Raw genomic sequence first — 115,343 nt, forward strand, 5'->3', positions numbered from 1 at the left:
CCACCTCGCACGCACCCTCGCCAATCGTGGCTGGTGCGTCCGCGCACTCGTCCGCGACAGCGATCGCGCCGCGCCTCTCCAACGCGACGGCATCGACACCATCGTCGGCAACCTCACTCATCGTGACGACGTCCGCCGCGCCGCCGCGGGCTGCACTCACATCTTCCACATTGCCGCCCTCTATCGCTCCGCCAAGCACCCCGACCGCGTCTACCACGACGTCAACGTCAACGGCACACGCCACGTCCTCGACGCGGCTCGCGAGCACAACGTCGCCCGCACCGTTCACTGCTCAACCGTCGGCGTCCACGGCGACATCGACCAACTCCCCGCCGACGAAAACGCCCCCTTCAAGCCAGGCGACATCTACCAGCAAACCAAGCTCGAAGCCGAGCTGCTCGCACGCGACGCTTTCAACGGCAATCAGCCCGGCTCGATCTTTCGGCCCGTCGGCATCTACGGCCCCGGCGACCTGCGGTTCCTCAAACTCTTCCGCATGATCCACACCGGCCGATTCCGAATGTTCGGCCAGGGCAACATCCACTACCACCTCACCTACATCAACGACCTCGTCGACGGCATCATCCTCTGCGGCACACACCCCGCCGCCCTCGGCCAAACCTACATCCTCGCCGGCCCACGCCACACCACCATCCGCGAACTCGCCGACCACGTCGCCCACGCCGTCGGCCGACCACCCACCAAAGGCTCACTGCCCCTCACGCCTCTCAAGCTCGCCGCCACCGCCTGCGAAATCCTCTGCCGACCTTTCAACATCGAACCGCCGCTGCACCATCGCCGCCTCGACTTCTTCACCAAGTCGCGCGGCTTCAGTGACGCCAAGGCCCGGCGCGAGCTCGGCTACCAACCCAAAGTCGACCTCCCCGAAGGCCTCACCCGCACCGCCGCCTGGTACTTCCAGCACAACTACCTCAAACCCAGCCGTCCCATCCCAATCAAGCCCACGGACGAGCGCAGCGATGCCGGGGGACCATCCAGCAGAACATCAACCACGCCCCCATCAACGACACCATCCGCGCCTTCAACCTATTCCGGACCCTTCCCATGACCGATCAATCCACCACGGCCACCACCACCCGCTCTTCCGACACGCTCGACCATGCGCCGCCGTCCACCAGCGACACAGACACCCACCTGCGCCAGGTCCTCCGCGATCAGCAGACCTCGGCCATGCAAAAATACATGTCGCTCACCGTCGGCTCGGACAGCCTCGCCCGACTGTTCCAATACGAACTGCTCACCACGACGCTCGGCCCCATGCCCGGTGCGATCGGCCTCTTCCTGCGACAAAAACTCTACCGCACCATGTTCGGCCACATCGGCCAAGGCGTCGTCATCGGCAAAAACGTCACCATCCGACACCCGCACCGGATCCACCTCGGCGACCGCGTCATCATCGACGACCACTGCGTCCTCGACGCGAAAGGCGACCAAGACCCCGCCATCGTCATCGGCGACGACGCCATCATCGGACGAAACACCATCCTCTCCTGCAAAGGCGGCGAAATACGGCTCGGCCATCAAGTCAACATCTCCGTCAACTGCACCCTCGTCGCCGAAACGCAACTTACCATGGGCGATAAAGTCCTCGTCGCAGGCCACGGCTACTTCGTCGCCGGCGGTAACCACGGCTTCGCTCGCATCGACATCCCTGTCGGCGACCAACCTTGCACACAAAAGGGTGGCCTGCACATCGACAAACATTGCTGGATCGGCGCTGCCGTCACCATCCTTGACGGTGTGACCATCGGCCGCGACGCCATCGTCGCCGCCGGCGCCGTCGTCAACCGCAGCGTCCCCGACTACGACATCGTCGGCGGCGTCCCCGCCAAGCACATCCGCAACCGCAAACACGACGATTCAAACAACCCGTGACACAATCTGATTGCTGATTGCTGATTGCTGATTGCTGATTGCTATTTCCCATCCCCCGCGCGAAGCCCACGGCCTCCGGCCGTGGGTCCCCCCCATGTACAAGCCCATCACCCGCATCCTGCGCATTACCCTCGGCCTGACCCTGCTTGCATGGGTACTCTCCCGCGCCGACTGGCGCGAGCTTGCCACACTTCTTCAGCAAATCCACCTCGGTTGGCTGGCCGCCTTCGCCATCACCACCCCCATCACCGTCGCGCTCTCCGTCTGGAAGTGGAAACTCCTGCTCCACCCCCTCGGCCACCACCCTCGCTTCTCAACCCTCTTCGGCCTCTACATCCTTAGCCAGTTCTATAACAACCTCTTCCCCTCTTCCGTCGGCGGCGACGCCGTCCGCGCCGTCATGCTCGGCAAACGCATCAACGCCTACCAGCAAGCTCTCGCCTCCATCATCGTCGAACGCTTCCTCGGCCTCACCGTCCTGGTCGCCCTCGGCCTGATTGCCATCGCCCTCGCCTCACCACTCCGCCAACACCCACCGCTGCTTACCCTCACCCTCGCAGGCCTCGGCCTTTATAGCCTCGTCACCATCATCATCTTCGACCCTCGCCTGCTCCAACTCACCCGCCGACTCACCCATCGCTTCCGCGTCACCCACAAGCCCCTCGACAAACTCCATCGCTTTCAGCAATCTCTCCGCGACTACCGCCGACACCGCACCGCCATCGTCAAAGCGCTGCTGCTCTCGCTTGCCTTTCACCTGGGCACGATCGTCAACGTCTACCTCGCCTGCCGCGCGCTGGGCGAGCCCGTCCCATGGTGGCCCATCGCACTCATCACCCCCATCGCTTTGATCGTCACCATGCTGCCGATCTCATTCAACGGCGTCGGCGTCCGCGAATGGACCTTCATGGTCGGCTTCCAACTGCTGGGCCTCTCACCCACCCTTGGCGTCGCAGCCAGCCTCCTCGTCCGCTTCAAGCAACTGCTCTGGTCTTCCCTCGGCCTCCTCGTACACCTCACTCTCCCCACAACCGCTTACCCATCACCACCACCCCCTCGAAGCCCACGGTGTCCCACCGTGGGCCCCCCCGATCCTGCCCCACCCAAAAATCCATCCACCTTCTCCACAAAGGGCAGCACACACGCCGGGTGATACACCACCCACGCGCCCACGCGCCCCGTGTTCAGGTAATGATCCGTCCCACTCGCTGTCCAGTACTCCGCCCGATCGCCCATCCGCGCCGCCACCGCTTGCAGAAACGCACGGTCCGCTTCGCTCTCGCGCGATGCATCGATCAACAGCGTTGGCGGATGACCTCCGCTCGCAAATTGTTCGGCATGCGCTTCGATGTCACGCTTGTTTACCATCTCACACACGACGTCTTCGTTGAGCTCATAGGGCACGTTCATATCGCGCTGCATCCGCGCGAGAATCTGCCGACGATCGGCCGCCCTCTCATTCAAAAACCGTTCGCGCAGCCGTCGTGGCGGGCCGAATAACACCAGCTTCGCGATCCGCCGATCGTTTGCCGCCGCCGCCACCGCCGCGCCCGCGCCAAACGAGTGGCCCAGCACGTACACTCGCGTTTCGTCCACCTCCGGCCGACCGCTAAGCCAATCCACTGCTGCGCTGACATCCCGCGAAAAGTCGAACCCTGCCGCATCGTTAGCCGTCGCAGGATGATCCGATTCGCCATAGCATCGCGCGTCGTAGCTGAACACGTGATACCCCCGTGCCCGCAGCAGCGTTGCCAGCACCAGCATCAACGCCTGCCGCCGTCCTTGCCGCGACGCCCCATGCGCCAGCACAATGCCCGGCCGAACTGTCTCATCAACCGGGCAATACCCTGCCGACAGCCGCAACCCATCTGCCGTCAACGTCACCGCCCGCTCAACCGTCGGCCGAAGCAGTCGCACCCGCCACGGCCGGGCCACACCAAGCAACGACATCAACGAAACAACATCCCGCGCCCGATGTGCTCGGGCGCGCATCGCCGACGTCAGGCCATTCCCCACCAACTGCGTCATTGCATCATCACTCCACCCACGTCGCCGCAGCCGCGCGATTGTAGCGCGGCACGGCCTCGCCGCGTCCTTCGTACTTCCTCTCATGCTCGTCCTCGAAAGCTTCAACTGGCAACTCGAATACGACAACGATTGTCCGAGCACTTAAAACGCAACAAACTTTGCTCGTCATCCAAACAACACCTTCTTGACCAGTGTCTTTTGACCGGTAGCGGTCTACGATAGGTCGAAACGGGAAGCGGGCACTGCGCGTGGGCGCTGCGGTGAGCAGCGCATCATGCATGAAAAATATGACGACAACCTGCGTTTTTATCTGGCTCGACTGCGACGCGGCGCACTGCGCGCCGCCATGACGCCGATCTGCAACTGGCAGCCGCTTCACTCGCCGGCCCCCGGTTACACCGTCGTCATTGGCTGCCCCGTCGGCCTGACCCGCGTGCTCTTTGCCAATCTCGCGCTGCTTCAGCAGCAGCGTCGCGAGCATCTGCACGAAGTCATCATCGCCTTTGATGTCATTCGCTCCCGCGCTGATCATCGCCTGCTCGACGCGCTTCGCAAGCGGTTCGACAACCTCCCGCTGCGGTTTCTCTTTTACGACCGCCGCCAGGCCCGCGTGCTCGACGCCATCGGCTGGGCGTGGTGCTACTGCTGGCTGAACTGGGCGCTCCCCCTCGCCCACACCCGCACGCGGTACGCCATCATCCACGATCTCGACGCGCTGCTGCTCGATCGCAGCATGCTCGAACAACGCTACCACGCCATCCGCGAGCGCGGCGACCACTACGTCGGCGTCAACTACTACCACGGCAATGGCATCGTCGAAGACGACCGCCTCGCCGTCACCTTTGAAATGGCCTGCGACGTCCGCGAGCTTCGGCTGAACCATCACCCGATCGACCTGTTCAACCGCATCACCCGACATCAGGGCCGACGCATCGAGTTCGACACGTTCCTTTACCCACAGCGAAACGCTCGCCGATCGCTTCTCCCGCTCATGCCCGGCTCGATGGTGCACCCTACGCAGCTCGTCTGCCAGTACGTCGAACTCCACCGCCGCGCCCGCTACGTCCCGCCTGCCCGCAACAACCTGCCCATGCTCGCCTACATGTACTACCTCGCCGGCGACGAGCTCGGCCTCGAACGTCAGCGCCAGGCATGGGCCGACGCCCAAGGCCCCATCGTCGACCTGCTCGGCCGACCCGCCGACTGCCGCCACCTTGCCCCCGCGCACACCGCCTGGCTCACAGCGCAGATCGAACGCGTCGAGCACGCCCTCGCCGACCGTGTCCGCGACCCCGTTCGCCGTTACCTCGACGCATTGAACCGCTTCGCCGACCGTCAGGCCCATGCCCAATCACAACAGGGCAACCAGCCCGACGCGCCCGTCTACGAGTTGGAGCAACGCCATGCGAGCTGACCCCGCCCTCAAAGCTCAAGCGCGTGCGTTGTCTTTCGAGATCGCATCGCCGCTCGACCCGCCGCGCGAAGTGCAGTTGCACGGCTTCCGTCTGCACGCCCTCACCGAGTCGCAGTGCATCCGCCACATCCTCGCCGCGCTCGCGGTCAACCGCGGCGGCTGGGTCATCACGCCCAACCTCGACCACCTTCGCCGCGCTCGACGTGACCCTGTCTATCGCGCCATGCTCGCCGAGGCTGACATCGTTGTCGCCGACGGTATGCCGCTGGTCTGGGCCTCACGCTTGCAGGGCACGCCGCTGCCCGAGCGTGTCGCGGGTTCATCGCTGATTCAGACGCTCAGCGAAGCTGCTGCGCTGCGCGACCATCGGCTGTTCCTCCTCGGCGGCGCGCCCGGCGCTGCAGCGCGGGCCGCCACCGTGCTCGCCGAACGTTTTCCCGGATCGCCGGTCGTCCGGTATGACGAAGCCCCCTACGGTTTCGACCGTGACCCCGCTGCGATTGACCAGCTCGCCGCGCGGTTGCGCGAGTCCCAGCCGGCGATCGTGTTCGTCGCGCTCGGCTCGCCGAAGCAGGAGCAGATCATCCGACAGCTCCGGCCCGTGCTGCCCAATGCGTGGTGGCTGGGTGTGGGTATCAGCTTCAGCTTTGTCGCCGGCCAGGTCCGACGCGCCCCGCGATGGATGCAGCAGGCCGGCCTCGAATGGATGCACCGCCTCGCGCAGGAACCGACACGCCTCGGCCGACGGTACCTGCTCGACGGCCCGCCGTTTGCCATGTCGCTGCTCTGCCGCGCTGGTCTGTCTCGATGCAAGCCCAAGCGTGGTCAGCCCGTGGCGATCCACTCGCAAACCTTGATCGACGGAGGGAACCGGGCCACGTGATTCGACCCCTGACAACCGACACAAACGACGTCACCCACGCCCCCCACGCGTCAACCGACGCGCCCATGGGTCGGCTATCCGCGCAAACGCTGTTCGACCCACAAACACGCGACCTGCTCACGCACCGCCTGCGCGCCGTCATCCTCCTCGCCGGCACGCTTCGCCCCGACGCTATCCAGCAAGCCGTCAGCCGAAGCCTGCTCGAAATGCCCGTCGACGCGCATCGAACCGTCCAGACCTGCTGGCACGAACACCTGGCCCGACTCACCGACCACCTGCACCTTCACCACCTGCCCGTACGTATCCTCATCGACCGCCAGACCCGCCCCCCCCAACACTGGCCGCGGCACAACCCCTCCGTCGCCGTCTCCATCGAACGCGACCCCTTCGAGCTTCGCGGCACAGGCGGCCTGCTTCGCGACGTTACGCTCGACTACGACGATGACGACTTCGTCCTCGTCGCCGACGCCGCTCAACTGCTCTTCGCCCCCTTGTGGTCTGTCCTTCACCGCCTCGGCCGAACGCCCGGCGACGTCCGCCTGCTCGCACGCGGCGACGGCTCGCCCGCCGGGTTCATGCTCCTGCGCTGCGGCCCACTGCGACATTTACCCCCCGTCGGCTTTGTCGACTTCAAAGAGCAGGGCCTCCCGCGACTCGCCGCCTCATTCGCCGTGCACGTCGCGCGATGGCGCGCCAGGCCCGTTGGCTGCAGCCTCGCCACGCCCGGCCTGCCACTGCGACACGCGCCCGGCTACCTTCACGCCCTCCGCTGCTGGGCGATGCAACTCAGACGCGCCGCCGGCCAGCACGCCGACCTCCCCGACTGGCGCCCGGCCTTCTCATTGATCGAACCCGGCGCTGCCGTCCACCCACACGCGCTGCTGCACGACTCCGTCGTGCTCGTCGGCGGACGCGTCGAAGCAGACGCCGTCCTCGTCCGCTGCGTTGTCGGGCCAGGCGGCTACATCCGCGCCGCAGGAATGCGAACAGATACATGGATCGCCGCACCCCGCCGACTGCGGCGCAGCGCATCGACACCACACGCCTGATGCGCCAACCGACTCGGGAGAAGCAGATATGCCAGACCCAGGCTCAACATCCGACAGACTCCAGCTCGACGGCCACCACACCGCCAGCGACGACCACACGCCCCGACCGCGCCCGCTGCTTCGCCTGCTGCGCGGCCGTATGCACTGGGCCATCATCCTCGCCCTCCTGCTCGGCATCGCCGGCGCGGTAGGGGGGTATCAATGGATCGATCCGATCTACCGCAGTACCGGCTCGATCCGCGTCGCCCCCAGCGTTCGCCCCGTCATGGAGCACACCGGCTCGACGCGCGACATTCCGCACTACGACGCGTACCTCGACGCACAGGCCGCACTGCTGCGAAGCCGACAGGTCGTCGAACGCGCCGTCCAGCACGAAGCCTGGCAACGCCTCGGCCGCGGCGGCTCCGACCCGTGGGTCCAGTACTTCCGCAACCAGCTCAACGTCGGTCGATCGCGCGGCAGTCAGGTCATGAGCATCAGCTTCTACGACGGCGAGCCCATCGCCGCCGCCGCCGCCGTCGAAGCCGCGATCCAGGCCTACCACAACTTCTACCAGCAGCAGGAAGCCCGAGCCGACGAACAGATCCTTCACCAACTCTACCTTCGCCGCGATCGCCTGAACAGCGACCTCGCCCGGCTGCGCAACCGACGCACGGAAATCGCCGGCCAATACGGCGTCGAAGGCCTCTCCCGCCGATACCAGCTCCAACTCGAACAGCTCAGCGAAGTCCAGGAAATGCTCCGACGCACACGCGTCCAACTCCAGAGCCTCCGCGAAGCCGGCGATGACCCGCAAGACCGCGAGCCGCCTTCCATCGACGAAATCGCCATGGTCGACGAACGCATGCGCAACATGCTCGAAGAACGCGAACAACTGCAATTGATCATCGACCGACACCAACGCCTCGGCCTCGGCGAACGACATCGCGAAGTCGCCCGCACCACCGCCGAACGCGACGCACTTAACCAGCGCATCGAAGCCTACGCCATGCAGTTCACCTCCGGCGACATCGCGCTGCCTCAGATGCCCACCACCCTTGATCCCACTATGCCCATGCTCGACACCATGCTCAGCGAAGATGAACTCGTCACGCGCGAACGCGACCTCGACCGCCTTCGCGAGCAGATGCGAGAAGAAGCCCTCGTCCTCGGCGAACAACAGCAGGCCATCGACGACATCTACGAAACCCTCGACCAACGCCGCGCCGAGCTCGCCGAAACCGAACGCTACATCGACCGCATTACCCTCCAGGCCCCCCTGGCCGAGCGCATCGAAGTCATCGGGTGGGGCGAAATCCCAGGCATACCTTACAACCAGGGGCAACGACTCCAGCTTGCAGCACTCGCAGGCGGCGGCGGCGCGATGTTCGGCGTCGGCCTCGTCATGCTCCTCGGCCGACTCGATCGCCGCGTGCAACACGTCGACGACGCGCAAGGCAGTCTGCCCACCGCTCGACTGCTCGGCATCCTCCCCACGCTTCCCGCCGACCTCGCCGCCCCCGAGCAGGTCGCCATCGCCGCCCACTGCGTCCATCACATTCGCACACTCCTCCAGGTCGGCCACAAGTCTCGCCACTCGCCTGTCCTCATGCGTGATCAGCGCGGCCAGCTTCAAACCATTCAAATGGACTACAACCAGGACGCCGGCAAGGTCTACGCCGTCTCCTCGCCAGAAGCCGGCGCAGGCAAAACCAGCCTCACCATCGCGCTCGGCCTCAGCTTCGCCACCAGCGAAGCACGCACGCTCATCATCGACTGCGATGTCGTCGGCGCAGGCCTCTCGCGCAGGCTCAACGCCAACGTCTACCGCAGCCTTGCCGACGTGCTCCTTCGCGAAAAACTCGTTGACAACACCGCTATTGAAGGCACGCGACCCCTCGCCCAGATGCTCGGCCGACCACTCGGCGACATGCTTGTCGAACTCGGCCACCTCAGCCCTGAAAACCTCGACTACGCCCGATCGCTTCGACGCGAGATGAAGCTCGGCCTGCCCGATGTCTGCGAAGGCGAACCCCTCACCAACTGCACCGCCGACACCGGCGTTCGCCGCCTCTCCGTCCTGCCCGTCGGCTCGGCAAGACCGCACCAGGCCGGCTTCCTCTCGCCCGCCGCGCTCAAACGCGTCTTCGACCAGGCTCGCAAACGCTTCGACGTCGTCCTCGTCGACACCGGCCCCATCCCCGGCAGCATCGAAGCCGCCATGACCGCCGCCGAAGCCGATCAGGTCGTCCTCGTCGTCTCCCGTGGCGTCGAACGCAATACGCTCGTGCAGTCTCTCGAACACATTCAGTCCATCGGCACACCACTCGCCGGCGTCGTCTTCAACCACGCCCTTCAGCGTGACGTGTTCCGCTCCTACTCGCGCTCGCGCAGCAGCCAAAGCGCCGCCGTCGAATCTCAATTGCCATTCAACCCACACCCCAGCAGCCACGCCGCCGCCTCACGCTTCGGCCCCGTCGGCTCCGCCGTCGCCTCCTACGCACCAGGCCCACGCGCCGAAGAACGCAACCAACCCCGCAACGGGCTTTGACCCATGCCCCCCCAACCCCCCGACGTCTTCCACACCCTTCCCAATGACGAACCCGACGCCCTCGGCCAGCCTGTGATATGGGGCCTCGACGCCGTTGAACTTCACCAACGCTTCTGGGCCGCGCGCAGCGTCCAGGTCGTCCATCGCGGCACGCCCGCGCCCCTTACTCGACGCGCCGAACTCTACCTGCTCGTCGATTCGCCCCACCTCGTTCTCTTCCGACTCCAACGCGCCATTAACACCCTACTCTGGCGACGCGACGACCTCCTGCTCATCCGACTCCACAGCCAACGACGCCAGACCTACTGCGAACGCCTCGACACCAACGAGCAAGGTCAGTTCCTCCACTTCCAACGCATCTACTGCCAGCAACACACCCGCGTCGCTCGACTCGCCATCACTGCCCACCGCACGCTTGCCAAGCGTTGGCAACACGCCGACTCGCCCATGCTCGGCTGGCGCGATCTACGCCTCGCAGTCCCCCATCATCAACGCACCACCATCTCCCTCCCCGGCCAACTCAAAACCGCGCACGACCCACACGAACAACAACAATTCATCTTCTCGCTCGCCCAGCAATGGCGCAGACCCGATCGCACCATTCCACGCGCAAAGCAACACACCGACGGCGTCTGGACCGACATCGACACGCCCCTTCACGATCACGTTCGCTGCGTCGGCCCCGTCTGGATCGGTGCAGGCCAACCCATGCAACCAACCACCAGCATCGTCGGCCCGGCCGCGCTCTGGGACGTCACCAACGTCGACGCCGACACACCCACCCGTTGGCGTTGGCCCACGCAGCCCGGCCCCGTCTTCCGCCCACTCAACAGCACCCCGCGCCCGCCCGCCCTGGGCAAGCGCATCACCAAGCGTGCGTTCGACATCGCGTTCGCGCTTGCGGCGTTGTTGATGGTCTTGCCTTTGTTCCCCTTGATCATGCTGGCGATCTGGCTTGAAGACGGCCGACCGTTTTTCTTTGCCCACATGCGTGAGACGCTCGGCGGCCGGGAGTTTCCCTGCCTCAAGTTCCGCTCCATGCGAAACGATGCCGAGCAGATCAAAGCCCAGCTTGCAGCGGTCAACCAGGTCGACGGCCCGCAGTTTTTCATGGAAAACGATCCGCGCGTCACGAAGGTCGGCCGATTCCTGCGCAAGACCCACCTCGACGAATTGCCACAGCTGCTGAACGTGCTCGTCGGGCAGATGTCGGTCGTGGGCCCGCGCCCCAGCCCGCACGCGGAAAACCAGTATTGCCCGGCCTGGCGTGAAGCGCGATTGAGCATCCGCCCCGGCATCACCGGCTTGTGGCAGGTCATGCGGACCCGCCGCGAGGGTGAAGACTTCCAGGAGTGGATTCGTTACGACCTGGAGTATGTTGATCGCATGAGCTGGTCGCTCGACATCTGGATCATCCACCGCACGATCCGCCACCTCCTGGGTTTCAAATAACCCCTACAAAGCCCAGGGACGGCTGTCCCTGGGCTCTCGCTGCTTCTCCATTCACAAACCCCACACGCGCAAAAAAAGAGAAGGCGACCTCATCTGAGGTCGCCTTCTGCAGTTTGAGCTCCGAGGCGCTATTGGCTTGGGTTCTTGCCCGGTTCCCGCCTGTTTCGGAGCGGCGGTGTCGGGCATTGGGTTGACCGTATGGGTTCACACGGTCGGGAAGGATCAAATCGGAAGCGTCACTTTTTCTTCTTGGCGGCCTTCTTCTTGGTCGCCTTTTTCTTAGTGGCCTTCTTCTTTGTAGCCTTCTTCTTAGTGGCCTTCTTCTTGGTGGCTTTCTTCTTAGTAGCCTTCTTCTTGGTGGCCTTCTTCTTCGTCGCCTTCTTCTTAGTAGCCTTCTTCTTGGTGGCCTTCTTCTTAGCCATGGGCTTATCCTTTCGGTTCAGCCCTCGGAGCTTGAATCAACTGTAACGGTAGTGGGAAAAGGAAGTCAACACAAAAACAGTGAACGCGCATCATTTATCGGCCGAGCAACGCGCGCAGCTTGAGCAATGTTCGCCAACGTTTTTAAAATCGCAACACGCAATCGCGCATCCGTTATCCTGAAACGCATGAACGCCAACGACACCAAACGACTCGCAGCGCTCGATCACGCGCACGTCTGGCATCCGTTCACGCCTATGAAACAGTGGCGCGAACAGACGCCGCTGATCATCGAACGCGCCGAGAACGAGTACCTCATCGACACTGAAGGCAAGCGATACATCGATGGCGTCTCAAGCCTCTGGTGCAACGTGCACGGCCACCGCGTGCCCGAAATCGACGACGCCGTGCGACAACAACTCGACAAGGTCGCGCACACCACACTACTCGGTCTCGCCTCGCCGCCAAGCATCGAACTCGCCGCCATGCTTGCCGATCGTGCGCCGGGCAAGCTCACGAAAACCTTCTACTCCGACGCCGGCGCGACCGCGCTTGAGGTCGCTTTCAAAGTCGCCGTGGGCTACTGGTATCACCGACAAAAGCCTGAAAAACACCGCTTCATCGGGCTTGCAGGGGCTTACCACGGCGACACCACCGGCGCCATGTCCATCGGCTACAGCGAACTGTTCCATCGGCCGTTCCTCTCCATGGTCTTCCCCACCACATGGTTCCCCAACCCCGACCCTTGCCGACCACCGCAAGCCGTCGGCAACCTCCCCCCGCGCCCAGACAACGTCTGGCCAAGCGAACATCAACCGCTCGCCGACGCGCTCACCGACTACTGCCTCGGCCAACTCGATCGCATGCTCCGCGAGCAGGCCCACGAGACCGCTGCCATCGTCATCGAGCCTGTCATGCAAGGCGCTGCCGGCATGGTCTGCCAGCCGCCCGGCTTTGTGAAAGGCGTCGCCGACCTCGCGCGGAAGTATGAAGTGCTGCTCATCGCCGACGAGGTTGCCACCGGCTTCGGGCGTACGGGAAAAATGTTCGCCGTCGAACACGACCTCGATGAAAATTTTTACGGCCCCGACATCCTCTGTCTCGCAAAAGGCATTTCCGCCGGCTACCTCCCGCTCGCCGCCACCATGGTCACCGACGAAATCGACGAAGCCTTCACCGGCGAGCTTGCCGACCGACGCACGCTCTACCACGGCCACACCTACACGGGCAATCCGCTCGCCTGCGCCGCTGCCGTCGCATCGCTCAAACGCTTCGACGACACGAACCTCATCGAACACATCAACCAGAGCGCCGAGATCATCGCGGACAGGCTTGCGCCCCTTCGCGATCCCGAAGCCTGCCCCCACGTGCTCGACATTCGGCAGCGCGGCATCATGGTCGGCATCGAGCTCTGCGAAGATCGCAACAGTGCCAGGCCCTTCGACTTCGCCGCCCGTCGAGGCTACGAGTTCTGCGCCGCGGTCCGCGAGAAGGGCGTCATCATCCGGCCGCTTGGCGACGTGGTCATCCTCATGCCCATCCCCGCCATGTCCCACGCCAGCCTCGAACACATGCTCGACACCGTGGTCGAAACCTTCCTCGCCTGGCGCCCCGCGCCCGCATCTATATAGACAGATCTAGTACCATGCCCGGCATGCCCAGCCTTGACGAAGCCATCCAGCGGATCGAGATCACCACCGGCGACATCACGCAACTGCGCGTCGACGCCATCGCCAACGCCGCGAACGAATCGCTCCTCGGCGGCGGGGGGGTGGACGGCGCGATCCACCGCGCCGCCGGCCCACAGCTGCTCGAACACAACAAGACGCTGGGCGGCTGTCCGACGGGCCTGGCGAAGATCACGCCTGCTTTCGATCTCGAACAGCAGGGCATCAGGCACATCATCCACACCGTCGGCCCGGTTTGGCCCACGACCGAGGCGGGCAGGCAGGCAGAGTCCGAGAAGCTTGGCTACACCCGCGAAGATGTGCTGCTGGCCTCCTGCTACACGCGCAGCCTCGAACTCGCCCGCGAGCAGGGCTGCGAGCACGTCGCCTTCCCCGCCATCTCCACCGGCGTCTATCACTTTCCCAAGGACCGCGCGGCCAAGATTGCCCTCGGTCACGTGCTCGGCGATCTCCAGCAGCACGACCTGCCCGCCAGGGTCATCTTCTGCTGCTTCAGTGACGATGATGCGGCGGTGTATCGCGAGACGCTGAACACCCGTCATCAGTGGATGTTCAACCGTAAGCGGGCGTGAGCCGGGTTATCCATTTCTGATTTCTAATTGCTGATTGCTGATCTCTCCCCTTCGATCTGTTTGTGTCGATTAGGCCCTTGCTGCCGTTCGAGTCGAGTTTGGCGCGAAAATCGAATTTTTTGATCTTGTCGCGCTTAAGGGGCCTGCCGTGTAGGACGATGAATTCGTTCAGACGCACGGTATGAACTGCATCGATGTTGAGGGTAGCCATGTTTTTCGGTTCCGATAAGAGCAAGTTGACGCACGAGTGTGGAGTTGAGCCCTTTCGGGCCGAATTTGAACGTGCGGCCAGCGTGTGGAACAGGCAAGTGAGACCTGTTCACGGAGGCTCGGAGGCTTCGCCGCAACCCGGTGCTTCACGGATGAACGAAAGGAGCCGGAGATGAGTCAGTAGCACGCCTCGCGCCGCGGCGGATGAATAAACGCCCGGCAAGTCGACGACGACCACGACAGTAATCGTTTCTACGCATCGGATCGGATCGGAGATCTGCGATCAAACTTAGGGCAGGAGGCCCGCCGCCCATGTTGGGCAAACTCGCGAACCTTTTTAACAGTGTTCACGGAGGACCTTCGCCATGAGTCGAATCAACACCAACGTCAACTCGCTGCTCTCGCAGCGCGTTCTCAACAACCAGAACAAATCGCTCAACACGTCGCTCGAGCGGCTGAGCACGGGCTTGCGGATCAACCGCGGTGCGGATGACCCGGCGGGCCTGATCGCCAGTGAAAACCTGCGATCGGAGAAAGCGTCGATCGCCGCGGCGATCAGCAACGCCGAGCGTGCCGACCAGGTGGTCAACATCGCGGAAGGCGGCTTGCAGGAAATCAACGCTTTGCTGCTGGAGATGCAGTCGCTCGTCGGCGAGTCGGCCAATGACGCCGGCCTCAGTCGTGAGGAACGTGAAGCCAACCAGCTTCAGGTCGACTCCATCCTGCAGACGATTGACCGTATCGCCCAGGCCACCAGCTTCCAGGGCAGCAAGCTGCTCAACGGCACGTACGACTTCACCGTCGAAGACCAGAACGCGGGCGTCGAAGGGTTCAAGATCAACGCCGCCAAGCTCGGTCACGACGATACCCGTGACGTGCAGGTGCTCGTCACCCAGTCCGCTCAGCATGCGGGCCTCTACATGGACATGGACGGCGCGGCTCTGAACCTCAGCAGCGCCGACGACCGCTTCGTGCTCGAAGTCGGCGGGGCCATGGGCTCGCGACAGTTCACGTTCGCCTCCGGCACGAGCCTCGAAGCCATGGCGACGCAGATGAACACCTTCAAGGAAGTCACCGGCGTCTCCGCAGTCGCCAGCGGCAACGGTCTGATCCTCAAGAGCACCGTCATGGGCTCAGATCAGTTCGTCTCCGTCGACATCGTCGACCACGGCGGCCAGGCCGGCGGCATCCAGAACTTCGAAGCGAACGATGCCAATGCGGTCGCCGCTGGCTCGACCGCCTTCGACACCGTCACCAACGCCATCCGTGACAAGGGCCAGGACGTCGGCGCGATCGTTAACGGCATCGCCGCCACCGCTCGCGGCGAGAACCTCCGCATCAACACCGACTTCCTCGACGTTGAGATTCAACTGTCCACGGAGGCGGCGCAGTCGCTGGATACCATCGACGCGTTCACCATCACCGGCGGCGGTGCGAAGTTCAACCTCGGCCCGAACGTCGATATCACCAACCAGGTCAGCATTGGCATTGGCAATGTCGCTGCCCGCAACCTCGGTACGCTGTCCAGCGGCTTCCTCGACGCCCTGGGCTCCAGCAAGGACGCCAACGTGGTCGACGGCGACCTGGCCAAGGCGCAGCGCATCGTTGACGATGCCATCACCCAGATCTCGGGCCAGCGCGGCCGACTCGGTGCGTTCCAGAAGAACATCGTCGGCGCGACCATCCGGTCGCTCGGTGTGGCTCTGGAAAACACCAGCGCTGCCGAGAGCGCCATCCGCGACACGGACTTCGCCTCGGAAACCGCCGAGATGACCCGGTCGCAGATCCTGCAGCAGGCGGCCACCAACGTGCTGAGCATGGCCAACAGCCAGCCTCAGTCGGTGCTCCAGTTGCTCGGCTAAGACGTGATTTAAACCAGGATCGCAGGAGATTCGCCCCGGCGAGCCTCCGATCACTGATGCGACCGGCGACCGGCTTACCCCGGTCGCCGGTTTTTTTTGTTGGTGCGGGAGGGGGGTAGGGGGGGTGGGATTGTGATTCCGGAGTGCCCACGGATGCCATCCGTGGGCTTTTAAATCCGTGAAGAGGGACGAAAATGGGGCTTGGACGGCGGGCTTCAAGCTTGGCGGGGTGAACCTCCGATAATGAGCCGGGGCGGGCCTGTTTTCGGCGAGTGGGGGCAATTGTCGTTGACGGAGCCCCCCCTCAGCGGCTACAACAACATGGATTTTTCAGGTCTCTCCGGGCGGCGGCCGATCAAGTCTTCAGGCTTGAGTTTGGACGCGGTGAGCCGCGATCCGCATGCCGCAGGAAATCGACCGACCCTCAGCGCGACGAGACGTACCGAATGAGTCTATCAAGGCGGCAGATGTTGCTGGCGAGTATGGGGCTGTTTGTGGCCGGCTGTGCGCCGACGCAGACCAGTGTCTCGCGTCGGCCGGGCACGGAATGGCCCGGTTCGGTTGATCGGCCGCGCCAGCAGCGCAGCACGCGTGTCGACCCTCGGCCGCGCGATACGCCGACCGCCCCGACGCCCCGCCAGGTGCCGGCTCACGCCGACGGCCTCAATGCGGTCGCCCGCAGCCGGTGGGCCTCTGCCGGGCCTGTCACCAGCCGGGTCAACCCGATGAACGGTGTCAGCCGAATCACCGTGCACCACGAGGGCTGGACCAGCTTCTGGGACAACGGCGAAGCGTCGACCGCCGAGCGCATCGAGCGGATTCGCAACGTCCACGTTCGCGATCGTGGGTGGGGCGACATCGGCTACCACTACATCATCGACCGCAGCGGCCGCATCTGGCAGGGCCGAGCCATCGGCTACCAGGGCGCCCACGTCGGCGGGGCGAACGAAAACAACCTCGGCATCATGCTGCTGGGCAACTTCGACCAGCAGAGCCCGACGGATGTGCAACTGGATCGGCTGGTCTCGTCGCTCCGCTCGCTGATGCGGACGCATAACGTAGCCAACCACCGGGTGTACACGCACCAGGAGTTGTCGCCTTCCGCCTGCCCGGGCCGAAACCTCCAGCCCCGGATGGTGAGCCTGAGGCGGGGCGGGTACCTGACGTGAGTTTTTCAGGGGGGCGCTGGATGCAGCCGACGGATTCGCTGTGCTGTATCCGTGGGCTTTATTTGAGCCGACTGGCGGCCCAAACTTTACCGACTTGAAATTCCCGGGCGAAGCTGTCATAATGCTCGGCTCGACCTGACGAAACATCATTGGCCCCGTTGAAAACCGGAATAGTAGACCCATGGCTCACTCCCTGAGCGCCAAGAAGCGAATTCGCCAGAACACCAAGCGCCGCGCCCTTAACCGTTGGCGCAAGGCGGGTTTCCGTGCATCCATCAAGGCATACCGAGAGACGATTCTCCACGGTTCCGTTGAGGACGCGCAGAAGCAGCTGAACGGCATTTACAAGCTGCTCGACCAGGTCGCTGCCAAGGGTGCGATTCATCGCAACACCGCAGCCCGCTACAAGGCCCGCCTCGCGGTTCGTCTGAACCACAAGCGTTCCGCCGCCGCCTGAGCGAGGAATCGATAACTGGAAACTGACCTGCAACCCCGGCTTGCCCGGGGTTGTTTTTTGCGCGCGGCCGCCTCCCGGGGTGATGCCGAGGGCTTGGGGTGGGGTCGTAACGATCAAGCAGACCTGGGCGGATTGTTTATGACGGTGATGCCGGTTGGGCGCTAAAGCGGGCTCAGAGCAAGGCCGATAAAGCCGGTGGACCAAACGTGGGGCGAGCGTGCGAGCGCTCGGCCGATGATTGATTAGTTACACACGGCAAACGGTTTTCAACCGAGAGGGCAGGGCATGATGAGCTGGCATAAACGATTCGGCGTGGCGGTGGCGGCGGTGGGCTTTCTGGCATTGCCCGCCTGCGAAATGTCGATGAGCCGTAAGTGCAACGAGAAGCCGCAGGAACAGCTCGCCGAGCGCGACACGAAAACCGCGCCGGCCCACGGGCAGCGTGGCGAGTCTGTTGTGTTCGAGGGCGATACCCGCCATCACGGAAGCAACGCCGCGGTGGTGCGTGTTGCCGGCGGGCCGCGCGTGGGTTCGCATGGCCTGTTCGGTCAGGTCGGTGACGGCCGAACGGCGATGCCCATCGGTGCGGACGGGCCGGACAACCTTCGCCAGGTGACGTTCACCCGCGAAGGCGGCGACTTCGACCCGGCGGTCGACCCCAACGGCCAGTGGCTGGTCTACGCGTCGACGCGACATCGCGAGACGGCGGACCTGTTTCTCAAGCGGGTCAACGGCACGACGGTGACGCAGCTGACCAACGATCCGGGCAACGATGTGACGCCGGCGTTCAGTCCGGACGGCACGCGGATCGCGTTTTCCAGCGACCGCTCGGGCAGCTTCGACCTTTACATCATGGACGTTCGCGGCGGTCAGCCGGTGCAGGTGACCAGCGATTCGACGCATGATATTGCTCCGACGTTTTCGCCGGACGGCAGCAAGCTGGTGTATTCGCGCTACGGCTCGCCGAGCGGTCAGTGGGAGATGGTCGTGCTGGATCTGGACAACCCCGGCACGCGTCGGATCATCGGCACGGGGCTGTTTCCGCAGTGGTCGCCGGTGGACAATCGGATCGTGTTTCAGCGTCCGCGTCAGCGTGGGACGCGCTGGTTCAGCGTGTGGATGGTGGAGCTGAATGAAGAGGGTGAAGTGAGCACGCCGACGGAGATTGCAGCGAGCTCGAACGCCGCGGTGATTACGCCGCGTTGGAGCCCTGAGGGTGATCACATTGTTTTTTGCACGGTGATCAACCCGCCGGCCGATAACGACATCAGGCCCGCCCAGGCGGATATCTGGGTGGTAAGCGCCGATGGGCGTGGCCGGGCCCGGCTGACGACTGGCAGGTTTGCCAACCTTCAGCCGACCTGGGCCAGCGATGGGGCGATTTACTTCGTCTCCGACCGTGCGGGCAGCGAGACGGAAAACATCTGGGCCGTGCGTCCGGACCGTGCGTTGCACCTGGCTGGTTCGGGTGGCCGGGGTGATCACTCGGCACGCGTCGGGACGGAATGAGTTTCGCGTTTCGAGTTGGCGGTTTCGAAGCTTTCAGTTGAAGCTTCGAGTCGAGTCGGAAACCTCTCGCGGAGGCGAGGGGTGAAAACCAGGCAGGATGCCATGACAAGTAAACAGGTCATGTTGATCGCGGCCGCGATGCTGGTCGCGTCGGCGACGGTGATACTCGTCGGCTGTGCGGAGTTTCGCCGCGCCAGGCCGGCCGAGCCGTTGAACGCGCCTTACGACGAACGTCAGGTGTGGGCGGTCGCGCCGCTGATGAACGAGTCAGGCACGCGACACGCGAACGGCGTTCGGCTGGCGGAGCAGTTGGCGCGTCAGCTGGAGACAGCGGCGCCGCTGAGTGTGGTGGCGGTGAACCGTGTGCTTGACGCGATGGATGCGTTGGGGCTGAGCATGGTGTCCAGCCCCGCCGAGGCAGAGAAGCTTCGGCAGACGCTGGGGGTGGATGCGCTGGTGGCGGGGACGGTGACGGCGTACGACCCGTACGACCCGCCGAAGCTGGGCTTGAGCGTGGAGTTGTACGCAGGCCCGCTGCCGCAGGCTGGCGTGACGCTGGACATGCGTGAGTTGAGCCGGGCGTCGACGGATGAGATGTCACGGCCGGAACTGCCCGGAAGTCAGATAGGCGGCGGGCCGGTAACGGTGATCAGCGGTTACTTCGATGCGGCGGACCCGCGCGTGCGTGAGCAGCTTCGGACGTACGGCACGCAGCGGGGCACGGAAGCACACGGTACGCGGGAATGGCGGCAGTATCGCATCAGCATGGACCTGTACAGCGAATTTGTCAGCTACCAGGTGAGCTGGCAGTTACTTGAGGCTGAAGCTCGTCGACTGAACCTGTCGGCCGACGAGCAGGACGAGTCCGCTTCTTAGTCGATCCCGCGCTTCGCCGGGTCGGCCACTGGACCCGGACGTGGAGCGTGTGGATGTATTCCAACAACGAACAATTTGATCGGCCCGAGCGGGACCGCCCGTCGATGAACGACGACGCGGCCGGGAGCGCTGTCGATGCGCCGTCGCGCGAGCTGGTGCTTGTGAAAAAGGGGCAGCGATTCGTGTTCCGCTGTCAGCCGGGCGAGGAAGCGGCGCTGCTGGGGCAGTTGCGCGAATTGGTCGACGATCCGGAAGTCAACTTGAGCTGGTTTGATGTGGCGGTGCTTTCGCATCAGGTCGGCGAACGGCTTGCGCGTCGGCTACGCGAGGCGAAGTCATCGCCGTGACGAACGAAGCACGATGAGCAAAACCCCTTCCGCGGGAAGGGGGGCGATCGAGGATTAAGGGACTGCGTCGCGTGGCTGCGGCGCCCAGGGAAGGATTGAATTGATGGCCGGGCATATTCCGCTTACCGAACAGTTTGTCGAGTATCTGCGCTCCGAGCGCCACTTCAGCCCGTACACCGCCCGCTGCTACGGCGCGGACCTGCGGCAGTACGCGGAGTATCTGGCCGAGGGCGAAGTGCTGGAGCACGCGGAAACGGCGCTGATCGAACAGGTGCAGCAGCGTATTCGCACTGCGGACGCGATGACCATTCGCGGGTTCCTCGCGCATCTGGATGCGTTTGGATACTCGCCGGCGACGACGGCCCGCAAGATCGCGACGCTGCGCAGCTTTTACAAGTGGGCGCAGAGCCGATCGCTTTGCGAAGTCAATCCGATGCTGCTGATTCGCACGCCCAAGCAGGCGAAGCGGCTGCCCAAGGCTATTGCGGTTGAGCATGTTGAAAAGCTGCTCAGTGCACCGGACCCTCACGAAACACTGGGTGCCCGCGACCGGGCAATTCTCGAAACGCTTTACTCCACCGGCGTGCGCGTGAGCGAGTTGGCGGACCTGAACCGCAGTGACCTCGAACTGGAAACGCAGACGCTGCACGTTCGCGGTAAAGGCAAGAAAGAGCGCATCGTGCCGCTGGGCTCGCATGCGATGGCGGCGATCAAGCATTACCTGACGTTGCTCGAGCCGGACCCGCGGTTCCGCGCCTTGCGTGAGCAGTCGATGATGAACCCGACCGTGCCGTTGTTTGTGAATAAGAACGGCAGCCGACTGAGCAGCCGAAGCGTTCGACGCAAGCTGGACAAGTACCTCAAGCAATCGGGGCTCGACCCGGCGATCAGCCCGCATACGCTGCGTCACAGCTTTGCGACGCATCTGCTGGACAATGGTGCGGACCTGCGCAGCGTGCAGGAACTGCTCGGGCATCAGTCGTTGTCGACGACGCAGATATATACGCACCTGTCATCGATCAGGTTGCGCACGGCGTATGACCAGGCACACCCGCGAGCGGTGTGAGACGGTGATGCTCAAAATGGGCAGATGCCCGCAGCGTAACGCTGTGGGCTTCGCGCGACGGTTGTTTGATTCACGATTTGAACGATGCAAGACGCGTGAGTCGAAGAAAAGACATTGTGGATATACCCGGGGTGAAGGTTACGTCGACGGACGAGCGGCCAGGGGTGTCGCTGCGCGGTCGGCCGTGGCTTGCGGTCATGTTCAAATGCTGCCAGGCGTATAGCCGGGTGTACCGCAATCGCGAAGCGACGGCGTACGAAGGGCGCTGCCCCAAGTGTCATCGGCCGCTGCGGGTCGCGATCGGACCGGGCGGAACGAGTACGCGCTTTTTCGAAGCGTTGTAGGAATGCGATGCGGATGAGAGCGTGTGCCCGATGGCGATGGAGCCCATGGATTCGCTGCGCTACATCCGTGGGCTTTGTGATGGGGTCACCGTCAGACATTTGAGGTTTCGGTGGCGCCTTCCAGTTGTACTGCCATGCGGACGAGTTCGGCGAGTGAGCCGGCTTCCATTTTTTCCATGACATGAGCGCGGTGGACTTCGACGGTCTTGGGGCTGAGGTCCAGCGAAGCGGCGACTTGTTTGTTGAGTCGACCTTGAACGACCATCTCCATGACCTGGCGTTCGCGCGCGGTCAGCCGGGCGATTCGACGTTTGAGCAACTGTTTGCTTGCGGATTCGAGTCGACGTTTTTCATCGTGTTTCAAGGCATGCTGGATGCGGTCGAGCAGTTTTCGATCGCTGAAGGGTTTTTCAATGAAGTCGACGGCACCGGCTTTCATGGCGCGGACAGCGAGGGGCACGTCGCCGTGGCCGGTGATCACGACGAAGGGAAGGCGGACGCCCATTTCGCGAAGGCGGTCTTGAAGATCGAGCCCGCTCATGCCGGGTAGTCGAATGTCTGCGACGATGCAGCCGAAGGGCAGGCGGTCCATTTCGTCGAGCCGTTCGAGCAGGTGGTCCGCCCGGTCGAAGGCCTCAACACGCACGCCCGCGGACTCGACCAGCCATGCGAGTGAATCACGCACAGCTTTGTCATCGTCGACTATGAAAACGGTCGTTTGCTTTGTCATGGCACGATTGCTCCTCGCGTTGCCGAACAGCAGGGCAGAGGGGGCAAACGGTGGATTTTTCGTGTCGCGTTCCCGATGGATACGACATTTTTCGGCGATCGCCGAATTGTGAAAGAGAGGGTGCCCCCACCCTGTTACCTCCAGTGTAAATCAGCGAAGCCCATATACCAATAACGTTTTGGGTCAATTGATCATTTTCCCGCACCGCATCAGCCAAACTACCAGATACGCACCGGTCATTGGCTGAGGTGCACTGGTTCTTCTGGCGTTGCATGGTCCTCCGAATGCAGGGCGCTAGAATCGCGAGATTCTGTTGCTGTGAGCGGGAGGTTTGGACGATGCTGTTACCGCGCGTTGAAGGGACGCCGGCCGGCCAGTGGTTCACGCCACGGTCGGCTCGGCGGGTGCTATGTGTGTTTCCGCGTTACGCCGATTCGTTTGGTACGTTTCAGCATGCATACCCGTTGTTGAACGTTCGGGCGTTCATGCCGCCGCAGGGGCTGCTGCTGATCGCGGCGTATTTGCCGCGGCAGTGGGAAGTACGCTTCGTCGATGAGAACGCACGGTCGGCGGACGATCACGATTATGCTTGGGCCGATGTCATTTTTATTTCCGGCATGCACGTGCAGCGGCAGCGCATCGAGCAGATCAACCGTGAAGCGCACCGCCACGGCAAGCTCACCGTGCTCGGTGGGCCGAGCGTGTCCGCCTGTCCGGACCACTATCGTGATATTGATCTGGTGCACCTCGGGGAACTCGGCGATGCGACCGACGCGATTGTTCAACACATTGATCGCAGCGTCGAGCGGCCGGGTAAGCAGCTGGTCTTTCGGACGACCGACCGGTTGCCTATGGATGAATTTCCGATCCCCGCGTATCACCTGCTCGACTTGCGGCAATACTTCCTCGGCAGCGTGCAGTTTTCTTCCGGTTGTCCGTTCATGTGCGAGTTCTGCGACATCCCCGCGCTGTACGGCCGAAGCCCACGGTTGAAATCGCCCGAGCGCGTCTGCGAAGAGCTTGATGCGATGCGGGCCGCCGGCCTGCGCGGCGCGGTCTATTTTGTGGACGACAACTTCGTGGCCAATCCGCACGCGGTGCGCGATCTGCTGCCGAAGCTGATCGACTGGCAACAACGCCACGGCTATCCGTATCGACTCAACTGCGAAGCGACGCTGAACCTTGCGAAGATGCCCGATACGTTGGCGATGATGCGCGAGGCGAATTTCACCACGGTGTTCTGTGGTATTGAAACGCCTGAGCCTGAGGCGCTCGAAGCGATGCGCAAGACACAGAACACACGGCAGCCGATTCTCGATGCAGTGCGAACGTTGAATGAGCATGGCCTGGAGGTGGTGTCGGGCATCATTTTGGGACTGGACACGGACACGCCCGACACGGCGGACCGGGTGCTTGAGTTTGTCGAGCGGTCGCAAATTCCGCTGCTGACGATCAACCTGCTTTACGCGTTGCCCAAGACGCCGTTGTACGACCGGCTGGTGGCGGAAGGGCGGGTGATCGATGAGCCCGGCCGAGCGACGAACGTGGTGTTCAAGTTGCCTTATGAGCAGGTGCTGGGAAGTTGGCGTCGGTGTATTGACGAGGCGTACGAGCCAACGAAGTTGCTTGCGCGGTTTGCATGGCAGGCGGAGCATACGTTCAGGCATCGGCTGCACCCGAAGCGGAAGGTGACGGCGGGGGAGATGGCGCATGGTCTGGGTGTGGTTCGACGGGTCGTGTGGCAGGTGGGGTGGAAGAGCTCGTATCGGCGTGCGTTCTGGCGGGTGGCGTGGCCGCTGCTGAAGCAGGGGCGGGTGGAGGATGTGATTCACATGGCCGTGGTGAGCCATCACCTGATCCGCTTTGCGCAGGACACGCGTCGCGGCTTGGGGGAGGCAAGCTTTTATTCGGAGCATAGGGATGAGGCGGTGGCGACGGCGGCGCTTCGCGGGTGAGGTGATCGCTGGCTACGATACGCGGCATGGACGAGACTGTGATCTGGGCAATCTGGTTGGCGGTGGCGTACCTGGCGGGCGCGGTACCGTTTGGCATTTTCATCGCGCGATGCCAGGGGGTGGACCTGCGTGCGGTTGGCAGCGGCAATGTCGGGGCGACCAACGTCGGTCGAGCGCTGGGTAAGAAGTGGGGGTTGATCTGCTTTGCGCTGGACGTGACGAAAGGGCTCGCCCCGGTGGTGGGCTATGGCATTGCCAGCGGGCAGATCGCGGGCACGCCGGATGAGGCGGCGGCCGGCGCGGCGCTGGCGGCGGTGATGTGGCTGAGCATCGCGGCGGCGACGGTGGTGGGGCATGTGTTCCCAGTGTGGCTGAGGTTCAAGGGCGGCAAGGGGGTGGCGACCGGGCTGGGGGCGCTGCTGGGGGTGTGGCCGATGTTGACCGTGCCGGCGGCGGCGGCGGTGGTGCTGTGGCTGGTGGTGGTGAAGCAGACGGGTTACGTGAGCCTGGCGAGCATGGTGGCGGCGGGCTTGCTGCCGGTGTTGGCGGCGGGTAGCGGGGTGGTGCTCGCGCGGCCGACGGGGGAGGTGGCGGTGTACGTGGCGGTGACGGCGGCGCTAGCTGGGCTGGTGGTGTTGCGGCATCGCTCGAATATCAGCCGACTGCGCGAGGGCACGGAGGATAAGGTGGGTTGGGCAAAGCGCGGGTGAGCGTTGCGATCCGCCAGGCGATCGGCGGGGCGAGGCGACAGTTCATAGATCTATGATTGCGTGCAAGGTCAAAATGAGCATGTCGACGGCCGTGACGTCAGGTTTCTTCAAAGTAGCTGGCGACGAGGATGAGCAGCCAGGCAACGACGAGCACGGCGAAGATGCTGAAGCCGGTCGGGCCGGCGATGTTGGCGGCGAGCATGAGGACGAGGATGGCGAGGAGCATGAGCCCGCCGACGACGGCGATGGTGGTGGTGCGCAGGTGTTTGTCGAGCCAGAGGCGGGTTCGGTCGGTGGGTGTGATGGGTTCGCCGACGCCTTCGTGAGTGGCGTGGTCAAAGTATTGCCCGCATTCGGGACATTGGCCACGGAGGCCGAGGCCCGTGAGTTCGTAGCCGCAGTTGCTGCATGTGTCGGTTGCTTCCAAGTCCAACATGATAACTTGTATTTAAGTAGATATTCGGCCGTGGCGCTTTCAACCACGCCCGATCGCCCTCGTTGCGACCGCGCGTGGAGCGGACTATGCTGCACGATTGTTCGGTGCGGTTTATGCCTCCACCTCTCGCTACTCTATATAAAGGCCGGAGGCGTGAAATATTCATTCTGCGTGGACGGCGCGGTGTTCCCCACGCTCCGAGGTAAGCCGTCATGCCTGGTGCATCCCAGCACGGTTTCGGTTGACTTCCTGGATACAAGCGTCAACTTGAATCCGCTCGGAACACGTCTCAAGCACGGTTTAATCAGGGTTTCACGTTAATGAGCGGGCCCAATCCAGCACGACTGACCGGACGTCACAATCGGGTGATGGTGCTGGCGCCGATCAATGCGAGTTACGCCCGGGGAATGTTCCGGGGGGTGAGCCGTTTTGCCAACGGGTCGGGACGGTGGACGCTTTCGCTCCAGAATGAGTTCGATCCCCGGTCGGCTCATCCTGGTGAACTGTTCGATTCGGAGCCGGTGGACGGGTTAATCACATTGACGCTTTCTCCCGATTGGCTGAAGCAGGTCACAGAACGCAGAATTCCGGTGGTCGGGGTGAGCGAGAAGCTTGAGGAGCACTCGATTCCGTGTGTCCTTGCTGACAACGAGGCAATTGCGCAGATCGCCCTTGAGCATTTTCAGGAGCGTGGCTACGCACATCTGGGATACAGTGGCGGACGGCATCGGGACAGAGATCAGCGCGGCGTGTGCTTTCAAAGAGCCGCCGAGGCCGTGGGCCTGAGTGTTCATTGTTATGACCGTACGATCTGGGAGTCGCCGGGCGAGGATCGCACGGCGGTTTCGCGCGCGGGGCGTGCTCGTTGGCTTGAGAGTCTGCCGCATCCGATCGGGATTTTGTGCTGGAGTGATCTGGCGGCGCGTACGCTGGCTGAGGCATGCGCCTCCTCCGACCTTCGCATGCCGGAAGATGTGGCGATTCTCGGCGTGGATAACGACGTGTTGATTTGCGAGATGACTCGGCCGTCGCTGTCGAGCATCGAACTATCGACCGAGCGTATCGGCTTCGAGTCGGCCCGGCTGCTGGACTCTTTGATGGGTGGCGAGTGGTCGCCGCACGCTGCGCCTGACAAGCCGATCCCGCGCATCCTCCCCGCGGGGGTGGTCGCGCGTGCATCGACGGACCACTTTGCTGTCAGTGATCCCGACATCGTCCGGGCCGTGCGTTACATCCGCGAATATTCGGTGGATGGAATCGGTGTCGAAGCCGTCGCCGAGCACGCAGGGCTGTCCCGCCGAAGCCTTGAGCGCCACTTCAAACGGCACTTAGGCTGCACGCCGCTTCAGGTGATCAGCCGAGTTCGCCTCGAGCGCATCTGCCGGTTGCTTTCGGATTCCGACGTCCCCTTGGCCCGCATCGCCGAGGCGGGAGGCTTCCAGAGCGTCCGTCATCTGCATCGTTTTTTCCGCCAGCAGACGGGCAGTACGCCCACCAGTTACCGACGTCTTCATCGTTTCGAGTAGGCGAAAGATGCTTGGCGCACGCATTGCCGATGGCTATCATCGGCCGGCCCCCAGTAGACGCAGTCAATTCCATCATCGTCAATATCGATCGATATGAGCCAAACCGCTTCCCCAATTCCGTCGGCTGCAACACCCGAACTTTCGCAACGGCTGCTTGAGGTGGACAACCTGGGCGTGTCGATTCACAGCGATGAGGGCGTCTTTCGCCCGCTTAACGGTGTGAGTTTCACCATCGACCGCGGACAGGCCATCGGCATCGTTGGCGAAAGTGGCTGCGGCAAGACCATGACCGCCAACGCTCTGTTGCGCATCCTGCCCCGTTCGGCCGAGATCACCTCCGGCAAGGCGACGCTTCGGCGTCACCATGCACCAGAGGCAGGCCTTGATCTCCTGCAACTGCCGGCCGACGGCAGGGAAATGCGTGCCATCCGCGGCCGCGACATCGCCCTGATCTTCCAGGAGCCGATGAGCGCCTTCAGCCCCGTGCACACGATCAGCAATCAGATCGGCGAGGCGATCCGCCTGCACGAGAATCTCGGCCGGCGTGCCACGCGCGACCGCGTGGTGGAGTTGCTCGACCTGGTGGGCATCCCCCAGCCGGAACGTCGGGCCGACGATTATCCCTTTCAGTTCTCCGGTGGCATGCTGCAGCGGGCCATGATTGCCTTGGCGCTCTCGGCTAATCCATCGCTGCTGATCGCCGACGAGCCGACCACCGCTCTCGATGTCACGGTGCAGGCCCAGGTGTTGCAGCTGATCAAACGCCTTCAACGCGAGATGAACATCTCGCTGATGCTTATCACACACGACCTCGGCGTTGTTGCGCACATGGTCGATTACGTCTATGTGATGTATCTCGGCCAGGTGGTTGAGGAAGGCCCGGTCGACGCGATCTTCGATCAACCGCATCATCCCTACACCAAGGCGCTGCTCAAGTCGATCCCGTCGCTGACGGAACAGCAGCAGGTGCTCACGCCGATTCGTGGCACCGTGCCGGACAGCCGCCATCCGCCCAAAGGCTGCCCGTTTCATGACCGTTGCGAGGAAGTGGTAGGCGAGGTGTGCAGCCAGCAAATGCCAGCACACTACGACGTGGGGTCGAAGCACCGTGCGCGTTGCTTCAAGTATACGCCGGTCCAAGTATCCGCCGCCGCCGGGCGAGCCAATGGGGATGCCGATGAGTGAGATGGCCAAAGATCTGATCCTGCAGGTGAAGCATCTGCGTAAGGCGTTTCCCATCCGGCGCGGGTTGCTGCGTCGTGAAGTCGATGCGTTCACCGCGGTGGACGATGTGAGCTTCACGATCCGGCGCGGCACGACCCTCGGGCTGGTGGGTGAAAGCGGCTGTGGGAAAACGACCACCAGCCGTATGATCCTGCGGGCGATTGACCCGAGTGATGGCGAGATTCTCTTCCGTCGACCTGCGGGCGACGTTGTTGATATCGCGGCGCTGTCGGCTGACAAACTCAAGCCGTTACGCAGCGAAATCCAGATGATCTTTCAAAGTCCTTACACCTCGCTCAACCCGCGCATGCCGGTGATGGAGTTGATCGGCGAGCCATTGAAGTCGCACGGCTGGAAGCGTCGGGATCGCGAAGATCGCGTGTATGAACTGATGCAACTGGTCGGCCTCGATCCGCGCCACGCCCAGCGATTTCCGCATGCCTTCTCCGGCGGCCAGCGCCAGCGCATCGGCATCGCCCGCGCACTGGCGCTCGAGCCGTCTCTCATCGTCGCTGACGAACCTGTTTCCGCGCTCGACGTGTCGGTTCAGGCACAGGTGCTCAACCTGCTCAAAGAACTGCGCGAACGGCTGGGGCTTACGTTCCTCTTCGTCTCGCATGATTTGAGCGTCGTTCGCTACCTCTGCGACGAGGTGGCGGTGATGTACAAGGGGCGCATCGTCGAATGGGCCAATACGCAGGCTCTGTACGAACAGCCGAGGCACCCTTACACCCACACGCTGCTCAAGGCAGCGCCGGCTCCGAACCCGCGCGTGCCATGGGTGGACCCGGCGGAGGACGCGAAAGCAAACAAGCCGAACGCTCCCTCGGCATCAAGCGATCAGACTGACAACGAAGCGGTCGGCTGTCCCTTCGCGCCGCGCTGCCCTCACGCCACCGCCCTCTGCCGTGAGAAGCAACCGCTTCTGGAAGATCAACAAGACAACCCTCGCTCCCCCCATTACGCGGCATGCCATCACGCTGGCGAACTGACCCTGGCGGGCGTGGCCCACGCGAAGGCATGAGCGACGTCGGCCGACTGAGCGTTTCCGATCGGACGGTCCCGGGGGGGACTTCGATGATCATTGATACGCATACGCATTTTTACGATCCGTTTCGGCCGCAAGGCGTCCCCTGGCCGACGCGCGATGATCGCGTGCTGTATCGGCGTGTCATGCCCGAAAATTTCCGCACCGCCGCAGCACCAAGCGGCATCGGCGCGACGATTGTGATTGAAGCGAGTCCCTGGGCGGAAGACAATCACTGGCTTCTGGAACTGGCGCGGACGGAGCCGTTGATCCTCGGCGTGGTCGGATCGGTCAACCCGGATAATCCAGCGTCTGCTTCGCAGCTTTCGCGTTTGGCTGACGACCGACGGTTCCGTGGCGTGCGATTGAGTTTGCCCAAGGCGGACCCTGTCGCTGCGCTGGCGACGCCGAGTTATCAGCGCGTGCTGAAACAGTTGGCGGATGCGCGGTTGACGCTGGATTTGCTTGTAAAGCAACCCGCAGCAGGGCTGTTTGATGAATTGCGCAAGCATCCCGACCTTCGCATCGTGCTGGACCATGTCGCGGTCGCGCCCGATGCGGATGGGCGTCCCGCCCCGGCCTGGGCGAGGTGGCTTGGTGAGGTCGGCCAACTTCCGAATGTGTACTGCAAGCTTTCCGGGTTTCTCGAAAGCGCTTCGCAGCGATATGCCTCCGTTCCGACGGATGCCGACTTCTACCGCGAGGTGTTCGACACGATGCTCGGTCGGCTAGGGCCTGCTCGATTGCTTTACGCGTCCAATTGGCCGGTGATCGACCGGGTTTCATCGTATGACGTGCATGCCCGTATTCTTCTTGCGTGGGCAGACGGGCTGGGCGAAGACACGCGCGAACGGGTTCTTTGCCGCAACGCCGTGGATGCGTATGGCCCATTGCCGGGGCTTGCAGACGAGGAGCCCGGGGGTCTGATGAGTTCGGCATGATCGGCCGAGGGCGCTCACGCCGAGTCGATGACGGATGACGTCGGAATCTGATCACGGCGGGTGCACCGCTGAATATCGAACGCCTGCTCGAATGCGGTCCATGTGGCTTCGTCGATTGGCGTGGTGGCGGAGTCGATGCCTTGATCCACCTCGCTTGCCGTCGCCGGGCCGAAGAGCACACAGCCATTGATGGGCAAGCTTAAGCAGAACTGAAGTGCAAGGTCGCGGAGATTGACGTTGTGTTGCTGGCACCACTGCCATATGGCATGGGCGCGCGGGTGCTGATGCTGATCGGGTTCAACGCCAGTCAGCGTGCCCATGCCCTGAGGGCTGCCCAACAGCAGGCCTACGCCGCGCCGCATGGCGTCCGGGATGGTATCGCCCAGTGCGGATTGATTGATTAACGTGTAGTTACTGAACGTCAGCACCACGTCCATCTGTCCCGTTTCCATGGCCCGCAAGTGGAAGGCGGACGGTCGGCAGCCGATGCCGATGTGACGCGCCAGCCCCTGTTCCTTCAGCCGAAGCATCGGTTCAAGCGCGTCTGCCAAGGCGGACTCGATCTCGGGCGGGTCGTGGATCAGCAGCAAATCAACGTGGTCTACCCCCAGAGCCGACAGGCTCTGCTCGAAACCGCGGTTGATGGCTTGAGCGGTGAAGTCCGCCTGCTCGCCGGGGCGCACGCCGACCTTGGTGGAAACGTACACACTGTCTCGCGGCAGGTCCGCCAATGCCTGGCCGAGCCACCGTTCCGCCTTGCCGCCTTGATACCTCGGTGCGGTGTCGAAAAAGTTGATGCCCCGCTCAAAAGCGCGATGCACCGCCTCGACCGCCTCGACCTCGGAGCCGTTGCGCGCCCCGATCCACGCGCTGCCCATCCCCAATGCAGTGGGCCGCATGGACGTTCGGCCGAGTTGGCGAATTGGCAGCGAGGATTGAATCACGTTCCGTGTGGGCGTCCTAAGTTAGAGCTGCGCGGGCAGTCGCATGGCATGGCGTAGTTGGGGTCGGTGTCGGCCAAGCCGACGCCGCCTGATTGCTGTCCGCCCCCTGGGGACGTGGCTCACGACACTGGCCTCTTCCACACTTCAACGGCAAGTACGTCAAGCACAGCACGTGAGTTACCGCACTATGCCTTCACATCATATTCGCGTCAGGCAGCCCCTGCACGATACGGCCGCTTGTGAATATAAGACAAGTTAAAAACACGTCTTGCGGTTTTGCTCGGCGTCGCCCGCATGCCCCGAAACATCCGCCCGGCAGGCCAGCCTGTCGCAATATGTCCCTATCTGGTCGCAATATGGAATTGTCGCCCGTTAGTGATGAAGTATCGTTGTCGCTGGAGCGTCAGGCGCAGTGCCCGGGCGCCAGCTTGGAAGTGCCTCTCTAGAGGAAACGGTCATGTCCCTTTCTGTCTCAGATCTGCATCAGCCTGAGCCGGGTGAAGCTCGCCGCGTCGGCGTCGTCCGTCGGCCACGCAAGCGCCTGCCCGGCTTCACGCTCATCGAGCTTCTCGTGGTGATCAGCATCATTGCCCTGCTGATCGCGATTCTCTTGCCGGCGTTGTCTGCCGCACGCGAGGCGGCGCGTCAGACCCAATGTGCAAGTAACCAACGGCAGATCATCCTCAGCACGGTGACGTGGGCGGTCGACAACAACGGAAGCCTGCCGCCGTTTCGTCTCACGTCGACAACCCCATACCGTGTCACCATGGACGCATGGGCACAAATGGCGATGTACCGATGGGAAGGCGGCAACCGCTTTGTGTTAAATCATGGCTTATTGCACGAGCAGGATTATTTCAGCGAACCGGGCGGATTTTATTGCCCCAGCGCGAAGCTCGATATGTTGAAATATGACCGGCAGCCGCAGCCGATTGGCAGCGAGCCGTATGTTGGGCCAAACTCTCCGGCAAACTTCGTTCAAAGCTCATATATGTTCAACCCGCTTCGCAGCCCCCCACCGAATCTGGCGTATGTGAAATTCCAAGAACTGGACGACCTCGGGTCGGGTGATCTGTTCACGATGGATACCCCCCGATTCGGCAGCCACACGATGGGCGTTGACGGGAACTCACACAGCATGGGCTGGAACCGTGGCGATGGGGACGGAAGCGTGCGTTTCATTAACGATGCGTATCTGCACGACTACCTTGAGACCAACACCCACAGCAACGTAACTTACCGGGATTTTTTTAATCAGGTCAATGAGAACTATTGACGTATGGTGTTGTATCCATCGTAAATCACTTCATGTGTTTTTGTCGGGCACGATGCGCTGACTGATGCGAGAAGTAGATGGAAGTTTTAAGCATTCTAAAGCACTTTCAATTAGGAGAGAAAAGTAATGGGCATATCATTTGCGCGATTCCGTCGAGGTGTGCTGGCAACTACGGCCTGCTTTGCGTTTGCATGTGTAGCCAATGCCGACTTTGTATTGGTCGACGACTTTGAAAGCTATGCGGTGGGCACCACACCGGTTGGGCAGGGAAGTGGGTGGAGTACGAATTTGACCACCAACCTGGCACATGGCTTTGGCGTGGCCCTTGATCCTGCCGGCAGTGGGAATCAGGTTGCCAGGTTGAACATTGAAAACCCGCGCTACGTTGCGAATTCGAACCATGTCATTCCGGATGGAAATGTCGGCACGCTGCTTTTCCAGATATACCGTCCTGAAACGTCTTCGGTGCTTGATATGGCGGCTGGTTTCACGGCCGAGTTTACGGGCACCAATGGATGGCTTAGCGCGGGTGACTTTGCTACGCCGCTTCGTATTAATAACAACGCTGATCTATTACAAATATACGACAGCAACGGGTTTGCCGAGGTAACAGAGCCGGAGGGCCTCAGTCCATTACCAGGCGGTGAGTGGTATACCGTCTGGATGGTGGCTGATACCAACACGGACACATGGACGCTCTATGTTGAGGGCGGTGAATACGAAGAGCAAACACAGGTACAGGCCGGCTCGATCTCAGAGTTTGGATTCCGCGGAGGAACCGGCGCGGCAGACCTGCTGCATTTCGGTTTCCTTGCGAACGCCAGTCAGGGCGCGAATATGCCGGTGTACCTCGACAATTTCTATGTGGACACCGACTCCATGCCGGGTGGCAATTTGTCTAATCCGATTCCTGAACCCGCATCATTGATGCTGCTGGGACTTGGCAGCCTGGCGATGCTCGCACGGCGTCGCAAGACGACGGCTGAAGATGAGACGCTTGGATAACCTGTGAGGTGTAACACCCTGCGGCGTTGGGTTTACCTGGTTCCTGCCGTCCGCATTTGGAGCGTCAGCCGCAGTGTATGGACGCGAGCCTGGAAGTATCGCAGGGCCTGTACCCATCGGGTTCAATACCAGCGATGGCAGCAGTTGATGTTTCCTATCGAGCGTCATCTTGCCGGATGAATCGACAAGGGCGGCCGGCATTACAGCGTCGGCCGCCCCGTTTTACTTGTCCGCCAAGGGGGGCGACTGCTTGGCCATGGCTGACGCATAGTGTCCTCGATTGGTTGCAATTTGGACTTGTTGGCCCGCCTCGCACAGAACACAATACGCTTGATTCAAAATCACCTCGTCGCGGCAATCAGAATACGCGCAAAACTGAATTTGATGCAGGATTCATGAAATGAAGCAGTCACCAATGATAATGAAATTAGCACGCGCTTCGCGCATGAACTTTGCAGTCTTGGTTTGCCTGTTGTGGTCTTCGCCGTTGCTGGCGGTTGAGTACCACGTATCGCCGATGGGTGATGATGCGAATGTCGGTAGTGCCGACGCTCCGTTCGCGACGCTTGAGCGTGCTCGTGATGCGGTGCGTGAGCGGCGGGAAGCGGTTGCTGAATTTGAGGGTGCGACCGTTATAGTGCACGAAGGCCGATACGAACGCCGAGCGACGTTGGTGCTGGATGCGAACGATGCGGGCGAGCCGAATGCTCCTGTTGTGTATCGCGCCGCCGATGGCGCGAGGCCCTTGTTTGATGGCGGCTATCTTGTTGACCCGACGCATTTCGCACGGGTCGATGACGATCAGATTCGTGAACGGCTGCTGGAGTCGGTGCGCGATGATGTGCTTCAACTCGACCTGGGGGCGCTGGGCATTACGGACTACGGCAGCTTCGGGCCGCGCGGGTGGGGGCGGTCCGAGATCGCTGCTCCGATGGAGTTGTTCATCGATCGGATGCCGCAGTCGATCGCCCAATGGCCGAACGAAGGCTCAATTCCGCTCGGCGAGGTTCATGACCGGGGCGGTGCGCCTCGCGAGGGCGACCAGAGCAATCGCTCCGCTGTCTTTGAATACAACACCGAGCGTGCGGAGCGATGGGTTGATGCAAACGATCTGCATATCGCCGGTCACTTTGGCGTCACCTGGGCACACGATACCATTGGTATCGCAGAGGTAGATGTTGAGGCGGGCACGTTCACGACTGACGGGGCTCATTATTACGCCTTTGCACAACCCGGTCGGCCTGCGAACTTCCAGACGCATTACGTCGCGGTCAATCTGCTTGAAGAGATCGAGCAGCCGGGCGAATACTTTATTGATCGCGAAGCGGGGAAGCTTTATATCCTGCCGCCACACCCGCTCACCTACTCGACCGTTCAGCTTTCCGCTCTTGACGAGCCGTTCGTACGTATTGAAAACGCTTCACATGTTCGCATTGAGGGGCTGACGTTCGAGAACACGCGTGGCGATGGCATCGTGATAGCCGAGGGCAGTGATAACCGTATTGCGGGATGTACGTTCCGTGCCCTTGGCGGCATTGCGGTTGATATGGAGGGCGGCAGGGGCCATCAGGTGTTTGACTGCGACATCTACTACACCGGCCGAGGCGGCATCCGCGCCAGCGGCGGCGATCGCCAGTCGCTTGAGCCGGCTGAGCATCGCATCGTTAACAATGATATTCATCGCTTCAATCGGTGGATTCGTGGATACAACCCCGGCATTCGCGCTGAGGGCGTAGGTATTGAAATTGAGCACAACCATCTGCATCACAGCGACCATCAAGGTATTACCTTTGCCGGCAACGAGCATCGCATGGCTTTCAATGAGCTGCATCACCTGCTCAAAGACATTTCCGACATGGGCGCGATCTACGCCGGCCGCGATCCAACGTTCGCAGGCAACGTGATCGAGCACAATTTTTTCCATCACCTGAGCATGCAACACGAAGGCGGGCCGGGCGTGCAGGCGATCTTCTTCGATGACGATACGATTTACATCGCACGCGTCTTTGGCAATGTCTTTTATCGCGCCGGCTCGACCGGGGTGATCAAGTTCAACGGCGGAGGTGGGGCATCGGTCGCCAACAATGTTTCGATCGAAGGCCCACGGTTCCTTCAGGAAACACCGGGCGACGTGGCGGGTATCGATCGGGCGATTCGCAAGATCACAACAGACTACCGCGGGAGTCACAACTTTCCCGAACGTATCGCCGCGATGCGCGTGGATGAGGAGCCGTATCGCAGCCGATACCCCTATATTTACGAAACGGCTTTTCATGGCTACAACGAAGGGACACCCAGATGGAACAACGTCATCGTCAGAAATAACGATGAGATGAGGCATTTTGTCAATCCTGGTGATCTCAATTTTGCTATTCGTTCCAATGCTCCCTGGCTGAACATGGTCGCCGAGGATGTCTACGACCGGGTGCATGGTGCGGATGGGCAAGACATCGCGTTTGAGCAGATTCCGTTCGGCCGCATTGGATTGAAGGAAACCACGCATCGGCCCGCGCTGGGGCCGATCGCTTTCAGCAAACTCGGGCCTGCTGACGACACGGCCGAGCTTGATGCGAATGCTGTTGAGCTGTGGTGGCAACCGTCTTACAACGCAGACCGTTATCATCTGGTTGTCGCTCGCGACCGCGAACTGACGGACATCGTGCTCGACAAGCAGGCCGTTACCCATAATGTCAAGCTTGATCAGCTTGAGCCGAATCGGACGTACTACTGGCAGGTTTATGCCGCAACCACCCGGTCGCGTTCCAATCGAGGTCTGCGGATTGCCTCGGAGGAGCCTTGGCAGTTTAAGACCGCCGGTGCGCGTGAGTGATCGGTGAAGGCAATATTGCCTCGGCTTCTTTTGTCCGGCCAAACAACCTTCGGCGGGGGCGCCGTTCGGTGATCGCTTGGGCACACGCACATGCCTTCAAGCTGTGGACGAAGTTTGTCTGTGAATTGCTGAACGTTGACCAGTGGAAGTAACGCTCGATGCATAAACCGCCTCGCTCATGGACATGGCGATCGCGCCTCACTCGCGCCGCGGTCTTTCTTGTCGTGCTTCTTGTGGTCATTGTCGTCCTGCGCCCAGGGGATGCTGAGGATGGGGAGCATGCCAGGCAGCGCGCAGCGGAATTAGTCCGCGCCGTTGAGTCTGATGGGGGGATTATTTCAAAGGATGCATGGCCGGCCTCCTGGTTCGAGGATCCTCAAACCGCGTCCGAGTTGGGCATCACCCAATTCGACGAGGCGGGTTCTTTGAAAGACAAAGTCCGTGCCGGTGAGCTGCCGCCGGTGGAAGAGCGGCTGCCGGCGGACCCCATCGTGGTTGAGCCTTACGCCCGAATCGGCGCGTATGGCGGGTGGGCCCGAATCGCCGGCTGGGAAACATTCTACTTCAGCCACTACGAAGGGCCGATGCGCATATGTCCCCAGGGGGCGACCGTACGGCTGAACCTGCTCGAACGACTCGTAATGTCCGAAGATGGAAAAGTCTTCACGCTTCACCTCAGGCCCGGCGTGAAGTGGTCAGACGGCCATCCGCATACCGCCGACGACTACATCTTCTGGTTTGAACACATCAACCGGAACTGGGAACTCAGCCCGCTGCCGCGCGAGCCGTTCGACGCGCCTGGCACGCGGATTACCAAGGTGGACACCTATACCGTCCAATACGAGTTCGAGTCGCCGCATTTCTACTTCGCCAACGACCTGGCCCATAGCGGACATCGGTTCCGGGTTCCCGCGCATTTCGCGAAGCGCTATCATGTCGACTTCGTTGAATCCGGGGATTTGAAGGCCAGGGCCCAGCGACTTGGCTTCATTAACTGGATGGATTACTTCAGCGCCGTTGTGGAACAGGGCTATCGTGGCAGCACCGTATTCAACCGTCCCACGCTACGCAGCCATCAGTTGGTCCGACGACAGCAACAGAACTTCTACTATGAACGCAATCCGTACTATCCGAAGGTCGACCCGCAGGGGCAGCAGCTGCCTTATGTCGATGGGATTACACGAATCCTTGGGCTTCGGCCGGAGATCGTGACGGCGCAGATGGTCGCCGGCGAGCTGACGATGGCGGCACTTGCCTTCGACGCCAGTTCCCTGCCGTTTCTGCTTCGCAACGAACAGCGGGGTGGGTACACGACCTATCTCTGGACTGAGTACCTGGCGTCGGCGTTGTCCATCAGCATTAATCAAACGTTCGCTGACCCTGCAGTGCGCGACATCCTTGCCGACGCCCGGTTTCGTCGAGCGCTCTCGATGGCGATCAACCGTCAGGAGATCAACGAGGCACGCTACTTCGGGCTCGGACGCCCCGGACCGATGTTCGTGCTGCCGACGAGCAAGTTCTACGATGAGGACACGTTTCGCCAGGCGCATGGTGAGTACGACCCGCAGGCGGCGAAGGCGCTTCTTGACGAGGTGGGCATCGTGGACCGGACCGGCGACGGCCGACGAAATCGGCCCGGCGGGGGCAAACTGAATCTCGTGCTCGAACAACCCGGACACCACGACCCCACGGTCGAAATGGTCCTCGAGCAATGGCGGGAGGTCGGCCTGGACATCCACCTGCGCGTCGTGCCGGGCTCGTTCCTGAGGATTCGCGCGGAGAGCAACCAGGTGCACATGGGCACGGGGCCCGGCGACCGCGTTGGCGACACGCTGTTCCCCAACGAGCCGATGTGGTTTCTTCCGTTTCGGCAAGGGCGCGACATGGTCACCTGGGGCCAGTGGGTGCGATGGTTTCAGACCGATGGGCAGGAAGGGCAAGAGCCCACGTCTGAAGCAAAAGACCTGATGAGATGGTGGAACGAGATGCGTTCCCATCCCGATCGCGCGGAGCGGATCAAGCTCGGCAAGCGCATCATGCAAAGCCAGGCCGAGCACGTATGGGCCATCGGCACCGTTGGCTTGACGCCTCAACCCGTGGCGGTCGCGAACCATCTGCACAACGTGCCCAAGCGTGGCTATTGGGGCTGGGACACCAAGCTCAATTACCCGTATCACCCCGAAACACACTTTATGACCACTCCGTCACCGTAGACGCAAACGCCCATGCTCAACTACGCCATAAGACGCACGTTCGTCATGCTCCCACTGCTGCTACTGATTTCCGTAGTAGTGTTCATCCTGATGGAATTGCCACCGGGCGACGCCGTCTCCGCGATGGTTGAGGGCTTGGAGATGGACGGCCAACCCGTGTCCGAGCAGCGCGTCGCTGCGCTCCGGGCGCGCTACCATCTCGACGATCCCCTGCACGTGCGCTACCTGCGGTGGATCACCGGCTTCCTGCGCGGCGACCTTGGTCACTCGATCACGCTCCAGCAGCCGGTCAACGAACTTGTATGGGAACGCCTGGGCTATACGGTCCTGATCTCGCTGCTGTGTGTGCTGTTTACCTTGATCGTCGCGTTTCCCATCAGTATCTACTCGGCGATATGGCAGTATTCGCTCTCGGACCATGCGTTTACCGTCCTGGCATTTCTGGGCATGGCTATCCCCAACTTCGTGCTGGCGCTGGCACTGATGTATGTCGGGCACCGGTACTTCGGATCGAGCATCGGCGGCCTCTATTCCGTCGAGTTCGAAGAAGCGCCGATGAGCTTCGCAAAGATGCTGGATCTATTGAAGCACATCTGGATTCCCGTGGTGGTCATCGGCACCGCCGGCATGGCGGGACTTGTCCGCACCATGCGCGCCAACCTGCTTGATGAACTGCCAAAGCCCTATGTGGTCGCAGCCCGGGCAAGAGGGTGCGGGCCGATGAAACTCGTTTTGAAATATCCCGTCCGCATCGCGATCAATCCCTTTATCAGCACCGTCGGCTGGCTGCTGCCAACATTGTTTTCCGGTGACGCGATCGTCGGTGTCGTACTCAACCTCCCAACCATCGGCCCGTTGCTGTTGGCCGGTGTGCAGAACCAGGACATGCAGCTCGCCGGCAGCATCATCATGATCCTGAGCATTCTTACGGTCATCGGCACGCTGATCTCCGATTTGCTGCTGGCGGTGGTCGATCCACGAATTCGTTACGAGTAGGAGCTGATGCGATGAGTCCAGAGTTGAAGGACGAAACAGCCGCCGAGCCTTCCAGCGAGAACGTCGATGCGTACGCCTCGCATCGGCAGCTCGTGTGGCGACGCTTTCGTCGGCATCGGCTTGCCATGATCGGCGCGACGATTCTGCTGACGTTCTATCTGGCTGCGCTGCTTTGCGAGTTCGTCGCGCCTTATACGCCTAACGCTCGTCACACGGACCGTGTGTTCGCCCCGCCACAAACGCCTCGCTTTATCGATCAGGGCGGCCGCTTCCATTGGCGTCCGTTCGTTTACGCCATCGGGGTTGAAGATCGAGCAGCCGCGACGTCTCGGGAATATCAAGTCGATCATTCCATCAGGTATCCACTGCAGTTGTTCGTGCGCGGTGACGCGTATCGTATGTGGGGGCTGTTCAATACGGACCTGCACCTGTTCGGCGCCGAGGATGGTTACGTTCATCTTCTGGGAACCGATTCGCTGGGCCGGGATCTTTTCAGCCGTATTCTCTACGGCGCGCGCATTTCGTTAACCATCGGCCTGGTGGGTGTGCTGCTCACGTTCGTGATCGGGATCGTGCTTGGCGGGGTCGCAGGCTACTTCGGGGGTATCGTCGACAATGTGGTCCAGCGAATGGTGGAACTGCTGATCTGCATCCCACAGCTTCCGTTGTGGATGGTATTGAGCGCCGCAATCCCGCTGTACTGGCCGCCGGTGGCTGTGTACTTCGGCATCACCGTGATCCTCTCGTTCATTGGATGGACAGGCCTGGCGCGTGAGGTGCGTGGCAAGTTCCTCTCGTTGCGTGATGAAGACTTTGTCGTGTGCGCCCGCCTTTGTGGTACCAGCGAGATGACGATTATCCGCAGGCATCTGTTGCCTTCATTTATGAGCCACATCATCGCCCGCGCTACGCTGGCGATCCCGGCCATGATCCTGGGCGAGACGGCGCTGAGCTTTCTGGGCATCGGCTTGCGACCGCCGGCCGTGAGTTGGGGTGTCTTGCTTCAAGATGCGCAGAGCTTCGACGCGATGGCGCTTTTCCCGTGGCTGCTGGCGCCTGCCGTGTGCGTGGTGATCGTCGTGCTGGCGTTCAACATGCTCGGCGACGGCTTGCGCGACGCCGCCGATCCGCATGCCTCATGAAAGTTATGAGACAACGGGTTGAGCTGGGTTATGACGCCTTGTCGATCTGCCTTACGATCGCTGCCAGCGCGGAGCAGGGAAGCGCTAGCCATGTTTCAGCCGCTTTCTTCTTTTCCAGCGAGGCTTCAGGATGAAAAACGGGTGCCGCATGCCCCGGGACATCCGCCCGACGAACCGGCCTATCGCAATGTGTCCCTATCCGGTCGCAATTTGGAATTGTCGCCAGGCAGTGGTGAAGTATCGTTGTTGCTGGAACATCATGCGCAGTGACATATGACAACGAGTCAACATGATGGTTGTGGGCACACGGTGTTCACTGGCACGTCCTTGAGAATCATGAAGAAGGACAAGTTCATGGTAAACGTATTTGGAAGAAGATGGTGACAGGCGCGATCGGCGCGGCCGCAGTGTCGATGAGTACGACCGTCGCGAGCGCTGCATTTGTGCTGGCCGACGACTTCGAAGGGTATACACAAAACAGCACGGCCATTGGCTCCAATGGCTGGATCGCAGGAAATTCCAGTTTCCTGACCGCAGTGGCCGATCCATTGGACCCCTCCAATCAGGTCGGCAGAGCGGCGGGGGCTTCAAGCGCGGTAAGGCTCAGGGGCGTAATCATTACACCCACCGTGGAGTTCATCGATCAGGTACCGGCGAGGTTTCGGTTCAGGGGGTAAGTCACTCTAAGAGGGCGTGTTGTTGTATTGGGTATGTGATGCGTATCCACTTAACGGCTGACGGATTCCTCTTGAACAGTGGCGTGCTCAACATCCCACTTGGGTATCGGATCGTTGAACGATTGCCAACCGTTCGGCCCCGTTGCCATCTCGTCGTCATCAAGCAAGGCGCTGTCGAGCAGCACCTCAATCGTCTTCTGCTCCATCTCTTGACCGATAAAGACGATTTCCTGGCGGCAGTCGCCCACCTCCGCGTCCCATTGACCCTCAATCCATTGCCGTGTCTCCGGATCGTCCGGCCAAGTGTCGCGCGACACGGCGGCAAACCAATAGCCCGCGCGGTCAAACACCATCGATAACCCCGCCTGCGACCACACCCCGCAATGCTGCGGACGCGTGGCCAGCCACAAATATCCCTTTGATCGCAACACGCCCGGCAGACCGTTGTCCAGCATTTGCATCAACCGTTCGGGGTGGAACGGCCGCCGCCGACGATAGACGAAGCTGGTAATGCCATACTCTTCGGTCTCCGGCGTATGAATACCATTAAGTTCCTTCAGCCAGCCGGGCATCTGCGACGCCGCCGACTCGTCGTACAAGCCAGTGCCTATCACTTGATCCAATGCGACCTGTCCATGCTCGGCTCGCACGAAACGGGCATCGGGGTTCAGCTTGCAAAGCATCGCCTCCAGTCGATCAAGGTCGGCTGGGTCGAGTTGGTCGGCCTTGTTGATGACAATGACGTTGGCGAACTCGATCTGATCGGTCAGCAGGTCGACAAGGTTGCGATCGTCTTCTTCACTCACGGCCGTGCCGCGATCGAGCAGCGCGTCTTCGCTTCCGAAGTCATTCATGAAGCTGCCCGCGTCGATCACCGTGACCATCGTGTCCAGTTCGGCCATATCGCCGAGGCTGTGGCCGTCTTCATCACGAAACGAGAACGTCGCCGCGACGGGCATGGGCTCGGAAATGCCGCTGGATTCGATCAGCAGATGATCGAATCGCCCGCTCCGCGCGAGCTTGGCGACCTCCACGATCAGGTCTTCGCGCAACGTGCAGCAGATGCAGCCGTTGGTCATCTCCACAAGCTTTTCATCGGTACGACTGAGCTGCGCGCCACTATCGCGCACAAGGTTCGCGTCGATGTTGACTTCGCTCATGTCATTGACAATCACCGCCACGCGCAGGCCGGCGCGGTTGTTCAGTACATGGTTCAGCAGTGTGGTTTTGCCGGCTCCAAGGAAACCGGATAATACGGTCACGGGCAACTTCGTTGTCATAGAACTATCTCCATTTACAAGGTGAATGCAGCATTGTGGTCAGCGGCGTTGCTGGTGCGGCGTCGCCACATCGGCCGGGAAGGTTGTGTTGTCAGGCTTTGGCTGGCCCTGTGGCGAACGGCATGTCGGGCAGTATCCGTAAAGCACGATTTCATGAGAGCAGACTTCAAACTCCGTAGGGACAAGCCGATCTAGGTTGCCGGGGCATCCGTGCGTGTCGAACACCTGTTGGCACGCGACGCATTGGAAGTGGTGGTGATGCTGTTTGGACGCCAGTTCGTACCGCGTGGGTTCGCCGGGTAGTTGCACCGCTCGCAGCCAACCCTCGGCGACCTCGATATTCACCGTGCGGTAGACGGTCGCCAACCCGAGGCTCGGCATCTCCTGCTGCGCCAGAACATGTGCCTCCTGCACCGTCAGAGCACGATTGGTCTGCTTGAATACCTTGCAGACCAAGTCGCGTTGTGGCGTTCGGGTCATCACATTCAGCTTCCAGTCCAGGTTCCCTCGAAACATTCCGACAAAAGGAAGCGCCGCCGCTTTCGAGGCGACGCTTCTCGTGAAAATCACAACCGTTCTTATGCATCTGCAAGCGTTCGTCTGCGCCGAATCAGCATCGACGCCGCTCCCAGGCCCAGCAGCGCGAGGCTGGCGGGTTCGGGCACAACATTGGTCTGGACGTAGTTCGCGCCGGCGAGCAGTTGCTCATTGGACACGTTCAACCCGAAGACCATCCAGACCGGGTTGGCGGCCGTGGCGAGTTCGACAGACGGATCGGTCGAACTGTTGAACCATTCGGTCTGAATGAAATAGATACCGCTATCCCCCGTCTCGCTTACATCAGCGCCGTTCAGTGAAAAGAGGAAATGGTTGTGATGTCGCCCCCAGTTGCCCGTGCTGCTCGGATGGCTGACTTCGTCCCGCACGCCCGAGGCGACGCCTGCGACGAATCCTTCGTCGGAAGTGGCGCTGGTCGGGCCGAACGACGCGGTCAACGTTTCCTGCGTGTCAGGGGAAAGTGCAACGAACGTGCTGCCGTCCCACTTATGCAGCGGGCCAAGCAGGTTGACCCCAACGCTGCTGGGTGTGTTGAACGTGCCCGGCCCGGAGTTGGTGCCCCAGTCGACCAGGCCATCCTGTCCGCCCTGTCCGAAGTGCTGGTGGAAGACCTGGCTGGGCTCGAAGCCGAGCAGACCGCCGTCACGGCCGGTGTACCAGCCGGTGACGAGTTGGCCGTCGTGCACTTCCAGGCCGACGTGGTCGTCGACAAACGTGTTCGCGGCGACGAAGGCCGGGGCCGCAGTGAGCGTCATGGCGGCGAGTGTGCCGCTTATTGTCAGTTTTCGCATCTCGAATCTCTCCTGTGCTTGCTATAGTGATCGTGTTCTCTGTAACGGGGTTCTTGGGGAGTACCCTTCCCCTCGAACCCTTTTTCAATGTTTCAAATCAGGTTGACTGAACTGGGTTTGCTGAAAAGCCGGTGCACCTCCTTTCGCGTTTTTGCGACCGCGACGTATCAACATGAATCCGACGCCCGCTGCCAGCAGCGCGACCGACCCCGGCTCGGGAACGATGTGGGTTTGGACGTAGTTGAATGCGATGGCCATCTCGGCCTGATCGACGACGCCGTGATGGCCGATCAGAATCCAGAACGGGTCGGACGTGCCGTACTCGCCGAACTTGGATCGGTACGTGTCCGCCAGTGCGTTGTCGGTGCTGTAGAGTTCCAGTTCGAGCAGGTAGATGGCTTGACTGCCATGGATGGGATTGTCGAGCCCGTACCAGTAGTGGCGGTGAAACTCGCCGTTGGCCGCGACGTTGACCGTGAAGCCTTCGGCGAAGCCGTCGCCGCTGGTCGCGCTGGCGGGGCCGTAGGACACAGACTGCGTTTCTTCCGTGATGGCGTCGAGAGTTCGAAAGCCGTTGGCCTCGCCTTCCCAGAGTCGTAATGACTCGCGGAAGTTGAATCCGATGGCCGAGCTTGGCGCGAACGCGCCGGGCAGTGAGTTGTAGCCCACGTCCACAACATTCGGAAAACCGTCGGCTCCGAAGTAGCGATCGAATACACGCTGGATCACGACCGTTTCCTCGTCCACCACTTGTCCGGTGACGATGTGTCCGTTGTGTTCGATCAGACCGATGTCGCCTTCGTGCAGGCTTTGGCCATGCGCCACACCTGCCGGTAGGCCGACCATGAGCGCTACGCCAGCCAGCGTTGCGAAACGTCTTCGTATGGATGCTTGTATGCGTTGCATTGGCATGCTCCCTTTCTTTGGGGTTCAAGTTGTTGCTTGTTTACCGTGCCGTTAGTGGATTGAAGTTGTTGTCATCGTTGCTGCGGTACACCTCCTTGAATGCTTGTGCCTTGGCGTGACCATCGAGATAGCCCCAGTTCGCCACCGATTCCCACGACCGCTCGGGACCGCCCCGCGCGTTGATCTGAACATGGTTGGAAGCAGCGATGGGCGGGTTGTCTGGATTGCCGTTGGGTGGGCCGGGCCACTGTTCGACGTGCGGGTGGTCCGCGCCGGCGAATTGACCTTCATAGGCCATGATCAGAAATTGAACTGTCGCGCTCGGCCGTGCCACCTCATCGATCTTGCGATAAGGCAGTGGCGGTGCGTGAGGCTCAAGCAGGAACGGGTCGGGATAGCTGGCGGAACAGAGGATGTTGTTGATGCCATAGCTCGTTCGGCGTCGCAACGTGCCGCTCGGATCGTTGGGGATTGGGTCGCCAGCGGGGTAGGGGCCCCAATGTCGGCTGTCATCCAGCGGCGAGCGTTTGACGATCTGCGAGCCGTACGTCTTGAGCGTTTCGAACCAGGGTTCATGATCGCCGTGCGTGCTCCCGCCGTGCGAAAGGTTGGCTTGAATCATCAGGCCGTCGTTGTCGACCACGTACGCCCAGTGCGCAACCTGCATCTGCCGAATGTTGCTCAGACAGTTCATCGCCCGCGCCGCATGCCGCGCCCGGCTGAGCGCCGGCAGCAGAATGCCGATCAGAACAGCAATGATGCTGATCACGACCAGCAGTTCGATGAGGGAAAATCCGGTTGTGGGCTGATACCGACGTTGGCGCATCGTTGCCACTCATCTTTCACGGAAGGCGTGGGGGAATCCTGACCGCTTACGATTGCCGACGTCGGCGCAAGAGAACAAAACCCGAGGCGACGGCAACAGGATGCCGACAAGCAGCGCCATGATGGCCAGCACGACCAGCAGTTCGATCAGCGTAAAAGCACGCGCACGACGGACAGACATCCCGCACCTCATTCAGGGGTGGTGGACCGACACAAAATCGGCGAACGATCAAATGAACCACGTCAGGCAGAACGTGAAAGCCCAGGTGGGGCGCGAGCGGCAGCGGAGGTGGGGCAATTTGTTGGAAGGTGTAAGGTCGGCTTGAACACAGCAGGCGTCGAGGCGAGATCAAACGCAACGTTGATGATCGGCGCGGGTAGTGCCTGCTGCTTGATCGACCCGATCAATGCACACCAATCGCACTCGTCCGGCGGCGCGTCGACCGGAGTTGCAGGCTGCGAATGATCATGTGTATGCGAGGCGCAACCGCCGGATGTGGAAGTTGAAGCGGGAGGGCCGTGCGCGATGGTGTGATGCAGCAGATCGACCGGGCCTGTGCTGACGCACAGCCAGAGGGCAATCAAGGGAATGTGCAAGCGACACCAAATCATGTTCGGCCAATCCCTCCTCTCTATCGCCACCACTCGACTAACCCGCGCCGCCTGCCTAGCCAAAGCGAGGGGGCGGCGGATTAATGATAATGACTTATCAATACCAGTCAAGCCTGCTGGGATGCTCGCCTTCGGATTGGCTGCACGCCTCGCGTATGACTTCCTTCCACTGTCGCTGTTGCGGCGGTGATCCAGCGTCGTTCAGAATCTTTTAATGTGCAGTGCAGCAAAAAGGGCGATCAGGTCGGCTTGGGCAAGACCGCGCCGTCAAGCACTGGCGGCAGACGTGGCAGTACGAACAACGTACGTTTTATGCATTCCAGGGGAACCTTACATGGGCTCCGCGTGAGTTGACCGAGCGTGAAACGTACGGCACGTGGACGCAGAGCGTTTATCAGGTGGACGACAGCCCGCGCTACGCCGGCTTCGGGCGATGGGTACACACGGGCAACCTCTCGCAGTGGGAGTCGAACGAAACGTGGCGTCCGTTGCCTCGTCGCGAGTGGACGCAGCGCGATGATTACCATGTACTCGTCGGCCGCAATCGCCACACGATTACGCCCGCCGGCTGGGTGCATGAACAGGACAACTACAAGCTCGTGCTGAGCGGCGATACGGACCAGCCCGTGCTCGCACGCGAGGTGGGCTTGAATCGATACGAGCGCGTAGACGACATCGACTTCACTGCCGGCCGAGACTACTGGCAGCGCACAGAAAACTTCTGGCGCGAAGTGCGGCACGCCTGGGCAAACCTGTTTGAAACAGGCGAACCCGTGCAGTTGAAACGTCGCGTGGATGACAAACCGCTCTGGCAGCACATGTTCGCTTATGCCAATGCGATTGACGACGATATTCCTACCGGGTCAGAGGCACGGCTATTCATCGATGAAACGCTGGCACGGTTCCTGGTATGTGAGTAATCGAGGCTCGTCCACGCCCCACGGCAACGGCGTCGAAAGGCGGCGTTGCCGATTCAACATAGCCCGATCTCTCTCGGCCGACTGGTTCGCTCGCGGCCGCGCTTGTTTCAGCAACTCGTGGCGCGGTTGTGAGCAACCAAAAATCACGGCGGAAACGATGCGGATTGTTTAACGAGTCAATCATACAGCGGGCTGATCGGACTGATCGGCTTCGACTCCAATGCAATGCTCGTGTCGATGCGGAAGTTGGCCTCGGTCGTATGGCGCTCGGCAAAGAACATGTCGAGCGTGGCATTTTCGCCGGCGGTGAAACGTCTGCCGTAGCCGGGCCCGTCGCCGCTGAGGTAGCTACCGGACTTGATCCAGCAGCCGACGATGATCTTGCCTTCATGCGGCCCCGTGCCTGCGAGCAGGCGGGAGTTGCCCGTAAGATTGTCGTGCTTTTGATGACTGCCGTCTTCGAATTCGAGTACGACGTTGGATAGATCGTTATCCGAACGGGCGAGCACGGTGGTCACGTGAAACTCGGCGCTCATGGACGGATCGTTCGCGCCGCTGCCCGTGTAGCTGGTGTAGGTTTCGCGCAGGTCGAGGTCGATATAGTGATCGCCGACCTGGATCGGACAGTTGCCAGCCAGCCCCAGTGCATGCCATTGCTGGTGCAGTTCGTGGCGTTCGCTGCTGCTTACTGACTTGACCAGATCGCTGGTGGGGAAGTCGTTCTTTTCGACAAACGCTTTGCCGTCGAACAAAAGAACCGAGCCGGTGATGGCCTGGTGGACACCGCCGAGGTCGATGACTTTGACGTCGTTGATGTAGACCCAGACGTCGTCGTCGCCGATGAAGGTGAAACGCTGGCCGGGCTGATACTGAAATTCGGTGCGCAGTTCGAAAGTGAAGTGATAGTTGTGGCTAAGGCCTTCATTCCCGTAGCCCGTATCATCGAGTGGGAAGAATGCGTTGGTCGCGTAGGAGAACACGCCGGGCTGATCGGGCATTTCAGTGAGCGTGAGTGTGTAAGGATGGCTGGTGTTAACGTGGGGCACGTCGCGATACCACTGGGCGAAGGTTTCGGCCGACTGGATGGTATCCTTGGCCGGTCGGTTGGGGTTGTAGACGGGCTTACCGTCTTCGCCGAGGTGCATGGTGGTCATGCCGGTGACGTGGCCGAAACGGTTCATCGCCCCGGCAGTTTCAAAGTCGGGATGACCGCCCGGCCGATCGCCGCGCTGAAAATCGCGTAGCGTCCCGGTGAGTTCCATTGTGTTGTCTGCAAAAGCTGGACTGACCGCCAGCGCACCCATCGCCAACATTTCCAGAAGCCCGTGCCGCATGGTGATAACTCCGGAATCATGCCTCCCTGGTCAACGGCCTGACATTCGCTTCCCGTACGCACGGGGTGGTCGTTGACTGTTTTCGGAAGGTGAAGCCATACAATTTGCCTGCGATGCCGGAAGAGCAGATGTCGTATGTTTTGCCTTGTTTGCCTCGGCCGTACGACATGACGACTTCGATCGGTGCAATCGGCCGAGCCGGTAAAATGCATATCCGCGCGATTGCAAAGATCGGCTGGGCGTGAGGAACCATGCCGAACCAATTTTCAAAAGCAAGGTGGAACGATGATTCGACATCCTTCGGATGCGATGACGCCAACGTGTCGGGCAGGCAGTCGCTGCTAGCGTTGGGCATAGGCCGCCACATCATCGCTTTCGTCGGAGTGTCGGTGCTCACGGCGTCCCTCCCATAGCGGCGAGTTCCCGGTCAGGGGGGTGTTAAGGCGACGTATGGGGTACCTTCCCTGTCGAAGTTGGAACGGGCGCACTGTTTTGTTCATGAACTTTTGCTGGGTGAAACGGCCCTCACGCGGTTAAGACGGCCTCGCTGGTTGAAAGGTAGAAGCGGTGTGGTTACCATCTGTCGCTTCGAATGATCGTGCCGGGCGAGTGCCAGAGCGGCCAAATGGGGCGGACTGTAAATCCGCTGGCTTATGCCTTCGCAGGTTCGAATCCTGCCTCGCCCATTCATCACAAACCCCAGCCTTTTCAGAGGTTGGGGTTTTTCTTACGCCGGCCGGGCCAGCGCCATCGCCTTTGGGTTTTCCGCATCTGTCGGCATGTGACGGACCGTCGGCATGATGGCCTGCACTGACATCGAAGCCTGCTCGCACACGATGACAGGACAGGGCGGGTTTTACTTGCTCTGGCGCTTGTGTAGCAGATAAAGTTTGATCTTCGAACCACCACCACGGGGAGTTTGCCATGCATCTGAAACGGTCCATTCTGACAGCGATGATGATGCTTCTGATCGCGTCGGGGGCATACGCGGCGGGGACGATGTTCGAGAACCGGACGGCGCAGCAGGCCTGGAGCGATATGAGCGGCAGATCGAGCGGGCCGAGCAGGAGCATGCCGAGGCGGTGGAGCGGGCGACGACGCAGTATCGCGAAAGCCTGGAGCGGGCGCTGGCAGGGGCGTTACGGTCGGGTGAGGCGGCTGACGCGCAACGAATACAGGGTGAGTTAGATCGTTTGAACACCATTCCGGGATACAGTGGTCCGAGCCGCGTCCGCAGCTTTCTTGCGGCAATCGCCGGCCGAAGTTTCACGACCGGCACGCCGGCAGCCGGTGTGGCCACCCTTGAAGCCGACGGGCGATTTCTTCATTCACACCGATCGTGGAATGGGCGCGCCGGCACATGGTCAGCGGTCAGCGAGCACGAAGTCGTGATCGAGACGTTTGACAAACGCGAGTGGCGGATGATCTTCAGTGAGGATCGTAACCATGCGGTGCTGGTGCTTGAACGAGGACGCGGGCCGACGATGGCGCGGTCGCGTGAGCCATGATCATGCAGACGCCCAAATCAGCCTACGCCGCTAACCTTCCACCCCGTACCTCGCAGCGGGGGCGGTCGCTTATCATGCGGCGAGTGACTTCGCGCGGTCGGCCGACGCCACCCGTGCCCGTGGCACATCGTTGTCCTGGACCGCGACACGTTCGATGGCCGTTACGATCATGCCCAGCTTCGTGGCTTTCGCGGTCGCGTTGGCTGGGGTAAGGGCTTCGACCGACAGTGCGGCCGACTCGCCGGTTTCAGGGTCCACGCCTTGTACGGTGTACCAGGTCATGGCGCACCTCCTTGTAGAGGCACCACCCCGCACCTTCATTATATCGCAGCCCATCGGCACTTTTGTGTTGCCAGCCATTATGCGGGAAAGTTTCGGAGGTTTGTCTGGTGGGCGAGGGGCCCGGTGTCGGTGGTGAGCGGTTGGATGTAGGGGTTCGCAATGCGGGGGCCGTTGAAGCGTTCGACATTGGCACCGTGGATGGTAAAAGCGGCGGTGTCGGCGGTGCTTTGTGAGAGGATGAATCGGCCTTGGGTTGCTTCGGTGTGGTTGCCGCCGTGCGTATCGACCGTGGGGGCGGAAAGGCCGGGGGTATGGAGGTGGGTGGCTTCGAGCTTGATCGTGCCGCCCGAGCCTGCGCCGCCCGTTCCGCCCGAGCCGCCAGCTCCACCGAGGCCGCCCTGACCGCCGGCTCCACCCGGGCCACCGGCAAACCCAGGGAGCCCGCTGATACCGGGCCAGCCGTCGCCTTCCCGGCCGCCGGGCGGTGCCGTACTGCCCGGGCTACCGCCTCCGCACACCTCTCTGTGCGCAACCCTACGTGCACAAGACCTCGAACCACCCACTTCTCCCCAACCTCTTCACTCCTCCATGAAAAACATTGTCACACATGGCCGGGGCGGGTCAATCACACTCGTCCGCATCAGCAAGATTTCCACGGTGGCGGTATTGTGTTAGAACCCAACTTCAAGGGCAAGCATGTGAAGATTGCTTGAAGTCCGCCCCGGTTCAGGCGGCGAGGTCGGGTGAGCATGTAAGTGTCATCTGATCACGATTTCCGTGGCCCGCTGGCGCGATCGGGGCCGGCCGAGAGTCGTTTTTTCGAGAATTCCGCGGTGTGCAGGCGGTTATTTAACATGCCCTTAGTTTTTTATCGGCCAGCCTTCAGCCCCGCAGGTTGACGCAGAGTACATTATGCGACAGATTTAACTAACCTAGCGGTCATCCTTGGCGGGAGATTGATCCTGGCAGCGTTTATACTCGGCCACGATTGGCTTGTGAGCAGTCGTGGCTGTGAGACCCCATTTTTGGGATCCGATCTATGAATAGTTTTTATCGTCTCTGTGGTGGAACAACTTTTGGCAATGCTGGCCGAGACGAACGGCGTACAACGCGTCTGATCGGTTTTTTCGCGCTGAGCATTGCGGTGCTGCTGTCGCTGGCAGGGGCGACGCCGACGATCGCGGATGAGCCGGAGGAGCCGGTCTCGTTCCGGGCGGATGCGTTGCCGGCGCCGACGGCGACCGGCGTTGCACCGCAGGCCCAGCGGGCGGTGTTGCGGGCGTTCACGCGCGACCATCCGAACATTCGCATCGAGCGTTTCACGATGCCGACGATCGAAGGCGGCGGGATGGACGCCGGGCCACTGATGGCGATTGCGGCGGGTTTGCCGCCCCACGCGATTTACGTCAACTTTCGCCAGAGCGCGACCTATATCAATCGTGGTTTTTTGACGCCGCTGGAGATTTTGCTCGCCCGGGTGCAGAGCAGCAACCCGGACGTACGAGCGGTAGATGACGATGGCAACTGGGTGGCGGACCCGACAGAGGAAGAGGTGGCCGCGGCGTTGTCGGCGATACGCGAGCGTGTGGCCGACCCGGTTTGGCCGGTGATCTACCGGCAGGCCGACCGTGAAGGCGTGGGCGATGGGGAGCACGTCTGGGCGCTGCCTCAGAACACGCTGGTCAAGGCGTTGCTGTATCGACGAGACTTGTTTCACGAAGCGGGGCTGGACCCGGATCAGCCGCCGAGGGACTGGGACGAGTTGATGGCGTATGCGCAGCGCATGCGCGTGCCCGAGCGGAACCAGTACGGTCTGATGGTGCCAGGGGGCAATATTGTTTCCTACGGCCTGTACGACCTGCTGGTGGCCAACGGCGTGCGGGCCATGGAGCAGGACGAGGAGGGCAACTGGTACGCGGCGTTCAACACGCCCGAAGCCGCCGAGACGATCATGTACGCCTGGGATCTGGCCAATGGTTCGTTCGAGCGGGACGGCCGGACGTATGACAGCGCCATGCTGGTCGAACCCGCCGGGGCCATCCGCGGCTTGATGTGGGAGCGCGGACAGATCGGCATGCAGTTCGCCTACCTCGACCAGGATCTGATGGCGACGATCAATCCGCAGTTGGTGGGCTTGGCGCCCGTCCCACAGGCGCCGCGGGGGAGCGTTGGCTCGGAAATCAATGCCCGCATGCTCGGCGTGTTTGCCGACGCGACGCCGCAGCAACAACTCGCGATCATGAAGTACATCTGGTTCCTCACCAGCGACGAAGCGCATGAGATCCGGACGCGAGTGTTCGTGGAAAGTGGCTACGGACAGTTTGTGAACCCGGACTTGCTGGAAAAGTTCGGCTACGACGACCTGCTCGCTCGCGTGCCCGCCGGTTGGCGAGAGACATTCCAGACGGCGATGGAACATGGCGTGCCCGAGCCCTACGGCCGAAACACGCAGCACATCTATCGCCAGATGTCCGTACCCATCAACTGGGCGTTGAGGGAAGACCTCGGCGGCATCACCCGCGAAGCCGCCCTGTCGCGCATTCAGGATCGGCTGGACGAGGCTGCCGACCGCGTCGACCGGCACGCCCTGGGTGAGATTCCCGAAGACGAAATGGCCTTTCGACGGTTGCTCGGCGGCGCGGTGATGGTGACCATCTTCATCCTGTTCGCCGGCTCGCTGGCGTGGGTCTGGCGATCGTTTACCAAAGCTGAGGTCAACACAGGCGAAAACGTGCCGCTGAGCCGCTTCTTCTGGGGGTATGTGCTGCTGGCACCGGCGCTGACGCTGATCATCATCTGGGACTACCTTCCGCTCTCCGGCGGGGCGCTGTTGTCGCTGTTCGACTATGAGCTGGTGATCGACAGTCAGTTCGTCGGCGTGGACAACTTTGCAAACATACTGTTTGACGCTCAGTTCTGGTCCTCGTTGGGGCGGACGTTTTACTTTGTGGCGTTGACGATCGGCCTGGGCTTCTGGCCGCCGATTCTGCTGGCGATTCTGCTCGATGAAGTGCCTACCGAGACGTTCAAGTACATCTTCCGCACGATCTTCTACCTGCCGCAGATCGTTTCGGGCGTGATCATGATCTTCCTCTGGCGTCAGCTTTACGAGCCGTCGTCTTCAGGCTTCCTGAACCAGATCGTGCTGAGCCTGAACATTCTCGACCCGGTTAGCGCGACGCTGTTCAAATGGGTGCTGCTGGGGTTGTGGTTCTCGCTGATCTGCCTGCTGATCTGGCTGCCGATCCGGATGTCGGAAATCGGCAAGGGCATCAAGGTCGCGTTGTGGTTGGGCGGCTTGTCGCTGCTAGCGGTGACGTTCTACCCGCTGCTCACGGCGTACATCGGGCCCAGCGAGGTCGGCATCGAGGCGATCGTGCAGGCCGGGGGCGATCCGGAAGCGTATCGTGGTTTCTCGGCGGTGCTCGCGGCGTTGGGGACGTTGTTCGGCCGATTCCAGCTTGAGCCGCTCGGCTGGATCGCCTCGCCGGAGATGGCGATGCTCTGTGCGGTGATTCCGATGATCTGGGCGACCTCGGGCCCGGGCTGCATCATTTACCTCGCGGCCATGAAGACCGTGCCCCGCGATCTGTACGAAGCCTCGGCGATCGACGGGGCGGGGGTGTGGCACCGGATCTGCTACATCACGCTGCCGCGGTTGAAGTTTTTGATCGTCATCCAGTTCATCGCGGCGGTGATCGGCTCGTTCAAGGGCGGCACGGACTTCATCCTCGCGCTGACCGGCGGCGGGCCGCAGGACGCGACACGCATCCTGTCGCTGGAGATCTTCGAACGCACGTTCATGGACCTTCAGTTCGGCGTGGGTGCGGCGATGGCGTGGTTCCTTGGCGGCATGCTCATCGTGTTCACCGCCTACCAGTTGAAGATGCTCAGCCGAGCGCAGTGGCGTGCGGCGGGCAGTAAGGAATGATGACAGCGTGCAATCGGCCGGCCCGCGCGGCAGCGTTTGCAACGCTTGCACGCTGACGCCGGCATGCATGGATAAAGACCCTGACGACGGAGAATTGTCTTGGCTATTTTGTTGCCGGTGGAAGCGAAGAGCTGGCGTGGTCGGCTGATGTATGCCTCGGTGTTCGTGGCGTTGATCATCGGCAGCATCACGATGATCTATCCCTTTGCGATCATGGTCTCCGGCTCGCTGCGCAGCGAGATGGACGAGGCCGACATGGACCTGCTCCCGCGGTTCCTGATCAATGAGGACACACTTGCTCGCAAGTTCCTTGAGGTCAAGTACAACTACAACATCAACGAAGCCAACGAAGCGCGCGGTCGCCAGGACTTCAGCTTCCGCGTGGCTTCGCTGCCCGAGCAGGTCAGCGAGCAGCGTGTGGCGGACTTTCATCGTTTCTACGAAGCGGCGGACATGCCGATCCACTGGCAGAACCTCGGCGCGATGGAAGAGCACAACAAACGCATTTCCCAGCGGCTGCGTGAGTTTCGCGCGACGCTGCGCCAGCGGTATGAAGGCGATCTCGACGCGTTGAGCCGAGACCTCGGTGCGCCTTTGTCGAGTTGGTTGGTTCTGGACATGACCACGCCGGACTGGATGGACATGCGGTTCAATTTTGATCCGGTCCCGACGTATGAACTGTACTTTCAGATGCTCGAGGACGCGCCTGTCGCCGAGCGATGGGCGCTCTCGTTGAGCAGCCGATACCTGGCGATGGTGGTTTATCCCGAATACGGACGAACGACGACGGAGGTGTACAACGAGGCCCATTCTCGTCCTTTGGCGGACTATGGGGATTTCCGCCTGCCTTCCCGTATACCAGGCGATGATCAACCGCAAATGCGCGAGCATTGGAAGTACTTCGTCAGCCAGTTGCTCAATGCATCGTTCATCGTGTTGGACGATGTGGACGACGAGGTTTTTCGTGATTATTTGCGGGGCAACTACCAGTCGATCGAACAGCTGAATCGCGTATGGGGGACGCGGCATGCGGACTTTGATGACATTCAACTGCCGGACGGCCGAACGTGGCTGGTCGGTGGCCAGCGGGGCGACTACCGCGATTTTCTCGACGAGCAGCCTTACGAAAACAAGCGGCTGGTCGGGCCTGAATATGAATGGACGCAGTGGCTTCGTGACGAATATGGCTCGATCGAGGCGGTCAACCAGGCCCACGGGAGCAATCATGCTGACTTTTCCGACATTCGGATGCCCTGGCTGGAAGTGGAATATCAGTATGCCCTGGCTCACGCGGGGAGCCTTCGCTGGCAGTACGCGGTGCGGAACTTTGTGAACGTGTTTGATGAGTTGATCTTCCAGGGGCGAGCGTTTTTCAACACGGTGGTGTTTGTGTCGCTGGCGATCATGTTTTCGCTGCTGCTGAATCCGATGGCGGCGTATGCGATGAGCCGGTTCAAGCTGCCGGGCACGTTCAAGTTTCTGCTGATTCTGATGGCGACGATTTCGTTTCCGCCGATGGTGGCGTTCATTCCGCAGTTCATCGCGCTGCGCAACCTGGACCTGTTGAACACGTTTGTCGCGCTGTTGATGCCGACGCTGGTCAACGGGTATTTGATTTTCCTGCTGAAGGGCTTTTTCGACTCGCTGCCGCAGGAGTTGTATGAAGCGGCGAGCATCGACGGTGCGTCGGAAGTGCGGATGTTCTTCCAGATCACGATGAGCCTGAGTAAGCCGATCCTCGCGGTGGTGGCGTTGTCGGCGTTCAACCAGGCGTACATGATGTTCCTGTATGCGTTGATGGTGACGCCGGACGAGGAGATGTGGATTCTGTCGGTCTGGCTGTACCAGTACCAGCAGGAGGCGTCGACGGCGGCGGTGTTCGCGTCGGTGTTGATTGCGAGTATTCCGACGCTGGTGGTGTTCCTGGTTGTGCAGCGTACGATCATGCGTGGCATCGCTGTGCCTTCGGAGAAATAAGGTTGCCGAGGCTGATCGGACAGGGACACACCGGGTGCTCAGGCTCGCTACACTGGTAGAACTGTGAGTGCGCCCACGCCCCCGAGTCAGCCTGCCTGGACCGACCCCGACCTGGTGAACCCGCACGCCGTGCAGGACAAGGCCCGGCGGGTGGAGCGGATGTTCGCAGCCATCGCGCCCAGCTATGACCTGAACAATCGGCTGCACTCGATGTGGCGGGATCAGGCGTGGCGGCGGAAGACGGTGAAACTGGCGGACGTCAAGCCGAGGCAGGATGTCGTACTCGACGTGGCTTGCGGGACGGGGGACTTGGCGATGGCGTTCGCGGACGCGAAGGCGAAGCGCGTCGTGGGCGTGGATTTTACGTACAACATGCTGCGGATTGCGGATGTGAAGCGGGCGGGTGACGCTCGGCTGTCGTATCACGCGGGCGACGCGATGCGGCTGCCGGTGGCGGACGCGAGCGTGGACGTGGTGAGCATTGCGTTCGGCATTCGCAACGTGATGAACCCGGCGGCGGCGATGGCGGAGTTTTACCGTGTGCTTCGGCCGGGCGGACGGTTGATGGTGCTTGAATTTTCCGTACCGACCAACCCGTTGCTGCACACCGGCTACATGTTCTACTTCAAGCATGTGATGCCGCGCACTGCGGCGTTGATCGCTCGCGACCGCAGCGGCGCGTATCGTTACCTGCCGCAGAGTGTGAGCACGTTTATCGATCGGCCCGGCATGGTGAACCTTTACGACGGGGCGGGCTTCGAGCAGGTCACGCTTAAGGCGCTCACGTTCGGGATCGCGGTGTGTTACCGGGGGGTGAAGCCGCTTTAGGCATTACATCTTCGTCGGGCCGTGCAGCTTAAGCTGCACGGCCTTGAACTTGTTCGAATCGCATTGCAGTTGGGATAAAGAAGACTATGCCCATCGCCGCCTATCCGTTGACGTTTGAGCCGATCTACAAGGAAAAAGTGTGGGGTGGGCGATCGCTCGAACGCCTCGGCAGGACGCTGCCCGGCGGTGTTGACGCACGCATCGGCGAGTCGTGGGAACTGGCGGACCTGGGCACGACCTCAGCCTCGGGCGGCGGGGGCGGGGCGGCGCGATCCATCATCACCAACGGTCCGCTGGCCGGCCAATCGCTGCACGACGCGATCACCGGCGAGGCGCGTGCCCTGCTTGGCAATCTGCCGTTGAACGAGTTCGGCGAGTTTCCGTTGTTGCTGAAGTATCTCGACGCTCGACAGAGCCTCTCCGTGCAGGTGCACCCGAGCCCGGCTTACGCGGCGGAGCATGATGATGCGTTTCTCAAAAGTGAAGCGTGGTTCATCGTTGACGCCGACCCCGGTGCAGTGATCTACAAGGGGGTGCACGAAGGTGTCACACCCGAGCAACTGCGTGCCGCGCTTGAGGTGAACGACGACGAGGCAGTCGTGCCCTTACTCATCGAAACACCCGTGCGTCCGGGCGATTGTCATTACCTGCCCAGCGGGACGTGTCACGCGCTGGGCGCGGGCGTGCTGGTGGCAGAGGTGCAGACGCCCAGCGACACGACGTTTCGGGTGTACGACTGGGGCAGGATCGGGCGGGAACTGCATGTTGACCAGGCGTTGGCGTGTATCACGTTTGGCCCGCCGGAGTCGTGGAAGTATGAGAAGCTGTCGTTGCTGAACCACAACGGCACGTCGCGGACTCGGCTGGTGGTGTGCGAGTATTTCCGCATCGACCGCATTGAGGCCGGACCCGGCTTTGATGAGGAACTCAGCTACAACCAGCCGGCGGTGTGGATGGTGCTCGCTGGTGAGGCACGCCTGACTTGCGATGCGGCCGAGCCTGTGACGCTGACGTCGGGGCGGACGGTTTATATTCCGCCGGGGATGCCCAACGCCCGCTTGCATGTTACCGAACCGTTGGACTGGCTGGAGATCACGTTCCCACAGGCGACGTCGCAACGGTTGGCGTAGGGGGTAGGGCGTTCACAGGAGAACGGGGGCGCTTCTGCACCCCGAAGAGCGCGGTGCGAGCACCGCTGCTAAATGGTTGATATACCCAGCAAACCCAGGCTTTGTGTATGAGGCTGACGCCCACGGATTGAATCCGTGGGCGTCGAGCGCACACGGGATTCATGTCCAATCCGTTTCACGTCGGCAGCGCTGCGTCGGCTTCGATGAGGCCGGCGCGCCATTCCATGTATGCGTAAGGCAGCGCTTCGCGGTCGTGCAGTTCGCGCAGGTCGTTGAGGTATTGCTCGTAGAGTTCGTGCTGCCAGTGCTCCGTGCCGGTCTGACAGAAGAAGATACGGCAACCCAGGGGGCGGACGGCGTGGGTCGAGCATTTGCCGTCGACCTGATATCGGCAGGCGGCGGGCAGTTGCAGTTGTGGCAGCGAGAGGGGGCTGGCGGGCGGCGTTCGCGTGTTGGGGGATGGGGCGTGCTGGCGGAACCAGGCGATCTCAAGGCCGGTGACATAGAGGCGGTGGCCGAAGGCGTCGAAGTTGCAGCATCGGCCGCTGGTCCAGCAGGTGGGGCCGCGGCTGGCGATGTCGGCATCGAGGCGGGCGTAGAGGTCGCGGAGGGCGCGGTCGATATCGCGACGCGCGGCGGCGTCGTGCCAGGTCTGCCAGGGGGTGTCGGTGTGGGTGGTCATGCGGCGGTCGATCAGTCGGCTCGGCTGACTTCGTCGAGGACGTGCTCTTCGACATAGATGGGCACGTCGGTGGCGACGCCGATGGCGATCGCGTCGCTGGGGCGGGAGTCGATGTCGACGTTTTCGCCATCTTTTTCGAGCATGAGCCTTGCGTAGAAGGTGTGGTTTCGCAGGTCGTTGATGACGACGCGGTCGAGGCGGTAGCCGAGCTGTTCGATGATGTTGGCCAGCAGTTCGTGCGTCTGCGGGCGTGGTGGTGTTTCACCCATGAGTCGACGGTTGATCGCGGCCGCCTCGGTGAGGCCGATGACGATGGGGAAGGTACGTTCGCCATCGACCTCGCGCAACTCGACGATGTGCGTATCGTCGGTTTCGCGAATGAGGATGCGTGCCAGTTCAACGCGGACCGCCATGACGACTCCTTGCCTGCTGGTACGGCTTGCCCCGCTTGCCGGTTCATTGTCGCGTGAGGCGACGAAATGGCAAGGGCGATTGTGGCTGATTGTAGGCAGGTGGTGGGGGTTGGGAGCAGAGCGACTGAGGTCGCTCTGCCTTTGGAAGACGGCGGGGGGAAGTCAGGCTTTGCGTTTGATGAGGGCGTGGTAGCTGCCGTCGTGGTAGCTCAAGCCGAGGCCGACGGGGAGGGTCTGGTGCTCGTGGATGATTTCGCCGTTGATCTGCTTGGCGAGCCAGCGGGCCTGTTGGTTGTTCTCGGCGACGTCGAGGCTGCATGTGCTGTAGAGCACGTGGCCGAGGGGCGCGAGGGCAGGCAACGCGTCGCGGATGATGCGGCGTTGCAGTTCGAGCAGGTTGTTCATGGTCTTGCGCGTCAGGCGGTAGCGGGCCTCGGGGCGGCGGGCGAGTACGGCGGTGTTCGAGCAGGGCACGTCAAGCAGCAGCAGGTCGACCTGCTGCTGTTTGGCCTCGTCGATGGCCAGACGTTCGATGTTGGGCAGGCCCGCGGCGGCGTGGGTCAACTCGTCGAGGCGGTCGGGGTTGATGTCCGTGGCGAGAATCTTCGCGTCGGGATGCGCTGCGGCGAGTTGGCGGGTTTTCGTGCCACGGCCGGCGCAGTAGTCGAGAGCGGCGGTGAAGGCGATGTCGCGCACGGCAGTAACAGGCTCGGCGGACGCGGGGTCCTGCACGCGACGGTGGGGCGATGCGTCTAAAAAGGCGGTGAGTTCGTCGTGGGTCGACTGCCAGACGATGAAGCCGGGGCGGGCGTGAGGGGCCCACGGCGGGACGCTGGAGGCTTCGGGGGTGGCATCGGTGGGGGTGTTATCGGTGGCAAACCCGGGTTCGATGGCGACGATGGTGGGGGCGGGCTTGAGCGTGTGCAGGCAGAGCGTGGTGGCGGTGGGTGCGTCGAAACTGTCGAACCAGCGGCGGACGACGTGCTCGGGCATGTTGGTCGCCAGCGCGAGGTGAGCGGGGAGATCGGTGGCAGGGTCGGGGAAGACGTCGCGCTTGAGGGTGATGAAGCCTGGTGTGTCGGCCCCGTTGGGGGGGGCATCGCCCGGCTTGCGGTCGGTGTAGTGGGGGATGCTGTTGGCGGCGGGCTGCCAGGGGGTGTCGCTGCGGTTGGTGACGAGGCGGGCGGTGTTGCGCAGCACGCCGTTGACCATTGCGGCGGCTTGGGGGCGGACGAGGCGGCGGGCGAGTTGGACCATTTCGTCAACGACGGCATAGCTGGGCAGTCGATCCATGAACAGCAGTTGGGCTGCGCCGGCGAGCAGCACGGCCCGCATGGTCGGCTGAAGCCGCCACATCGGTTGCTTGACGAATCGGCTGACGACGTGTTCGAGGGTCAGCCAGCGGCGGAGGGTGGTGCGATGGATGGCGACAGCGAGCGCGGCCTCGGCGGAGGTGAGGCCGACGGTGTCGAGGGTTTGTGGCGGCAGGTCGGGGAAACGTTGCGCGGCGTCGGCGAGGGCGCGGGTGGCGATCTCGCGAGCCGAGCGTGCTTTCGTTCGCTCAGCTTTGCTCATGCGGCTCGTTCTGGTGTTTCGGCTCGCCGTCGGCGGCTTGGTTTTCGGTGGATTCGCCGCCGCCGAGGGCTTTGCGTGTTTCGTCGATGAGCTGATCCACCTTGAAGGGTTTGAACAGCACGCTGGAGAGGCCTTCCTGGCTGGCGCGGACGATGGAGTGGTGCGGGTCGTAGCCGAAGCCGGTCATGAGGATGACGGGCAGGTGATCGTTGTGTCGGTGCGCGGCGGCGAAGATTTCGTAGCCGTTGCGGTAGGGCATTTTGATGTCGGAGATGACGAGGTCGAACTCGTCCTGTTCGAGGAGGGTGCAGGCTTCGTAGCCGTCTTTGGCGACCTGGACGTGGCAGCCGTGCTTCCGGAGGACGTCTGCGACGGTGGCGCGCATGTGCGGTTCGTCGTCTGCGACGAGGATGCGTTTGTCCTGAAGCAGCGGGTCGACCTGCTTCTGTTTGAGTTTGTTTTTGCCGAGGATGGTTTTGGGGCCGGCGGCGACATCGCGGATGGCGTGGCGGATGGCTTCGACGTTTTCGACGATGCGGTTGAGTCGGCCGCGCATGGTGTCGTCGCCGATGTATTCCTCGATGAGGGTTTGTGCATCGGTGACGATGTCGTTCATCGGCTGGGCCATTTCCTGCACGACGGAGTCGGTGATCTGGCCGGAGGTTGTGTAGCGTTCGACGACGAGCAGGTCGAGGATGTTCAGGGCGAGGGCGACCGATCGGCCGAAGATCTCGGCGAACTGTCGGTCGTCTTCGTTGAACGCGCCGACCTGGTCGCTTTCGACGTTGTAGACGCCGACGACCTTGTCGAAGAGCATCAGCGGGACGGTGAGCGAGCTTTTGGAGTGTTGGAGGCCGGGGACGTAGCGGGGGTCTTTTTCGGTGTCGTGGCAGATGTAGCTTCGGCCGGTGGCGGCGACATAGCCGGAGATGCCGTTGCCTTCGGGCTGTGCGTAGAGGTCGATTTCGAGGGCTTCGGGGGGGAGGCCCTCGGCGATGACGACTTCGAGGCGGTTGGTGCGTTTGTCGACGAGGCGGATGGCGAAGTGGTCGAAGTGCATCAGGTCTTTGCTGTAGCGGATGATTTTATCCTGCAACAGCTTGAGACGTTCGCTGGGCGTGAGCTTGAGGACGGCCTCGGAGTCGATGGTGGCCAATTCGCGGCCGGCGGAGTCGATGGCGTCGATTTTACTTTGGAGGCGTTTGCCGCTGGTGGCGTCCCAGACGACGCCGACGACTTGCTGGACCTGGCCTTCGTCGCTGACGACGGGCGAGCAGATCATTTCGAAATAGCGGGCCTCGACCTGGAAGGTGAATTTCTTGGAGCGGGGTGGGGCGGTGTCGCTGATCGGGCCGGACTGTGCGGTGAAGATGGAGAGGGCTTGCGAGCAGATGCGTCGGACGTGTTCGAAGACTTCGGGGGTGAAGCCGCGCATGCGTTTGTTGGACCAGCTGCATCGGCCGTCGGCGTCGACGATGAGCACGCCTTCGCCGATGGTGTTGAGGATGAGGCTGCTCTTGCCGCCGACGAGTCCGCGCTCGAGCGGGAGGAAGTCGCCCACGTCGGCGAAGACGGCGTGGTAGTCTTCGCTGCGCAGGGCGGCGAGGGCTTCTTCGAGGCGTTCGTACACATCGACGCGGAACTGGTCGCCCAGGCACGCGGGGATGGAGTGGTCTCTCGCCACTTTGCCAGCAAAGACCAGCACACGTGGTCGTGTGTCCATGTTCATTGCCTATCCTTGCTGCCGAGTGAGGGGTCGCTCGCACGAGCCGACCCGTCGGCGTTTATTGGTTTCATCTCAAGCCCCGCCTGACCGATTGGCCGAGCTTTCAGGCCCGGGCAACGGGACGCCCCTTGAGACTATCATCGGGCGAGCACCTATCTTTTGTGAATTGTACGTTACGGTTAAGCCTCCGTTCGAGTCGCGGCGCGAGATTTCTTGCATCGGACGATGAAAAACGTTGTGGCGGTATCGCTGCGAGCGAATGGGGTGGGGAGCCAGGGCGAAAGAAAATCAGAACTTTCGACTGAGCACGGCGTCGGCCATTTCCAGCAGGAGGGTGCGGGCGGGAGACTCGGGCAGGTGTTCGCTGATCTGGGCCTTGGCGCTGGCGACCAGCTCGGCGGCCCGCTGGCGGGCGAATTCGACCGAGCCGTCGGCGTTGAGGCGATCACGGAGCAGCTTGGCTTGTTTGTCGCGGACGGCCGGGTCGAGGGAGCGGTCTCGCTGGGCTTCGAGCAGCTCGCGCATCGCCTCGCGGTTGGTGTCGTCCAGCGAGGCGAGGTGGTGGATGAGCGGGAGGGTGAGCTTGCCCTTTTCCAGGTCGCGGTTGAGCGTTTTGCCGACGGTTCGTTCGTCGCCGGTGAGGTCGAGCACGTCGTCGACGATCTGGAAGGCGACGCCGAGCTTTTCGCCGTAGTGGTAGAGGGCGTCCGTGGTGGCGGGCGGGGTGTTGTTGAGCACGGCGGCGAGGCGGCAGCTTACGCCGCAGAGGCTGGCGGTCTTGCGGCGGATGATCTCGAAGTAGGTCCGCTCGTCGAGGTCGGCGTTGTTGCGGTTGGCCAGTTGGAGCAGTTCGCCTTCGCAGACGGTGTTGGTGGCGTGGGCGATGGCGCGGCTGATCTCGGCGTCGCCGAGCGACGAGCAGAGGTGGTAGGCGTGGCTGATGAGGTAGTCGCCGAGCATGACGGCGGCCTCGTTGCCGGCGAGGTGGTTGATGGTCGCGCCCCGCCGACGCAGCTCCGCCTCGTCGAGGATGTCGTCGTGGACGAGGGTGGCCATGTGCACCATTTCGAGCACGGTGGCGACGATGCGGTGGCCCGGGCGGGTGGTGGGTTCGGTCGGCTGGTCGGGGTGGCTGGCGAGGGCGGAGACGAGCACGAGGGTGGGTCGCAGCATTTTGCCGCGATAGCGTTCGACATGCTCGACGAGTTCGTTGACGCAGTCCAGGTCAGACCGCAGTTCGGCGGCAAAGCGGGCCTCGACGTCGGCCAGGTCGGCCGTGAGACGTTCGTGAATTGCATTGTCGCGCTTAGCCAGCACCAGCATCGTGGGCACCTCGAGAAGGAGCAGGTCACCGATTGTAGTGATTCTTGGCCGCTTTGGGCAGAGGCGGGGAAAGGGAGGTTTGTGGTTTCTCGTTTCGGGTTTCCGGTTGAGGCGAATTAATGATTTCTAATTGCTAATCGCTGATTGCTGATTGGATGGGCGCGGCTCCTCGATCAGTAATCAGCGATTAGCAATTAGAAATTCGCGAAGTTGCATTCAGCAAGGGGGGCATTACCATGATCTACTTGACACTCATTCTCAATATCCGCCCCGTTCCGGTGGTGAGGGGTGGCTGGAGCAGAGGTATGTGGGCGAAGCATCGGATGTGGTTGGCGGTCGCTGCTGCGGCAATTGTGCTGGGCGGGGCGGTGGTGTGGCTGCTGCCGCGCGGCGAGGGGTCGAGCGTGGAGCAGCTGGTGCTCTACTCGGGGCGGTCGCGGAGCCTGGTGCAGCCGATGATTCGGCAGTTTGAGCAGGAGACGGGCATTCGGGTGCGCGTGCGGTACGGGGAGTCGTCGCAGTTGGCGACCACGCTGCGCGAGGAGGGGCGTCGTAGCCCGGCGGACGTGTTCTGGTCGCAGGATGCGGGGACGTTGGGTGCGCTGGTACGGGCGGAACGGTTCGAAGCGCTGCCGGAGTCGCTGGTGGCGGACGTGCCGATGGTTTATCGAAGCGCGGATCGCTATTGGGTGGGCACATCGGGGCGGGCGAGGGTGCTGGCGTATTCGCCGGAGCGGGTGTCGTCGGAGGAGCTGCCGACGAGCGTGTTTGATCTTGCGGATCGGCGGTATCGCGGGCGGGTGGCGTGGGCACCGACGAACGCGTCGTTTCAGGCGTTTGTGCTGGCGATGCGTCGCGTGCACGGCGACGACGTGGCCCGGCAGTGGCTGACGGACCTGCGGGCCAATGGCGCCCGGGCGTACGCGAACAACACGGCGATCGTGCAGGGCATCGCGGCGGGCGAGGTCGATTTCGGACTGACGAACCATTACTACCTGCTGCGTTTCCGCGATACACACGCGGACTACCCGGTCGAGCAGACGGCGTTCGAGGCGGGCGACGTAGCCAACCTCGTGCTGACCTCGGGCGCGGGCGTGCTGGCGGGGGCGCGTAATCGGGAGGCGGCGGAGCGGTTTGTCGCGTTTTTGCTTTCGCAGTCGACGCAGCGATATTTCGTGACGGAGACTTTCGAATATCCTGTGGTTGACGGGGTGGAATTGCCCAGCGACGGGCCGATCGACCCGGCCAGGCAGCGGGAACTGGCGCCGGTGATGGAACTTGACGCGCTGGACGATCTGGAGGGAACGCTGCGGCTGTTCCGCGAGGTGGGGTTGTTGTGATGTTGGACTTTGGGTTTCGAATTTCGAACTCGCAGAGCGCGGTTTCGGGGCGTTCTGTAAGCTTGTGCCTGCGATGACTGATGTGGCTGACATTTCCGCGGACTCGGAATCCGAAATTCGCCATCCAAAATTCCGCGCCGCGCGTCCGCCGTGGTATCTGGTGACGCCGGTGGTGATTTGTGCTGCCGGCGTGGCGCTGCCGTTGGTGTACCTGGGGGTGCGGGCGCTGGACGCGGACGCGGCGGGGCTGCGGGAGGTGCTGCTTCGCTGGCGAAACCTGGCGCTGCTGGGCAATACGCTGCTGCTGACGTTGGGCGTGCTGCTGGCGACGGTGGCGATGGCGTTGCCTGCGGCGTGGCTGACGGTGCGGACCGACCTGCCGGGGCGGCGGTTTTTCACGCTTGCGCTGGTGCTGCCGTTGGCCATCCCGGGCTACCTGATGGCGTACGCGCTGCTGGCGGTCGGCGGTCAGTATGGGGCGGCGGCGCAATTGCTGGGCGTCGAACTGCCTCGGCTGTCGGGCTACTGGGGGGCGCTGGTGGCGTTGAGCTTTTACAACTTCCCCTACATGCTGCTGAACCTGCGGGCCGCGCTGAACGGGTTGGACCCGGGGATGGAGGAGGTGGCGCAGTCGCTGGGGCATCGGCCGATGAGCGTGTTTTTCCGCGTGATCGTGCCGCAGCTTCGGCCGGCGCTGGTGGCGGGGGGCCTGATCGTGGCGTTGCACGTGCTGGGGGATTTCGCGGTGGTGAGCCTGCTGGGTTACGAGACGTTCAGCTATGCGCTCTACCTGGAGTACAAGACCAGCGCGTATGTCACGTCGTACGCGGCGTGGCTGGCGTTGATGATGCTGACGCTGGCGGGGATGTACGTGGCGATCGAGTTGGGCGTGCTTCGCGGGCTGCGGCTGCACCGGGCGGGGGCGGGCATGGCCCGGCGGCGGCGGATGGCCCGGCTGGGCGGGTGGCGGTGGCCGGCGGCAGGGGGGCTGGTGCTGCTGCTGCTGGCGGCGGTGGGCGTGCCGGTGACGACGATCAGCTACTGGGCGACGCAGGCGAACTACACTTTTTTGCAGCATGACCTCTGGGACGCGGTGATGGACTCGCTTTGGGCGGCGACGCCGGCGGCGGTGCTGGCGACCCTGCTGGCGATGCCGGTGGCGTACCTGGCGAGGCGGTATCCGGGCAAGCGGTCGACGGGGCTGGAGCGGTTGAGCTATTTGGGGTATGCGACGCCGTCGCTGGCGTTTGCGATGGGGCTGCTGGTGGTGGGGCTGTATCTGCTGCCGGACGCGGCGTATCAATGGCTGTACCACCTGCCGACGCCGGCGTATGGGCTGGAGATGCTGGGCGTGGGGCTGAGCGAGGCGTGGTACGATCGGCTGGACCGGGCGCTGCCGCTGGTGTTGATTTATGCTTTGGGGCTGCATTTTCTCGCCGAGGCGGTCGGGCCGATCCGTTCGAGCCTGTACCAGGCGACGCCCCGGCTGGAGGAGGCGTCGCGGTCGTTGGGGCATGGGCAGATCGCGACGTTCTTCCGCGTGACGCTGCCGCTGCTTCGGCCGGGGCTGGTGGTGAGCCTGGCGCTGGTGTTCCTGTCGGTGATGAAGGAACTGCCGCTGACGTTTTTGCTCTCGCCGTTGGGCTTCGGCACGCTGGCGACGAACTTGTGGAGCTATACGGAAGAGGCGATGTTCGCGGAGGCGGCGCCGTTTGCGCTGCTGATCCTGCTGCTGGCAGCGATGTTTGTGGGGGTGCTGCTGGCGAATGAAGGCAGGAAGAATTAGTCTCAATTGTTCAGCGGCTGTCCAGCAGGGACGGCCGGGGTGAAGCGCCCCTGCGGGGCAGCCGCGAAACGTGTGATTGTTTTTATGAAACCGTTGCTTTGTGTGCACAACATCAGCAAGACCTTCCCCGGCCACGATCGGCCGGTGATTAAGGATGTGACGTTCTGCGTCTATCCCGGCGAGGTGCTTGCGCTCGTGGGGCCCTCGGGCTGCGGGAAGACGACGACGCTGCGCACGGTGATGGGCTTCGAGCACGCGGACGCGGGCGAGGTGCTGCTCGGTGAGCAGGTGCTCCAGCGCGAAAAAACCTTCGTCGGCCCGGACCAGCGGGGCATTGGGTTTGTCTTTCAGGACTATGCGCTGTTTCCGCATTTGAGTGTGCTGGAGAATGTGTTGTTCGGCTTGCGCGGCGCGGCGTTCAAAAAGCGAGGCGGGCCTGCGATGACCCGACGCCGACGTGCGCAGATCGCCAAGGAAGCGCTGTGGATGGTCGGGCTGATGGGGCTGGAAGATCGCATGCCGCATGACCTGTCCGGCGGTCAGCAGCAGCGGGTGGCGCTGGCCCGGGCGATCGCGCCGGGCGCGCGGGTGATTCTGCTCGACGAGCCGTTCAGCAACCTCGACCCCGACCTTCGGCTGGCAACGCGAAACGAGGTGCGGATGATCGCCCACCGTGCGAAGATGGCGGTGGTGCTGGTGACGCATGACCAGGAGGAGGCGTTGTCGACGGCCGACCGGCTGGCGGTGATGCGCGAAGGCAGGCTGGTGCAGACCGGTCCGCCCGAGGAGGTTTACAACAGCCCGGCGACGGCGTTTGTGGCGCAGTTTCTCGGGCGAACGAACCTGTTGGAAGGTGATGCGACGGGCACGCACGCCGTGACGCCGTTGGGCCGAGTGGAGCTTGAGCACTTCACGCGGGGCAAGGTGTTGCTGTCGCTTCGGCCGGAGCATTTGTCGATGCAGCCCGCGGGCGATGAGCACGAGCCTGGCGCGCTTTGTGTGGGCAAGGTGGTCAGTCGCGAGTTCAAGGGTCATGACATGACGTTCCGCATTCGGCTGCAGTCGAACCGTCACGAGGTGTCGGTGCAGACGGACTACGCGACTGGGCTGGCGGTGGGGGATCGTGTGTGTCTGAAGGCCCGCACGCCTGCAGCGGTGGTCGAGCCGGACGACATGACGGTACAACTGACCGTGCCGACGGTGGGGTAAGTCTGCTGATTGCCGGTGTGCGTCGGCTGCCATATAGTGCAGCGAAGCTTGCGGGCACGCGTTGGCCAGCGGTTCAACCACGGGCGCACGTCTACGATGTTCAACCTACTTTCGATTGTCATCCCGGTTTACAACGAGAAAGACCTGCTGCCCGTGCTGCTGGCGCAGGTGCAGTCGGCCGAGCTTCCCGAGGGATTGCAGCGGCAGATTATCGTCGTCGACGACGGCTCGACCGACGGCACGGCCGACGTGTTACGGCGTTACGCGCAAGAGCACGCGGGCATCGAGCCTTACTTTCAGCCCGCCAATCGTGGCAAGGGCGCGGCGGTGCGCGAGGGCTTCGCGCGGGCGCGGGGTGAGATCGTGCTGATTCAGGACGCGGACCTGGAGTACGACCCGGCGGAGTATGGCAAGCTTCTCGCGCCCATTCTCGCGGACAAGGCGGACGTGGTGTTCGGCTCGCGATTCATCGGTGAAACGCATCGTGTGCTCTATTACTGGCATTACCTGGGCAACAAGCTGCTGACCATGCTTTCGAACGTGTTGACGAATCTGAACCTGACGGACATGGAATGCTGCTACAAGGTGTTCCGCCGGGAGGTGATCGACGGTTTGAAGGTTGAGGAAGACCGCTTCGGCGTTGAGCCGGAGCTGACGGCGAAAGTCGCGGCGGCGCGGGTGCGGATTTATGAAACGCCTGTCAGCTACGCCGGCCGAACGTATGCCGAGGGCAAGAAGATCCACTGGAAAGATGGGATCGAAGCGTTGCGGTGCATCTTTCAGTACAACGGTCGGGCGATCTTCACTCGCCAACGGCGGGGCATGTCGATGGGCCAGACCACGAGGGCCGACTCCACTTCCGACCCATCGCAATAGACTCGCTGCCGGGCGACCTGTAGCGGTTATGTCAGTTGCGCTCGCGCGGATCGCAGTTGCATACATGTCCGAAGCGATCGCGATTCATCCACCTCCGTCGATCGGTCGACGTAACCCCTGTCAGGGGGTGGCCGTTGTTGTTGAGGGAGATGGCATGCTGCGAATTGATGTTGCCAAAGCCAAGCCGGGCATGAAGCTGGCCTTGCCTGTGCAGAACCCGCAGGTACCGTCGCGCACGCTGTTGAAAGTCAGCTACGAGCTGAGCACGAGCGTCATCAAGCGACTGCTCGAACAGGGGATTCGCTCGATCTGGGTTCGCTATCCGAGCCTGGACTTCCTTAAAGAAATCATTGACGCGGAGACGGTTCGCAACCAGAGCGAGCTGGTATCTCAAGTGTCTGGTACGTTCGAGTCGCTTCAGGCTCAAGCGACTGCGAAGCTGCCTTATGACACTTATACGAAATCGCTTCAGCAGCTTGTCGATCACCTGATCAGCCATCCGAATTCGATTGTCTTCCTCGGCGATATTTCCGACGCGACGGACGACCTGATGCGCCACAGCTCAAGCGTCACCTACCTGACATTGCTGATGGGTCTGAAACTCGACGGCTACCTGGTCAAGGAACGCAAGCACGTCGCGCCCGCGCGGGCGAAGGAAGTGGCCAACCTCGGCCTGGGCGCGATGCTGCACGACGTGGGTGTGACGCAGTTGCCCGCCGAGGTGTCCGCCCGTTACAAGCGTGAGGCCGACGAGTCTGACCCCGGTTGGCAGGAACACCCGGCGATGGGTTTTCGCATGGTTCGCAGCGACGTCGACCCGTCGGCCGCGACAGTGGTGCTCAACCATCACCAGTACTTCGACGGCAGCGGCTATTCGGGGCAGGATTTTCCGACATTGACGGGGCGGAACATTCACGTGTTCGCGCGCATCACGGCTGTGGCGGACCAGTTCGACCTGCTGCGCAACCCGGCGAACCTGCCGGCGCAGCCGACGGCGTGGGTGCTGAATGCAATGGTGACCGAGCCGTTGCGGGCACGCTTTGACCCGACGGTGCTTCGGGCGTTGCTGGCGGTGGTGCCGCCTTACCCGCCGGGGTCGGTGGTGAAACTCAGCGATGGTCAGTTTGCGGTGTGCATCGATCACAACGCGCACGACCCATGTCGGCCGAAGGTGCAGATTATTCCCGACCCGGCGACCATCGCGGGCGGCGACTTGCCGCTGGGGCCGAGCATCGACCTGAGCGAACAGCCGGAGACGCTGTTTGTCGCGGAGCATGATGGCAAGCCGGTCAGCGAGTTCAACTTTACGCTGCCGCTCGATCTCGCCAGCGAGACAGCGCGGAGCCTGGCCTGGGCGTAACGCGGAACGGATCGGACATGAATCTCGGGTGCGATGGAAGCCCACGGATTCAATCCGTGAGCTTCGGCACGCTGTACGCAAACTCAAAACGTCATCGTGTCACCGACCGCGACGCTCGCCGCGTTGCGAGCGATCGCGCTGTGCGGGTGGTGAACTATCTCCATCATCGGCCGAGCCGCTGCGCGATCCGCGTTGCGGTCGGTTGCCTGCTTCCTGGTTGGAACGACGCGGTGAGTCGGCTCGTTCGCGCGAGCGGTCACGGTCGGGGCGCTGCTGAACGCTTGGGCGCGACGGGCGCGTGTCGGGGCTTGCCTGGAACGTGCCGCGGGATCGCTGCATACGCTCCAACTGACGCTCGCGAACGCGCTGCTCAGCGGTTGGCTGTTGTTGCCGCCGCTGAATGCGATCAGAGGCCCTGGGGCGTGTCGGGCGATCTTCGGCACGCGGTGCGTTTGGCTGCATCCGCTGCAACTGGCGCTCACGCACACGCTGCTCGGCTGTGGGCTGCTCGCGCTGTTGCAGACGATCGGTCGTTCGCGGTCGTGTTGCTCGCTCCTCGGTGCGCGGTGCGCTTGGCTGCATGCGCTGCAACTGACGCTCACGAACGCGCTGCTCGGCTGTGGCCGACTCGCCGCTACGCGGCTCGCCCGGCTGAACGCGTTGCAACTGGCGTTCACGCACGCGTTGCTCGGCGGTGCGTGCTTCGCGCTGCTGGGCGTCACGTCGATCCGACCGATCGCCTCGACGATCGCCAAAGCGTGTGATCGTTCGGCGGTCGTCCGTTGAACGATCGGCTTCGCGGTCGCGAGATGGGCGGACGATGCCGCGCCGCTCGAATCGATCGGTGTCACCGCTGCGAACACGCTCATCTCCGCCCCGGCGAGGCGACGTCATGCCTGGCCCACCACGGCGATCTCCGTCGCGCTCGGCACGCTCGGCACGACTACGGCCATCGCGGTCGACGCCGGCGGCGCGCCGCGTTTCGTCGCCCGTACGCCAGCCCGAGCGAGGCGTTTCGTCGCCACTTCGTTGAGCACGCTGGCGGCGCATGTTGCGCTCGTAATCCGGTTCCTGCTGACTGAGATTGACCGATCGTCGAACCCGGCCGCGTTCGGCCCGATCGCGGTCGGCGAGGCTGCGGACGTTGTCCTGGCCACGGCGGTCGGACCATTGCACGACACCGCGGTCGTGGCGCGACGGAGCCGAGCGTACCTGTCGCGAGCGGATGCGCTGATCGAGGACCATGGCTCGCGAGCGGGCAGCGACGCGGTGGTCGCCACGCTGGATGCTCTGCGGGCCGCGGACCCAGCGATGACGGTGGTTGTGCTGGTGTACGTGGATGTTCACGGTGCGGGCGTAGGGCACGCGGACGATGTGCCGATGTCGCGGGCCGAGATGCCAGACGTGAACGTGGTGATGATGCTGGTGAATGTGTCGGACGACGGTCACCGGCAGGGGGCGGACGTAGACCGGGCCGGTGTAGATGCGTGTGACCGGGGCGTAAGTGCTCGCGCCGAGGCTGAAGCGAACGCCGCCGACGGTGAAGCTGGCGGAGCTGGAGACGATGACCGGCCGATGGTGGCGGTCGATGGGCGTCCAGATGTAGTGGTCGTTGTAGCGGATGGCGGTGGCCCAGGCGGGGCTCCACTGGCCGTGATAGCTCCAGACCCAGCCGTAGGTCGCGGTGTAGCGCCACGTGCCATAGTGGGTGGTGACATGGGAGAAGGGGTACTTGCCGATCCACACCTGGCCGGTGCGGGGCACGTGGGTCCACTGGCCGTAGCGGTAGGGCACGTAGTGGGTGACGACGGTGGGGCGCCAGTAGGGAGCGTTGTCGATGTAGACCCATTCACCGTAGTTGCCCAGATCGTTGACGCCGAGCGTGTCTTCGTTGATGTGGAGGTTGTCGGGCAGGGGGGTACGAGCGATGCCGGTGGTCAGCACGTCGACGCGCTGGGCGTGCCAGCGGTCGAAGCTGTCGGCGTCGGAGCTGTCGAAGCGGACGGCCGCGGAGGGCATGAGGCCGGGGTCGACCCATACACGTTGGCCGGCGGTGACGACCTGCGGGCCGCCCTGCTCGGCCCGCATGATGGCGTGGCCGTCGTTGACGGAGAGGGTGACGCTGCCGTCGTCTTCGATGTCGATGCGCAGGGCCGTGCCGCGGACGATTTCGACCACCCCGGCGGGCGTTTCGAAGACGACGTCGCCGGTGCTGCGGCTAAGGCGATGCACGTAAAACGAGCCTACCTCGCCACGGAGGGCCATCGTCGCCCCGATATCGCGCACTTCCATCTGACTGCCGTCCGCCATGCGAACGAACGTGCCACGCGGAAACTCCAGTTCGCTCGTGCTGCCGTCGTCGGCCCAGAGGCGGTCGCCGGGCAGAACGAGCGTGTTCACAGGGGCGAATGCCCAGTCGTCATCTTCCTCGCCACGGATGACCGTGCCGCCGGCGTCGTAGCTGACGCGGGCGTGCATGGCAAACTCGCCGTCGCCTTCGTCGGCCAGGGCGGGCGTCGCCATCGCGAGCCCCGCGACCATCGCGGCCGGGAGGGTCACCGCCAGCGCCGGTCGCGTGGCCTCGTTCACCAGGCGCAGTAGTCGCCCCGACGTCCACTTCAAAGCGTGCCTGAGCATGACGGTTTCTCCTTTGTGTGTGGCGTCGGACGCTGTTCCCCGAAACCCGGCCTTGTGAATCGCGCGGCCAGGCGGTGCGCCTTCCCCGAAAGCGCAGCCGCATCACTACAAAGGGTAACGCTCCCCGGCTGGGTTTCATTTCCGGAAACCCCGCAGATTCGGGCGAAAGCACGTTTACGGCCTGCGAGCCGCGATTTTTATTCAACTGTGGACTGTTGCAATCCCACGGGAAATGGCGATCGTGGGTCAATCGCGAGATCAGCTCCGGCTGGGGGTCGGCTCGTCGTCGTCATCGTCGAGATTGGGATAAAAATCGTCGTCGTCGTCCTCGGCGTCGGCCATGCGCTGCAAGGCTTCAATCGGGTCCTCGTCGATGTCGCTGGTGGGGATGTGGCTGTCGTCCTCATCCATCGGCGAGAGGGGGTTGTCCGCGTCGTCGTCGTCGTCGCCCATGGGCGTGAGCGGTCGACCGTCGTCGGCGATCTGGGTGGACTTGCTGTCGGACTTGCTGTCGTGCGAACTGATGACGGTGCGGATAGGCTTGACCTGCTCGGGCTGGCCATCGATCACGACGGTAAAAATGACCGGTCCGACGGTGATTTCATCGCCGGCCGAGACAATCGCCTCCTGAACGCGTACGTTATTGTGGAACGTGCCGTTACTTGAGCCGAGATCCCGCAGCTCGACCTCCTCGCTTTCGGGGTCGACCTTCAGCTCGCAGTGGTGGCGTGAGACGCTGGAAAGCGGGATTCGCAGGTCGCAATCGTTCTTGCGGCCGATGATCACCCGATTTTTCGTGACCTCGAAGTCACGCCGGGCACCATCGCTTTTAAACATCACCAACAAGACGTCCATTGAAATGCCCTCGTTCGCAGGCTCGAACACCCCACACTCGACGTGAGTTTACCCCTGTGCGGAAGTTGCATCAAGCATCGTGTGCCGGAACTGCTGCCGAAATTGACGCCCGACCCGGCGTCGACGCGGTCTATATGCACGTTCCGTTCTGTTTTCATAAGTGCCATTATTGCGACTTTTACAGCATTGTGGACCAGCCAGTGGGGCCAACGGACCGCCAGGCCCGGTTTACCGACGCCCTCATCGCCGAGCTGACACATCAGGCGGAGGCTTACAACCTGCGGCCCCGCACGATTTTCGTCGGCGGCGGCACGCCCACGCTGCTGCGGCCCGAGTTGTGGCGACAGCTGCTGGCAGCGATGCAGGGGCTGGGCATGCTCGATGAGGTGGCCGAGTTCACCATTGAAGCCAACCCCGAAACCGTCACTGCCGAGCTGATGAGCGAGCTAACGGCCGGCGGCGTCAACCGCATCTCCATGGGAGCCCAGTCGTTTCAACCGCGACTGCTCAAGGCGCTGGAGCGGTGGCATGACCCGGCCAGCGTGGGCCGTGCCGCCGAGCGGGTGCAGGCTGCGGGGATCGACAATTTCAATCTCGACCTGATTTTCGCCATCCCGGGCCAGACGCTGGACGAGCTGGACGCCGACCTTGATGCGGCGATGGCGATGGGGCCGACGCATTTGTCCTGCTATAGCCTGATTTTCGAGCCGCACACGCCGCTGACAAAGAAGATGCAGCTCGGGCTGGTTAAGCCCATGGACGAAGAGACCGAGCGGGCGATGTACGAACGCGTGCTCGAACGGCTGTCCGCGGCCGGCTTCGAGCACTACGAGGTGAGCAACTGGGCACGGCCGACGCGCCGCTGCGAGCACAACCTCATCTATTGGGCCAACGGCGATTGGCTGGGCATCGGCCCCTCGGCGGCGAGCCACGTGGCCGGGCGGCGGTGGAAGAATCAACCGCATCTGGGCAAGTACCTGGCTGAATCGCCCCGGCCGCCGGTGGTGGATGAGGAATGTCTGCCCGAGGCGCAGCGCGTGGGCGAGCAGCTCATGCTCGGCCTGCGACTCAGCGAAGGCGTGACGCTGGACTGGCTCGCAGCGACGCTGCCCAGCGATGATGCCCGCTGGCAGCGGATCGAAGAGCATGTGGGGCATGGGTTACTGGAGCGCACATCGACCCATCTGCGGCTGACGCGCGACGGGCTTTTTGTGGCAGATACGCTGATTGGGACGTTGTTGTAGTTTTTTTTGGGGGGGGCGAATTTCGAATTTCGAATTTGGGATTGGGGGAAATGAAAAAGCCCGCCTGGTGGGGCGGGCTTTTCGTGGGGGTTGGGTTGTCTATTCGAATTATTTGAAATCGGCGTCGTTGTCTGCTTCGGGCTGCGGAGCGGTCTGGCGACGTTGCTGGCTTTGCTGCTGTTCGCCTTGACCGTCGGATCGCTGCTCGGAGCGGCCTGCGGCTTCGCGGACGCTCGGCGGCATGGCAACGAGGTAGATCTCGACGCGTCGGTTGGCTTCCACGCCGCCGGAGCGGTGCGGCTCAATGGGGCGATATTCGCTGTAGCCGGAGACGTTCATGCGGACCGGCGGGAGGCCGGCGCTTTCGAGCACGTCCTTGACAGCGATGGCGCGGTGAGCGGAGAGGTGCCAGTTGGTGGGGTGGCGTTCGCGTGTGGCGGGGTTGCCGATCGGCACGTTGTCGGTGTGGCCGACGATGCGGATTTCGTAGGGGCGTGCGGCGTCGCTCTGGAGGACGCGTGCGAGCTCGCGAAGTGAGCTGGCGGCGTCGTCGCGGACGTCAGCCGAGCCGAGGCCGAAGGTGAAGTCGCTGCGGAAGCGGATCATGCCGCGCTCCGAGTCGTAGCTCATCAGTTCAGGGTTGGAAGCGGCCAGGCGTTCGAGTTCGCTGTCCAACTCGGCAGGCAGGGCGCCGGCGGCCGAGCCGAGCTCGCGAAGCTGCGATTCCATGTCGCCGAGGGCCTGGCGGAGTTGGTCGCGTTCGTCGCGGAGGCGACGCAGTTCGTCGCGGCTGGCGGCTTCATCGCCCGCGCCGGACTGAAGCGAGGCGATGCGTCGTTCGGCTTCTTCGAGCTGGTTCTGCAGGTCGATGACCTGTTCCTGAGCCTGGCGGTAGGCTTCGCGGGTCTGGTCCAGCTCGGTCTGAGCGACGCAGCCGGTGGCGGAGAGCGTCAATGCTCCGAGCAACATCCATGTCTTGGCGAATCTCATGTGCGATATCCTTTTTGGTCAGGTACGGATCTTGATAACGATTCGGGGGGGTGAGCCCCGGCGGCGGGGCGTGTCTCGGGGAAGGCCCGGCGACAGGCGGCGATTGTACCGCGATGCCCGCCGCCGTGGAAATCCTGACTTTCCCGAGGCATTTCCATTACTATCTGTCGGACGCATGGGGCCGCTGGCATGAAGCGAAATCCGACCACCCTCTACCTCGCCGCCGCCATCCGTGACGCCGGGGGTCACGTCGCTCGCCCCGGCGCGATCGCCGTACGCGACGGCCGCGTGGTTGATGCGGGGCATCCAAACGACATTTCCCGTCGATTGCGCAACACGGCCCGCACGGTCGAGCTGCCCGAAGACCTGCTTTTGCCGGCGATGGTCAATGCACATGCTCACCTGGACCTGACCCACGTGCCGGCGGTCGACTACACCGGCGATTTTCTGGCCTGGCTTAAGCAGGTACGCACCGCTCGGCCGACGGATTTCGACGCGGTCGGTGCTGCCGTCGCCGAGGGGCTTCGCCTCTCGCGGGAGGCGGGGGTGGGGTACGTTGGTGATATTGCCGGCTCGGTGGACGCGATCCGCGCCCGCCACGCTGTTGGGGAGGGCCTGGCATTGCCGGGCGTGAGCTATCTCGAATGCTTTGGCTTTGACACGATGCTCGACGCCGCGGCCGACCGAATCGAGGCCTGGCTGGACCCGCTGCCGTTCGACGTGCCCGTGCCGGGGCATGTGCGCGGGGTGACGCTGGGCATTCAGCCGCACGCGCCCTACTCGGTCGGACGGACGTTGTATGACGCGGCGACCCGGCTGAGCCATAAGCACATTTACCGGCTGAGCACGCACCTGGCCGAGTCGCCCGCCGAGTTGGAGTTCGTTCGCGACGCGACCGGGCCCTTCGTTGACCTGCTGCGCGAACTGGGCAAGCTGCCCGATACGCTGCAAGCGACGGGCAAGCATCCGATCGACTGGCTGGAGCCGAACCTCAAGCGCGGCCGCTGGCTGCTGGCACACTGCAACTACATCGAAGACCGCCACATCACCACGCTCAAACGCACGGGGACGAGCGTGGTCTATTGCCCGCTGGCCAGCGAGTATTTTGGTCACCCCGAGCAGGGGCAGCACCGCTACCGCGAGATGCTCGCCGCGGGGGTGAACGTCTGCCTCGGCACGGACTCGCTGCTGTGTCAGCAGGGCGTCGACCAACCGATGGGCATCATGCCGCAGATGCGTCGGCTGTATGCGCGGGATGAAACCGCCCCGGAACTGCTGCTGGAGATGGCGACCACGCACGGCCGACTGGCGCTGGAATTTTCCGACACGGACGCGACGTTGCGGCGCGGGGCCCCGGCCGTGTTCACCGCGGTTCGTATCGACCCCGATGATGCTACGGACCCGCTGACGCAGGCGCTGACGAATGATCACCCGGCACGCTCGATTCATGCCGAGTTGACGGATGAGTCGAACGACTGACGACACGCAATCAGCGATCCGCAATCAGCAATCAGCAATCAGCAATTCAATTTGACCTCATGGCCGACCTGACACCATCACAACTGCATGAGCGCCGCGAGCGTGTGTTCCTTGTGCTTGCCGGGCTGTTTCTGGGCACGCTGGCGATGCTCAACATCCTGGGCGTGTCGCGGTTTATCGTGTTCGCGTCGTGGCATGAAGACACAGGTTGGCAGTGGGGCGAGTGGGGCCCGGCAGGGTCGATTGCGCTGGCGGTGGCGGTGGGCGTGTTGCCTTATCCGCTGACGTTTTTGTGCACGGACCTGATCAGCGAGTTCTACGGCCGAAGGCGGGCGAACTTTGTTGTCTTCGTCGGATTACTGGTCAACCTCTGGGTGATCTTTATTCTGTGGGTGGCGGGCGTGCTGCCGAGCGTGCCGACGATGGACGCGGAGACAGGCCTGCCCGCAACGGATGATCCGGACTACCCGTTTTATTACATCCGCATGCTCACGTTCGGCGCGGTGTCAGCGAGCATGATCGCGTACCTCGCGGCGCAGCTTGTCGACGTGCACGTGTTCCATTTCTGGAAGCGGTTGACGCGCGGCCGATGGCTGTGGCTGCGCAACAATGGGTCGACCATGGTCAGTCAGTTTGTTGACACGTTCGCGGTGATCACGATCACGCACTTTTACGCGCGCGCGTTGCCGATTGATGAGGGCAGCGCGATCTGGCCGCAGTTGTGGTTGTTTATCGCGACGGGGTATGTGTTCAAAGTGGTGATCGCGTTGGTGGACACGGGGCCGATCTATATTGCGGTGCATTACCTGAGCAAGTATCTGCACATTGACCCGACGCAGGAGCACCTTGCGGACGTGGAAGAAACACGGCTGGATTGACGATGCGCGGCCAGCATCATTAGAGAAGCACGTTTACCGTGGCATGCACTCATTGCGGCGTGAGGGCGACGGTGCGGCAGACCTGGTTGATGAATCGCATTTTTTCGACGACGGGGGTTACCAGCACATCGGGCACGAGGTCGAGCAGGCCAACACCGCGGTTCAATTCGTTCACGGCGATGCCCAGCCGTTGATATTCGACGACAAGTGTGTCGAAATCTGCGTCGGGATAGACGCTGCTGAACCCGACGTGACGGGCGGTGTCGAGCAGGGCGGTCATGTCCAGGTAGCCGGCAAAGGTTTCGGCCCAGTCTTCCCAGGGATGCATGCTGGCGTAGGCACTGATGAAGTGGTGCTGCCAGTCGGGAGCGGGGCCGTGTTTGTAGTAGCGGTCGATGGCGTCTTTGTAGGTGGGGTTTTCGGGGTCGCCGAAGACGCGTTTGAAGTCGGGCTCGCGTTGGTTCTGGATGAGCATGAGCCAGTAGTAGTGGCCGATTTCGTGTCGGAAGTGGCCGATGAGCGTGCGGTGCGATTCGCCGAAGTCGACACGAAGGCGTTCTCGTTCGACGTGGTCAGCCTCGGCGATGTTGATGGTGATGCGGCCGTTGGCGTGGCCGGTGATGACGCGCTCAGCCTGGCCGAGCGAACGCCACGGCTCGCCGGCGGGGGTGACGTCGGCCTTGAAGTCGAAGGCCAGCGGGGGCTGGAAGCCGTCCGCGTTCGTGCCGTACGGCAGGCCGAGGATGTCCAGGTTGTAAAACAGGCGGCGCTTCGCCTGCTCGAGGCGATACCACTTGACGTGATGGCTCGGCACGGAAAGGTCGGGGATGGTCTGCGTGAATCGGCAGGAACGGCAGAGGTCGCCCGACTCGGCGACGGTCTTGTCCGATGCGATGCACCAGTTGCAGACATTGTGCTGCTGGCTGTTGTAGCAGCGCACGAGGGAAACGCCGCAATCATCCCAGCCGCAGCGCAGGCCGCCGTCCGGCCGCGGCTCCAGCGGCACGATCCGTCGACACGCCGGGCAGAGGCCCGCCATCTTTCCGCATCGTAGACACTGTGAATTATCGAAGAACAGTGAGTTGTCGCAGGTGCACGCGTAAATCTGCATGATTGCTGGTTCCGCCTTAAGCGATCAATCCCGCGAAGAGGTTGGTTGATCCGACCGCCTTCGCCGGCGGTGTGTGGTTGATGTTTGATGCGAAGGGGCGGCCGCTAAGCGTCCACGCTATCGACGACGATGCGGTTGCCGTGCACCTCAACGACTTTGACGGGCGAGCCGGGCTCGATCCATCGGCCATAGGAAACGACATCGATGGCTTCGCCGTTGAATTCGGCGCGGCCGGTCGGTCGTAGTTCGACGGTGACGCGGCCGGTGTCGCCGACGTGGATTCGGCCTTCGCCGTAGGCTTCGTCACCGCTGACGCCGGGCATGGGCAGCGATCGCCCTTCGCCGATGTTCCACGCGGGCGAGACGTCTTCGAGCACCAGCCGGTTCAGGCCGGGGATACGGCCGAAGTGCTTCGTGACGAAGTAAAACCCGATGAAGCTGGCGAAGATGCCGAGCATCATGAACATGCTCGACCGCAACACCTCGCCCCACATTTCCGGAGGTGGCAGGTTGACCGGGCCCCACCCGCCGCCGCCGCCGGTCGGCACGGCCGCGAGGATCAGGCCGACAAACATCAGCACGACGCCGCCGATGCCCAGGAAACCGAAGCCGGGCATCCATAACAACTCTGTAATGAGCAGGGCAAGTCCGACCAGGAACACCAGGACATGCCACAACTCCGCGAGCCCGACGACAAACGGCGCGCCCAGCAGCAGCACGACCGCGAGCAATGCCACGCCGCCCGCGACGCCGACGCCGGGGGTCTGAAACTCGATGTAGGCTCCCAGCAGCAGGGCGATCACCAGCACACCGCGCACGACCGGGTTGGTGAGGAAGCCGGCGAGCTGTTCGGACCATGTCGGGCTGATGCGCGTGAGGCTGGCTGCGCCGAGGTAGTTTTGCAGTTCCTGCTCGTTGGCGACGATTTCCTGCGCGAGGCCGACTTCCAGTGCGCGGGTCTGGTTCATGGTCAGCAGGGTGTTGCCGTCGTGAACGTGGCGGATTTCGCGCCACTGGCCGCGATGAACCGGGTCGCGGGCGATGTCGATCGTCGCCTGGCCGAGGCGTTCTTCGATGGACAGCGCGTTTCGCTGGCGGTCGAAGTCGGCAGGGTCGGCGTCGTCGACCATGACGGCCTTGTCGACCTGGTTGACGACCATGCGTTCGCCGGTTTCGCGGTGCTCCACGAGGTAGGCTTCGACGCCGAGCACGGTCATGGCCTGGAACAGGGCATAGTCGTAGCCGTTGGCGCGGGCATTGTCGCGGAATTCTTCGAGGATGGGTGAAAGGGCCTTGGCTCGCTCGGTGGGGGCGAGGTCCTGGCCCATGACGACCGGGGCGCTGTCGCCGGTGGCGGAGGCGGGGGCCATGACGATTTCATTCGCGGCCGAGGCGATGAGGATGCCCGCCGAGTACGCCTCGTCGTTGATCCAGGCGACGGTGTAGACGGGCAGGTTTTTGATGTATCGGCTGATGGCCATGCCCGCGTCGAGCGTGCCGCCCTTGGTGTGGATCTCGATGACGACGATGTCGACCCCTTGAGCCATCGCACGGTCGACCCGGCGTTCGAGGCTTTCGAGCGTAAACCCATAGATCATGCCCTCGATCCGCACGACGGCTGCATTTGAACCGCTGGGCATGGCGACCCGGCGCGATTGCACCGTCGCGGGCGCGCTGCCGTTGGCGTCCGGGGTGGCGTCGGTGTCCGGTTCGCCGTTGGTGTTGTCGTTGGCGGTCGTGTCCGCTTCCGCGTCTGCTTCTTCAAGTTCGGTGGCCTGTTCGACGGTGGTAGGCTCGGCGTCCGTGTCCGCCTCGGCCTGCATCGCGACGGGCGCTGCGCCGCCGACGAGGCCGGCTGTCATCAACAGACTCGCCAACATCACCCACAACCAGCCCCGCACTACGGATGTTCGTTGGATTTGCTTCATGGCAATCGATTATAGGTCAATCCGCCGCCGGACCACCTGTTTGTGGGAATCGCGGCCGATGGGCGAGGTGTTGACGTGACGCCAGGCAGGGGCCATCATCAGCCGTAACGATATGATGCGTTTTTTTGCCAGCTTAAGGAGATTCGATCATGCCCCGACTTGTTCGTTGTGACGGCACGGGCCCCCAGGAAATCAAGCCGCAGGAGAAGAGCGTCTGGATCTGCATGTGTGGGCTGAGCAAGTCGCTGCCGACCTGTGACGGCTCCCACAAGACGGCCCGGCAGGAAGATCCCGAGAAGCTCTACGTCTACGACCGCTCGCGGTGCAACGTCGAAGAGGTCCGCGAGGACCAGGCGATGCTGGACGAGAAGTAAAAGGCGTTGCAGTTGATCCACAGAGGTGGGAGGAAGCCCACGGATTCAATCCGTGGGCTTTAAGCGCCAAAGCATGCATGGGGGTTTAACGCAATTGCATCGTGGTGCATTTGGGTACGGGCGGTCATGTCGAAGTGTCGGTGAACATACGAAGCTGGTTGCGTTCGAGGTCGAGCTTGTTCACCGGGCGGTCGGGGGAAATGCGATACTGGCCCGACCAGCAGGCGGTGCAGTAGTTGTCCGCCGGCCGATTGACGCAGGAGAGCATGCCGTCGAGCGAGAGGTAGTGCATGGAGTCGACGCCGAGGAACTCGGCGATCTCTTCCTGCGTGCGGTTGTGGGCGATCAACTTCGTGCGGTCGGGGAAGTCGATGCCGAAGTAGCAGGGGTGGCGGATGGGCGGGCAACTGATGCGCAGGTGGATCTCTTTCGGACCTGCCTTGCGCAGCTGGGCCATCTTGCCGCGGGTGGTCGTGCCGCGGACGATCGAGTCGTCGACGACGATGATTCGCTTGTCGCGGACGATTTCGTCGATGACGTTGAGCTTCAGCTGGACAGCGGTGCGTCGCTGGCTTTGCGTGGGCTGGATGAACGTTCGGCCGACGTAGCGGTTGGGCACGATGCCTTCGCGGTACGGGATGCCGGACGCCACGGCGTAGCCCAGCGCGGCCGATCGGCCGGAGTCGGGCATGGGCACGACATAGTCCGCATCGACCGGGGCTTCCTCGGCCAGCTTGGCGCCCATCTTTTCGCGGACGATCTGAACGGTTTCGCCGAACAGTTGCGAACTGGGGTTGGCGAAGTAGACGTGCTCGAAGATGCAGTGCGCGGGGGTTTGCGACTCGGCGAAGCGTCGGCTTTCAACGCCACGATCGGAGAGGGTGACGATCTCGCCGGGCTCGACTTCGCGGATGAACCGTGCGCCGAGGGCGTCGAACGCGACCGTTTCGCTGGCGACCATAGGCGCGCCCTCGGTCGTTTCGCCGAGTACGAGCGGCCGCCAGCCCCAAGGGTCGCGGACGGCCTCGATACGGTCATCGAAGAGGAACACCAGCGAGTAAGCGCCCTGGAGGTGCTGGAGCGTGGCAACGACCGGGTCGTCATGGCTGAGATGGTGTGACGCGAGCAGGACGAGGATGACCTCCGTGTCGGTGGAGGTCTGGAACATGTGGCCACGCTGTTCGTAATGCTCGCGGAGCAGGTCGGCGTTGACGAGGTTGCCGTTGTGTCCAAGGGCGACCTGTCCGCCGATGTACTCGCGCATAAGCGGCTGGGCGTTGCACGAGCGTGACGAGCCGGTGGTGGAGTAGCGGTTGTGGCCGATGCCGGCGGTGCCCTTGAGCTGGCTGAGGATACGCTCGTTGAACACTTCGGGTACGAGGCCCATGCCGGCGTGGGCGCGGAGCTGGCCGGCCTCATTCGTGGCGATGCCGGCGGACTCCTGCCCGCGGTGCTGCTGGGCGTAAAGGGCCGTGTAACAGAGGTGTGCGGCTTGTGGGGAGCCCCAGACCCCGAACACGCCACATTTATGCTTGGCTTCGGCCGAATCCATCAGATTTCAGGTCCGTGTGGTGGGCAACGAGTCGAATCGGTGGGTAGAGACATCAACGGTAGTCGGGGCAGCCGATTCGGTCAAGGTTGTAAGTGAGGGGTTACGGTGTTGAGGCGGGTGATGATCCCTGGTGAGCGGGTTCGGGTACGATGATTGGCCATGTTTGGGGGTGCTGACGACAGTTTGATGCAGGCGGACGAGGGTCGCGAGGCGCGGGAGCGGGCGCGGCGGGCTCGGCCTTTTGTATTTCTGGCGGTGGCGATGATGGTGGGGGTGCTGGTGGGACGGGCGTGGCCCTGGGGGGCGATGTGGGTGGTCGCGGCCGGGGCGCCGATGGCGGGGATGGGGGTGATGCTGCTGCGGGGCCATGGGCGGGCGGCGCTGATCTGGGGGCTGCTGGCGGTGGTAATGCTGATGGCGGGGTGGCAGGTCTGGCGGGCAGAGCATGTGGCGGCGGATCATATTGCCCGATACGCGACGCGGCCGGCACAGTTGGCGGAGGTGACGGGCAGGGTGGTCGAGCTGCCTTCGTCGCCGGCGCGTGATGTGGGGGCGTTTGCCGCGTTCGACTATCGGCCGCCGGTGACGCGGACGGTGGTCGCGGTCGACGGCGTGGCGGTGGGGCCCGCGCGACAGTTTGCCCCGGCGAGCGGGCGCGTGCTCTTGCGCGTGGGTGAGGTGGACCATCGCTTGAAGCGCGGCCAGCGCATTCGCGCCGTCGGCTGGCTTGGCGATGTGCATGGCCCGAGCAATCCCGGCGAATTCGACTACCGCGAACACTTGCGCAGTCGCGGCATCGTCGGCCGCCTGAGCCTGCCCAGTCGATCGCATTGGCAGTTGCTCGAAGAGCCGAGCGTCTGGTCGCCGGCGCGTTTGCAGATATTGCGAGACGATTTCGCGGCGACACTGCAACGCTCGCTTCGGCTGGGCATGGCGGAAGATGAGCGGTCGCTTGCGCTGCTGGAGGCGGTGCTGCTGGGCATCTGGGGCCGAGAGCTCGCGGACACGTACGAGTCGTTCCGCAGAGTTGGCTTGGCCCATCTGTTGGCGATATCAGGTGCTCATCTCGGCATCCTGCTCGGGCTGGTTTGGATGGTGGTGCGGGTTGTCGTGCCATACCCCCGCTGGGCAGCGATGATCGTGTTAGTCGTGCTGGGACTGTACCTGCTCGCGCTGCCGGTGCGTGTACCGATCATGCGTGCGGCGATCATGGCGGCGGTGTTCTGTGTGGGGTACGCCAGCGGTCGGAAGCTGCCGGCGATGGCGATGCTGGCGATCGCGATGATCGCGGTGCTCCTCTGGCGGCCGAGCGATCTTTTTACGCCGGGCTTTCAGCTGAGCTTCGGCATTGTGGCGGGGTTGATTGTGTTTGCACGCCCGGTACGGCGGTGGCTTTGGCCGACGGATACCGAGCGGTTGGGCGACGCGCGGACGGCGAGGCAGGCCGAACCTGCGCGGTTGAGCACGATGCTGCTGTATCGCGGGGCGGATTATGGGGCGGCGAACGTGGTGGCGTTTGTCATTGCGCTGCCGGTGGTGGCGTATCACTTTCAGATGGTCAGCCCACTGGCGATTGTGATGTCGCTGCTCGCGCTGCCAGTGGTGACGGCGGTGCTGGCGTTGGGTTATTTGAAAATGGTCGTGGGGCTGTTGCTTCCGTCGGTTTCAATCGTGTTGGCCGGGCCGGCGATGTGGCTGAGCGATTCGCTGCTGGGGCTGGTGGATCATGCCGAGCACTGGCCTGGTGCATGGCTGGAATTGACGCATACGCCGAGCGCGGCGTGGGTGATGGCGACGTCGTCGGCGGGGGTGGCGCTGCTGGCAGGTGCGTACGCGGGGCGACGCAAGGCGTTGGCCGCGAGCGCGGGGGTGCTGCTGTTGTGGGCGGTGGCGGTCGAGCGCGACTGGGCGACGCTGTTCAAAGCGGACGCAGATCGACCAGTGATGACGCTGCACAGCTTCAGCGTCGGCCACGGCTCGGCGCACCTGGTGCAGTTTGACGGCCGGGCGATCCTTTTCGACTGCGGATCACATGCCTACCCGCTCGTCGGCTCGCGCACGGTCGCGCCGGGCTTGCGTCGGCTTGGCGTTCGCGAACTCGATACGGTTTTCGTTTCACATGCTCACCTGGACCATTTCAACGGTCTGCTGGAGCTTGCCGACCGTATCGCTGTTCACGAAGTGCTGCTCACCCCCGCGATGTGGCAGGAAGCCCACGAGCAGCCGTGGCGGGCGACGGGTGTGCTGCTGGCCGGTCTGCGTGAACGCAGCGTGCCGGTCCGCGCTGCCTACCGCGGTTGGGCACGACAGTACGACAACGTGCAGCTTCGCCTGCTCTGGCCCCCAGCGGACAAGCGGGACTTCGATCGCGTGAACGATACGTCGCTCGTGCTGGCGATCGATCACGTCACGGCCGACCGCCGCCTGCTGCTCACCGGTGATATTGAAGCCCAGGCCATCGCCGGCCTGCTCGCGCGTGAGCCGGGCCTCCGTGCGGATGTCGTCGAAATGCCCCACCATGGCGAATACTCAGACGCCGGCATCACATTGCTCGACGCGCTTCAGCCATCGCTGCTCGTCCAGTCCAGTGACCTTGCACGGCTGCGCCGCGATCGATGGCCGAGGCAGCTCGACGCGATGGGCCTCGGCGATGCCCCACGCCTGACCACCGCTGACCATGGCATGGTTACCGTGCAGATTCACCCCACCGGCGAAATCCGCTGGCACACGTTCCGCGAGCCGGAACGAACACTGGCGATCGATGAATGAAGCTCGCCAGGCTTCCGTCTCCGAGCTTTGAATAAAAAATCGAAAATTAAAGTTCCCGTGATGTACCCTATGCCCATGTACGAGATCACCATCGAACGCACCTTCGCCGCCAGCCACGCCATTCGCCTGCCCGATGGCCAGCTTGAGCCGATTCATGGGCACAACTGGCCCGTCGCCGTGACGGTCGAACGTGACGAATTGGACGCCATTGAAACGGTAATGGATTTTCACGACCTGGAAGCGATCGTCGACAAGCTGGTCGCTGCGTTTCACAATCGTCATCTGAACGACTTGCCGCCGTTCGCAGGCGAGGCCGTGAATCCCACCGCCGAGCGGGTTGCCTGGTGGATCGGCTCACAGACCGCTGAACAACTACCCGAGGGCGTGCGACTGCAACAGGCCCGCGTTGGCGAAGCACCCGGCTGCTGGGCTACCTACCGCCCCACACGCTGACCTGCACGCCACGCGACAATTCAGTAGTCATTTGACTGAAAATGGATGAAATAACACACATACGGGCAAGAAAAAAGGCCCGGCATGAGACAAGCCCATGCCGAGCCCTTCCGGGGGCAAATTGTACGGCCTACAACAGCAGGCCAATTTGTTCAGATTCTCACAACCACAACTAAACTTGGGTCGCTCTGACTGAACAAGGGCACATCATACAGAGTCTTTATGGTTCGTCAACGGCATTCGAAGGTTAGCAATATGTTCCTAGTAGTTTTACAAATTTCCGCTACATGACGACGATATTGATGATGTAACGCTCGTCAGGTGGCGAGCCAACGACCAATGCTCCGATGAGATGTTCCATGAATGACACCCCGCCCGCGCAGGCCGAAGCAAAGCGCCTCGATGAATCCACTCAACGCGTCAACAACTGGCAACGCTGGGGGCCTTACCTCGCTGAGCGTCAGTGGAGCACGGTGCGCGAAGACTATTCGCCCGACGGCGACTGCTGGAACTATTTCCCGCACGACCACGCGCGCAGCCGAACGTATCGCTGGGGCGAAGACGGCCTGCTGGGGCTCACGGACCGCCAGTGTCGGCTCTGCTTCTCGCTCGCGTTGTGGAACGGCAAGGATTCGATCCTCAAAGAGCGACTGTTCGGCCTGACCAACCCCGAAGGCAACCACGGCGAAGACGTCAAAGAGCTTTACTACTACCTCGACTCCTCTCCCACGCACAGCTACCTAAAGGGCCTCTACAAATACCCCCAGGCTGAGTTCCCCTACGCCAAGTTGGTGGAAGAAAATCGCAATCGCGGCAAGCAGGACGACGAATACGAACTGCTCGACACGGGTGTCTTCAAAGACGATCGTTACTTCGACGTGCAGGCCGAGTACGCCAAAGACCAGCCCAACGATGTGTTCATCCGCATCACGCTGACCAACCGTGCGCCGAAAGGCAGCGACCCCGCTGAACTGCACTTGCTGCCCACGCTCTGGTTTCGTAATACGTGGAGTTGGGGCCGGGAGGGCGCGGAGGGGCATGGCAAGAAGCCGACGATGAAGCTGGTCGACGGCAAGCAGCCGAAGGTGGAGACGGACCACCGTACGCTCGGCCGATTCAATTTCGTGGCAGACGATGCGAGCGATGGCACGAAGCCGACGTGGTTGTTCACCGACAACGAGTCGAACTTCAAGCTGCTGATGGGCAAAGAGAACTTCAGCGAGTACGTCAAGGACGCGTTTCATCGTTACGTGATTGAAGGTGAAACGGACGCGGTCAATCCGAAGCAGGAAGGGACGAAGGCTTCGCCGTGGTATCAGTTGACCATCAAGCCGGGCGAGTCGGTGACGCTTCGCATGCGTCTGCACGCTGCCGACGAGCCGCCTAAAGCGCCGCCCACCACGTTCGGCAAGCGATTCGACAACCTGTTCGCGAAGCGTATCAAGGAAACCGACGCCTTTTATGAAAGCGTGCTCGATCAGAAGCTGACCGTTGAGCAACGCCGAGTGGCGCGTCAGTCGCACGCGGGCTTGCTGTGGACCAAGCAGTTTTACGTCTACATCATCGAGCAGTGGCTTCAAGGTGACCCCGCACTGCCCGCGCCCCCCGCGAGTCGATTGCAAGGCCGCAACAGCGACTGGCGTCAACACCTCTACAACCGCGATGTTATTTCCATGCCCGACAAATGGGAGTACCCGTGGTACGCCGTGTGGGACCTGGCGTTTCACATGATCCCGTTTTCACGCATCGACCCGGCGTTCGCGAAGAAGCAGCTTCGCCTGTTCCTGCGAGAATGGTACATGCACCCGAGCGGCGCGATGCCAGCGTATGAGTTCAACTTCTCCGACGTCAACCCGCCGGTGCACGCATGGGCGTGTTGGCGGGTGTACAAGATGGCTGCGCCGCGCGGCGAACGCGATCGCGATTTTCTCGAACGCGTCTTTCAGAAACTACTGCTGAACTTTACCTGGTGGGTGAATCGCAAGGACTTCAAGGAGAACCACATCTTCTCCGGCGGCTTCCTCGGCCTGGATAACATCGGCGTGTTCGATCGTTCGCAACCCTTTGCCGACGGCACGCATCTTGAACAGGCCGACGGCACGGCGTGGATGGCGTTCTACTGCGGCACGATGTTGAGTATGGCGCTCGAACTGGCCGAGCCTTACAACGCCTATGAAGATATGGCCACCAAGTTTTTCGAGCACTACATTCACATCGCCGACGCGATCAATTGTCTCGGCGGCGACAACGGCGGGACCGGCCTGTGGGATGAAGACGATGGCTTCTACTACGACCGCTTGCACGTGCACGACAAGACGCATCCGCTGAAGGTGCGCTCGCTGGTCGGTTTATTGCCGTTGATCACCGCGACCATTATCAACCGCGACGCCTACGATCGCCTGCCCGGCTTCCGCAAGCGAACCGAGTGGTTCCTCAAGTACCGCCAGGATCTTGCCCAGCAGATCACCTATCTCGAAGCCGGCGGTCAGCGAAAGCGAAAGAAAGACCAGGCGCCAGAGTTCCTGCTCGCGATTCCATCGCGCAATCGCTTCGAGCGCGTGCTTGCCTATCTGCTCGACGAGAACGAGTTCCTTTCACCTTATGGCATCCGTTCGCTGTCGAAGCATCACGCCGACCACCCGTTCCGCATCAAGCTCGACGGCACGACGCATGAGGTTGCTTACGAGCCCGGCGAAGCGCGCTCGGCACTGTTCGGTGGCAATAGCAACTGGCGCGGCCCGGTCTGGTTCCCCGTCAATTACCTGATCATCGAAGCACTCGAACGTTACCATCACTTCTACGGCAACGACTTTAAGATCGCCTTCCCCACCGGCTCGAACAACATGCTCACGCTCGGCGAGGTCGCCGACGAACTGCGCAACCGTCTCGCGAGACTCTTTCTGCCCGACACGAAAGGCCACCGTCCTGCCCATGGCGACGACGCCCGCTATGCCAGCGATCCGCATTTCAAAGATCTGCTGCTGTTTTACGAATACTTCCACGCCGAAACCGGCCGAGGTCTCGGCGCCAGCCATCAGACCGGCTGGACGGCGCTCGTCAGCGAGTGTCTCCGGAATCCCCACGGGTGAGCCTGTCGCGACGGGTGCGTGTCGTATGATTCATTGATCGGGCCGTTCGCCGTTGAGGGGGGCGCTTCAAGAAAGACAATCGCCCGAACTGCCGATGGCAGCTTCGGGCGATTGTTGCTGGTATGACGCAGGCTTGGCGAAGCCTGGTGATTGTTGTGGTCGCCGGGGGGTCAGACGCCTGTGGTGCGACCCCGTCCGGCAAGTCCGGCGATCAACGAAACGATCAGCAGGATCACGAAGATCGCAAACAGAACCTGCGCGATGGTTGCGGCTGCGCCGGCGAGGCCGCCGAAGCCAAGGATTGCAGCAATCAGTGCAACGACAAAGAAAACCAGTGCCCAGTAAAGCATTGTTCAAACTCCTTTCGCGAAGCGTTCACTTTCGCGGTTGACAAACTCCCTCCGTCCCTTGGAACGACCAAGGGCAGTCGAACGGCTTGGCTCGGCGACCGTATTGTGGGTGGGCCGAATCATCGTTCGCGTTACCTGAAGTACGCACCTGCTGGCTGAAAGCGTTTCACGACATCCGGCAAAAGCCGTTGGAATGGAGTTTCAGGCGACGCCTGGGTAGGGAAGACCACCACGCCACAGCCATCGCGCGGGTGTTTCGACGTAGTGGCTTGTTCGTTGTTAGCGCGTTTACATGCCGGCTGGGGCGTGACTGGCAGCAAGGTTTTTAAAGCGGGTGGTGGAGCCGTCGAACAGCAGGCGGACGGTGCCGGTGGGGCCGTTTCGCTGCTTGGCGATGATGACTTCCGCCTCGTTGTTTTCGACGTATTCTTCGTCACCGCGATGGTAGTAGTCTTCGCGGTGGAGCATCATGACGACGTCGGCATCCTGCTCGATCGAGCCGGACTCGCGGAGGTCGCTCATGCGGGGGCGGTGGCCTTCGCGGCCCTCGGCTTGCCGGTTGAGCTGACTGAGGCAGACCACGGGCACGTTCAGCTCACGAGCGAGGGCTTTGATGCCCCGGCTGATGTTGGACACTTCCTGCTGGCGTGATTCCGCGCCGGGGGCGGACATGAGTTGAAGGTAGTCGACCATGAGGCATTTGATGTCATGTCGCGACGCGAGTCGTCGGGCCTTGGCGCGCAATTGCAGCAGCGTCAGGCCGGGCGTGTCGTCGATGTAGAGCGGCGCTTCGCTGAGTTCGCCGACGGTCAGCGAGAGCTTCGCGAAGTCGTCGCCGGAGAGCATGTTTCGGCGAAGCTTGTGCGAGTCAACGCCCGAGCGGGCGCAGAGCAGTCGCTGGGCGAGCTGCTGCTTGCTCATTTCCAGGCTGAACACGGCGCATGATTGATGCGACGTGGCTGAGATGTGCTCAGCCATGTTCAGTGCGAACGCGGTCTTACCCATCGACGGGCGGGCGGCGATGATGATCAGTTCGCCCGGCTGCAAGCCGTTGAGCATCTCGTCCATCTCGAAAAAGCCGGTTTCGATGCCGGTCAGTGACTGGCCATCTTCGGCTTCGAGTCGGTCGAAGGTTTCCTGAAGCAGCACCTTCAACTCGGTGGCGTTGGTGTCTTCGCGTCCCTCGGCGAGCTCGAAGATCTCACGCTCGGCCTTGTCGAGCAGGTCGCCGGTGGGCTCGGCGGAGTTGTAGCAGTCGTAGAGAATCCGCCCGGCGGTGTCGATGAGCCGACGGAGCACGGCCTTCTCGCGGACGATGCCCGCGTAGTAGCCGGCACTCGCCGCCGACGGCACGGACTCGGCCAACTCGACGAGATACTCCACGCCACCGACGTCGTCGAGCTGCTGCTTGTCCGCCATCCGCTGCTTGAGCTGGACGATGTCGATCGACTGATGTTTGTCATAAAGCTCGATGAGCGTTTCGTAGATCGCCGTGTGGCCGGGCTGGTAGAAGTCGTCAGCGCCCTTGATGAGCTGGAGGACTTCGCCACAGACCCGCCAGTCGAGGATCATCGAGCCCAACAGCGCGGCCTCGGCCTCGAGCGCGTGCGGCGGCAGCTTGTCGAATAGCTTGGTCAGCTCGACTTTGCGTGGCTCGAATTTTTGTCGCTTCCGCCCGTTGCTTTCACCCATCGTGCCCCTATCGTCGCCGGGTTGTCGGCCGAGGGCAACCGTCTTCGGTGACACCACTGTGTCAGTGTGGAGAACGATTCGTGGATGTGGAAAACCTGTCGGCGACAGGGCGGCTCATTGAATGGTTGGATGATGTAAAGTTATGTTCGCATCGCGCATAAAAAAACGGACGCCGCTTGCACGACGTCCGCTGGTGTGTGTTTATTTGTGAGGCGGGCGATCAGCCAGCAGCTGCGGCGACGGGTGCATCGCTGCGGATGTGGACGCGTCGGCCTTGGAACTCGACGTAGCCGTCGGTCAGGGCGTAGAGCGTGTTGTCGCTGCCGATGCCGACCTTGTGTCCGGGCTTGAACGGGGTTCCGCACTGGCGGATGATGATCGAGCCGGCCTTGGCGCGCTGGCCGCCGTAGAGCTTGACGCCGCGGAACTGCGGGTTGGAGTCGCGGCCGTTCTTGGTGGAGCCTTGCCCCTTCTTATGTGCCATTGCATCACCTCGCGAGTCGGGTGGGTGTTTGGTTAGTTCAGTCGAGCCGCGAAGTATAGCATGGCCGGTTGTGGGGGGCAAGCGGGATGAGGCGGCGTCAGGGCGGTGGCGGGAGAGGGCTTCGGTGGGGGAGATGCGTGGGCTTTATTGGGGTGGTGTGGTTTGGTGCTTCTTTTTGGCAGGCGGATGCGTTAGGCTGGTAACTGGTGAATTTCGCTGTGTTTCTGGAAGGAGTGCCGTGATGGCCAGAGCGAGTGTCGACCCGGAAGAGCTTCGTCGGTTTGCCAGGGACCTGACGCGGTTTAACGCTCAGTTGGAGGAGATGATGGGGGCGCTCAGTGCGCGGACGCATCAGCTGGCCGAGAGTTGGCGGGATGCGGAGCATCGCAAGTTCGTGGAGGAGATGGCACGAACGAGCAAGGCGTTGGGGCAGTTTGTGCAGATGTCCAACGAGCACGCGGCGTTTCTGGTGAAGAAGGCCGGGCACGTCGATGCGTACCTCAATCAGCGGTAGGGTTTTCGTCGTCACTAACCAGGATTGCTGATGCACGCCCGAGCCCGCGTTGAATCGGTCGAGTCGGTCAGGCAGTTTCGTGCCAGCCTCTGGCAGTTTGCCGAGGAAGCGCGGAACGCGCTGTCCGACGCGGCGTCGGACGTGCAGCGGACGCTGCAATGGCTGGAGCTGGAGCAGGGGCCGTGGTGGACGAAGCAACTTCGCAAACGCCACGAAGCAGTGCTACAGGCGAAGCAGGCGTTAGACGATAAAAAGCGATACAAGACGGTCGACGGCACGCAGCCCGCAGCGGTTGAAGAGGAGCAGGCGTTGCGCGTGGCGCGGCGTCGCCACGAAGAGGCGGAGCGGCGGCTGGCGGCGGTGAAGCATTGGCGTCGGCAGCTTGACCGTGAGGCGATGCTGTATCACGGCGTGTCGCAGCGGCTGAGCAGGGCAATCGAGACGGGCATCCCCAACGCGGTGGCGACGCTGGATCGGCTGACCGACGCGTTGGCGGCGTACCTGGCGTTGCAGGCACCGCAGGCGCAGCGGATGCCCGGCGATGCGGCCGAGGACGCGCAGGGGATGGGGCTGCCTGCGTCGCTGGTGACCGATACGGCGGATGAATCAGACGAAGCGGAAGACGATGAGCCGACGGAAGAGGCCGAGCGTGATGCGGGCGCGGCCCCGTCGATGGACCATGGGTTCGATGATGTGAACGAAGGCGGTGGCCGATGAGCATGCATGCCGGGCGAGCGAAGTTGCACGAGGCGTTCAAGCAGTTGACGCGGCGTTGGCAACAGACGCAGCGCGATTGGCAGGACCCTGCCAGCCGAGCGTTCGAGCAGAAGTATCTGACGCCGTTGGAGTCGGATGTACGGACGGTGTCGACGGCGATGGCGCGGATGTCCGAGTCGCTTCAGCGGGCGCGGCGGGACTGTGACTGCGATTGACGGGGTGGTTGATGTCGAGGTGTTACAGGGCGGGCGGCGGCGTATCGTGAGCTATGGTAAGCTTTTGTCATTCGGGCGTGTGTGGGAGTTCGGTTTCGGCTGGAAGCCCCGGCTTTAGTCGCCGGAGGGGGGTTGGCGTGCCGGGGTACGACATGACACGCCGATGGTTTCGACGCCATCGGCCCTGACGAGAATGCCCATCATGCAGGATCGCGCTGAGGATTTGGTGACGCCTTTTGCTTTGGACGTTCGCTATGCCGAAGAGCAGCGGCGGGCACTGCGCGACTTGCTGCGTCTCTCGGCCGAGTGTTCCGAAACGCAGCAGCAGATCGCGGCAGAGTCTGAATCGGTTCGGCAGACGGCGGAGTCTGCGACGACCCGGTTGGAACGCCAACTGCAACGTCGACACGAGCATTATCGCGAGAAGGTCAAAAACCACTTTCATGACAAGCTGACGCGCGTCCGCGCGGAAGCTCGGCAGGCGATTGCGAAGCTCAAGGCTCATCGCGTCGAAGCGGTCAATGCCGTGGCGGATGAGGTGGATTCAAGCGAGCACCGCACGGAGCAGAAGCTTGAGCAAGGTCAGTGGCTGGCCGAGAGCATGTACGAAGCGGCGGTGGAGCAGGTCCAGCACGAGTACAAGCTGACAAAAGATCAGGTGCTGGCCGACCGCAAGGCATTGGAGTCGATCGAGGACGACGCGGAAGAGCAGTTGCAGTTGTTTTCGCTTCAGCCGGCGGAAATCAGGCCGGCGGAGGTGGAGGATGCGGACCACGTCAAGTCCGATGCCGCGGACCACAAGGCGAACCCGGCGGAGGCGTATGAATCGCATCGCAAGGCGGCGGAGGAGGCGCTGCGTCGGCTTGGCGGGCTGATGCTGCCGAAGCTGTTTCGGGGGGTGGTGCCGTTTGCGATCGTGATCGTGGTGTGCGTCGGCGCGGTGGTGTTGACGTGGTGGTTCACGGAGGGCCGGGACTGGCCGGCGACGCGACAACTGCTGGTCAACGCCGGGGCGTTGGCTCTCTCGGCGGCGCTGATTTTGGGGCTTGGCGCTTTGGGGCGAAAGATGGCGGTCCAGCAGATGCTCGACGTCTATCGGCCGGTGTGCGAGAACCTCGACCATGCGCATCGCGACCTGGAGCATCGCCTGGCCCAGGCGCGGGCACTGCGCCACGGCAAGATTCATGAGGCGGACAAGCAGCGCAAGCAGGAGCGTCACAAGGTTCGGCAGCGATATCAGCCGATCCTTGACGACATCAACCAGCGGCGCGACAAGGCGGTAGCGAAGATTGACGAGCGCGTGGCGGCACAGCGCACCGAGATGGAGTCGAGTTACAACGAAAAGCTCGCCACGATCAAGGCGGAGGGGCAGGCGGCCCTGGATGCGGTCAACGCTCGTTACAACAAATATCTTTCGATGGCTCGCGAGCGTTACACGTCGCAGGTGGAACACAGCGACGCGCGGACGCAGCGCGAGCAGGCAAGCCTGGAGCGGCGGTGGAAGGAAGGCCTCAAGCGGATCGAGGCGGTGGTGCAGGCGAGCGAGACGATCGAGGCGGAGCGGTTTCCGTCGTGGGATGACACGAAGTGGGACCAGTGGCAGCCGCCGAAGGAACAGACGGCGTTGCTGCGGTTCGGCCGACTGCACGTGGATATGCGGCAGGTCGCCAGTGATGCGGCGAAGCGGGGCAAGTACCGACTCGAAGTGCCCAAGACTTTCGACGTGCCGGCGCTGCTGGCGATGCCCGACCGCGGCTCGCTGCTGATTGAGACCGACTCCGCTGGCCGAGACAAATCGCTTGAACTGTTGCAGACAGTGATGGCCCGTCTGCTGACGACTTTCCCGCCGGGGCAGGTGCGGTTTACGCTGATCGACCCGGTGGGGTTGGGGCAGAGTTTTGCCGGCTTCATGCACCTGGCGGACTATGACGACAAGCTGGTCGGCAGCCGCATCTGGACGGAAAGCCAGCACATCGAGGCCCGGCTGGGCGCGTTGACGAATCACATGGAAAACGTGATTCAGAAATACCTGCGCAACGAATTCAAGACGATCGACGAGTACAACGCACAGGCGCACGAACTGGCGGAGCCTTACCGGTTCGTGGTGATTGCTGACTATCCGCACGGCTTCAGCGAGGAAGCGACGCGGCGGCTGAACAGCATCGTCACCAGCGGGCCGAGGTGTGGCGTGTATGCACTGGTAGTGCGCGACGTTCGTGAGACCGTGCCCGGCGGCGGCAAGGCGGAAGACCTGCAGCGCAAGTGCGTGCAGTTGGTGCATCGCGATGGCAAGTTGACGTGGGAAGATGAAGTGTTCGGCGCGTTTCCGTTGAAAGTCGAACGGCCGCCGCATGAGATCGTGCTCACGGAGCTACTCAACCGTGTAGGTGAGCAGTCGCGTGAGGCGTCGCGTGTGGAAGTGCCTTTCGAGTCGATCGCGCCTGACGAGCAGAATCTTTGGTCGCGTGATGCGTCGAAGGAACTGCACGTTCCGCTCGGCCGAACGGGGGCGACCCGGTTGCAGGAACTGCGGCTTGGGACGGGGATGGCGCAGCATGTGCTCATGGCGGGCAAGACCGGGTCGGGCAAGAGCACGCTGCTGCACGTGCTGATCACCAACCTTGCGTTGTGGTACAGCCCGGACGAAGTCGAGTTTTATCTGATCGACTTCAAGAAGGGGGTTGAGTTCAAGACGTATGCGACGCACAAACTGCCGCACGCTCGCGCGGTGGCGATCGAAAGTGATCGTGAGTTTGGGCTGAGCGTGTTGCAACGGCTGGATGCGGAGTTGGCTCGTCGGGGCGAGCTTTTCCGCGAGGCTGGCGTGCAGAACCTGGCGGACTATCGCACTGCGAAGCCTGACGCTGTCATGCCGCGAACGCTGTTGATCGTTGACGAGTTCCAGGAACTGTTCAGCGAGGACGACAAGCTGGCGGCGGACGCGTCGCTGCTGCTGGATCGACTGGTTCGACAGGGCAGGGCGTTCGGTATTCACGTGCTGCTGGGCTCGCAGACGCTGGCGGGCAGCTCGGGCTTGCCGCGGAGCACGATGGGGCAGATGGCGGTGCGGATGGCGTTGCAATGCTCGGAGGCGGATGCGCAATTGATTTTTGATGATGGCAACTCGGCGGCGAAGCTGTTGTCACGGCCGGGCGAGGCGATCTACAACGATGCGGGCGGCGCGGTGGAAGGCAACAGCCCGTTCCAGATCGCCTGGCTGACCGAGGCGCAACGTGAGCAGCAGCTCGCGCGGGCGTCGGCCGAGGCGGAGGCAAAGCAGGTCGAGCGCGAGCCGACGATCGTGTTTGAAGGCTCCGCCGACGCGGATGTGGCGGGCAACCGCGCGTTGGCGAAGCTGCTTGATGCGTCGGAGTGGCCGACGTTGTCCGGTTCGAGCGAGCCGGTGGGTTGGCTGGGCGAGCCGATCACGATCAAGTCGCCCACGTCGGTGACGTTCGCACGGCGGAGCGGGGCGAACGTGCTCATGGTTGGCCAGCGTGACGGCGCGGTGTCGGCGTTGATGAGTTCGCTGATGGTGTCGCTGGCGGCGCAGCACGCGGCGGACGCGGCGCGGTTCGTGGTGTTCGACGCAACGCCGGACGATGCGCGATGGGCGGGGCATTTTAAAAAGGTGGCCCAGGCGTTGCCGCACGAGGTGCAGATTGTGACGCCGCGCGATCCGGAGTCGGCGATGTCGGAGTTGGCCGACCTGTTGCAGCAGCGGCAGGACGACAGCGCCGCGGCGCAGGGCGGGCCTGCGGTGTTCGTGCTGATCAACGGGTTGCATCGTTTCCGCATCTTCCGTCGGTCGGATGACGATCTGGGCTTTTCGTTCAGCGAAGATGCGGGCAAGGGCGATTCGCCTGACAAGCAGTTTGCGACATTGCTTCGTGAAGGCCCGCCGGTGGGCATGCACGTGGTGGCGTGGGCGGACACGGCGGTCGGGTTGGAGCGAGCGACGGATCGGAACGCGCTTCGCGAATTCAACCAGCGTGTGCTGTTCCAGATGAGCGCGAACGATTCGAGCAACCTCATCGATTCGCCGATTGCCAACAAGATCGGCCTGACGCGGGCGTTGCTCTACAGCGAAGAGCAGGGCACGATGGAGAAGTTTCGGCCGTACGCGTTGCCCGATGCGACCTGGCTGGCGGAAGTGGGGAAGCGTTTGCAGGCGAGGGCGTCGCATACGTCGCCCGGCGATGGTGTGGGGGCGTGATCGGACGTCAGCGAGCCATGTACGCATTAACCGTCGGATCGCGTTGCTGTCGGGGGGGCGATGGGGTACAAAAGGTGAGACGCCTGTACGCGTGGGCGCGGTTGGCCTGTGATGGCTGATGTGAAATCAAGGACGATTGAACCCGCAAAAGGGGAAGACGATGCGAAAGTTGTTCAGCACGTTGGCGTTGGTTTTAGGTGTTTCACTGCTGGCTGGCGGCATGGTTGGCTGCCAGGGCCAGGAGCGCGAGCGGATGGCGGAAGTGCCGCCGCCGGCGTTTGATGAGGCAGAGGATTTCGAGCCGGTTGCGGTGAACGATTACGACGACGAGCCGGTCGCGGTCGATCCCGACGAGGCGCGTGAGGGCGGGGCGTCGGACGACGAAGCCGCCAGCGCCGGCGGTACGCGTTACACCATTCAGCGTGGCGATACGCTTTGGTCGATCGCCAACGATCACTACGGCGACGGCCAGCGCTGGCGCGAGATCGTCGACGCGAACCCCAACCTGAACACCGAACGCATGCCCGTCGGCGAAGAGATCCGTCTGCCCGACTGATCTGCACCATCGCCCCTACGCATTACCATTGCACTTGTTGCGGCAGAGCCTCGGCCAGTTGGCGGAGGTATGTGTCGCGTGGCAGCTCGACGACGCCGAATTGGGTGATGTGCGGGTTGTTGAACTGCACATCGAGCAGGGTGAACCCGCGATGGCGAAGGTGTTCGACCAGGTGAACGAGGCAGACTTTGGAGGCGTCGCGCTGGCGGGTGAATTTCGACTCGGCGAAAAACGCGCCGCCGATCGCAAGGCCGTACAACCCGCCCGCGAGTTGCCAGCCGGGGCCGCCGACGTCATTCAGTGAGGCGGTGTCGTCTGTGGCGGACCATGCTTCGATGCTGTGTGCCCAACCGTCGCGATGAAGGGCGATGTAGGTGTTGATGATGTCGTGGTTGATCCACGTTTCGTCGCTGTCGGGGCGCGGCGCGGCGCAGCCGGCGATGACGGCCTCGAACGCGCGGTCGTGCGTCATGGCGAAGCGCTGCTGGCGGACGATTCGCTTTAATGACCGCGATACGTGAAACCCGTCATCGCCCAAGGGAAGCACGGCTCGCGGGTCGGGGCTGTACCAGTCGACTCGGCCGGTGCGTGACGACGCCATCGGAAACGCGCCCGCACAATAAGCCCGCAGTACCAGCTCTGGCGTCAGCTTCATCATCCGCCCCATCGTATCGATTGTTGCCGTGTCGGCAGTCACACGATGTAGACGTCGTATCGCACGCTCTTGCCACGCTGCACGTGCGTTGGCTCGCGACCAGCCACCGTTGGCGCTCGGCTCGGGCGTTTGACGACTACGCGACGGTCTGCCGTTTCAATGGCGGCGGTCAGCAGGGCCGCGCTGTCCACATCATCGCCGATCAACTGCCGAAGCACGCGCATGGGCTTGCGCTCGGCGGTCTTGCGGCCCGTGGGGAACATCGGGTCGAGGTAGACCGTGCTCGGCCGGGGCGTCTCGCTTGGCCAGTCACGCAGCAGGGTAATGCTGTCGCCCACGATCACGCGCAGCAGACTGGCGGTCGTCGGCTCACGCTCGGCTGCGCGGCGCAGCGCGTCGCGCAGCAATGCCGCCACCACGGGCGAACGTTCGGCGGCGGTGACGTGACAGCCCATGGACGCGAGCAGCCAGGCGTCTTCGCCAAAGCCGGCGGTGGCGTCGAACACGGTGGGGCGCGGCTCGCCTTTGCGCAGGCCGACGGCTTTGAGCAGCGGCTGACGCAGTGCCCGCCCGGGGCCGCTGCGCGTGTCGAGTTGTGTCAGGTCGATCGCGATGGGATGGCCGCCGACGAGGGCGGGATCGCCTTGCAAGACGCGCAGCTCGAGCTGATCGCCGGTGCGAACCAGGGTCATCGGCGTGGTGATGTCATCGAGCTTCGCGATGAATGGCAAGCCCACCGCGTCGGCGAGCTGCATCGCCGCCAGCACATGTGGCGAACCTTCGCTCGGCTCCACCGTGACGCTGACGCGCGTGCTCAAGTCGGACGCGTTCACGAATCCGCCTTCGCCTCGGCCTCGGCTTCCGCGTCGGCAAGCTGCTGGTCGAAGCGGCGCCGGTTGGTGCGCTGATCCATCAACACGAACACGCGATCAAGCTGCTCCGGCGGCACGGCGGCCTCCAACGCCTTGCGCACCATGCCCAGGTGCGTGCGACGCGAAAGATGCGTGAGCACCACGGCCTCGGCGGTGGACTTCTCCAGCAGCTTGACGATGTCGTCCAGATGCAGGTGCTTGCCCACGGACGCCCGCCCGCGATGGCCGGGCTCGAGGAAGGTGCACTCGGTGATGAGTATTTTCGCGCCCAGCACGTCGGGACGGTCGAACAGTTCGCCCCACATGGTGTCGCCGGTGTAGCAGACGAGCGGGATTTCGAGGGTCTGGGTGATCTGCTCGCCGCTGTTTTTCAGCTCGACGAGTTTTTCCTGCGGTTGGCCGACGAGGTCGGGCCGGAGCTTGCTGCGTTTTTCGAGTACGACGTAAGCCAGCGACGGCACGGTGTGCACGCTTTCGACGGCGCGCAGGTAGATGTTGTTTTTGATTTCGAGTTGTTCGCCAGGCGGTAGGGCGATGACGTTGTAGGGTGTTTTTTGCGCTTCGAGGCCAGTCCACGCTTTCATGACGTTGTGGATCGGCTGTTCGAGTTCAGGGTGGCAGACGATTGTGCCGACGCCGATGCCCTGGAAGTTGCGTTGGGAAAAGTAGTAGCTCAGCGCTGCGGCGTGGTCCATGTGGCCGTGGGTGAGGGCGACATAGTTGGCGGTGAGGATGGGTTTTGGGCAGGCACCGATGTCGAAGGCGACGTCGAGTTCGGGGACTTGGACGACGGACTGTTCGCCAGCGATGGAGATGCCCTGGACGCGATAGGGTGGGATGTAGAGGTAGCCTAACTGTGGGCTGCGAGCCGGTTCACGTGGGAGCATGGGGCACCTGTTTTTCGCGGTCAACGGGAGGAATCAGGCCGGCGTGGCACGGGGTGTTGACCGCGAAGCGGTGCATGGCCGGCAATCGACCGCGCGGGGCTCGAACCCGCCGAGTTGCCGTCCATTGGTACGGCACGGTCTGGTACGACGCCGACGTGTGGCGTCGCGAGTAAGTATTGCAGGGTGGGGGGGATGAATCAAACCACGGGGCGTGTGAGGCGTTTTTGATGAAGCGTTTGCCATTCAATGGCTCCGCGTTGGGGGCCAGCACTGCCTTATGTGGTGCCGGCAGTACGGATCCAGCGAATGACGCGGACAATGCCTGGACCGCCGAGCAGCAGCAGCAGGCCCACGAGCAAGTAGCTGCCAGCTTCAATGCCCTGCCACCCCTCGGTGCCGGGCGTGCTGACGGCGAAGTACGTCGCGGTGAGGAAGGCGATGCCGGCCCGGACGCCGAGCGTTATGAAGATGTCACCGACCGCCAGGGGTACGAACAGCAGAAAGTCCCACACCGCCGCTGGACCGCCGATGCGAACCGGGCCGTCTACCGCGAATATTCGGCGGGTCAGCCAGGGTGCTAAAAACCAAAGGAACGCGGCGAGGCCGAGGTTGACCAGGATGGGCAGCGAGGTGCCGATGAGGGCGAAGTACATGGCCGTGCCGCCGCCGGTGAAGTCATAGATCCAGTAAAGCTGCGTGCCGAGTTGAGCCAGATGTAGAGTGAAGGGTACGAGTACCCACAGGGCCAGGATACGGCAGGCGAGCAGGGCCAACTGGTGGCGGGTCATCGCGCCGCGGGTGAGGAACGACTCTGCGATGGTTCGGCCGCACTCGGGGCAGGTGCCCTCGGTGGGCAGGCCGCGCAGGTCGTAGGCGCAGTTGGTGCACTTCAGATCAAAGTCGGCAGCGGCTTGACGGTCCGGATTCGACATGAAAACCCCCTGATATGTGTGGCATTATGCGAAGAGTCATCAAACCCGGAAGATCGCGCCGAGGCGTTTGCCCATGAGTACGCTTGCGCCGACGAGGGTGACGGTGAGCAGGGCCATGCCCCAGACGCCCATGGCCGAGGCGATATACGGGCCGTCGCCGAGGCGGTTGTAGAACTCCCAGATCGCTTTGGTGATGGGGAAGTGTTGTTGCTGCTGGGCGAGTACGAGCGAGTCGGAGACTTCGAGCATGGCGAAGGAGAAGACGAGGATGCCGCCGGCGATGAGGTTGGCCATGATCAGCGGGACGACGACCCGGCGGATGGTGTAGAGCCTGCCTGCGCCGAGGTTCATCGAGGCTTCTTCGAGTTCGCTGGAGGTCTGTTCGAGGCCGGCTGCTGCGGCGCGGACGATGTAGGGCAGTCGGCGGATGGCGTAGGCGATGATCAGCAGGGCGATCGGGTTGGGGTTCTGGCCGAGCACGGTGAAGAAGCCGCCGAAGATATCGCCCTCGCGGAAGGGCCACGCGAGGGTCATCGCCACATAGCCGAACGCCATGACCAGGCCCGGCACGGCCAGCGGGAGCATGGCGAGGGCGTCGAGCACCCAGCCGCCGCGGATTTTCACACGCACGACCATGTACGAGATGGCGAGCCCGAGCGCGATCGCGAGCACCATGGCGGCGAGGGCGTACATGAGGCTGTTCTGGATGGAGCGGTAGGCCATCTCGTGGGTGAGCGCTTCGCCGTAGTGGCTGGTGGTGAACGCCTTGGGCAGTACGGAGCGATACCACGCGCCGTCGACGGTGAACGACGCGAGCACGACGCCGATGTGTGGCATGACGGCGATGAGGGTGACACCGACGAACGCGGACAGCGCCAGCCAGCCGCGCCAGCCGGTGAGTTTGACGGTGGCGGCGCCAACGCTGGCTTTGCTCTGCATGGCGTAACCGCGTCGGCCGAAGGCGAGCTTGCCCAGCAGGTAGCAGCCGACGGCGACGGTGAGCATGACCACGACGAGCGCGTAGGGGCGTGGGTTGTCGGCAATCTCGCTGATGCCCCAGAACACCTGCACGGGCGTGACGGTGTAGTAGTCGAACATCAGGGGCGTGCCGAGTTCGGTGAAGGCCCAGATGAAGACGATGGTCGTGCCGGCGAAGACGCCGGGGAGGATCAACGGGAGGGTGATGCGGAAGAAGCGTCGCCAGCGGCCGGCGCCGAGGTTGAGGGCGGCTTCGTCGAGGGTGGGGTCGAGGTTGGCCAGCGCTGCGGTGACGTTGAGATAGAGGATGGGGTAGAGGTGGAGCACTTGCATGATGACGACGCCCCAGAAGCGGCCGGCCCCGCCGAGCATCGCCCCGCCGAGGAAGTCGATGCCCGGGCCGTCGGGGTCGAGCAGGCCGATGTCGACGAGGAAGGCGTTGATCGAGCCGAAGCGTCCGAGCAGCGCCCGCATGCCGATCGCGCCGACGAACGGCGGGAGGATCAAGGGCACTAAGACGAAACTGGTTACCAACGCCTTGCCACGGAAGTCGTATTTCGCGGCGAGCACCGCCAGCGGCATGGCAAGCAGCATGCAGCCGATGGTGGTGAACACGGCGATCATGAAGCTGTTGATCAGCCCGCGGACAAGCACCGGGTCCTGAAACACGAGCAGGATGTAGCGGAGGGTGAGCGCACCCTCGGCGTCGCGGAAGCCGCCGCGGACGGTGAGGACGATGGGCCAGACGAGAAACAGCCCCAGCACAGCCAGCAGCAAGGCGAACAGGCTGTAGCGGTAAATCGTGCTGGTTCGGATCGCAAAGGGGCGAGCCATGATTTGCAAAGCTTAGCGGTGCGGCGGGTGGTGCGAAAGCGGGTTCATGTTGTTTTCATCAGATGAGGATTTTGAATCGGTAACTGGCGGTCGGCCGGAAATCGCGCGGCTGGCGGCATAGGGTTGTTTTGCGGCGGCGGGCGGTTTGTGATGACCCGTGTGGGATTTCGCGCCGATGCAATCAGTGATTAGAAATCAGCAATTAGAAATTCCGACAGATCGGCCCTTCGCTCGCGGACTCGCTCAGGGCACGGCTTGGACGGATTTGTGCCCCAAAGCCGCGGCCGGGATTGCCAGAGCACCTCAGCCTTCGTAAGCTGGGGGATTCGAAACCCTTTTTGTTGAACTGTTGTTCGAGGGGAGTTGCATGTCGATCCTTACGGCCTGGTCGCCTTTCTTTCAAAGCAACGCTCGTATGCGCGGGCGCGGCTACCAGGCATCGAATCGCGTTGAGCGTATCGAACCGCAGGATGGCGAACTCGTTCGCGCCACGGTGCAGTGCGACGAGCAGTACATCGTCACGGTGATCCGCGACGGCACGCGCGCTGCGGCGGAGTGCACCTGCTCTGCTTTCGCAGAGGGAACATATTGCAAGCACATCTGGGCGACACTGCTCGATGTTCAGCAGAACCCCGAAGGTATCGGTGCGTCGGCGGACGAATTGGCGGCGATGCGCGTGCGTGCACCCAAAGCTCGCAAACGCGCGGCCGGCGAGTCGTCAACCCCCGCACGATCGAGTGAGCCGGAGTGGGTCGGCCGACTGAGCCTGCTGCGGCCGGCCACGATCGAACTCGACCACGAGCGCGCCCCATCCGAGGTATTGCCTGCCCAACGACAACTGTGTTACGTCGTGCTGCCGGATCACTCGCGCCGCCACAACGGCCTCGTCGTCGAACTGCGCCAGCGCACGCCCATCGCCACGGGTTGGAGCAAGCCCAAGCCGATGAAAGTCGGCCACGACACACTGCACGAACTTGCGGATAACAACGACCGCGAGTTGTGCGCTCTGCTGCTGGGCTCGCTGCCGTTTGATGAAGGCGCGACCACCTATTTCAGTCAGCGCGGGCACGCGATGTTCCGCCTGCCCACCGGTGTCTGGCGGAACATGCTCAAGCGCATGATCGACACTGGCCGCTGCTTCGTCGCGGCGCATGAAGATGACGAACCGATCGACCCGCTGCCGCTACGATGGGACGGCGACGAGCCGTGGGTGCTCTGGATGATCGGCCAGTGGGATGATGAGGACGAGTCGGCCGACGCGGACGAGGACACGTCCGAGGGCGAACTCGACCTTGATGTTGAAGCCGATGACACCGATGACGCCGACGATGTCGATTCGTCGACCAGTCGCTTCGGCGAGGTGACCGCGCAAGTCAACGGCTCGGCCACCGCCGAGAGTCACGCCGAGGCTTCGACACTTGAAGCCGCCACGCCAGCTGAGTTGCTCGTGCATGTGGAGCTGCGTCGCGATGGCAAGCGGATGGGCGTCGGCAAGCCGGCGCTGCTGCTTGGCGGCGCGGACGGGCTGATCATCACCGGGGACACGGCCGCGGCGTTTGACGACCGTGAAGCGTTCCGCTGGGCGAGCCAGTTTCGCGACGACCTGCGTCGGCATGAGTCGCTGCGTCCGATCCGCGTGCCGCGGCAAGATGTCGATCGATTTCTCGATCGGCTTTACATGCTGCCACAACTGCCTGAGTTGGATCTGCCTGACGACGTCGGCCGAACGCCTGAGCGGATTCACCCCGTGCCGCACCTGGACCTGTTCAGCCCCGAATCGCCGGAGGGCAACAAACTGCTGCCGGCGTCGGCGAAGAATCAACTCGTCGGGCGGGTGTGGTTCGGCTATGACGATCAGCGTGTCAGCCCCGCGCAGCCGGGCCGATTCGTCGCGATCAACTCCGCCGCTTCGTCGCAGGCAATGGGCGATACGGATGTTGAAAACACCGTCGCACCTATGGAAGCGTCGAACGAATCTGTCGATTTGCTGGAACCGGGCGACATCCCCGAAGACGACGCTGGCGGTTCTGTCAACGGCGACGTTCACGCAGCCGACGCGTCGGCGGAGGTTGCCCTCGATGCGCCGCCGAAGGGTCGACTGATTCATCGCCACCGCCGCGCTGAATGGCAGGCGATGCAGACGCTGGTGACGTACGGCCTGCGTCCGCTGCCCAGCGCCGGACCGGACATCGTCGCGATGTCGATGAAGCAGATGGGTCCGTCCGTCACCGCGCTGCTCGCCAACGGCTGGCAGGTTGAGGCCGACCAGCAGACCATTCGACACGCCGGCACGCCGCATCTTTCAATCGCTTCGGGCATCGACTGGTTCGAGCTGCGAGGCGGCATTCGCTATCAACGAAACGACGGCACGGAAGAGCAGGTAACGCTGCCGCAGATTCTCGCGGCGGTGCGGTCCGGCCGACAGATGATCACCCTCGGCGACGGGTCGCAGGGCCTGCTGCCGCAAGCCTGGCTGGATGAGCACGGCCTGCTCACCACGCTCGGGAAGGTCGAGAAGGACCACCTGCGCTTCGGCGCAAGTCAGGCCGCGGTGCTCGATGCGCTGCTGACGGAAGATGAACTGGTCGAAGTCGACGAAACGTTCGATCGCGCCCGCCAACGGCTGCACGAGTTCCAGGGCGTCAAGCCGCTCAATCCCACGCCACGTTTCAAGGGTGACTTGCGTCCGTATCAGCGCGAGGGCCTGGGCTGGTTCGCCTTCCTTCGCTGGTTCGGCATGGGCGGCATCCTCGCGGACGACATGGGCCTGGGTAAGACGATCCAGGTGCTCGCCATGCTGGATGCCCGCCGCAAGTACGAGGGTGAGCAAAGCGAATCGTCGGCCGCCGACGGCACTGACGCCCCTGCGGAGCATCGGCCGGCCCTCGTTGTCGCGCCGCGAAGCGTGGTGTTCAACTGGGTTGATGAAGCGGAGAAGTTCACGCCGCATTTGCGCGTGGAGGCATACGCCGGCACGGAGCGCGAAGCGTTGCGCGATCGCTTCAACGAGATCGACATCGTTGTCACCAGCTTCGGCCTGCTACGGCGCGATATTGAAGTGCTTCAGGACTACGAGTTCGACTACATCGTCCTCGACGAAGCGCAGGCGATTAAAAACCCCGGCTCGCAGGCTGCGAAAGCCGCTCGTCTGCTCAGGGCCCGCCATCGCCTTGCCTTGACCGGCACACCGGTGGAGAACCATCTCGGCGACCTGTGGTCGATCTTCGAGTTTCTTAATCCCGGCATGCTCGGCTCGAACGCGCGGTTCAATGAAATGGTCCGTGCGACCAACACCGCGCAAAACGGCAACGGCCGCGAAGCCATCGCCACCCGTAACGCGACCATCAGCCAGGTCGGCAAGATGCTGCGGCCGTTCATCCTTCGACGCACGAAAAAGCAGGTGCTCCACGACTTGCCTGAAAAGACCGAGCAGACCATCGTCTGCGAAATGGAGCCCGCGCAGCAGCAGGTTTACGACGACCTGCGCAAGTACTACCGCCAGCATCTGCTGAGCAACCTCGAAACGCCGGGCGGCAGCACCAGCGGATCGGTCATGGGCGGCAAGTCGGGCTTCATGGTGCTCGAAGCGCTGCTTCGCCTCCGGCAGGCCGCGTGTCACCCCGGCCTGATCGACGAAAAACGCGCGGACGATCCGTCCGCCAAACTCGACGCCTTGCTCGAACAACTTGACGATGTCATCGGTGAAGGCTCGAAGGCGCTGGTGTTCAGCCAGTTCACCTCGATGCTTTCGCTCGTGCGACGCCAGCTTGACGCACGCGGCATTCCGTACTGCTATCTAGATGGCCAGACACGCAACCGTCGCGAGGTTGTCCGCCAGTTCCAGGAAGATGAAACGACGCCGGTGTTCCTGATCAGCCTCAAGACCGGCGGATTCGGGCTCAACCTCACCGCGGCGGAGTACGTGTTCATTCTTGACCCGTGGTGGAACCCGGCAGTGGAGCAGCAGGCGATCGACCGCACGCACCGCATCGGCCAGACCCGACGTGTGTTTGCGTATCGCATGATCTGTCAGGACACCGTTGAACAGCGGATCACGCAGTTGCAGCAGCAGAAGCGTGAGATCGCCGAGGCGATTGTCGGCGGCGAGCAGCAGGTGCTGCGCGAACTGACGCGCGATGACCTTGAGCAGTTGCTCAGTTGATCAGGTCGCGGAGCCCGCGGCGGTCTGGTTCGCATCGAAAACCAGTTGGCCGGCCTGCCACGTCTTGTTGGCGTGTAGTCGACCGTCCGATTCGCGATCCCATAGCACGAGATCTGCTGCTGCCCCTTCGCGCAAGTCGCCGAGGTCGGACCAACCCATCCGCTGCGCCACACTGCGCGTGCCCATCGACCACACGTCATGCTCCGGCCGATCGAGCCATCGCAGCAGGTTCGTCATGCCAAGGTCCATCGTCAACGCACTGCCTGCCAGACCGCCGTCGCCGGGCTTACCAGGGTTATGTTTGCGTGCGCCGTCACCTTCCGCGACACGAACGGGGAAGCCCCACGGCGTGTCGTGCACACCGGCGGGCAAGCCCGCCCCGATGTTCGCGTCGGTGATCAGCAGCGTTCGCTCGACACCCTTTGCCGCCAGTGCCGCGCGGATGGCGACCGGGTGTACGTGCACGCCGTCGGCAATGAAATCAACGCTCATCCGTTCGTCGGCGAGAATGGCTTCCACCGCGCCCGCCGGCCGAACGCCGGGCTCGGTGACATCCGGAATAGGGAACACATCATAAAAATGTGTGGCATGTCGTGCGCCTGCCTCGATCGCCGCCAGCGTCTGGTCGACGCTTGCGTGCGTGTGCGTGAGAAACACCACGACGCCACGCTCGACCAGCCGTTCAATGACCGGCAGCACGTTCGGCGTGTCGGGGCTGACCGACATCGCGGCAATACGGCCGGCGGTCGCTTCGAACAGATCATCGAGCAACGCAAGGTCCCCCGGCACGGTTTCCGCGCCCGCGCCAGGCAAGGCGAGGAACGGCCCTTCCAAATGAAAGCCCGGCACGCGCACCGCGGTCACGTCATCCAGTGCGGACGCCAATGCTTTGAGCGTTGGCAACGAGGCTCGATCCATCACGCGATACAGGGTGGGCAATGCACTCGTCACACCGAACTGTGGCAACGTCTTAAGCCCCGTTGTCAGTTCGTCGGGCCCCGCTTCGAACAGATGCAAGCCCATGCCGTGCAGGTGAAGGTCCATCAGCCCCGGCGTGAGCAGTCGGCCGCCGCCATCGATCCGCAGCACACCCGCGTCGGCTGCGGCGTCGATCGCGACGATACGCCCGCCTTCCACGAGTACGGACTTGCCGACCACGCCCGCCCTTGGGCGCATTGCCTGAACGTTTTCAATCAATAGCCTCGTCATCTGCATACACCTTGTCGTTCGGTGAGTCGAGTTTCGAGAAGCAACGCGAAACGACGGTCATACTACGAGCGGGCGTGGATCGGCGGTATCGGCGGCTGCCATGATCGCATCAGTAGCCTTTCTCAAAATCGGGTTCGATGTTGGCCGCCGCCGTTTCCGAGATGTAGATATCGGATCGCAGCGTTTGTAGCAGCGATTCGGGCAGGCGTGGCGTGACCGGGCCGTGCGTGACGAGGCGGGTGATCATGCGTTGCCAGCTTGTATGCGTGCCGTGCACGGTAATGGCGTGTCGGCTGATGCGATGTCGGGCGGCGATGACTTCCGCCGGGCCGATGGTGGCGGCTTTGGGTGGCACGGCCGCGAGATCGCCGCTCATGCCGAAGCTGCCGTGCAATGAGTTTTGCGCAAGTGTATATGGGCTGAGCGTGACGATCCGTGTGCCCATCTGCTTCCACTCGTCCAGCGGCGCGTCAAACTCGGGCGCGTCCGGCTCGATGAACGCCAGATGGCCCGTCCACCCGGGGCCGAGGTAAATGACGTCGGCACCGCCGAGGTCTTCGATCATCTTTCCATAGCTGTCGATGTTTTCGTCGGTGGGGCCGAGGAACTGTTTCTCGGGCGGCCGAAGCGCCGGGTCGATGTTGCCCCAGAAACCGGACTTCAGCGAATGCACGAAACCGTACTTCCACGTATCCGGCGCGATACGGCCGTCTTCGTCGGCGTACTCGTCCATGGCGAAGCCCCAGACGTTGCGGCAATCCAGTTGTAGCGCGTTGATCAACCTGGCGACGTGGCGGTAGCCGGGGTTGGGGTTGGGCAGGATCATTACCAGCCGTCGGCCTTCCTCGGCGGAACGCTTGATGCGGCCGAGCATATCGGTTACGCCGATCCACGGCACTTCCGCGTTGGGGATGACTTTAATGCGATAGTCCGGGTTCGCGTGTTGCTCGATCTGGTCGCGCGTGATGCGACGGCAACGTTCGATTGCTTCCTTATCGCGAAATGGAACGTGGTGGGAAGGGGCGAATACAAATTCACTCATGGCAAGATTCCTTGTCAGGGGTTGTGATTTGAGGGTCGGCGGACTGAATCAGCGGCCGATTTCCTGTTATATGGACGACTGGCAGGTTGCGCTCAACGAGAACACTCGGCCGTGGTAGTAGGTCACGAACAAACCGAGGGGACGCCCGCTTTTGTCGATTGGCGTTTCGATGGTCTTCAGCAGCGCCGCCCTTGGCTGCACAGCGAGCAGGCGAGCCTGCATCGCGGACGCGTTGACCGCGTCGATTTTTTGGTGCATGTGTGAAATTTCCAGCGACTGGACCTGCTTCCATTGTGGTGCGAAGGCAACGGTTTCCAAATCGCCCAGGTCCAGTTGATCGCCGCAGGCTTCGGGCAGGTAAAGGTCGTCATACGCCACTGGCTTGCCGTCGAGCACGTCGAGTCGACGGGCGTAGACAACGCGATCCTCCGGCGAGAGATTCAGCAAGCGGCCGACCTTGTGGCCCGCGCGTCGGCGGGCGAATCGTAATACTTTGCGCGTCAGTTCCGGCGCGTGCTTTTTGATGCTCTGACTGAAGCCGGCCTGTAAAAGTGGGATGCGGCGCGTGGGTCGTTCGTTCACGAACGAGCCGCTGCCCTGCCGTCGATAGATCAGTTGTTCCTGGTCGAGGATCTGGAGGGCCTGGCGGATGGTAATGCGTGAGACGTCGAACTCGCTGCACAACGCCTGCTCGGTAGGCAGTTGTTTGGTTGGCTCCCACTCGCCGCGGAGGATGCGATCGCGAAGTACCGAAGCGACGCGGCCATAGGACGTATCCGGCGGCGGGATGGTTTGTGTCATCGTGGAGGTCTCCAAAGTGGAGTCGGATCGACATTCGTAATAACAAAATGACACACGTCCTGCAAATTAAGGTGCATTTGTGGACGTATTCCCGAAATTATCGCTGTTTCGATAGATTTGTTATGATGAATGTGAAGTTTTCTCGATCTTGAGAGGTTGGTCATGGCTGCGAAACGGCACGTTGGCGTTGCCCGCGTTCAATGGGCGCCGACGCATTCGTTTCGCCTGACTGGGTGTCTGCATGTGCAGCGGAGTAGCATCGGTGTGAATGATCCGCTGTTCGCCTAGGCGATGTGGTTGGCGGTCGGCCGGTCAAGCGGTTGATCAGCAAATGTAAAAGGTGGTTGGATCGGTCGCGCGATTGCGGTACCTTGAGTTGAGGTGCGTCGCCGCGGTTCCGTGAGCGACCGCCGCGATGGAGGCCGACCATGAAATGTCCGCAGTGCAATGCGAGTCTCGGTCGACGTTGCGTAGTCGACGCCGACCCGTTGATGTGTCAGAACTGTGGCTGGGGCGGCGCGAATCATTCCGCTGACGCGGCGGAGGATGACGGCCCATCGAAAGCGTTCTGGCTGAAGTTCGCCTTTTTCTGGGTGATGACATTGGTGGTGTTGGTGGGGCCTTATGTGGGGCTGCGTTTTGGCGCTGCCTATGTTGCGGGGCCGACGGGCCTGGCGGATGGTTCGCTGGAGGCCCGCTTTGTGGCCGGTTTGAACCTGCATTACGCGTGGGTGATGGCGGTGTACCTGGCGTTCTGCTGGGTGGTGACACCGACCTACGATCGCGAGAACATGGGGCTGTTCGGCCGGGGTCTGGCGTATAACCCGGTACTTACGGGCGAACATCGTTACAACCGCACGATGCACAAGCTCAACACGCTCGTCACGCCGGGCAAGATTGTGCTTGCGACTTGTCGAGCGACATGGGGCCTGCGTCGTCGATGACCTTACATGGCCAAATTGTGCGGGCACGTTTGCAATGACCGGCGTAGAATGACGGCTTCCGAGAAGCCAGTGTGATCGCCGCAACGCGTGTTGCCGTGCGTTTCGCAGGTCATTTCGAATAGCGAGGTTTGTGTTATGCATTTGCGATCGTTCATGTTTCTGAGCATCACGTTGGGACTGGTGTGGACGGCCGGTCCGTCGGCGGGGGCGCAGCAGGTTCAGCGGCTGTGGGTGGAGAACTGCGCGAGTTGTCACGGCGATCAGGGGCAGGGCGCGAACGCCCGGTCGCTTTTGCGCGACGAGGTGATGGGCGCGGAACATGATCTGGCGTTTTACAAGGCAATCCGCGAAGGCTTGCCGGACGACGGGATGGACGCGTATGACGATGTGCTCAGTGAAGAGGAGACATGGTCGCTGGTTGTGCACATCCGCGAGTTGCAGGAGCGTGCCCGTCGCGAGCGCGAGCCGGCGAGTCGACCGAACGACGACGGCTATGTGGAAACGACGCATCATCGTTATCGCTTCGAGCGTGTGGTCACGGAAGGAATTGAGATTCCGTGGGCGCTGGCGTTTTTGCCCGACGGCCGACTGTTGATCGCCGAGCGGCCCGGCACGGTTCGACTGCACGACGACAGCGGCTTGAGTGAGCCGGTGGAAGATACGCCCGAGGTGGTTCATGCCGGGCAGGGGGGCTTGCTGGGCGTGGCGCTGCATCCGGAGCATGAAGCGAACGGTTGGATCTACCTCAGCTATTCGCATGGCCAGGGTGATCGAATGATGACGCGCGTCGTGCGCGGCCGCATCGAAGACCACCGCTGGGCCGACCAGGAAGTGATCTTCGAAGCGCCGGAAGAGCTTTACCTGCCGACGCGTCAGCACTACGGCTGCCGACTGGTCTTCGACGATGAGGGCTATCTGTTTATCGCCATCGGTGACCGCGGCCGACCGGATCATGCACAGGAACGCTATCGGCCGAACGGCAAGATCCATCGCCTGCACGACGACGGCTCTGTGCCCAGCGACAACCCGTTCGTCGACGAGCATGACGCGATGGCTTCGGTGTGGAGCTACGGCCATCGCAACCCGCAGGGCATGGTCTTCGATCACGACGCCGGCGAACTTTGGTCCACCGAGCACGGGCCGCGCGGCGGCGATGAACTGAACCTCATCGAACGCGGGGGCAACTACGGTTGGCCACGCGTGTCGCACGGCATCAACTACAACAACACGCCTTTCCAGACACCGTGGAGCGAGCACGACTACATCGATCCGGTAAAACACTGGACGCCATCCATCGCAGCCTGTGGCCTCGCGCTCGGGCATGGGGAGGCGTTCCCCGAGTGGCAAGGCGACCTGTTCGCCGGCGGGCTGGCGGGGCAGGTGGTCGAGCGGCTGCGGGTCCGCGACGGTGAAATTGTCGAGCGCGAACGCATCCTCGAACGCATGGGCCGAGTGCGCGACGTCATCACAGCGCCGGACGGTTCGATTTACGTGGCATTGAACGACCCGCACCACGTCGTTCGCCTGGCGCCGGCGGAGTGAAGGGGCTCGGGTGTGCCCACGGCTTCAAGCCGTGGGCGTCGGCTCACAGTACTTGTCGGGCGCGCTCGGGCACGGCTTTTCGCTGTTCTAGCTAGGGCATGGCGCGATTGGTACGATAGGCCTCTTGCGGTCCGGCCATGCGTATTTTGAGATGGCGGACGGTTTTGCCACCAGAAATAATGTCCACCGGGGGGTAGAGCAGCGAATGAAGAGTCATCTGGATAAGCGGATTTGCGTCGTCGGGCTTGGCTATATCGGGTTGCCGACGGCGGCGGTGCTGGCGTCGCGTGGGTATGACGTGCGGGGCGTCGAGGTCAACCCGAAGGTGGTGGAGACGATCAACGCCGGGCGGGCGCATGTCGTCGAGCCGGACCTGGATATTCTCGTGCAGGCGGCGGTGCAGACGGGGAAACTGAAGGCTTATGGCGAGCCGGCGGAAGCGGACATTTTCATGCTCTGTGTGCCCACGCCGGTGGACGAGAAGCATGGGCCGGATCTTTCATACGTCGAAAAGGCGGCGGCGGGCATCGCTGAGCATCTGAAGCCGGGCAACCTGGTGGTGCTGGAGTCGACCAGTCCGCCGGGCACGACGGAAAAGCTGGCGGACATTGTCGAGCAGGCGGCGGGACTGACGCGCGAGCAGGTTCATTTCGCGCACGCGCCTGAGCGTGTCCTGCCGGGCAAGATTCTGCGGGAAGTGGTGGAGAACGACCGGATCGTCGGGGGGCTGACCGACGCGGCGACCGAAGTTTGTGCCGAGTTTTACCGTACGTTCGTGACGGGCGAGTTGCTGCTGACGCACAGCCGACTGGCGGAGATGGCGAAGCTGGTTGAGAACGCGTATCGCGATGTGAACATCGCGTTTGCGAATGAGCTGTCGCTGCTGGCCGACGATCTGGATCTGGATGTGCGGGAGTTGATTCGGCTGGCGAACCGGCATCCGCGGGTGAACATTCTCGACCCGGGCTGCGGCGTGGGGGGGCATTGCATCGCGGTGGACCCGTGGTTCATCATTCACCAGTCACCTGAGAAGAGCCGACTGATTCGCATGGCCCGTGAGGTGAATTGTCACAAGACCGGCTGGGTGGTGCAGCGCGTGCTCGATCGGGCGGAGCGGTTCAAGCGGCCGCGGATCGCCTGCCTCGGGCTGGCGTACAAGCCGGACATTGACGACCTGCGCGAGTCGCCGGCGGTGGATATTGCAAGGCAGTTGATCGCGGCGCAGGTGGGCGAGGTGATGGTCGTTGAGCCGAACCTGGCCGAACACGATGAATTCCGCCTGACGTCGTTAGACGAAGCGCTGGACCGGGCGGATGTGGTCGTGGCGTTGGTGGCGCATCGGCCGTTCCACAAGATTTCTCCGGCGCGGCTGGCGGAGAAGATCATCATCGACACGTGCGGTGTGTTGCATCCGTGATCAGGCGCGGCAGATGAAGCGCGTCGGCCCTATTGACCTGCGTGCCCGGGCCGTGGCTGAGTGATCGCGCCGGCCGATCGCGAGGGCGGCTTTTTACGACATGTCTTGGCCGTTGTCGGGCTTACTCGGTCGGCTCATATTCCCAAATTTCGCCGGGCGCGAGTTCTTTGACTTCAACGCCGGGCGGGTCGAAGCCGTCGATGCTCTGACGAAGCAGGGGGAAGGTTTTGTAGTGGACGGGGATGGCGACGCGCGGGCGGATCATTTCTGCGGCGCGGGCGGCGAGTTCAGGGCCCATGGTAAAGCGGTCGCCGACGGGGATGGCGGCGAGGTCGGGCTGGTAGATGTCGGCGATGAGGCGCATGTCGGAGAACAGGCCGGTGTCGCCG

Annotated in this window: 99 protein-coding genes and 1 tRNA gene (2 of these 100 cut by a window edge); 60 read left to right on the top strand and 40 right to left on the bottom strand. The window is 62.7% G+C overall.

The genetic code is table 11. The features are described 5' to 3' along the window. From ACERK3_12520 to ACERK3_12530, 3 genes are all read left to right on the top strand, one after another. A protein-coding gene (locus ACERK3_12520; protein ID MFA9479108.1) for an NAD-dependent epimerase/dehydratase family protein crosses the window boundary here: on the top strand, window positions 1–1,069 show its 3' portion. 68 nt of this gene lie to the left of the window's left edge; only the last 1,069 of its 1,137 coding nucleotides appear in the window; the start codon falls outside the window, past its left edge; it ends in the stop codon at window positions 1,067–1,069. Continuing rightward, window positions 1,066–1,896, top strand: a complete 831-nt coding sequence (locus ACERK3_12525; GenBank protein MFA9479109.1) for a DapH/DapD/GlmU-related protein — start codon at window positions 1,066–1,068, stop codon at window positions 1,894–1,896. The genes ACERK3_12520 and ACERK3_12525 overlap by 4 nt, the downstream gene beginning before the upstream one ends. A 94-nt stretch (window positions 1,897–1,990) precedes the next feature. Beyond that, window positions 1,991–3,049, top strand: a complete 1,059-nt coding sequence (locus ACERK3_12530; GenBank protein ID MFA9479110.1) for a lysylphosphatidylglycerol synthase transmembrane domain-containing protein — start codon at window positions 1,991–1,993, stop codon at window positions 3,047–3,049. On the opposite strand, the gene ACERK3_12535 is transcribed toward ACERK3_12530, so the two are convergent. After that, a complete protein-coding gene (locus ACERK3_12535; GenBank protein MFA9479111.1) occupies window positions 2,932–3,924 on the bottom strand; it encodes an alpha/beta hydrolase in 993 nt (330 codons plus the stop codon). The two genes, ACERK3_12530 and ACERK3_12535, sit on opposite strands and share 118 nt — an antisense overlap. 7 nt (window positions 3,925–3,931) lie before the next feature. Then, entirely contained in the window at window positions 3,932–4,204 is a 273-nt protein-coding gene (locus ACERK3_12540; GenBank protein ID MFA9479112.1) for a hypothetical protein, read from the bottom strand. Between ACERK3_12540 and ACERK3_12545 the strand changes: the two genes are divergently transcribed. Genes ACERK3_12545 through ACERK3_12565 form a run of 5 tightly spaced genes read left to right on the top strand, consistent with a single transcriptional unit; the run spans window position 4,199 to window position 11,252 of the window. Continuing rightward, the gene (locus ACERK3_12545) at window positions 4,199–5,338 is read left to right on the top strand and encodes a hypothetical protein (protein MFA9479113.1); all 1,140 of its coding nucleotides are present in this window, start codon (window positions 4,199–4,201) and stop codon (window positions 5,336–5,338) included. The genes ACERK3_12540 and ACERK3_12545 overlap by 6 nt on opposite strands. Continuing rightward, window positions 5,328–6,221, top strand: coding sequence for a WecB/TagA/CpsF family glycosyltransferase (locus tag ACERK3_12550; GenBank protein MFA9479114.1), 894 nt, complete (start codon window positions 5,328–5,330; stop codon window positions 6,219–6,221). Before ACERK3_12545 ends, ACERK3_12550 begins: the two co-directional genes overlap by 11 nt. Next, window positions 6,218–7,270: a hypothetical protein gene (locus ACERK3_12555; GenBank protein ID MFA9479115.1), complete on the top strand. Its 1,053-nt coding sequence runs from the start codon at window positions 6,218–6,220 to the stop codon at window positions 7,268–7,270. The genes ACERK3_12550 and ACERK3_12555 overlap by 4 nt, the downstream gene beginning before the upstream one ends. 28 nt (window positions 7,271–7,298) lie before the next feature. Next, window positions 7,299–9,800: a hypothetical protein gene (locus ACERK3_12560; protein ID MFA9479116.1), complete on the top strand. Its 2,502-nt coding sequence runs from the start codon at window positions 7,299–7,301 to the stop codon at window positions 9,798–9,800. 3 nt (window positions 9,801–9,803) lie between these two features. Beyond that, entirely contained in the window at window positions 9,804–11,252 is a 1,449-nt protein-coding gene (locus ACERK3_12565) for a sugar transferase (GenBank protein MFA9479117.1), read from the top strand. 236 nt (window positions 11,253–11,488) lie between these two features. Here the strand turns inward: ACERK3_12565 and ACERK3_12570 are convergent, their stop codons facing one another. Beyond that, window positions 11,489–11,674, bottom strand: coding sequence for a hypothetical protein (locus ACERK3_12570; GenBank protein ID MFA9479118.1), 186 nt, complete (start codon window positions 11,672–11,674; stop codon window positions 11,489–11,491). A gap of 186 nt (window positions 11,675–11,860) precedes the next feature. On the opposite strand from ACERK3_12570, the gene bioA reads away from it, so the two are divergent. Both bioA and ACERK3_12580 read left to right on the top strand, forming a co-directional pair. Next, complete coding sequence (gene bioA, locus ACERK3_12575; GenBank protein MFA9479119.1) at window positions 11,861–13,303, top strand: adenosylmethionine--8-amino-7-oxononanoate transaminase; 1,443 nt, start codon at window positions 11,861–11,863, stop codon at window positions 13,301–13,303. 14 nt (window positions 13,304–13,317) lie between these two features. Then, window positions 13,318–13,932 (top strand): macro domain-containing protein, encoded by a 615-nt coding sequence (locus tag ACERK3_12580; GenBank protein MFA9479120.1) that lies wholly within the window; start codon window positions 13,318–13,320, stop codon window positions 13,930–13,932. Here the strand turns inward: ACERK3_12580 and ACERK3_12585 are convergent. Then, window positions 13,913–14,143 (bottom strand): hypothetical protein, encoded by a 231-nt coding sequence (locus ACERK3_12585; GenBank protein ID MFA9479121.1) that lies wholly within the window; start codon window positions 14,141–14,143, stop codon window positions 13,913–13,915. The two genes, ACERK3_12580 and ACERK3_12585, sit on opposite strands and share 20 nt — an antisense overlap. Window positions 14,144–14,507: 364 nt before the next feature. On the opposite strand from ACERK3_12585, the gene ACERK3_12590 reads away from it, so the two are divergent. The 8 genes from ACERK3_12590 (at window position 14,508) to ACERK3_12625 (ending at window position 21,772) form a co-directional block, all read left to right on the top strand. Next, window positions 14,508–16,004, top strand: a complete 1,497-nt coding sequence (locus ACERK3_12590; protein MFA9479122.1) for a flagellin — start codon at window positions 14,508–14,510, stop codon at window positions 16,002–16,004. Between the two features lie 446 nt (window positions 16,005–16,450). Continuing rightward, on the top strand, window positions 16,451–17,173 hold the full coding sequence (locus tag ACERK3_12595; GenBank protein MFA9479123.1) for a peptidoglycan recognition family protein: 723 nt from the start codon (window positions 16,451–16,453) through the stop codon (window positions 17,171–17,173). 181 nt (window positions 17,174–17,354) lie between these two features. Further along, window positions 17,355–17,630, top strand: a complete 276-nt coding sequence (rpsT, locus tag ACERK3_12600) for a 30S ribosomal protein S20 (GenBank protein ID MFA9479124.1) — start codon at window positions 17,355–17,357, stop codon at window positions 17,628–17,630. Window positions 17,631–17,915: 285 nt separating this feature from the next. Continuing rightward, window positions 17,916–19,139, top strand: a complete 1,224-nt coding sequence (locus ACERK3_12605) for a DPP IV N-terminal domain-containing protein (GenBank protein MFA9479125.1) — start codon at window positions 17,916–17,918, stop codon at window positions 19,137–19,139. Between the two features lie 102 nt (window positions 19,140–19,241). After that, a complete protein-coding gene (locus ACERK3_12610; GenBank protein MFA9479126.1) occupies window positions 19,242–20,015 on the top strand; it encodes a hypothetical protein in 774 nt (257 codons plus the stop codon). A gap of 53 nt (window positions 20,016–20,068) precedes the next feature. Continuing rightward, window positions 20,069–20,362, top strand: coding sequence for a hypothetical protein (locus ACERK3_12615; GenBank protein ID MFA9479127.1), 294 nt, complete (start codon window positions 20,069–20,071; stop codon window positions 20,360–20,362). Window positions 20,363–20,465: 103 nt separating this feature from the next. Next, a complete protein-coding gene (xerA, locus tag ACERK3_12620; GenBank protein MFA9479128.1) occupies window positions 20,466–21,428 on the top strand; it encodes a site-specific tyrosine recombinase/integron integrase in 963 nt (320 codons plus the stop codon). Between the two features lie 131 nt (window positions 21,429–21,559). Beyond that, window positions 21,560–21,772, top strand: a complete 213-nt coding sequence (locus tag ACERK3_12625; protein ID MFA9479129.1) for a hypothetical protein — start codon at window positions 21,560–21,562, stop codon at window positions 21,770–21,772. 91 nt (window positions 21,773–21,863) lie between these two features. On the opposite strand, the gene fixJ is transcribed toward ACERK3_12625, so the two are convergent. Next, window positions 21,864–22,502, bottom strand: a complete 639-nt coding sequence (fixJ, locus tag ACERK3_12630) for a response regulator FixJ (GenBank protein MFA9479130.1) — start codon at window positions 22,500–22,502, stop codon at window positions 21,864–21,866. A 338-nt stretch (window positions 22,503–22,840) separates the two neighbouring features. Between fixJ and ACERK3_12635 the strand changes: the two genes are divergently transcribed. Continuing rightward, window positions 22,841–24,457: a B12-binding domain-containing radical SAM protein gene (locus ACERK3_12635; protein ID MFA9479131.1), complete on the top strand. Its 1,617-nt coding sequence runs from the start codon at window positions 22,841–22,843 to the stop codon at window positions 24,455–24,457. Between the two features lie 26 nt (window positions 24,458–24,483). After that, window positions 24,484–25,167, top strand: a complete 684-nt coding sequence (plsY, locus tag ACERK3_12640; GenBank protein ID MFA9479132.1) for a glycerol-3-phosphate 1-O-acyltransferase PlsY — start codon at window positions 24,484–24,486, stop codon at window positions 25,165–25,167. A gap of 97 nt (window positions 25,168–25,264) precedes the next feature. Here the strand turns inward: plsY and ACERK3_12645 are convergent, their stop codons facing one another. Next, complete coding sequence (locus ACERK3_12645; protein ID MFA9479133.1) at window positions 25,265–25,603, bottom strand: hypothetical protein; 339 nt, start codon at window positions 25,601–25,603, stop codon at window positions 25,265–25,267. Between the two features lie 599 nt (window positions 25,604–26,202). Between ACERK3_12645 and ACERK3_12650 the strand changes: the two genes are divergently transcribed. From ACERK3_12650 to ACERK3_12665, 4 genes are all read left to right on the top strand, one after another. Next, window positions 26,203–27,129, top strand: a complete 927-nt coding sequence (locus ACERK3_12650) for a substrate-binding domain-containing protein (protein MFA9479134.1) — start codon at window positions 26,203–26,205, stop codon at window positions 27,127–27,129. 93 nt (window positions 27,130–27,222) lie between these two features. Next, the gene (locus ACERK3_12655; GenBank protein ID MFA9479135.1) at window positions 27,223–28,314 is read left to right on the top strand and encodes an ABC transporter ATP-binding protein; all 1,092 of its coding nucleotides are present in this window, start codon (window positions 27,223–27,225) and stop codon (window positions 28,312–28,314) included. Next, window positions 28,307–29,377, top strand: coding sequence for an ABC transporter ATP-binding protein (locus ACERK3_12660; protein MFA9479136.1), 1,071 nt, complete (start codon window positions 28,307–28,309; stop codon window positions 29,375–29,377). The genes ACERK3_12655 and ACERK3_12660 overlap by 8 nt, the downstream gene beginning before the upstream one ends. A 53-nt stretch (window positions 29,378–29,430) precedes the next feature. Beyond that, complete coding sequence (locus ACERK3_12665; GenBank protein ID MFA9479137.1) at window positions 29,431–30,321, top strand: amidohydrolase; 891 nt, start codon at window positions 29,431–29,433, stop codon at window positions 30,319–30,321. 14 nt (window positions 30,322–30,335) lie between these two features. Here ACERK3_12665 and ACERK3_12670 read toward each other — a convergent pair whose 3' ends face one another. Then, window positions 30,336–31,220, bottom strand: a complete 885-nt coding sequence (locus ACERK3_12670; protein MFA9479138.1) for an aldo/keto reductase — start codon at window positions 31,218–31,220, stop codon at window positions 30,336–30,338. 457 nt (window positions 31,221–31,677) lie between these two features. Here ACERK3_12670 and ACERK3_12675 point away from each other — a divergent pair, with 457 nt between their 5' ends. The 8 genes from ACERK3_12675 (at window position 31,678) to ACERK3_12710 (ending at window position 41,404) form a co-directional block, all read left to right on the top strand. Beyond that, window positions 31,678–32,541 carry a prepilin-type N-terminal cleavage/methylation domain-containing protein gene (locus ACERK3_12675; GenBank protein ID MFA9479139.1) on the top strand — a complete coding sequence of 288 codons (864 nt, stop codon included), beginning with the start codon at window positions 31,678–31,680 and terminating at the stop codon, window positions 32,539–32,541. A gap of 126 nt (window positions 32,542–32,667) precedes the next feature. Further along, entirely contained in the window at window positions 32,668–33,546 is an 879-nt protein-coding gene (locus ACERK3_12680) for a PEP-CTERM sorting domain-containing protein (GenBank protein MFA9479140.1), read from the top strand. Between the two features lie 445 nt (window positions 33,547–33,991). Beyond that, window positions 33,992–36,376 (top strand): right-handed parallel beta-helix repeat-containing protein, encoded by a 2,385-nt coding sequence (locus tag ACERK3_12685; GenBank protein MFA9479141.1) that lies wholly within the window; start codon window positions 33,992–33,994, stop codon window positions 36,374–36,376. A 425-nt stretch (window positions 36,377–36,801) separates the two neighbouring features. Beyond that, a complete protein-coding gene (locus ACERK3_12690) occupies window positions 36,802–38,589 on the top strand; it encodes an ABC transporter substrate-binding protein (protein MFA9479142.1) in 1,788 nt (595 codons plus the stop codon). 12 nt (window positions 38,590–38,601) lie between these two features. Beyond that, the gene (locus tag ACERK3_12695) at window positions 38,602–39,585 is read left to right on the top strand and encodes an ABC transporter permease (GenBank protein MFA9479143.1); all 984 of its coding nucleotides are present in this window, start codon (window positions 38,602–38,604) and stop codon (window positions 39,583–39,585) included. Window positions 39,586–39,596: 11 nt separating this feature from the next. Next, on the top strand, window positions 39,597–40,727 hold the full coding sequence (locus ACERK3_12700; GenBank protein MFA9479144.1) for an ABC transporter permease: 1,131 nt from the start codon (window positions 39,597–39,599) through the stop codon (window positions 40,725–40,727). Between the two features lie 90 nt (window positions 40,728–40,817). Beyond that, window positions 40,818–40,997 (top strand): hypothetical protein, encoded by a 180-nt coding sequence (locus tag ACERK3_12705; GenBank protein MFA9479145.1) that lies wholly within the window; start codon window positions 40,818–40,820, stop codon window positions 40,995–40,997. A 107-nt stretch (window positions 40,998–41,104) separates the two neighbouring features. Further along, on the top strand, window positions 41,105–41,404 hold the full coding sequence (locus tag ACERK3_12710) for a hypothetical protein (protein MFA9479146.1): 300 nt from the start codon (window positions 41,105–41,107) through the stop codon (window positions 41,402–41,404). Between the two features lie 50 nt (window positions 41,405–41,454). On the opposite strand, the gene zigA is transcribed toward ACERK3_12710, so the two are convergent. From zigA to ACERK3_12740, 6 genes are all read right to left on the bottom strand, one after another. Continuing rightward, on the bottom strand, window positions 41,455–42,684 hold the full coding sequence (gene zigA, locus ACERK3_12715) for a zinc metallochaperone GTPase ZigA (protein MFA9479147.1): 1,230 nt from the start codon (window positions 42,682–42,684) through the stop codon (window positions 41,455–41,457). Between the two features lie 39 nt (window positions 42,685–42,723). After that, complete coding sequence (locus tag ACERK3_12720) at window positions 42,724–43,164, bottom strand: transcriptional repressor (GenBank protein ID MFA9479148.1); 441 nt, start codon at window positions 43,162–43,164, stop codon at window positions 42,724–42,726. A 98-nt stretch (window positions 43,165–43,262) separates the two neighbouring features. Continuing rightward, window positions 43,263–44,033: a PEP-CTERM sorting domain-containing protein gene (locus ACERK3_12725; protein ID MFA9479149.1), complete on the bottom strand. Its 771-nt coding sequence runs from the start codon at window positions 44,031–44,033 to the stop codon at window positions 43,263–43,265. An 84-nt stretch (window positions 44,034–44,117) separates the two neighbouring features. Beyond that, window positions 44,118–44,939, bottom strand: a complete 822-nt coding sequence (locus ACERK3_12730) for a PEP-CTERM sorting domain-containing protein (GenBank protein ID MFA9479150.1) — start codon at window positions 44,937–44,939, stop codon at window positions 44,118–44,120. Window positions 44,940–44,979: 40 nt separating this feature from the next. Then, window positions 44,980–45,765 carry a type II secretion system protein gene (locus tag ACERK3_12735; protein MFA9479151.1) on the bottom strand — a complete coding sequence of 262 codons (786 nt, stop codon included), beginning with the start codon at window positions 45,763–45,765 and terminating at the stop codon, window positions 44,980–44,982. Window positions 45,766–45,774: 9 nt separating this feature from the next. Then, complete coding sequence (locus tag ACERK3_12740; protein ID MFA9479152.1) at window positions 45,775–45,945, bottom strand: type IV pilin protein; 171 nt, start codon at window positions 45,943–45,945, stop codon at window positions 45,775–45,777. Between the two features lie 652 nt (window positions 45,946–46,597). On the opposite strand from ACERK3_12740, the gene ACERK3_12745 reads away from it, so the two are divergent. Beyond that, window positions 46,598–47,296 carry a DUF6607 family protein gene (locus ACERK3_12745; protein MFA9479153.1) on the top strand — a complete coding sequence of 233 codons (699 nt, stop codon included), beginning with the start codon at window positions 46,598–46,600 and terminating at the stop codon, window positions 47,294–47,296. Between the two features lie 176 nt (window positions 47,297–47,472). On the opposite strand, the gene ACERK3_12750 is transcribed toward ACERK3_12745, so the two are convergent. Next, on the bottom strand, window positions 47,473–48,630 hold the full coding sequence (locus tag ACERK3_12750; protein ID MFA9479154.1) for a fibro-slime domain-containing protein: 1,158 nt from the start codon (window positions 48,628–48,630) through the stop codon (window positions 47,473–47,475). A gap of 16 nt (window positions 48,631–48,646) precedes the next feature. Beyond that, window positions 48,647–49,027, bottom strand: coding sequence for a hypothetical protein (locus ACERK3_12755; protein MFA9479155.1), 381 nt, complete (start codon window positions 49,025–49,027; stop codon window positions 48,647–48,649). A gap of 206 nt (window positions 49,028–49,233) precedes the next feature. Here ACERK3_12755 and ACERK3_12760 point away from each other — a divergent pair. Both ACERK3_12760 and ACERK3_12765 read left to right on the top strand, forming a co-directional pair. Beyond that, a tRNA-Tyr gene (locus ACERK3_12760) sits at window positions 49,234–49,316 on the top strand. 204 nt (window positions 49,317–49,520) lie between these two features. Continuing rightward, window positions 49,521–50,138: a hypothetical protein gene (locus ACERK3_12765; GenBank protein MFA9479156.1), complete on the top strand. Its 618-nt coding sequence runs from the start codon at window positions 49,521–49,523 to the stop codon at window positions 50,136–50,138. A 72-nt stretch (window positions 50,139–50,210) separates the two neighbouring features. Here the strand turns inward: ACERK3_12765 and ACERK3_12770 are convergent, their stop codons facing one another. Continuing rightward, window positions 50,211–50,420 carry a hypothetical protein gene (locus tag ACERK3_12770; GenBank protein ID MFA9479157.1) on the bottom strand — a complete coding sequence of 70 codons (210 nt, stop codon included), beginning with the start codon at window positions 50,418–50,420 and terminating at the stop codon, window positions 50,211–50,213. 77 nt (window positions 50,421–50,497) lie between these two features. Continuing rightward, entirely contained in the window at window positions 50,498–50,938 is a 441-nt protein-coding gene (locus ACERK3_12775) for a hypothetical protein (protein ID MFA9479158.1), read from the bottom strand. 521 nt (window positions 50,939–51,459) lie between these two features. Between ACERK3_12775 and ACERK3_12780 the strand changes: the two genes are divergently transcribed. The 4 genes from ACERK3_12780 (at window position 51,460) to ACERK3_12795 (ending at window position 58,286) form a co-directional block, all read left to right on the top strand. Further along, window positions 51,460–54,351 (top strand): extracellular solute-binding protein, encoded by a 2,892-nt coding sequence (locus ACERK3_12780; GenBank protein ID MFA9479159.1) that lies wholly within the window; start codon window positions 51,460–51,462, stop codon window positions 54,349–54,351. Window positions 54,352–54,450: 99 nt separating this feature from the next. Continuing rightward, window positions 54,451–56,328, top strand: a complete 1,878-nt coding sequence (locus tag ACERK3_12785) for an ABC transporter permease subunit (GenBank protein ID MFA9479160.1) — start codon at window positions 54,451–54,453, stop codon at window positions 56,326–56,328. 63 nt (window positions 56,329–56,391) lie between these two features. Beyond that, entirely contained in the window at window positions 56,392–57,156 is a 765-nt protein-coding gene (gene ubiE / locus ACERK3_12790; protein ID MFA9479161.1) for a bifunctional demethylmenaquinone methyltransferase/2-methoxy-6-polyprenyl-1,4-benzoquinol methylase UbiE, read from the top strand. Between the two features lie 86 nt (window positions 57,157–57,242). Continuing rightward, entirely contained in the window at window positions 57,243–58,286 is a 1,044-nt protein-coding gene (locus ACERK3_12795) for a type I phosphomannose isomerase catalytic subunit (protein MFA9479162.1), read from the top strand. 175 nt (window positions 58,287–58,461) lie between these two features. On the opposite strand, the gene ACERK3_12800 is transcribed toward ACERK3_12795, so the two are convergent. The 5 genes from ACERK3_12800 to ACERK3_12820 all read right to left on the bottom strand — a co-directional run bounded on the left by ACERK3_12800 (window position 58,462) and on the right by ACERK3_12820 (window position 64,005). Further along, window positions 58,462–58,968, bottom strand: coding sequence for a hypothetical protein (locus ACERK3_12800; protein ID MFA9479163.1), 507 nt, complete (start codon window positions 58,966–58,968; stop codon window positions 58,462–58,464). 11 nt (window positions 58,969–58,979) lie between these two features. Further along, a complete protein-coding gene (locus ACERK3_12805; protein ID MFA9479164.1) occupies window positions 58,980–59,381 on the bottom strand; it encodes a bifunctional nuclease family protein in 402 nt (133 codons plus the stop codon). A 162-nt stretch (window positions 59,382–59,543) separates the two neighbouring features. Further along, window positions 59,544–60,956, bottom strand: coding sequence for a transcription antitermination factor NusB (locus ACERK3_12810; GenBank protein ID MFA9479165.1), 1,413 nt, complete (start codon window positions 60,954–60,956; stop codon window positions 59,544–59,546). Further along, a complete protein-coding gene (locus ACERK3_12815) occupies window positions 60,943–62,679 on the bottom strand; it encodes a response regulator (protein ID MFA9479166.1) in 1,737 nt (578 codons plus the stop codon). Before ACERK3_12815 ends, ACERK3_12810 begins: the two co-directional genes overlap by 14 nt. Window positions 62,680–62,970: 291 nt before the next feature. Beyond that, window positions 62,971–64,005 (bottom strand): polyprenyl synthetase family protein, encoded by a 1,035-nt coding sequence (locus ACERK3_12820; GenBank protein ID MFA9479167.1) that lies wholly within the window; start codon window positions 64,003–64,005, stop codon window positions 62,971–62,973. Window positions 64,006–64,241: 236 nt separating this feature from the next. On the opposite strand from ACERK3_12820, the gene ACERK3_12825 reads away from it, so the two are divergent. The 5 genes from ACERK3_12825 (at window position 64,242) to ACERK3_12845 (ending at window position 70,576) form a co-directional block, all read left to right on the top strand. Then, entirely contained in the window at window positions 64,242–65,345 is a 1,104-nt protein-coding gene (locus ACERK3_12825; GenBank protein ID MFA9479168.1) for an iron ABC transporter substrate-binding protein, read from the top strand. 82 nt (window positions 65,346–65,427) lie between these two features. After that, entirely contained in the window at window positions 65,428–67,131 is a 1,704-nt protein-coding gene (locus ACERK3_12830) for an ABC transporter permease (GenBank protein ID MFA9479169.1), read from the top strand. 84 nt (window positions 67,132–67,215) lie between these two features. After that, window positions 67,216–68,340 (top strand): ABC transporter ATP-binding protein, encoded by a 1,125-nt coding sequence (locus tag ACERK3_12835; protein MFA9479170.1) that lies wholly within the window; start codon window positions 67,216–67,218, stop codon window positions 68,338–68,340. Between the two features lie 96 nt (window positions 68,341–68,436). After that, window positions 68,437–69,216, top strand: a complete 780-nt coding sequence (locus ACERK3_12840; GenBank protein MFA9479171.1) for a glycosyltransferase family 2 protein — start codon at window positions 68,437–68,439, stop codon at window positions 69,214–69,216. Window positions 69,217–69,370: 154 nt separating this feature from the next. After that, window positions 69,371–70,576 (top strand): HD-GYP domain-containing protein, encoded by a 1,206-nt coding sequence (locus tag ACERK3_12845; protein MFA9479172.1) that lies wholly within the window; start codon window positions 69,371–69,373, stop codon window positions 70,574–70,576. Between the two features lie 99 nt (window positions 70,577–70,675). Here the strand turns inward: ACERK3_12845 and ACERK3_12850 are convergent, their stop codons facing one another. Together ACERK3_12850 and ACERK3_12855 are read right to left on the bottom strand one after the other, a co-directional pair. Then, window positions 70,676–73,213: a DUF6600 domain-containing protein gene (locus ACERK3_12850; protein ID MFA9479173.1), complete on the bottom strand. Its 2,538-nt coding sequence runs from the start codon at window positions 73,211–73,213 to the stop codon at window positions 70,676–70,678. Window positions 73,214–73,471: 258 nt separating this feature from the next. After that, window positions 73,472–74,068 (bottom strand): FHA domain-containing protein, encoded by a 597-nt coding sequence (locus ACERK3_12855; protein ID MFA9479174.1) that lies wholly within the window; start codon window positions 74,066–74,068, stop codon window positions 73,472–73,474. A gap of 134 nt (window positions 74,069–74,202) precedes the next feature. On the opposite strand from ACERK3_12855, the gene hemW reads away from it, so the two are divergent. Next, entirely contained in the window at window positions 74,203–75,312 is a 1,110-nt protein-coding gene (gene hemW / locus ACERK3_12860) for a radical SAM family heme chaperone HemW (GenBank protein ID MFA9479175.1), read from the top strand. Between the two features lie 108 nt (window positions 75,313–75,420). Here the strand turns inward: hemW and ACERK3_12865 are convergent, their stop codons facing one another. After that, window positions 75,421–76,302, bottom strand: a complete 882-nt coding sequence (locus ACERK3_12865; GenBank protein MFA9479176.1) for an OmpA family protein — start codon at window positions 76,300–76,302, stop codon at window positions 75,421–75,423. A gap of 189 nt (window positions 76,303–76,491) precedes the next feature. Here ACERK3_12865 and ACERK3_12870 point away from each other — a divergent pair, with 189 nt between their 5' ends. Beyond that, window positions 76,492–77,781, top strand: a complete 1,290-nt coding sequence (locus tag ACERK3_12870; protein MFA9479177.1) for an amidohydrolase family protein — start codon at window positions 76,492–76,494, stop codon at window positions 77,779–77,781. A 59-nt stretch (window positions 77,782–77,840) separates the two neighbouring features. Continuing rightward, window positions 77,841–78,659: a queuosine precursor transporter gene (locus ACERK3_12875; GenBank protein MFA9479178.1), complete on the top strand. Its 819-nt coding sequence runs from the start codon at window positions 77,841–77,843 to the stop codon at window positions 78,657–78,659. 49 nt (window positions 78,660–78,708) lie between these two features. Here ACERK3_12875 and ACERK3_12880 read toward each other — a convergent pair whose 3' ends face one another. Together ACERK3_12880 and ACERK3_12885 are read right to left on the bottom strand one after the other, a co-directional pair. Further along, window positions 78,709–79,770: a putative zinc-binding metallopeptidase gene (locus ACERK3_12880; GenBank protein MFA9479179.1), complete on the bottom strand. Its 1,062-nt coding sequence runs from the start codon at window positions 79,768–79,770 to the stop codon at window positions 78,709–78,711. Window positions 79,771–79,874: 104 nt separating this feature from the next. Beyond that, window positions 79,875–81,698: an NfeD family protein gene (locus tag ACERK3_12885; GenBank protein MFA9479180.1), complete on the bottom strand. Its 1,824-nt coding sequence runs from the start codon at window positions 81,696–81,698 to the stop codon at window positions 79,875–79,877. Window positions 81,699–81,847: 149 nt separating this feature from the next. On the opposite strand from ACERK3_12885, the gene ACERK3_12890 reads away from it, so the two are divergent. After that, complete coding sequence (locus tag ACERK3_12890) at window positions 81,848–82,072, top strand: CDGSH iron-sulfur domain-containing protein (protein MFA9479181.1); 225 nt, start codon at window positions 81,848–81,850, stop codon at window positions 82,070–82,072. A 124-nt stretch (window positions 82,073–82,196) separates the two neighbouring features. On the opposite strand, the gene purF is transcribed toward ACERK3_12890, so the two are convergent. Further along, a complete protein-coding gene (gene purF / locus ACERK3_12895) occupies window positions 82,197–83,624 on the bottom strand; it encodes an amidophosphoribosyltransferase (GenBank protein ID MFA9479182.1) in 1,428 nt (475 codons plus the stop codon). A 159-nt stretch (window positions 83,625–83,783) separates the two neighbouring features. Here purF and ACERK3_12900 point away from each other — a divergent pair, with 159 nt between their 5' ends. From ACERK3_12900 to ACERK3_12910, 3 genes are all read left to right on the top strand, one after another. Beyond that, window positions 83,784–86,393 carry a ComEC/Rec2 family competence protein gene (locus ACERK3_12900; protein MFA9479183.1) on the top strand — a complete coding sequence of 870 codons (2,610 nt, stop codon included), beginning with the start codon at window positions 83,784–83,786 and terminating at the stop codon, window positions 86,391–86,393. A gap of 69 nt (window positions 86,394–86,462) precedes the next feature. Next, window positions 86,463–86,846: a 6-pyruvoyl tetrahydropterin synthase family protein gene (locus tag ACERK3_12905; protein ID MFA9479184.1), complete on the top strand. Its 384-nt coding sequence runs from the start codon at window positions 86,463–86,465 to the stop codon at window positions 86,844–86,846. Between the two features lie 359 nt (window positions 86,847–87,205). Next, window positions 87,206–89,935, top strand: a complete 2,730-nt coding sequence (locus ACERK3_12910) for a glucosidase (GenBank protein ID MFA9479185.1) — start codon at window positions 87,206–87,208, stop codon at window positions 89,933–89,935. Window positions 89,936–90,105: 170 nt separating this feature from the next. Here the strand turns inward: ACERK3_12910 and ACERK3_12915 are convergent, their stop codons facing one another. The 3 genes from ACERK3_12915 to rpmA form a co-directional block, all read right to left on the bottom strand. Then, window positions 90,106–90,285 carry a DUF1328 domain-containing protein gene (locus ACERK3_12915; protein MFA9479186.1) on the bottom strand — a complete coding sequence of 60 codons (180 nt, stop codon included), beginning with the start codon at window positions 90,283–90,285 and terminating at the stop codon, window positions 90,106–90,108. Window positions 90,286–90,573: 288 nt separating this feature from the next. Then, window positions 90,574–91,977 (bottom strand): replicative DNA helicase, encoded by a 1,404-nt coding sequence (gene dnaB / locus ACERK3_12920; GenBank protein MFA9479187.1) that lies wholly within the window; start codon window positions 91,975–91,977, stop codon window positions 90,574–90,576. Between the two features lie 220 nt (window positions 91,978–92,197). Beyond that, the gene (gene rpmA / locus ACERK3_12925; GenBank protein ID MFA9479188.1) at window positions 92,198–92,461 is read right to left on the bottom strand and encodes a 50S ribosomal protein L27; all 264 of its coding nucleotides are present in this window, start codon (window positions 92,459–92,461) and stop codon (window positions 92,198–92,200) included. A 241-nt stretch (window positions 92,462–92,702) separates the two neighbouring features. Between rpmA and ACERK3_12930 the strand changes: the two genes are divergently transcribed. From ACERK3_12930 to ACERK3_12950, 5 genes are all read left to right on the top strand, one after another. Continuing rightward, a complete protein-coding gene (locus tag ACERK3_12930) occupies window positions 92,703–92,975 on the top strand; it encodes a WXG100 family type VII secretion target (GenBank protein ID MFA9479189.1) in 273 nt (90 codons plus the stop codon). Window positions 92,976–93,005: 30 nt separating this feature from the next. Further along, window positions 93,006–93,692: a hypothetical protein gene (locus ACERK3_12935; protein MFA9479190.1), complete on the top strand. Its 687-nt coding sequence runs from the start codon at window positions 93,006–93,008 to the stop codon at window positions 93,690–93,692. Continuing rightward, on the top strand, window positions 93,689–93,907 hold the full coding sequence (locus tag ACERK3_12940) for a hypothetical protein (GenBank protein MFA9479191.1): 219 nt from the start codon (window positions 93,689–93,691) through the stop codon (window positions 93,905–93,907). The genes ACERK3_12935 and ACERK3_12940 overlap by 4 nt, the downstream gene beginning before the upstream one ends. 202 nt (window positions 93,908–94,109) lie before the next feature. Continuing rightward, on the top strand, window positions 94,110–98,123 hold the full coding sequence (locus ACERK3_12945) for an FtsK/SpoIIIE domain-containing protein (GenBank protein ID MFA9479192.1): 4,014 nt from the start codon (window positions 94,110–94,112) through the stop codon (window positions 98,121–98,123). A gap of 160 nt (window positions 98,124–98,283) precedes the next feature. Next, window positions 98,284–98,679, top strand: a complete 396-nt coding sequence (locus ACERK3_12950; protein MFA9479193.1) for a LysM peptidoglycan-binding domain-containing protein — start codon at window positions 98,284–98,286, stop codon at window positions 98,677–98,679. Between the two features lie 22 nt (window positions 98,680–98,701). On the opposite strand, the gene aat is transcribed toward ACERK3_12950, so the two are convergent. The 5 genes from aat to ACERK3_12975 all read right to left on the bottom strand — a co-directional run bounded on the left by aat (window position 98,702) and on the right by ACERK3_12975 (window position 103,837). Then, a complete protein-coding gene (aat, locus tag ACERK3_12955) occupies window positions 98,702–99,337 on the bottom strand; it encodes a leucyl/phenylalanyl-tRNA--protein transferase (protein MFA9479194.1) in 636 nt (211 codons plus the stop codon). Window positions 99,338–99,372: 35 nt separating this feature from the next. Then, on the bottom strand, window positions 99,373–100,167 hold the full coding sequence (locus ACERK3_12960) for a class I SAM-dependent methyltransferase (GenBank protein ID MFA9479195.1): 795 nt from the start codon (window positions 100,165–100,167) through the stop codon (window positions 99,373–99,375). Then, complete coding sequence (locus ACERK3_12965; GenBank protein MFA9479196.1) at window positions 100,164–101,093, bottom strand: MBL fold metallo-hydrolase; 930 nt, start codon at window positions 101,091–101,093, stop codon at window positions 100,164–100,166. The genes ACERK3_12960 and ACERK3_12965 overlap by 4 nt, the downstream gene beginning before the upstream one ends. Before the next feature lie 275 nt (window positions 101,094–101,368). Next, window positions 101,369–102,025, bottom strand: coding sequence for a hypothetical protein (locus ACERK3_12970; protein MFA9479197.1), 657 nt, complete (start codon window positions 102,023–102,025; stop codon window positions 101,369–101,371). Window positions 102,026–102,064: 39 nt separating this feature from the next. Next, window positions 102,065–103,837, bottom strand: coding sequence for an ABC transporter permease (locus ACERK3_12975; protein MFA9479198.1), 1,773 nt, complete (start codon window positions 103,835–103,837; stop codon window positions 102,065–102,067). Between the two features lie 367 nt (window positions 103,838–104,204). Here ACERK3_12975 and ACERK3_12980 point away from each other — a divergent pair, with 367 nt between their 5' ends. Next, window positions 104,205–107,999, top strand: a complete 3,795-nt coding sequence (locus ACERK3_12980) for an SNF2-related protein (GenBank protein MFA9479199.1) — start codon at window positions 104,205–104,207, stop codon at window positions 107,997–107,999. Here the strand turns inward: ACERK3_12980 and ACERK3_12985 are convergent, their stop codons facing one another. The 3 genes from ACERK3_12985 to ACERK3_12995 form a co-directional block, all read right to left on the bottom strand. After that, window positions 108,000–109,208, bottom strand: a complete 1,209-nt coding sequence (locus ACERK3_12985; protein ID MFA9479200.1) for an N-acetylglucosamine-6-phosphate deacetylase — start codon at window positions 109,206–109,208, stop codon at window positions 108,000–108,002. A gap of 109 nt (window positions 109,209–109,317) precedes the next feature. Further along, a complete protein-coding gene (locus ACERK3_12990; GenBank protein MFA9479201.1) occupies window positions 109,318–110,250 on the bottom strand; it encodes a hypothetical protein in 933 nt (310 codons plus the stop codon). A 66-nt stretch (window positions 110,251–110,316) separates the two neighbouring features. Further along, window positions 110,317–111,051: a GntR family transcriptional regulator gene (locus ACERK3_12995; GenBank protein MFA9479202.1), complete on the bottom strand. Its 735-nt coding sequence runs from the start codon at window positions 111,049–111,051 to the stop codon at window positions 110,317–110,319. A 428-nt stretch (window positions 111,052–111,479) separates the two neighbouring features. On the opposite strand from ACERK3_12995, the gene ACERK3_13000 reads away from it, so the two are divergent. The 3 genes from ACERK3_13000 to wecC all read left to right on the top strand — a co-directional run bounded on the left by ACERK3_13000 (window position 111,480) and on the right by wecC (window position 114,954). Further along, window positions 111,480–111,995 carry a hypothetical protein gene (locus ACERK3_13000; protein ID MFA9479203.1) on the top strand — a complete coding sequence of 172 codons (516 nt, stop codon included), beginning with the start codon at window positions 111,480–111,482 and terminating at the stop codon, window positions 111,993–111,995. 153 nt (window positions 111,996–112,148) lie between these two features. Continuing rightward, window positions 112,149–113,537, top strand: coding sequence for a PQQ-dependent sugar dehydrogenase (locus tag ACERK3_13005; GenBank protein ID MFA9479204.1), 1,389 nt, complete (start codon window positions 112,149–112,151; stop codon window positions 113,535–113,537). A 205-nt stretch (window positions 113,538–113,742) separates the two neighbouring features. Then, window positions 113,743–114,954 carry a UDP-N-acetyl-D-mannosamine dehydrogenase gene (gene wecC / locus ACERK3_13010; GenBank protein ID MFA9479205.1) on the top strand — a complete coding sequence of 404 codons (1,212 nt, stop codon included), beginning with the start codon at window positions 113,743–113,745 and terminating at the stop codon, window positions 114,952–114,954. Between the two features lie 121 nt (window positions 114,955–115,075). Here wecC and ACERK3_13015 read toward each other — a convergent pair whose 3' ends face one another. Next, window positions 115,076–115,343 carry the end of a metal-dependent hydrolase gene (locus ACERK3_13015; GenBank protein MFA9479206.1) on the bottom strand. The gene runs 413 nt beyond the window's last position, so the window shows 268 of its 681 coding nt (coding positions 414–681); the start codon falls outside the window, past its right edge — the gene reads right to left on this strand; its stop codon occupies window positions 115,076–115,078.

The organism is Phycisphaerales bacterium AB-hyl4 (assembly GCA_041821185.1).
In the GTDB taxonomy this organism is placed as follows: domain Bacteria; phylum Planctomycetota; class Phycisphaerae; order Phycisphaerales; family Phycisphaeraceae; genus Natronomicrosphaera; species Natronomicrosphaera hydrolytica.

Bases quoted from the DNA above. Each gene is read 5' to 3' on its own strand.
- ACERK3_12970 (MFA9479197.1), bottom strand. From the start codon at position 102,025: ATGTCGAATCCGGACCGTCAAGCCGCTGCCGACTTTGATCTGAAGTGC.
- ACERK3_12695 (MFA9479143.1), top strand. From the start codon at position 38,602: ATGCTCAACTACGCCATAAGACGCACGTTCGTCATGCTCCCACTGCTG.
- ACERK3_12770 (MFA9479157.1), bottom strand. From the start codon at position 50,420: ATGACCTGGTACACCGTACAAGGCGTGGACCCTGAAACCGGCGAGTCG.
- ACERK3_12540 (MFA9479112.1), bottom strand. From the start codon at position 4,204: ATGCATGATGCGCTGCTCACCGCAGCGCCCACGCGCAGTGCCCGCTTC.
- ACERK3_12720 (MFA9479148.1), bottom strand. From the start codon at position 43,164: ATGACCCGAACGCCACAACGCGACTTGGTCTGCAAGGTATTCAAGCAG.
- ACERK3_12665 (MFA9479137.1), top strand. From the start codon at position 29,431: ATGATCATTGATACGCATACGCATTTTTACGATCCGTTTCGGCCGCAA.
- ACERK3_12750 (MFA9479154.1), bottom strand. From the start codon at position 48,630: ATGCGGCACGGGCTTCTGGAAATGTTGGCGATGGGTGCGCTGGCGGTC.
- ACERK3_12935 (MFA9479190.1), top strand. From the start codon at position 93,006: ATGCACGCCCGAGCCCGCGTTGAATCGGTCGAGTCGGTCAGGCAGTTT.
- ACERK3_12825 (MFA9479168.1), top strand. From the start codon at position 64,242: ATGATCTACTTGACACTCATTCTCAATATCCGCCCCGTTCCGGTGGTG.
- rpsT (MFA9479124.1), top strand. From the start codon at position 17,355: ATGGCTCACTCCCTGAGCGCCAAGAAGCGAATTCGCCAGAACACCAAG.
- wecC (MFA9479205.1), top strand. From the start codon at position 113,743: ATGAAGAGTCATCTGGATAAGCGGATTTGCGTCGTCGGGCTTGGCTAT.
- ACERK3_12645 (MFA9479133.1), bottom strand. From the start codon at position 25,603: ATGTTGGACTTGGAAGCAACCGACACATGCAGCAACTGCGGCTACGAA.
- hemW (MFA9479175.1), top strand. From the start codon at position 74,203: ATGCACGTTCCGTTCTGTTTTCATAAGTGCCATTATTGCGACTTTTAC.
- ACERK3_12880 (MFA9479179.1), bottom strand. From the start codon at position 79,770: ATGCAGATTTACGCGTGCACCTGCGACAACTCACTGTTCTTCGATAAT.
- ACERK3_12855 (MFA9479174.1), bottom strand. From the start codon at position 74,068: ATGGACGTCTTGTTGGTGATGTTTAAAAGCGATGGTGCCCGGCGTGAC.
- ACERK3_12995 (MFA9479202.1), bottom strand. From the start codon at position 111,051: ATGACACAAACCATCCCGCCGCCGGATACGTCCTATGGCCGCGTCGCT.
- ACERK3_12590 (MFA9479122.1), top strand. From the start codon at position 14,508: ATGAGTCGAATCAACACCAACGTCAACTCGCTGCTCTCGCAGCGCGTT.
- ACERK3_12740 (MFA9479152.1), bottom strand. From the start codon at position 45,945: ATGTCTGTCCGTCGTGCGCGTGCTTTTACGCTGATCGAACTGCTGGTC.
- ACERK3_12815 (MFA9479166.1), bottom strand. From the start codon at position 62,679: ATGGACACACGACCACGTGTGCTGGTCTTTGCTGGCAAAGTGGCGAGA.
- ACERK3_12850 (MFA9479173.1), bottom strand. From the start codon at position 73,213: ATGCTCAGGCACGCTTTGAAGTGGACGTCGGGGCGACTACTGCGCCTG.
- ACERK3_13000 (MFA9479203.1), top strand. From the start codon at position 111,480: ATGAAATGTCCGCAGTGCAATGCGAGTCTCGGTCGACGTTGCGTAGTC.
- ACERK3_12820 (MFA9479167.1), bottom strand. From the start codon at position 64,005: ATGCTGGTGCTGGCTAAGCGCGACAATGCAATTCACGAACGTCTCACG.
- ACERK3_12615 (MFA9479127.1), top strand. From the start codon at position 20,069: ATGTATTCCAACAACGAACAATTTGATCGGCCCGAGCGGGACCGCCCG.
- ACERK3_12980 (MFA9479199.1), top strand. From the start codon at position 104,205: ATGTCGATCCTTACGGCCTGGTCGCCTTTCTTTCAAAGCAACGCTCGT.
- bioA (MFA9479119.1), top strand. From the start codon at position 11,861: ATGAACGCCAACGACACCAAACGACTCGCAGCGCTCGATCACGCGCAC.
- ACERK3_12975 (MFA9479198.1), bottom strand. From the start codon at position 103,837: ATGGCTCGCCCCTTTGCGATCCGAACCAGCACGATTTACCGCTACAGC.
- ACERK3_12660 (MFA9479136.1), top strand. From the start codon at position 28,307: ATGAGTGAGATGGCCAAAGATCTGATCCTGCAGGTGAAGCATCTGCGT.
- ACERK3_12545 (MFA9479113.1), top strand. From the start codon at position 4,199: ATGCATGAAAAATATGACGACAACCTGCGTTTTTATCTGGCTCGACTG.
- ACERK3_12560 (MFA9479116.1), top strand. From the start codon at position 7,299: ATGCCAGACCCAGGCTCAACATCCGACAGACTCCAGCTCGACGGCCAC.
- ACERK3_12950 (MFA9479193.1), top strand. From the start codon at position 98,284: ATGCGAAAGTTGTTCAGCACGTTGGCGTTGGTTTTAGGTGTTTCACTG.
- purF (MFA9479182.1), bottom strand. From the start codon at position 83,624: ATGGATTCGGCCGAAGCCAAGCATAAATGTGGCGTGTTCGGGGTCTGG.
- ACERK3_12800 (MFA9479163.1), bottom strand. From the start codon at position 58,968: ATGACCACCCACACCGACACCCCCTGGCAGACCTGGCACGACGCCGCC.
- aat (MFA9479194.1), bottom strand. From the start codon at position 99,337: ATGATGAAGCTGACGCCAGAGCTGGTACTGCGGGCTTATTGTGCGGGC.
- ACERK3_12780 (MFA9479159.1), top strand. From the start codon at position 51,460: ATGAATAGTTTTTATCGTCTCTGTGGTGGAACAACTTTTGGCAATGCT.
- ACERK3_12905 (MFA9479184.1), top strand. From the start codon at position 86,463: ATGCCCATGTACGAGATCACCATCGAACGCACCTTCGCCGCCAGCCAC.
- rpmA (MFA9479188.1), bottom strand. From the start codon at position 92,461: ATGGCACATAAGAAGGGGCAAGGCTCCACCAAGAACGGCCGCGACTCC.
- ACERK3_12670 (MFA9479138.1), bottom strand. From the start codon at position 31,220: ATGCGGCCCACTGCATTGGGGATGGGCAGCGCGTGGATCGGGGCGCGC.
- ACERK3_12595 (MFA9479123.1), top strand. From the start codon at position 16,451: ATGAGTCTATCAAGGCGGCAGATGTTGCTGGCGAGTATGGGGCTGTTT.
- ACERK3_12570 (MFA9479118.1), bottom strand. From the start codon at position 11,674: ATGGCTAAGAAGAAGGCCACCAAGAAGAAGGCTACTAAGAAGAAGGCG.
- ACERK3_13005 (MFA9479204.1), top strand. From the start codon at position 112,149: ATGTTTCTGAGCATCACGTTGGGACTGGTGTGGACGGCCGGTCCGTCG.
- ACERK3_12870 (MFA9479177.1), top strand. From the start codon at position 76,492: ATGAAGCGAAATCCGACCACCCTCTACCTCGCCGCCGCCATCCGTGAC.
- ACERK3_12915 (MFA9479186.1), bottom strand. From the start codon at position 90,285: ATGCTTTACTGGGCACTGGTTTTCTTTGTCGTTGCACTGATTGCTGCA.
- ACERK3_12730 (MFA9479150.1), bottom strand. From the start codon at position 44,939: ATGCAACGCATACAAGCATCCATACGAAGACGTTTCGCAACGCTGGCT.
- ACERK3_12805 (MFA9479164.1), bottom strand. From the start codon at position 59,381: ATGGCGGTCCGCGTTGAACTGGCACGCATCCTCATTCGCGAAACCGAC.
- ACERK3_12940 (MFA9479191.1), top strand. From the start codon at position 93,689: ATGAGCATGCATGCCGGGCGAGCGAAGTTGCACGAGGCGTTCAAGCAG.
- ACERK3_12845 (MFA9479172.1), top strand. From the start codon at position 69,371: ATGCTGCGAATTGATGTTGCCAAAGCCAAGCCGGGCATGAAGCTGGCC.
- dnaB (MFA9479187.1), bottom strand. From the start codon at position 91,977: ATGGGTGAAAGCAACGGGCGGAAGCGACAAAAATTCGAGCCACGCAAA.
- zigA (MFA9479147.1), bottom strand. From the start codon at position 42,684: ATGACAACGAAGTTGCCCGTGACCGTATTATCCGGTTTCCTTGGAGCC.
- ACERK3_12725 (MFA9479149.1), bottom strand. From the start codon at position 44,033: ATGCGAAAACTGACAATAAGCGGCACACTCGCCGCCATGACGCTCACT.
- ACERK3_12835 (MFA9479170.1), top strand. From the start codon at position 67,216: ATGAAACCGTTGCTTTGTGTGCACAACATCAGCAAGACCTTCCCCGGC.
- fixJ (MFA9479130.1), bottom strand. From the start codon at position 22,502: ATGACAAAGCAAACGACCGTTTTCATAGTCGACGATGACAAAGCTGTG.
- ACERK3_12700 (MFA9479144.1), top strand. From the start codon at position 39,597: ATGAGTCCAGAGTTGAAGGACGAAACAGCCGCCGAGCCTTCCAGCGAG.
- ACERK3_12685 (MFA9479141.1), top strand. From the start codon at position 33,992: ATGAACTTTGCAGTCTTGGTTTGCCTGTTGTGGTCTTCGCCGTTGCTG.
- ACERK3_12525 (MFA9479109.1), top strand. From the start codon at position 1,066: ATGACCGATCAATCCACCACGGCCACCACCACCCGCTCTTCCGACACG.
- ACERK3_12840 (MFA9479171.1), top strand. From the start codon at position 68,437: ATGTTCAACCTACTTTCGATTGTCATCCCGGTTTACAACGAGAAAGAC.
- ACERK3_12535 (MFA9479111.1), bottom strand. From the start codon at position 3,924: ATGACGCAGTTGGTGGGGAATGGCCTGACGTCGGCGATGCGCGCCCGA.
- ACERK3_12550 (MFA9479114.1), top strand. From the start codon at position 5,328: ATGCGAGCTGACCCCGCCCTCAAAGCTCAAGCGCGTGCGTTGTCTTTC.
- ACERK3_12635 (MFA9479131.1), top strand. From the start codon at position 22,841: ATGCTGTTACCGCGCGTTGAAGGGACGCCGGCCGGCCAGTGGTTCACG.
- ACERK3_12990 (MFA9479201.1), bottom strand. From the start codon at position 110,250: ATGAGTGAATTTGTATTCGCCCCTTCCCACCACGTTCCATTTCGCGAT.
- ACERK3_12795 (MFA9479162.1), top strand. From the start codon at position 57,243: ATGCCCATCGCCGCCTATCCGTTGACGTTTGAGCCGATCTACAAGGAA.
- ACERK3_12900 (MFA9479183.1), top strand. From the start codon at position 83,784: ATGTTTGGGGGTGCTGACGACAGTTTGATGCAGGCGGACGAGGGTCGC.
- ACERK3_12580 (MFA9479120.1), top strand. From the start codon at position 13,318: ATGCCCGGCATGCCCAGCCTTGACGAAGCCATCCAGCGGATCGAGATC.
- ACERK3_12585 (MFA9479121.1), bottom strand. From the start codon at position 14,143: ATGGCTACCCTCAACATCGATGCAGTTCATACCGTGCGTCTGAACGAA.
- ACERK3_12865 (MFA9479176.1), bottom strand. From the start codon at position 76,302: ATGAGATTCGCCAAGACATGGATGTTGCTCGGAGCATTGACGCTCTCC.
- xerA (MFA9479128.1), top strand. From the start codon at position 20,466: ATGGCCGGGCATATTCCGCTTACCGAACAGTTTGTCGAGTATCTGCGC.
- ACERK3_12965 (MFA9479196.1), bottom strand. From the start codon at position 101,093: ATGCTCCCACGTGAACCGGCTCGCAGCCCACAGTTAGGCTACCTCTAC.
- ACERK3_12680 (MFA9479140.1), top strand. From the start codon at position 32,668: ATGGGCATATCATTTGCGCGATTCCGTCGAGGTGTGCTGGCAACTACG.
- ACERK3_12610 (MFA9479126.1), top strand. From the start codon at position 19,242: ATGACAAGTAAACAGGTCATGTTGATCGCGGCCGCGATGCTGGTCGCG.
- ACERK3_12655 (MFA9479135.1), top strand. From the start codon at position 27,223: ATGAGCCAAACCGCTTCCCCAATTCCGTCGGCTGCAACACCCGAACTT.
- ACERK3_12735 (MFA9479151.1), bottom strand. From the start codon at position 45,765: ATGCGCCAACGTCGGTATCAGCCCACAACCGGATTTTCCCTCATCGAA.
- ACERK3_12890 (MFA9479181.1), top strand. From the start codon at position 81,848: ATGCCCCGACTTGTTCGTTGTGACGGCACGGGCCCCCAGGAAATCAAG.
- ACERK3_12810 (MFA9479165.1), bottom strand. From the start codon at position 60,956: ATGAGCAAAGCTGAGCGAACGAAAGCACGCTCGGCTCGCGAGATCGCC.
- ACERK3_12530 (MFA9479110.1), top strand. From the start codon at position 1,991: ATGTACAAGCCCATCACCCGCATCCTGCGCATTACCCTCGGCCTGACC.
- ACERK3_12945 (MFA9479192.1), top strand. From the start codon at position 94,110: ATGCAGGATCGCGCTGAGGATTTGGTGACGCCTTTTGCTTTGGACGTT.
- plsY (MFA9479132.1), top strand. From the start codon at position 24,484: ATGGACGAGACTGTGATCTGGGCAATCTGGTTGGCGGTGGCGTACCTG.
- ACERK3_12885 (MFA9479180.1), bottom strand. From the start codon at position 81,698: ATGAAGCAAATCCAACGAACATCCGTAGTGCGGGGCTGGTTGTGGGTG.
- ACERK3_12875 (MFA9479178.1), top strand. From the start codon at position 77,841: ATGGCCGACCTGACACCATCACAACTGCATGAGCGCCGCGAGCGTGTG.
- ACERK3_12565 (MFA9479117.1), top strand. From the start codon at position 9,804: ATGCCCCCCCAACCCCCCGACGTCTTCCACACCCTTCCCAATGACGAA.
- ACERK3_12910 (MFA9479185.1), top strand. From the start codon at position 87,206: ATGAATGACACCCCGCCCGCGCAGGCCGAAGCAAAGCGCCTCGATGAA.
- ACERK3_12710 (MFA9479146.1), top strand. From the start codon at position 41,105: ATGGTGACAGGCGCGATCGGCGCGGCCGCAGTGTCGATGAGTACGACC.
- ACERK3_12605 (MFA9479125.1), top strand. From the start codon at position 17,916: ATGATGAGCTGGCATAAACGATTCGGCGTGGCGGTGGCGGCGGTGGGC.
- ACERK3_12705 (MFA9479145.1), top strand. From the start codon at position 40,818: ATGTTTCAGCCGCTTTCTTCTTTTCCAGCGAGGCTTCAGGATGAAAAA.
- ACERK3_12985 (MFA9479200.1), bottom strand. From the start codon at position 109,208: ATGACGAGGCTATTGATTGAAAACGTTCAGGCAATGCGCCCAAGGGCG.
- ACERK3_12930 (MFA9479189.1), top strand. From the start codon at position 92,703: ATGGCCAGAGCGAGTGTCGACCCGGAAGAGCTTCGTCGGTTTGCCAGG.